101 protein-coding genes, 1 tRNA gene and 1 riboswitch (1 of these 103 running past the window's edge) are annotated in these 115343 nt (G+C 59.6%); of the genes, 39 read left to right on the plus strand and 63 right to left on the minus strand.

Annotation, left to right across the window (positions count from 1 at the left end; translation table 11 throughout):
- From AACT07_RS04410 to AACT07_RS04435, 6 genes are all read left to right on the plus strand, one after another.
- A partial coding sequence (locus tag AACT07_RS04410; RefSeq protein ID WP_216093283.1) for a hypothetical protein occupies positions 1–189 on the plus strand: 189 nt, incomplete at its 5' end.
- On the plus strand, positions 129–1775 hold the full coding sequence (locus AACT07_RS04415) for a tetratricopeptide repeat-containing response regulator (protein ID WP_042056451.1): 1647 nt from the start codon (positions 129–131) through the stop codon (positions 1773–1775). The genes AACT07_RS04410 and AACT07_RS04415, both read left to right, overlap by 61 nt.
- Before the next feature lie 66 nt (positions 1776–1841).
- Complete coding sequence (locus AACT07_RS04420; RefSeq protein ID WP_069526719.1) at positions 1842–2804, plus strand: ion channel; 963 nt, start codon at positions 1842–1844, stop codon at positions 2802–2804.
- A 115-nt stretch (positions 2805–2919) separates the two neighbouring features.
- Positions 2920–3726, plus strand: a complete 807-nt coding sequence (xthA, locus tag AACT07_RS04425; protein ID WP_005337776.1) for an exodeoxyribonuclease III — start codon at positions 2920–2922, stop codon at positions 3724–3726.
- Between the two features lie 397 nt (positions 3727–4123).
- On the plus strand, positions 4124–5323 hold the full coding sequence (locus AACT07_RS04430; protein WP_031227697.1) for an efflux RND transporter periplasmic adaptor subunit: 1200 nt from the start codon (positions 4124–4126) through the stop codon (positions 5321–5323).
- Between the two features lie 9 nt (positions 5324–5332).
- Positions 5333–8437 (plus strand): efflux RND transporter permease subunit, encoded by a 3105-nt coding sequence (locus AACT07_RS04435; RefSeq protein ID WP_069526720.1) that lies wholly within the window; start codon positions 5333–5335, stop codon positions 8435–8437.
- Between the two features lie 60 nt (positions 8438–8497).
- Here AACT07_RS04435 and AACT07_RS04440 read toward each other — a convergent pair whose 3' ends face one another.
- The 3 genes from AACT07_RS04440 to AACT07_RS04450 all read right to left on the minus strand — a co-directional run bounded on the left by AACT07_RS04440 (position 8498) and on the right by AACT07_RS04450 (position 11354).
- Positions 8498–9583 carry an HlyD family secretion protein gene (locus tag AACT07_RS04440; protein WP_005361696.1) on the minus strand — a complete coding sequence of 362 codons (1086 nt, stop codon included), beginning with the start codon at positions 9581–9583 and terminating at the stop codon, positions 8498–8500.
- Positions 9580–9978, minus strand: coding sequence for a hypothetical protein (locus AACT07_RS04445; protein WP_225315416.1), 399 nt, complete (start codon positions 9976–9978; stop codon positions 9580–9582). Before AACT07_RS04445 ends, AACT07_RS04440 begins: the two co-directional genes overlap by 4 nt.
- A gap of 191 nt (positions 9979–10169) precedes the next feature.
- Positions 10170–11354 carry an OmpP1/FadL family transporter gene (locus AACT07_RS04450; RefSeq protein WP_069526722.1) on the minus strand — a complete coding sequence of 395 codons (1185 nt, stop codon included), beginning with the start codon at positions 11352–11354 and terminating at the stop codon, positions 10170–10172.
- 394 nt (positions 11355–11748) lie between these two features.
- Here AACT07_RS04450 and AACT07_RS04455 point away from each other — a divergent pair, with 394 nt between their 5' ends.
- The 4 genes from AACT07_RS04455 to AACT07_RS04470 all read left to right on the plus strand — a co-directional run bounded on the left by AACT07_RS04455 (position 11749) and on the right by AACT07_RS04470 (position 17574).
- Positions 11749–12249, plus strand: coding sequence for a hypothetical protein (locus AACT07_RS04455; RefSeq protein ID WP_083249915.1), 501 nt, complete (start codon positions 11749–11751; stop codon positions 12247–12249).
- A gap of 293 nt (positions 12250–12542) precedes the next feature.
- Complete coding sequence (locus AACT07_RS04460; protein WP_069526724.1) at positions 12543–14051, plus strand: efflux RND transporter periplasmic adaptor subunit; 1509 nt, start codon at positions 12543–12545, stop codon at positions 14049–14051.
- Complete coding sequence (locus tag AACT07_RS04465; RefSeq protein WP_069526725.1) at positions 14048–17176, plus strand: efflux RND transporter permease subunit; 3129 nt, start codon at positions 14048–14050, stop codon at positions 17174–17176. Before AACT07_RS04460 ends, AACT07_RS04465 begins: the two co-directional genes overlap by 4 nt.
- 44 nt (positions 17177–17220) lie before the next feature.
- Positions 17221–17574 carry a copper-binding protein gene (locus tag AACT07_RS04470; RefSeq protein WP_069526726.1) on the plus strand — a complete coding sequence of 118 codons (354 nt, stop codon included), beginning with the start codon at positions 17221–17223 and terminating at the stop codon, positions 17572–17574.
- Between the two features lie 118 nt (positions 17575–17692).
- On the opposite strand, the gene AACT07_RS04475 is transcribed toward AACT07_RS04470, so the two are convergent.
- From AACT07_RS04475 to AACT07_RS04495, 5 genes are all read right to left on the minus strand, one after another.
- On the minus strand, positions 17693–18610 hold the full coding sequence (locus AACT07_RS04475; RefSeq protein ID WP_069526727.1) for an ABC transporter substrate-binding protein: 918 nt from the start codon (positions 18608–18610) through the stop codon (positions 17693–17695).
- Between the two features lie 83 nt (positions 18611–18693).
- Positions 18694–19497, minus strand: coding sequence for an ABC transporter ATP-binding protein (locus tag AACT07_RS04480; RefSeq protein ID WP_069526728.1), 804 nt, complete (start codon positions 19495–19497; stop codon positions 18694–18696).
- Complete coding sequence (locus AACT07_RS04485; RefSeq protein WP_069526729.1) at positions 19497–20534, minus strand: FecCD family ABC transporter permease; 1038 nt, start codon at positions 20532–20534, stop codon at positions 19497–19499. The genes AACT07_RS04480 and AACT07_RS04485 overlap by 1 nt, the downstream gene beginning before the upstream one ends.
- 7 nt (positions 20535–20541) lie before the next feature.
- Positions 20542–21558, minus strand: a complete 1017-nt coding sequence (locus AACT07_RS04490) for a FecCD family ABC transporter permease (RefSeq protein WP_069526730.1) — start codon at positions 21556–21558, stop codon at positions 20542–20544.
- A gap of 175 nt (positions 21559–21733) precedes the next feature.
- The gene (locus AACT07_RS04495) at positions 21734–22537 is read right to left on the minus strand and encodes a siderophore-interacting protein (RefSeq protein ID WP_069526731.1); all 804 of its coding nucleotides are present in this window, start codon (positions 22535–22537) and stop codon (positions 21734–21736) included.
- 324 nt (positions 22538–22861) lie between these two features.
- On the opposite strand from AACT07_RS04495, the gene AACT07_RS04500 reads away from it, so the two are divergent.
- Positions 22862–24379 (plus strand): HD domain-containing phosphohydrolase, encoded by a 1518-nt coding sequence (locus tag AACT07_RS04500; RefSeq protein WP_042055501.1) that lies wholly within the window; start codon positions 22862–22864, stop codon positions 24377–24379.
- Between the two features lie 94 nt (positions 24380–24473).
- Here AACT07_RS04500 and AACT07_RS04505 read toward each other — a convergent pair whose 3' ends face one another.
- Complete coding sequence (locus tag AACT07_RS04505) at positions 24474–25739, minus strand: TIGR03503 family protein (protein WP_069526732.1); 1266 nt, start codon at positions 25737–25739, stop codon at positions 24474–24476.
- Complete coding sequence (gene dnaQ, locus AACT07_RS04510) at positions 25736–26470, minus strand: DNA polymerase III subunit epsilon (RefSeq protein WP_064336501.1); 735 nt, start codon at positions 26468–26470, stop codon at positions 25736–25738. The genes AACT07_RS04505 and dnaQ overlap by 4 nt, the downstream gene beginning before the upstream one ends.
- 79 nt (positions 26471–26549) lie before the next feature.
- Between dnaQ and rnhA the strand changes: the two genes are divergently transcribed.
- A complete protein-coding gene (gene rnhA / locus AACT07_RS04515) occupies positions 26550–27014 on the plus strand; it encodes a ribonuclease HI (RefSeq protein ID WP_021231230.1) in 465 nt (154 codons plus the stop codon).
- Here the strand turns inward: rnhA and AACT07_RS04520 are convergent.
- A complete protein-coding gene (locus AACT07_RS04520) occupies positions 27002–27724 on the minus strand; it encodes a methyltransferase domain-containing protein (protein WP_005361718.1) in 723 nt (240 codons plus the stop codon). The two genes, rnhA and AACT07_RS04520, sit on opposite strands and share 13 nt — an antisense overlap.
- A gap of 72 nt (positions 27725–27796) precedes the next feature.
- On the opposite strand from AACT07_RS04520, the gene gloB reads away from it, so the two are divergent.
- Positions 27797–28561, plus strand: coding sequence for a hydroxyacylglutathione hydrolase (gene gloB / locus AACT07_RS04525; protein ID WP_005337817.1), 765 nt, complete (start codon positions 27797–27799; stop codon positions 28559–28561).
- Positions 28562–28631: 70 nt separating this feature from the next.
- Complete coding sequence (locus tag AACT07_RS04530; protein ID WP_005361719.1) at positions 28632–30185, plus strand: lytic transglycosylase; 1554 nt, start codon at positions 28632–28634, stop codon at positions 30183–30185.
- 160 nt (positions 30186–30345) lie between these two features.
- On the opposite strand, the gene astE is transcribed toward AACT07_RS04530, so the two are convergent.
- Complete coding sequence (gene astE / locus AACT07_RS04535; RefSeq protein ID WP_069526733.1) at positions 30346–31371, minus strand: succinylglutamate desuccinylase; 1026 nt, start codon at positions 31369–31371, stop codon at positions 30346–30348.
- 292 nt (positions 31372–31663) lie between these two features.
- The gene (locus AACT07_RS04540) at positions 31664–31873 is read right to left on the minus strand and encodes a DUF1127 domain-containing protein (RefSeq protein WP_005337823.1); all 210 of its coding nucleotides are present in this window, start codon (positions 31871–31873) and stop codon (positions 31664–31666) included.
- A gap of 522 nt (positions 31874–32395) precedes the next feature.
- Here AACT07_RS04540 and AACT07_RS04545 point away from each other — a divergent pair.
- Positions 32396–33289 (plus strand): DNA replication terminus site-binding protein, encoded by an 894-nt coding sequence (locus tag AACT07_RS04545; protein ID WP_069526734.1) that lies wholly within the window; start codon positions 32396–32398, stop codon positions 33287–33289.
- Positions 33290–33429: 140 nt separating this feature from the next.
- Here AACT07_RS04545 and AACT07_RS04550 read toward each other — a convergent pair whose 3' ends face one another.
- The 3 genes from AACT07_RS04550 to AACT07_RS04560 all read right to left on the minus strand — a co-directional run bounded on the left by AACT07_RS04550 (position 33430) and on the right by AACT07_RS04560 (position 39550).
- The gene (locus AACT07_RS04550) at positions 33430–37305 is read right to left on the minus strand and encodes a DEAD/DEAH box helicase (RefSeq protein ID WP_069526735.1); all 3876 of its coding nucleotides are present in this window, start codon (positions 37303–37305) and stop codon (positions 33430–33432) included.
- Positions 37306–37739: 434 nt separating this feature from the next.
- A complete protein-coding gene (locus tag AACT07_RS04555) occupies positions 37740–38825 on the minus strand; it encodes an ATP-binding protein (RefSeq protein ID WP_069526736.1) in 1086 nt (361 codons plus the stop codon).
- Entirely contained in the window at positions 38822–39550 is a 729-nt protein-coding gene (locus AACT07_RS04560; RefSeq protein WP_040065122.1) for a response regulator, read from the minus strand. The genes AACT07_RS04555 and AACT07_RS04560 overlap by 4 nt, the downstream gene beginning before the upstream one ends.
- Before the next feature lie 157 nt (positions 39551–39707).
- On the opposite strand from AACT07_RS04560, the gene AACT07_RS04565 reads away from it, so the two are divergent.
- Both AACT07_RS04565 and AACT07_RS04570 read left to right on the plus strand, forming a co-directional pair.
- Positions 39708–40865 carry an efflux RND transporter periplasmic adaptor subunit gene (locus AACT07_RS04565; protein WP_069526737.1) on the plus strand — a complete coding sequence of 386 codons (1158 nt, stop codon included), beginning with the start codon at positions 39708–39710 and terminating at the stop codon, positions 40863–40865.
- Positions 40866–40880: 15 nt separating this feature from the next.
- Complete coding sequence (locus AACT07_RS04570; RefSeq protein ID WP_069526738.1) at positions 40881–44015, plus strand: multidrug efflux RND transporter permease subunit; 3135 nt, start codon at positions 40881–40883, stop codon at positions 44013–44015.
- A gap of 86 nt (positions 44016–44101) precedes the next feature.
- On the opposite strand, the gene AACT07_RS04575 is transcribed toward AACT07_RS04570, so the two are convergent.
- Positions 44102–44191 (minus strand) — tRNA-Ser (locus AACT07_RS04575).
- 438 nt (positions 44192–44629) lie between these two features.
- Here AACT07_RS04575 and AACT07_RS04580 point away from each other — a divergent pair.
- Positions 44630–45538, plus strand: coding sequence for a L,D-transpeptidase family protein (locus AACT07_RS04580; RefSeq protein ID WP_230599709.1), 909 nt, complete (start codon positions 44630–44632; stop codon positions 45536–45538).
- A 39-nt stretch (positions 45539–45577) separates the two neighbouring features.
- Entirely contained in the window at positions 45578–46564 is a 987-nt protein-coding gene (locus tag AACT07_RS04585; protein ID WP_042084030.1) for a DUF481 domain-containing protein, read from the plus strand.
- A gap of 116 nt (positions 46565–46680) precedes the next feature.
- Here the strand turns inward: AACT07_RS04585 and AACT07_RS04590 are convergent, their stop codons facing one another.
- From AACT07_RS04590 to AACT07_RS04605, 4 genes are all read right to left on the minus strand, one after another.
- Entirely contained in the window at positions 46681–48096 is a 1416-nt protein-coding gene (locus AACT07_RS04590) for an SLC13 family permease (protein WP_005353291.1), read from the minus strand.
- A 245-nt stretch (positions 48097–48341) separates the two neighbouring features.
- Positions 48342–49067: a MaoC family dehydratase gene (locus AACT07_RS04595; protein ID WP_019445964.1), complete on the minus strand. Its 726-nt coding sequence runs from the start codon at positions 49065–49067 to the stop codon at positions 48342–48344.
- A gap of 245 nt (positions 49068–49312) precedes the next feature.
- Positions 49313–50284: a 23S rRNA (adenine(1618)-N(6))-methyltransferase RlmF gene (rlmF, locus tag AACT07_RS04600; protein ID WP_069526739.1), complete on the minus strand. Its 972-nt coding sequence runs from the start codon at positions 50282–50284 to the stop codon at positions 49313–49315.
- Positions 50285–50432: 148 nt separating this feature from the next.
- Positions 50433–50921 (minus strand): C40 family peptidase, encoded by a 489-nt coding sequence (locus AACT07_RS04605; RefSeq protein WP_005334331.1) that lies wholly within the window; start codon positions 50919–50921, stop codon positions 50433–50435.
- Between the two features lie 275 nt (positions 50922–51196).
- Here AACT07_RS04605 and AACT07_RS04610 point away from each other — a divergent pair, with 275 nt between their 5' ends.
- Positions 51197–51919, plus strand: coding sequence for a 4'-phosphopantetheinyl transferase family protein (locus tag AACT07_RS04610; protein ID WP_069526740.1), 723 nt, complete (start codon positions 51197–51199; stop codon positions 51917–51919).
- Complete coding sequence (locus AACT07_RS04615; protein WP_069526741.1) at positions 51916–52764, plus strand: tetratricopeptide repeat protein; 849 nt, start codon at positions 51916–51918, stop codon at positions 52762–52764. The genes AACT07_RS04610 and AACT07_RS04615 overlap by 4 nt, the downstream gene beginning before the upstream one ends.
- A gap of 155 nt (positions 52765–52919) precedes the next feature.
- Here AACT07_RS04615 and AACT07_RS04620 read toward each other — a convergent pair whose 3' ends face one another.
- Together AACT07_RS04620 and ribB are read right to left on the minus strand one after the other, a co-directional pair.
- A complete protein-coding gene (locus AACT07_RS04620) occupies positions 52920–53162 on the minus strand; it encodes an Lpp/OprI family alanine-zipper lipoprotein (protein WP_005334342.1) in 243 nt (80 codons plus the stop codon).
- Between the two features lie 225 nt (positions 53163–53387).
- Complete coding sequence (gene ribB / locus AACT07_RS04625; RefSeq protein WP_069526794.1) at positions 53388–54041, minus strand: 3,4-dihydroxy-2-butanone-4-phosphate synthase; 654 nt, start codon at positions 54039–54041, stop codon at positions 53388–53390.
- 104 nt (positions 54042–54145) lie between these two features.
- Positions 54146–54302: riboswitch (FMN riboswitch) on the minus strand.
- Positions 54303–54561: 259 nt separating this feature from the next.
- On the opposite strand from ribB, the gene purU reads away from it, so the two are divergent.
- Positions 54562–55398 (plus strand): formyltetrahydrofolate deformylase, encoded by an 837-nt coding sequence (purU, locus tag AACT07_RS04630; RefSeq protein WP_005361738.1) that lies wholly within the window; start codon positions 54562–54564, stop codon positions 55396–55398.
- An 80-nt stretch (positions 55399–55478) separates the two neighbouring features.
- Here purU and AACT07_RS04635 read toward each other — a convergent pair whose 3' ends face one another.
- The gene (locus AACT07_RS04635) at positions 55479–56741 is read right to left on the minus strand and encodes a DUF945 family protein (RefSeq protein ID WP_069526742.1); all 1263 of its coding nucleotides are present in this window, start codon (positions 56739–56741) and stop codon (positions 55479–55481) included.
- Positions 56742–56848: 107 nt separating this feature from the next.
- Positions 56849–58330 carry a cardiolipin synthase gene (cls, locus tag AACT07_RS04640; RefSeq protein ID WP_005361740.1) on the minus strand — a complete coding sequence of 494 codons (1482 nt, stop codon included), beginning with the start codon at positions 58328–58330 and terminating at the stop codon, positions 56849–56851.
- Positions 58331–58427: 97 nt separating this feature from the next.
- Between cls and AACT07_RS04645 the strand changes: the two genes are divergently transcribed.
- Positions 58428–58970: a DUF1439 domain-containing protein gene (locus AACT07_RS04645; protein ID WP_005353308.1), complete on the plus strand. Its 543-nt coding sequence runs from the start codon at positions 58428–58430 to the stop codon at positions 58968–58970.
- Between the two features lie 5 nt (positions 58971–58975).
- Here AACT07_RS04645 and AACT07_RS04650 read toward each other — a convergent pair whose 3' ends face one another.
- Positions 58976–59416, minus strand: a complete 441-nt coding sequence (locus tag AACT07_RS04650) for a GNAT family N-acetyltransferase (protein ID WP_041980377.1) — start codon at positions 59414–59416, stop codon at positions 58976–58978.
- A 328-nt stretch (positions 59417–59744) separates the two neighbouring features.
- Between AACT07_RS04650 and AACT07_RS04655 the strand changes: the two genes are divergently transcribed.
- Positions 59745–60494 (plus strand): lytic transglycosylase domain-containing protein, encoded by a 750-nt coding sequence (locus AACT07_RS04655; protein ID WP_445206771.1) that lies wholly within the window; start codon positions 59745–59747, stop codon positions 60492–60494.
- Between the two features lie 92 nt (positions 60495–60586).
- On the opposite strand, the gene aqpZ is transcribed toward AACT07_RS04655, so the two are convergent.
- A complete protein-coding gene (gene aqpZ, locus AACT07_RS04660; RefSeq protein WP_005361747.1) occupies positions 60587–61276 on the minus strand; it encodes an aquaporin Z in 690 nt (229 codons plus the stop codon).
- Between the two features lie 270 nt (positions 61277–61546).
- Positions 61547–61759, minus strand: a complete 213-nt coding sequence (locus AACT07_RS04665; protein ID WP_005334366.1) for a DUF1653 domain-containing protein — start codon at positions 61757–61759, stop codon at positions 61547–61549.
- Positions 61760–62140: 381 nt separating this feature from the next.
- Here AACT07_RS04665 and AACT07_RS04670 point away from each other — a divergent pair, with 381 nt between their 5' ends.
- Complete coding sequence (locus AACT07_RS04670; RefSeq protein WP_005334367.1) at positions 62141–63355, plus strand: pyridoxal phosphate-dependent aminotransferase; 1215 nt, start codon at positions 62141–62143, stop codon at positions 63353–63355.
- A 63-nt stretch (positions 63356–63418) separates the two neighbouring features.
- Here the strand turns inward: AACT07_RS04670 and AACT07_RS04675 are convergent, their stop codons facing one another.
- The 7 genes from AACT07_RS04675 to AACT07_RS04705 all read right to left on the minus strand — a co-directional run bounded on the left by AACT07_RS04675 (position 63419) and on the right by AACT07_RS04705 (position 71640).
- Positions 63419–64894: a YfcC family protein gene (locus AACT07_RS04675; RefSeq protein WP_069526744.1), complete on the minus strand. Its 1476-nt coding sequence runs from the start codon at positions 64892–64894 to the stop codon at positions 63419–63421.
- A 162-nt stretch (positions 64895–65056) separates the two neighbouring features.
- Positions 65057–66250, minus strand: a complete 1194-nt coding sequence (fabV, locus tag AACT07_RS04680; RefSeq protein ID WP_005361765.1) for an enoyl-ACP reductase FabV — start codon at positions 66248–66250, stop codon at positions 65057–65059.
- Between the two features lie 286 nt (positions 66251–66536).
- On the minus strand, positions 66537–68162 hold the full coding sequence (locus AACT07_RS04685; RefSeq protein ID WP_021229324.1) for a methyl-accepting chemotaxis protein: 1626 nt from the start codon (positions 68160–68162) through the stop codon (positions 66537–66539).
- A gap of 322 nt (positions 68163–68484) precedes the next feature.
- On the minus strand, positions 68485–69072 hold the full coding sequence (locus tag AACT07_RS04690) for a histidine phosphatase family protein (RefSeq protein ID WP_069526745.1): 588 nt from the start codon (positions 69070–69072) through the stop codon (positions 68485–68487).
- Between the two features lie 154 nt (positions 69073–69226).
- Positions 69227–69880 carry a helix-turn-helix transcriptional regulator gene (locus AACT07_RS04695; protein ID WP_005334376.1) on the minus strand — a complete coding sequence of 218 codons (654 nt, stop codon included), beginning with the start codon at positions 69878–69880 and terminating at the stop codon, positions 69227–69229.
- Between the two features lie 64 nt (positions 69881–69944).
- Complete coding sequence (locus tag AACT07_RS04700; protein ID WP_069526746.1) at positions 69945–71234, minus strand: L-cysteine desulfidase family protein; 1290 nt, start codon at positions 71232–71234, stop codon at positions 69945–69947.
- A 22-nt stretch (positions 71235–71256) separates the two neighbouring features.
- Complete coding sequence (locus tag AACT07_RS04705; protein WP_005344164.1) at positions 71257–71640, minus strand: Rid family detoxifying hydrolase; 384 nt, start codon at positions 71638–71640, stop codon at positions 71257–71259.
- A 251-nt stretch (positions 71641–71891) separates the two neighbouring features.
- Here AACT07_RS04705 and AACT07_RS04710 point away from each other — a divergent pair, with 251 nt between their 5' ends.
- From AACT07_RS04710 to AACT07_RS04720, 3 genes are all read left to right on the plus strand, one after another.
- Entirely contained in the window at positions 71892–73187 is a 1296-nt protein-coding gene (locus AACT07_RS04710; protein ID WP_069526747.1) for an amino acid permease, read from the plus strand.
- A 203-nt stretch (positions 73188–73390) separates the two neighbouring features.
- Positions 73391–75397, plus strand: coding sequence for a methyl-accepting chemotaxis protein (locus AACT07_RS04715; protein ID WP_069526748.1), 2007 nt, complete (start codon positions 73391–73393; stop codon positions 75395–75397).
- 267 nt (positions 75398–75664) lie between these two features.
- Positions 75665–75952, plus strand: a complete 288-nt coding sequence (locus AACT07_RS04720; RefSeq protein WP_021229329.1) for a hypothetical protein — start codon at positions 75665–75667, stop codon at positions 75950–75952.
- Positions 75953–76032: 80 nt separating this feature from the next.
- Here AACT07_RS04720 and AACT07_RS04725 read toward each other — a convergent pair whose 3' ends face one another.
- Positions 76033–76221 carry a hypothetical protein gene (locus tag AACT07_RS04725; protein ID WP_005334402.1) on the minus strand — a complete coding sequence of 63 codons (189 nt, stop codon included), beginning with the start codon at positions 76219–76221 and terminating at the stop codon, positions 76033–76035.
- 346 nt (positions 76222–76567) lie between these two features.
- On the opposite strand from AACT07_RS04725, the gene AACT07_RS04730 reads away from it, so the two are divergent.
- From AACT07_RS04730 to AACT07_RS04750, 5 genes are all read left to right on the plus strand, one after another.
- Positions 76568–77419, plus strand: coding sequence for a LysR family transcriptional regulator (locus tag AACT07_RS04730; protein WP_253182225.1), 852 nt, complete (start codon positions 76568–76570; stop codon positions 77417–77419).
- A 241-nt stretch (positions 77420–77660) separates the two neighbouring features.
- Positions 77661–78092, plus strand: a complete 432-nt coding sequence (locus tag AACT07_RS04735; protein ID WP_139123731.1) for a hypothetical protein — start codon at positions 77661–77663, stop codon at positions 78090–78092.
- Positions 78093–78422, plus strand: a complete 330-nt coding sequence (locus AACT07_RS04740) for a hypothetical protein (protein ID WP_139123732.1) — start codon at positions 78093–78095, stop codon at positions 78420–78422.
- A 104-nt stretch (positions 78423–78526) separates the two neighbouring features.
- Positions 78527–80509 carry an alkyl/aryl-sulfatase gene (locus AACT07_RS04745; protein WP_069526749.1) on the plus strand — a complete coding sequence of 661 codons (1983 nt, stop codon included), beginning with the start codon at positions 78527–78529 and terminating at the stop codon, positions 80507–80509.
- Entirely contained in the window at positions 80506–81030 is a 525-nt protein-coding gene (locus tag AACT07_RS04750; RefSeq protein WP_005353417.1) for a hypothetical protein, read from the plus strand. The genes AACT07_RS04745 and AACT07_RS04750 overlap by 4 nt, the downstream gene beginning before the upstream one ends.
- Before the next feature lie 84 nt (positions 81031–81114).
- On the opposite strand, the gene speA is transcribed toward AACT07_RS04750, so the two are convergent.
- On the minus strand, positions 81115–83016 hold the full coding sequence (speA, locus tag AACT07_RS04755; RefSeq protein WP_069526750.1) for a biosynthetic arginine decarboxylase: 1902 nt from the start codon (positions 83014–83016) through the stop codon (positions 81115–81117).
- Between the two features lie 1014 nt (positions 83017–84030).
- Between speA and pepT the strand changes: the two genes are divergently transcribed.
- Positions 84031–85254, plus strand: coding sequence for a peptidase T (gene pepT, locus AACT07_RS04760; protein WP_069526751.1), 1224 nt, complete (start codon positions 84031–84033; stop codon positions 85252–85254).
- 201 nt (positions 85255–85455) lie between these two features.
- Positions 85456–87165 carry a lysophospholipid acyltransferase family protein gene (locus AACT07_RS04765; RefSeq protein WP_069526752.1) on the plus strand — a complete coding sequence of 570 codons (1710 nt, stop codon included), beginning with the start codon at positions 85456–85458 and terminating at the stop codon, positions 87163–87165.
- A 114-nt stretch (positions 87166–87279) separates the two neighbouring features.
- Here the strand turns inward: AACT07_RS04765 and AACT07_RS04770 are convergent, their stop codons facing one another.
- From AACT07_RS04770 to AACT07_RS04785, 4 genes are all read right to left on the minus strand, one after another.
- Complete coding sequence (locus tag AACT07_RS04770) at positions 87280–87588, minus strand: SelT/SelW/SelH family protein (RefSeq protein ID WP_069526753.1); 309 nt, start codon at positions 87586–87588, stop codon at positions 87280–87282.
- 76 nt (positions 87589–87664) lie between these two features.
- A complete protein-coding gene (locus AACT07_RS04775) occupies positions 87665–88789 on the minus strand; it encodes an adenosylhomocysteinase (protein WP_069526754.1) in 1125 nt (374 codons plus the stop codon).
- A gap of 182 nt (positions 88790–88971) precedes the next feature.
- Entirely contained in the window at positions 88972–89709 is a 738-nt protein-coding gene (locus AACT07_RS04780; RefSeq protein WP_069526755.1) for a hypothetical protein, read from the minus strand.
- On the minus strand, positions 89709–90269 hold the full coding sequence (locus AACT07_RS04785; protein ID WP_005334411.1) for a YceI family protein: 561 nt from the start codon (positions 90267–90269) through the stop codon (positions 89709–89711). Before AACT07_RS04785 ends, AACT07_RS04780 begins: the two co-directional genes overlap by 1 nt.
- A gap of 109 nt (positions 90270–90378) precedes the next feature.
- Between AACT07_RS04785 and AACT07_RS04790 the strand changes: the two genes are divergently transcribed.
- Complete coding sequence (locus AACT07_RS04790) at positions 90379–91281, plus strand: LysR family transcriptional regulator (protein ID WP_069526756.1); 903 nt, start codon at positions 90379–90381, stop codon at positions 91279–91281.
- A gap of 55 nt (positions 91282–91336) precedes the next feature.
- On the opposite strand, the gene AACT07_RS04795 is transcribed toward AACT07_RS04790, so the two are convergent.
- Positions 91337–91765 (minus strand): hypothetical protein, encoded by a 429-nt coding sequence (locus AACT07_RS04795; RefSeq protein ID WP_069526757.1) that lies wholly within the window; start codon positions 91763–91765, stop codon positions 91337–91339.
- A gap of 67 nt (positions 91766–91832) precedes the next feature.
- On the opposite strand from AACT07_RS04795, the gene AACT07_RS04800 reads away from it, so the two are divergent.
- Positions 91833–93563, plus strand: coding sequence for a formate--tetrahydrofolate ligase (locus AACT07_RS04800; protein WP_069526758.1), 1731 nt, complete (start codon positions 91833–91835; stop codon positions 93561–93563).
- 72 nt (positions 93564–93635) lie between these two features.
- Here AACT07_RS04800 and AACT07_RS04805 read toward each other — a convergent pair whose 3' ends face one another.
- From AACT07_RS04805 to folE, 3 genes are all read right to left on the minus strand, one after another.
- The gene (locus AACT07_RS04805) at positions 93636–95291 is read right to left on the minus strand and encodes a methyl-accepting chemotaxis protein (protein ID WP_064339754.1); all 1656 of its coding nucleotides are present in this window, start codon (positions 95289–95291) and stop codon (positions 93636–93638) included.
- A gap of 272 nt (positions 95292–95563) precedes the next feature.
- Positions 95564–97651: a methyl-accepting chemotaxis protein gene (locus AACT07_RS04810; RefSeq protein ID WP_083249916.1), complete on the minus strand. Its 2088-nt coding sequence runs from the start codon at positions 97649–97651 to the stop codon at positions 95564–95566.
- Positions 97652–97906: 255 nt separating this feature from the next.
- On the minus strand, positions 97907–98563 hold the full coding sequence (folE, locus tag AACT07_RS04815; RefSeq protein ID WP_005334419.1) for a GTP cyclohydrolase I FolE: 657 nt from the start codon (positions 98561–98563) through the stop codon (positions 97907–97909).
- Positions 98564–98871: 308 nt separating this feature from the next.
- Here folE and moeA point away from each other — a divergent pair, with 308 nt between their 5' ends.
- Both moeA and moeB read left to right on the plus strand, forming a co-directional pair.
- Positions 98872–100098: a molybdopterin molybdotransferase MoeA gene (gene moeA / locus AACT07_RS04820; RefSeq protein WP_069526760.1), complete on the plus strand. Its 1227-nt coding sequence runs from the start codon at positions 98872–98874 to the stop codon at positions 100096–100098.
- Positions 100095–100850 (plus strand): molybdopterin-synthase adenylyltransferase MoeB, encoded by a 756-nt coding sequence (gene moeB / locus AACT07_RS04825; RefSeq protein WP_069526761.1) that lies wholly within the window; start codon positions 100095–100097, stop codon positions 100848–100850. Before moeA ends, moeB begins: the two co-directional genes overlap by 4 nt.
- 72 nt (positions 100851–100922) lie before the next feature.
- Here the strand turns inward: moeB and AACT07_RS04830 are convergent, their stop codons facing one another.
- The 18 genes from AACT07_RS04830 to moaA all read right to left on the minus strand — a co-directional run.
- A complete protein-coding gene (locus AACT07_RS04830; RefSeq protein WP_253182226.1) occupies positions 100923–101681 on the minus strand; it encodes a hypothetical protein in 759 nt (252 codons plus the stop codon).
- A complete protein-coding gene (gene parM / locus AACT07_RS04835; protein ID WP_139123733.1) occupies positions 101674–102717 on the minus strand; it encodes a plasmid segregation protein ParM domain-containing protein in 1044 nt (347 codons plus the stop codon). The genes AACT07_RS04830 and parM overlap by 8 nt, the downstream gene beginning before the upstream one ends.
- A gap of 105 nt (positions 102718–102822) precedes the next feature.
- Complete coding sequence (locus AACT07_RS04840; RefSeq protein WP_058055820.1) at positions 102823–103599, minus strand: alpha/beta fold hydrolase; 777 nt, start codon at positions 103597–103599, stop codon at positions 102823–102825.
- A gap of 91 nt (positions 103600–103690) precedes the next feature.
- Positions 103691–104791 carry a molybdenum ABC transporter ATP-binding protein gene (gene modC, locus AACT07_RS04845; protein WP_069526762.1) on the minus strand — a complete coding sequence of 367 codons (1101 nt, stop codon included), beginning with the start codon at positions 104789–104791 and terminating at the stop codon, positions 103691–103693.
- Positions 104788–105468, minus strand: a complete 681-nt coding sequence (modB, locus tag AACT07_RS04850; RefSeq protein WP_069526763.1) for a molybdate ABC transporter permease subunit — start codon at positions 105466–105468, stop codon at positions 104788–104790. The genes modC and modB overlap by 4 nt, the downstream gene beginning before the upstream one ends.
- A 111-nt stretch (positions 105469–105579) precedes the next feature.
- Positions 105580–106308, minus strand: coding sequence for a molybdate ABC transporter substrate-binding protein (gene modA / locus AACT07_RS04855; protein ID WP_069526764.1), 729 nt, complete (start codon positions 106306–106308; stop codon positions 105580–105582).
- Positions 106309–106396: 88 nt separating this feature from the next.
- The gene (gene moaE, locus AACT07_RS04860) at positions 106397–106870 is read right to left on the minus strand and encodes a molybdopterin synthase catalytic subunit MoaE (protein ID WP_069526765.1); all 474 of its coding nucleotides are present in this window, start codon (positions 106868–106870) and stop codon (positions 106397–106399) included.
- Positions 106871–106970: 100 nt separating this feature from the next.
- Positions 106971–107216, minus strand: coding sequence for a molybdopterin synthase sulfur carrier subunit (gene moaD, locus AACT07_RS04865; protein WP_069526766.1), 246 nt, complete (start codon positions 107214–107216; stop codon positions 106971–106973).
- On the minus strand, positions 107213–107737 hold the full coding sequence (moaC, locus tag AACT07_RS04870; protein WP_069526767.1) for a cyclic pyranopterin monophosphate synthase MoaC: 525 nt from the start codon (positions 107735–107737) through the stop codon (positions 107213–107215). The genes moaD and moaC overlap by 4 nt, the downstream gene beginning before the upstream one ends.
- 9 nt (positions 107738–107746) lie before the next feature.
- Complete coding sequence (gene moaB / locus AACT07_RS04875) at positions 107747–108253, minus strand: molybdenum cofactor biosynthesis protein B (RefSeq protein WP_069526768.1); 507 nt, start codon at positions 108251–108253, stop codon at positions 107747–107749.
- A 242-nt stretch (positions 108254–108495) separates the two neighbouring features.
- The gene (locus AACT07_RS04880) at positions 108496–109089 is read right to left on the minus strand and encodes a cytochrome c3 family protein (protein ID WP_069526769.1); all 594 of its coding nucleotides are present in this window, start codon (positions 109087–109089) and stop codon (positions 108496–108498) included.
- An 11-nt stretch (positions 109090–109100) separates the two neighbouring features.
- On the minus strand, positions 109101–109556 hold the full coding sequence (locus AACT07_RS04885; RefSeq protein ID WP_069526770.1) for a nitrate reductase cytochrome c-type subunit: 456 nt from the start codon (positions 109554–109556) through the stop codon (positions 109101–109103).
- On the minus strand, positions 109556–110431 hold the full coding sequence (napH, locus tag AACT07_RS04890) for a quinol dehydrogenase ferredoxin subunit NapH (protein ID WP_069526771.1): 876 nt from the start codon (positions 110429–110431) through the stop codon (positions 109556–109558). The genes AACT07_RS04885 and napH overlap by 1 nt, the downstream gene beginning before the upstream one ends.
- Positions 110428–111162, minus strand: a complete 735-nt coding sequence (gene napG / locus AACT07_RS04895; RefSeq protein ID WP_069526772.1) for a ferredoxin-type protein NapG — start codon at positions 111160–111162, stop codon at positions 110428–110430. Before napG ends, napH begins: the two co-directional genes overlap by 4 nt.
- Positions 111163–111178: 16 nt before the next feature.
- Entirely contained in the window at positions 111179–113668 is a 2490-nt protein-coding gene (gene napA, locus AACT07_RS04900; RefSeq protein ID WP_069526773.1) for a nitrate reductase catalytic subunit NapA, read from the minus strand.
- Positions 113669–113769: 101 nt separating this feature from the next.
- Entirely contained in the window at positions 113770–114024 is a 255-nt protein-coding gene (locus tag AACT07_RS04905) for a chaperone NapD (RefSeq protein WP_031227438.1), read from the minus strand.
- 29 nt (positions 114025–114053) lie between these two features.
- Positions 114054–114596: a ferredoxin-type protein NapF gene (gene napF, locus AACT07_RS04910; protein ID WP_069526774.1), complete on the minus strand. Its 543-nt coding sequence runs from the start codon at positions 114594–114596 to the stop codon at positions 114054–114056.
- A gap of 239 nt (positions 114597–114835) precedes the next feature.
- On the minus strand, positions 114836–115343 hold the 3' portion of the coding sequence (moaA, locus tag AACT07_RS04915; RefSeq protein ID WP_069526775.1) for a GTP 3',8-cyclase MoaA. The gene runs 488 nt beyond the window's last position; the window shows 508 of its 996 coding nt (coding positions 489–996); the start codon falls outside the window, past its right edge — the gene reads right to left on this strand; the stop codon is at positions 114836–114838.

The raw sequence follows: 115343 nt of genomic DNA on the forward strand, positions 1-115343 counted from the left end.
ACAACTCATCGCGGGCAAAAGGCGGACAAACGGAGATGGTTCGCAATCGACAACTTGGCCAATTGCCTCTTCGGGCGCTTTGGTGGCACACTTTCTCCCATCAGCCCGCAGCGCCTCGACCCAGACAGATGCAGACACCTGAACAAGAGCCAGAAAAAAAGAGCCCAGCCAAGCCACAACGCATTCTGATGGTCAATGAGCAGCGCTCGTTTCAGGTGATGATGAAGGCGATGCTGCTCAATCTGGGTATCAGCAACATCACCTACTCCAATACCGCCGAGGATGCGCGGCGCCGCTGCCAGAAGGGCAGTTTCGACATCTATCTCATCGATTACGATCTCGGGGTTGGCGAGAATGGCCGCCAGCTGCTCGAAAGCCTGCGCGACAAAGACCTGATCCCGCCCCAGAGCGTGGTGATCATGGTGAGTGGCGACAGCTCCCGCGCCATGGTACTGAGCGCGCTGGAAGCCGAGCCCGACGAATACCTGATGAAGCCCTTCTCTCAGGAGCAGTTCTCGTTTCGCTTGAAGCGTGCCCTCGCCCGGCGCAACGCCCTGGCCAGCGTCTTTACCGCGCTGGCCGATGACAATCTAGCAGCCCTCATTACCGCCTGTGCCGAGCGGGCCGATGCGGTGCCCCGTTTTGCCAACTACTGCCGCTGCCTGCAGGCCGATACCCACCTCAAGCTGGGTCAGGCACAGGAGGCGCGCTCTTTAATGCGCCAGCTGCTGGCCGGGCAAGAGAACAGCTGGGCTCGCCTGACACTGGGCAAGGCGTGCAACACCCTGGGGCTCCACGAAGAGGCGGTCAGCCATCTGCAGGCGACCCTCAAAAATACCCCGCTGATGGTGGAGGCTCACCTCTGGCTGGCGGAATCCCTGCTGGCCCTTGGCAATGACGAGCAGGCGCAGCAGGAGCTCAGACGGGCGGTGGATATCTCCCCCCAGTCGGTGCAACTCTCCCGTCGGCTGGCGGAGGTGTGCCTGCAGCGCCACGACTACGCCCAGGCCAAGGATGTGCTGATGTCGCTGATCGACCTGTCGCGCAACTCCATCCACCGAACCCCCCATTATCTGGGGGCCTATATCCAGACCCTGACCCTCTACGCCCTCAACAGCAACGACAGCTACCACATCGCCAACCTGCAAAAGCAGGTCAATTCTGCCCTGTCGCGCATCCGCGATTCGTTGATGATGTCGGAGTTCAACTACCCGGTATTCGAGCAGATCTGTCAGGCCCGGGTTCAGATTGCGCTGGGGGAGCTGCTCAAGGGCAAGAAGATGCTCTATCGCGCCAACCAGAACTGGCTCGATGAGCCTGCCACCATGCCCCCCGCCCTCCTTGGCGAAACCATCCTAGCCCTCTATCAGCTCGGCGAGTTCGAATATGCCGAAAGCCTGCAAGGACTGCTGGCGGAGGACGAAGATCGGCTGCTCACCACCTGCATTCAGGCAACCCGGGATGACAAGACGGTGCTGGAGCGGCGTCAGCGCTACCAGCAGCTCAACGATCTGGGGATCAAGGCCTATCAGAGCGGCGAGCTGGAGCAGGCCCTCGGCCATTTTCGCGAGGCCCTGCGCCGCGCTCCCGCCAATACCGGTGCGGCTCTCAACAAGATCCAGGTGCTGCTGCAACTGATGCAGAAAAACCGCAAGAGTCCGGAATTTGGTGCCGAGTGCAAAGACACCCTGGACGTGCTCGACGGCATCCCCCTCAACCCGGCCCAGCAGGAGCGTTTTCGCAAGCTGCGTCAGGAGTTCAACCAGTTCAGCTAAGACCCCGCCACGCCCCCTTTTCCCCGCCTATGCTGAAACCAGTTCGGCAATGCGAGGGAAACGAAGATGGCGATGTGTCGTTATCTGGTGGCCGATGGCCGCCACTGCAGTGAAGAGGCTGGCGAGCACGATCTCTGCCACTGGCATGATCCCCACCATACCCATCAGGAAGCCCACACCGCCGAGGCGCTTGAACAGTTCGTTCGCGCTGGCGGACTCTGCCACGGCCTGCAGCTGTCACGGGCCAATCTGGCGGGCCTCAATCTGGTCAACAAGGAGTCCGATCAGGGATTTTTGCTGGAGCAGTGCAACCTCTATCGTGCCAACCTGCGCGGTGGTCACCTCTACGGCCTGCGCATGAAGGGCGGCAGCCTGATGAAGGCCGATCTCAGTGATGCCAACCTCCAGTGCGCCACCCTCGATGACGTCAACCTGCTCGGCATCCGCTGGCACAACACCCGGCTCGACAACATGCAGACCGGCAAACGGGTGATGCAGGATCGCAAGGGGCGCCGCGAACGGGATCCCAAACAGGCGCGCATCTGGTTCAAGGAGGCGGAAGAGACCTATCGGGATCTGCGCAAAGCCTCCGAGGCACAGGGGATCTTCACCATGTCCGGCAACTATATCCAGCAGGAGCTCACCATGCGCCGCCTGCAACTGCCGTTCTGGTCGACCCAGCGCTTCACCTCCTGGGTGGTCGATCTCTTCTGCGGCTATGGCGAGGCCCCGATGCGGGTGGTGCTCTTCTCGTTGCTGCTCATCTTTATCTGCAGCATTTTTTACTTCTTCTGCGGACTGCATTTTCAGGGCGAGCACCTCATCTACCAGCCCGGTGCCCCTCTCGAGCAAAATGCCATCTTCCTGCTCGAATGCCTCTACTACAGCGTGGTCACCTTCACCACGTTGGGGTACGGCGACTTCACTCCGGTCGGGCTCTCCAGGATCTTCGCCGCCTTCGAAGCCTTCACCGGCAGCTTTACGCTGGCGCTGTTTGTGGTGGTTTTCGTCAAAAAGATGACCCGCTGACACCTCTGCCCACCCCGCGGTGCCTGCCACTGACGCAGGCCCGCGGCCAAACTTGCATCCACCGCCGATTCCTAGTCCAATAGCCACTTATAAAAATGACATGAGCATCCCGGACATGAAGATCATCTCTTTCAATATCAACGGCCTGCGCGCCCGTTTGCACCAGCTGCAAGCCATCATCGACAAGCACCAGCCCGATGTGATCGGCCTGCAGGAGATCAAGGTGCACGATGAAGCATTCCCGCTGGCCGATGTGGAGGCCATGGGCTATCACGTGGAGTTTCACGGCCAGAAGGCCCACTACGGGGTCGCCATCATGAGCAAGCAGAAGCCGGTCAAGGTGGAGAAAGGCTTCCCCACCGACGATGAAGAGGCCCAGCGCCGGATGATCATGGCCACCTTCGAGCGCGAAGACGGTTCCCTCATCAAAGTAATGAATGGCTACTTCCCGCAGGGTGAAAGTCAGGATCACGAGACCAAGTTCCCGGCCAAACAGAAGTTCTACGAGGATCTGCAGCACTACCTCGAGACCAACCACACCCCGGACGACCAGCTGGTGCTGATCGGGGATATGAATATCTCCCCCACCGATCTCGACATCGGCATCGGCGAGGCAAACCGCAAGCGCTGGCTGCGGGATGGTAAATGCTCCTTCCTGCCCATCGAGCGCGAGTGGATGGAGCGACTGAAAGGGTTCGGCCTCACCGACACCTTCCGCGCCGCCAACCCCACCGAGTGCGAGCGTTTCTCCTGGTTTGACTACCGCTCCAAGGGCTTTGACGAGAACCGCGGCCTGCGCATCGATCTCATCATGGCCTCCGACGCCCTCAAGGACAAGGTGACCGAGACCGGCATCGACTACGAGCTGCGCGGCATCGAGAAACCCTCCGACCACGCCCCCATCTGGGCCTGCTTCGCCTGATGCGGCACAAGATTAACCGATGAGCCGCGACGAATTCGTAAACTGTGAAGCGGCTCGCGGTTGCCTGCGATAAAAGGGCGTAAAAAACCCATCCAGACAAGGTGCCTTATGGCACCTTATTTTTTGCAGCAAGGAGTGGCTGGCGTGATACGGTTGCGAAGAGCCCTGGCCCGGGATGAATATCCCCGAAGCCCCCCGCCCATATCGGAAAAGTCAGACTTTTTTCGTCAATCGGCAACCCTAATTGCCACTTTGAGAAGGTTGTGTTCAAGATTGCCGCCCTATCATCTCCCATTCCAATCATAAAGAAGTTGTTTTTTTAATCATGAAGTTAATGATGTGTATGGAGAAACATGCTGAACGCAGCAGCCGAAATCGATCCAACAGGAGTGTGATGATGAAGGTGTCCAATGCCGGAAGAGAGGTTTACAAACGCAGCTTGCTGACCCTGGCGCTGATCAGCGGTCTGAGTGCCTGTGGCGGCGAGACGACCCAGACGGCACAGACCATGCCTGCCGTCCCTGTGGTGGTCGCCGAGGTCAAGCTGACTGATGTACCGCTCACCACCGAGATGGTGGGAGAGACCGCCGGTTTTCGCGAGATCGATGTGCGCTCCCGGGTCAGTGGCATCCTGCTCAAGCGCACTTATGTGGAAGGCCAGCCGGTTACCGCCGGTCAGGAGCTATTTCTGATTGACCCGGAGCCCTACAAAGTGGCGCTGGAGCAGGCCAAAGGGACTTTGGCTCAGGAGCAGGCCCGTCTCAACAAGGCCCGTGCCGATCGGGATCGCATCATTCCCCTCTTCAAGCGTCAGGTGGTGAGTCGCAAGGACTATGACGACACCATCGCCAACTATGAAGCGGCCATCGCCAGTCATCAGGCCGCTCAGGCCAAGGTGAAAGAGGCGGAGCTCAACCTCAGCTACACCCAGGTGACCGCCCCCATCAACGGCATGGCGAGCAAGAGCTCCCAGTCCGAGGGGAGCCTTATCTCCACCAGCGGCGACAACGGCCTGCTCACCACCATCACCCAGTTTGATCCGCTCTACGTCAACTTCTCCTACTCGGAGCAGGATCGCCTCAACTTCGAAAACTCGGTAAAAAAAGGGGTGATTGAGGCGAAGGATGCCACCACCTGGCGCACCCATATTCGTCTGGCCGATGGATCCCTCTATCCGGAGGCGGGCAAGCTCAACTTCTCCGACAACCGGGTCGATCCCCAGACCGGCACCATCCGTGCCCGCGCCATCTTCGACAACAAGGACGGCGTACTGCTGCCGGGCCAGTTTGTCCGCATGACCATCGATCTGGGCACCCGCAAAAATGCCATCGTGGTGCCGCCGCGCGCCATCGTCCAGTCCCAGGCTGACCGCATGGTGATGGTGGTCGATGCCGACAACAAGGTAGTGCCCCGTCCGGTGACCCTGGGCGCAGCGGTCGACTCCGGCGTGCTGATCGAGAGCGGCCTGCAGGCAGGTGAGCGCTATATCGTCGAAGGCTTGATGAAGGCTCGCCCCGGCGCCGTGGTAAAACCTGTCTCTGCCGACGAGATGAAGGCGATCACCGGCAAGGTGGTCAGCCAGTCTGCGGCCAAGTAAGGAGCCCGTATGTTTTCCAAGTTCTTCATAGAACGCCCCATCTTCGCCAGCGTGATTTCGATCATTATCGTGCTGGGCGGTTTGGCGGCGATGCGGGCGCTCCCCATCGAGCAATATCCCCAGATCACCCCGCCGGTGGTCTCGGTCACGGCGTTTTATCCGGGCGCAACCCCGGAGGTGATCTCCCAGACCGTGGCTGCGCCGCTGGAGCAGCAGATCAACGGCGTCGAGCGGATGATCTACATGCAGTCGGGGTCGGCCTCCAACGGCCAGATGAACCTCAACGTCTACTTCGAGATCGGCACCGATCCGGATCAGGCCACCATCAACGTCAACAACCGGGTCTCGGCCGCCATGGCCCAGCTGCCGGAAGAGGTGAAAAAGCAGGGGGTGACGGTCAAGAAGAAATCGACCTCCATCCTGCAGGTGGTCACCCTCCAGTCACCAAACGGCTCGTTTGATACCACCTATCTGTCGAATTACGCCCTGCTCAACATCATCGACGAGCTCAAGCGGATTCCCGGCATCGGTGATACCACCTTGTTTGGCGGTACCGACTATGCGATGCGTATCTGGCTCAGGCCGGATCGACTGGCCCAGCTCGAGCTCACCCCGAGCGACGTGATTGGCGCCATTCGCGAGCAGAACACCCAGTTCGCGGCAGGCAAGATTGGTGCCCAACCCACCACGGCCCCCATCGACTTCACCTACACGGTGCAGACCAAAGGGCGCCTTGAAGATGTGAAGGAGTTCCAGAACATCATCGTCCGCTCCATGCCCGATGGTTCCAAGATCCGAGTCCGCGATGTCGCCCGGGTCGAGCTGGGGGGCAAGGATTATGATCTGGTCGCCCGCGCCAACGGCAAACCGGCCATCGGTATCGCCACCTATCTGCAACCGGGCGCCAACGCCGTAGCGGTTGCCGATGCGGTACACGCCACCATGGAGCGACTCAAGGAGCGCTTCCCGCAGGATATCGAGTACCAGATCCCCTACGACACCACCGAGTTCGTGAAGATCTCCATCGAAGAGGTGGTGCACACCCTGTTCGAGGCAATCGTACTGGTATTCGTGGTGGTCTACCTGTTCCTGCAGAACTTCCGCGCCACCCTGATCCCCTGTATCGCGGTGCCGGTGTCGCTCATCGGGACCTTCGCCGGCATGCTGGTGCTCGGTTTCTCCATCAACCTGCTGACCCTGTTCGGCATGGTGCTCGCCATCGGTATCGTGGTAGATGACGCCATCGTGGTGCTCGAGAACGTCGAGCGGATCATGAGCGAGAAGAAGTGCTCCGCCAAAGAGGCTGCCATCCTCGCCATGCAGGAGGTCTCCGGTCCGGTGGTCGCCATCGTACTGGTGCTCTGCGCCGTGTTCCTGCCGGTCGCCTTTATGGGTGGCATGACCGGGGTGATGTACAAACAGTTTGCCATCACGGTCGCGGTCTCGGTCGCCATCTCCGGTCTGGTGGCACTGACTCTCTCCCCGGCCCTCTGTGCCGTGTTGCTGAAAGAGGGACACCACAAACCTGCCCGCTTCTTCGTCTGGTTCAACGAAAAATTTGACCAGCTGACCCGCGGCTATGTACGGGGTGTGGCCTTCCTGAACCGTCGGGTGGGGGTCGCCTTTGCCATCATCGCCGTGCTGATCCTCTCCATCTACGGCCTCTTCCTGAAAGTGCCGGGCGAACTGGTACCGAACGAAGATCAGGGCTACCTCATCTCCGCCGTCATGCTGCCGGATGCCGCCGCGATGAGCCGGACCCAGGCGGTGGCGGATCAGTTCGACAAGATCGCCATGGCCAACCCCCATGTGAAGGATGTGATCACCTTCTCGGGCTTTGACATTCTCTCCAATGCCATCATCAGCAACAGCGGCATGACCTTCATTACCCTGAAGGACTGGAGCGAGCGTCAGGAGACAGGACAGGACTCCTTCTCGCTGGCCAAGACCTTCCAGGGCTTGAGCCTGATGGGGCTGGCGGATGGCTTTGTCGCCTCCTTCAACCCGCCTCCCATTCAGGGGATGTCCACCACAGGTGGCCTTGAGGCCTATCTGCAAAACCGTGGCACCGGCAACGCCCAGGCCTTCTCCGGCGAAGTACAGCGCTTCCTTGAAGCAGCCAAGGCGCGCCCGGAGTTTGCCAGCGTCACCAGCACCTACCGCGCCAACGTGCCACAGGTCTATCTGGACCTGGATCGCGAAAAGGCCAAGGCGCTTGGGCTGCCGATCAACGCGGTGTTCGACACCATGCAGGCCACCTTCGGCCAGGTCTATGTCAACGACTTCAACCAGTTCGGCCGTACCTACCGGGTGCAGTTGCAGTCCGAGGCAGACTATCGCGCCAAGAAGAGCGACATCCGCAACGTCTATGTCCGCTCCGACAAGGGGGAGATGATCCCGCTCAGCAGTCTGGTGACGGTGCGTGATGCCACCGGCCCCGAACTGGTCGAACGCTTCAACATCTTCCAGGCCGCCAAGATCATGGCCCAGCCTGCCCCCGGCTACAGCTCGGGTCAGGCCATCGCCGCGCTGGAAGAGGTCGCCAATGAGGCTCTTGGCAACGACGCCAAGCTGGAGTGGACCGGCTCCGCCTATCAGGAGAAAGCGGCCGCAGGCAGCGCTGGCATGGCCTTTGGTTTCGGTATCGTGATGATCTTCCTCATTCTGGCCGCCCAGTATGAACGCTGGAGCCTGCCGTTTGCGGTGATCACCGCCGTACCGTTCGCCCTGTTCGGTGCCCTGCTCGCCACCTGGCTGGTGGGGCTGACCAACAACGTCTACTTCCAGATCGGGCTGGTGACCCTGGTCGGCCTTGCCGCCAAGAACGCCATCCTGATCGTGGAGTTCGCGGTGATGAAGCACGAAGAGGGGATGAGCCTCATCGAGTCGGCACTGGAGGCGGCACGCCTGCGTTTCCGTCCGATCGTGATGACCTCGCTCGCCTTTATCCTCGGCTGTGTGCCGCTGGTCACCTCCAGCGGGGCCGGTGCCGCAAGCCGTCACGCCCTCGGCTGGCCGGTCATCGGCGGCATGCTGGCGGCCACCTTTATCGCCATCTTCTTTATCCCGCTCTTCTTCCGCCTCATCATGAGAGGATCGGAAAAAAGGGCCTGACTATTCCGGTAAAGCTCACCAAGCCCCTCCCTCACGGAGGGGCTTTTTTATGTCAGTCCGTTACATCGCAAACAGATAGGCCTTCATCGCCTTGAGACGGACGGTAGCCGCACCGATGATGTCGATAAAGCCAAGCAGCGGATGGGGTTTATGTGCCGAAATCCAGGCTGAGCCGGTTGCCCCAATTGGCAGGTCCACACCGTCCGGCACCAGCATGTCGAGTACCACTGTCCGGCCATGGCTCGACATGTTGTTGCCCACATGCTGTCGTACATCCTGATCCCCCTGCGCAACACTCATCTGGGCCTCCCCCGTACCAGTAAGTACTGAGTGCACCCGTGCCCGAAAGATGCGCCCGGGATAGGCATCTACATAAAACTCGGCAAACTGGCCTGGTGCTATGTTGCGAAAACTCTGATCCGGAATGCGAAACTCCAGAAACTTGCGAGAAGTGTCGTATAGATGCATGTTGCCGGTACGGGAACCGCTGGCAATATTGACTATCGAGACCTGACCATCAAACGGAGCCCTGATCACCTTCTCTTCATTCCGTCGCTCCTGCAAGGCCAGCTCTGTCTCTAGATTCAACACCTGAGCTTCAATCGCCTGAACCTTCGCTTCACTGGCACTCAGTTGCGCCAGATCGCCATCAATTTGGGTCTGCAGCTGGTCACGGCTCTGAATACTGGCGAAGTTACCCAACTGGGTCAGCCGAGCCAATTCCTTGTGATTGAGGTTCAGTCGTGACTGGATCGCTCGCTGCTGGCTTACCTCTGACGCCACCTGGGCATGCTGGGCGTCAATCTGATAGCTCAACGCCTGAGACTTACCGTTACTCTCCCAGTCCGCAAGACTATAAATGGGCTGACCACGCGCAACACGCTGATTATGCGCAACATAAATCTGATCTATCTGATGAAACTGGTTGATGCCTAGTAATGGTCCCAACACCGCATGAGGTGCCTTGACCGTCGCCGAATCGGTAAAATCCACCGGAGCCAAATGGCGAGAGGTAGTCAACAAACCAAGCGCCAATAACGCGCCAATTGCGGTACTCCAAAAACCCGTTTTTAGGTTCCAAGGCAATATGTTCAGCTTGACCAGCAACCAGACGATCAGGATATAGGGCAGCAGGATCTCTTTCATGATGCCTCCCCCTCATGACGGCCACGTCGAATACCATGGCCGATAATAAGGCTCATCCGCTCGCTCAGCACATCCCAACGGGCAAAGGCGATGATAACGGCAAGCACCCACCAGGTCTTGTCGATAAACAGTCCGCACAAGGAGAGCGCAAACACCAGGGTGATATGCACCGACTCAGACACCTTGGCACGATGCACAGCGATCTCATGCAGTTGCCACAGCAGATAGACCAGATAGAGGACCACATAGAGAGTGATCACAGTAATCACCCCCATAAAGATCTCGGAATCAAGCAGTACCATGATGGCTGGCAAAGCATGGTTGAACTTGGTCGCCTCAATTGGATAGATGTGGGCACCTTTCGAGAAGAAGACAACCAGAGCAACCGTGACCAATATAAACGTCAGGCGCCAAAGCCACCGCGCTAACGCAGAGGTTGATTGTGATGACATTTGATGTTGTTCCTTGAGTAACGGATGAGCAAACAAGTGGACCTCACGAGCCACCCAGCTAATAACGCGCCGGATCGGCGCGAAGGGCAGGATGAAGAAGCCCCCAACCAGTGAAGGCTTGCAAGGCTCACAACTCAGAACTGGTGTTGCACACCGATGTTGAAGAAGTTCAGGTAGCTGTTGTTGTAGCTGCCGGACAAGTGCGGGCGACCGATCCCGTTTTGATCCACTGGCATATCACCCAGCCAGGCCAGGGTATAGCTGGCTTCCACCTTGGTGGCTGGGCTCAACTGATAACTGGCCCCCAGACCCCAGCGCCAACCAGAACCCACTGGAAGCATCACAGTACGGTACTCATCACTCACTGCACTACTGTCATAGCCTATTCCGCTGCTCAAACGCAGTGCAGGGGTGACATCAACCTGTGTCCCCAGGCTGGCATGCCATGTATCCTTGTAATTCATATCAATGGTTTGGCTGCCCATGGCAGATGCCACACCGATATCGCCAAAACGGGACCACTGCTGCCAGTTGGCACTGGCCAGCAAGGCCCACTGGTCGTTGAGCTGGTGATAGCCACTTAGCGTAATGGTCTGCGGAATCATGATCTCGACCCCTAGACCTGCCACATCAGCACGTGGGAAGAGCTGATCTTCCAGCTCCCACTTCAGTTCGGAGAAGTAGCTCAAACCGATACGGGAGTACTGATCCAGCTCGTAAAGTACCCCGAAGGAGGCGCCATACGCCCAGTCGCTGTTGGAGAATTCCCGCCCTTCCCCCATCCCGGACGTCAGATCCACAGAGGCTTCCAGCGAACCATTCATGGCGATCAGGCTGGCTCCCACTGACCAATTTGAGTCAATGCGGTACGCCAGACTCGGAGCAAAGGCGATGCCGGTCAGCTTGGCCGACTGGGTATAACCACGACCATCCCAGCCATCGCCATAATCGATACCCAGACCGTGACTGCCAAAGACGCCGATACCTGCGACCCATTGATCGTCGATGGCATGAGTCAGATAGAGGCTGCCGAGCGGCGCGGTCTGCAGGGCATTTCCACCGTTGTTACCGCCGTTGTCCAGATCCAGCTCAAGATCGCCGTATACCACACCGCCATTGACCTGCAACTGGGTACCTTCCAGTTTGGTCATACCGGCCGGGTTGCTTGCGATAGTATCTGCCCCTTGGGCACGGGCGGCAGACCCTGCGTTGGCCAGCGCACTGTTGGCAGTGCTGGTCTCGTAGAGGGCAAGGCCGCCAGCCATGGCTGATGGACTCAGCAAAGCGGCAAGCATCAGCGACAGCAGTCGTGGCTGCATTTCAATACTCCTGAATAGTGAACATGGTGAGCACCCGGCAAGGTGTGCTGCTCAAAAACACGGTTTGACTCTTTGATTGTCAGCATCCGGGAGACCTGCGGCTTTATACTGCTCGCTCATGGCGTCACGGGATGGATAAGGTCGGCAAGCACTCCTGCCGCAGTCATTTATGCCGAAGCAAAAGAGTGAACCATCACGCCATCGTGGTAACTGACAGGGGGCATCCTAACGGGATGAGGGGCATGCTTCATTAGGGTTGGGCATACACAATGGTTAAGCATTGCTTAAATATCCTCCCCCCAACACAGCACCTCTATTACATCACCGGCGCCATTGACCTTCACCTCGTGGCAAGGTTTACAGTCCCGCCATCTGCTCCCGAAGGATGCCCGGATTGTCACTCACCCAGCTTGCTGCAAGATTGCCCTCTGTTGCTCTGGCCCGGCTATTGCTGGCGCTGCTGCTCGTCTGCAATCTGACTCTCTGCATCAGCTGGCATGGTTCTCCCCTCTCCTCCGAGCCGACCCCAAACAGGGCCCAGTCGATGGTGATGTTCGATTCATCCATGGCGATGGCGGATGACGATATCTCTCATGCAATGCCCGCAATGGATCACCCGGGCGATGTCATGCCTCTCTCCTGCCATCAGGGAGACGAGGGGTCAGCCATGGGCGATGAGTGCCAGATGCAGACCGGCGTCAATGCTCTCTCCTTCGGCGCGATGGCTATGCTGGGTGTACTGGTCGCCCTGCTGATCTTCCCCCTGCTACTTGGCAACAACGTCGCAGCGTCACTGCTTGATAACTGGTTGCGGGATCCCTTCCTGCGCTCGCGCGGTACTCACCCTCCCTCCTGGCCACGCCGACACCTGATGCTGTCGGTGCTGCGCCACTAGAAAGTCCTTCTCTTTCGACAGCGGCAAGCCTCGGCTTGTCCGTTTTCTGCTGCCTTGCCTGACCCTGTGACGACTGGCCCCGCCAGCAACAGGGAGCCGTGCGCACTGATACAGCTGCGCCCCGTTTGCCGCCAGCCCCTTTGGTGATGCCTTGCACCTCACCCGACCGGCGGCCTGCAAAAGAGAAGACGTATTATGTCACCAGCCCACTTTTCACAGTCCAAGGTTGCTGCCTTCGCGGGCGCCTTATCCTCCTGCACTTTCTGCATGCAGACCCGCGCCGGAGGCCAGTCATGAACAAGACCATCCTGATGTCGGCCCTGCTGCTCGTCCTTGGCGCCGGTGGCGGCTACTGGGCCGCCAAACAGACCTCCGATGGCGCCAGCGCCAAAGAGAAGACGCCGCTCTATTGGGTCAACCCCATGGATCCCCGCGACAAGCGCGACGGCCCGGCCAAGGACAACATGGGGATGGACTTTATCCCCGTCTATGAGGAACAAAAAAACGGCTCACCCGGCACAGTCACCATCAGCCCCGAGATCCAGCAGAACCTGGGGGTGCGGCTGGCCAAGGTGGAGAAGCTGCCTATCCACCAACAGATCGAGACGGTGGGCTATGTCGGGTATGACGAGGACAGGCTGGAGGCAGTCAACGCCCGCATGGCGGGCTGGATCCGCACCCTCGCCATCAAGAGCGAGGGGCAGCAGGTGAGCAAGGGGAGCCTTATTTACGAGCTCTACGCGCCGGATCTGGTCAACGCCCAGCACGAATACCTGCTCGCTCTCAACACCGCCAACCCACTGCTGCTGCGCGCTGCCGAGGGCAAGCTCAAGTCCCTGCAGGTACCGGCAGATCAAATCTCAGCCCTCAAGCGCACCCGTCAGGTGCGCGACACCATCAGCATTTACGCCCCCAGCAGCGGTTATGTCTCCGAGCTCAAGGTGCGCGAGGGCCAGTATGTTGAGCCCGCTGCGGCGCTGTTTAACATCAGCACCCTCAAGCAGGTGTGGGTCAGTGCCGAGGTGTTCGAGCGTCAAGCCGCCCAGCTGAAAGTGGGGGATCCGGTCACCATGACTCTCGACTATGCCCCCGGTCGCAGTTGGCAAGGTAAGGTGGATTACCTCTATCCGACCCTGGACGCAGCTACCCGCACCCTCAAGGTGCGACTGCGCTTTGACAACCCGGACGAGTTTTTGAAACCCAATATGTTTGCCAAGGTGAGCATTCGCACCGGGCAGGGAGAGCCGCAATTGGTGGTGCCGAGCGAAGCGGTGATCCGCACCGGCAGTCAGGATCGGCTGGTGCTGGCGTTGGGGGATGGCAACTTCAAGTCGGTCGCCGTCACTCTCGGCCCCCAGTTTGGCGACAAGGTTGCCATCAAGGCAGGGGTAGAGGCTGGGGATAACATCGTCAGCTCGGCCCAGTTCCTGCTCGACTCCGAGTCGGCCATCGATTCGGACTTCCAGCGTATGACGGCGGTGCGCCCTGCACAGGTGTGGACCCAGGGCGAGGTTGAAAGCATCGATCTGGCCAACCGTACCCTGATGGTCTCCCACCAGCCCATCCCCGAGTGGCAGTGGCCCGCCATGGAGATGGAGTTCACCGTCGCCGACGGGGTCGATATCAGCAAGCTGGTCGAGGGGCAGACCCTGCACCTGCAGGTAATGCAGGAGGGGGATGAGTACCGCATCACCACCATCCATCAGGAGAAGGCCCCGACCAGCGGCCATGCTCTTGAGCAGGCAAAAGATGAGATGGAAGGGATGGGCCATAGCCAGCACAATATGGGAGCCAAGCCATGATCCCCTCGATTATTCGCTGGTCAATCGGCAACCGCTTTCTGGTGCTGCTTTTGACCCTCATGCTCACCGCCTGGGGGCTCTGGTCGGTCAAACAGACCCCGGTGGATGCCCTGCCGGATCTCTCCGACGTGCAGGTGATCATCAAAACCTCCTATCCGGGCCAGGCGCCTCAGGTGGTGGAGGATCAGGTCACCTACCCGCTTACCACCGCCATGCTGGCGGTACCGGGGGCCACCACGGTGCGCGGCTACTCCTTCTTCGGCGACTCCTTCGTCTATGTGCTGTTTGACGACAACACCGACCTCTACTGGGCCCGCGCCCGGGTGCTGGAGTATTTGAGCCAGGTTACGCCCAATCTGCCCGCCTCCGCCCGCCCCCAGCTCGGCCCCGATGCCACCGGGGTGGGCTGGGTCTATCAGTACGCGCTGGTGGACAGAACTGGCAAGCATGACCTCAGCGAGCTCACCTCGCTGCAGAACTGGTTCCTCAAGTACGAGTTGCAGACGGTTGAGGGGGTCTCCGAAGTCGCCACCGTCGGCGGCATGGTGCGCCAGTATCAGGTGCGGGTCGATCCGGACAAGCTGCGCGCCTACGGCATCCCGCTCTCCCTTATCGAGACCGCCATCAAGCAGGGCAATCAGGAGACCGGCGCCTCCGTCATCGAGATGGCGGAAGCGGAGTACATGGTGCGCTCCAATGGCTATCTGAAAAGCGTCGAGGATCTGAAGCAGATCCCGCTCGGTACCAATGTGCGCGGCGCCCCGCTGCTGCTGGGGGATGTGGCAGATGTGCTCACCGGCCCCCAGATGCGGCGCGGCATCGCCGAGCTCAACGGTGAAGGGGAAGTGGTGGGCGGCATCATCGTCATGCGCTATGGCGAGAATGCCCAACACACCATAAACGGGGTCAAGGCGCGGCTGGCGGAGCTGAAGAGCAGCCTGCCACAAGGGGTGGAGATCGTTACCGTCTATGATCGCTCCGACCTTATCCAGCGCGCCATCGACAACCTCTCCGGCAAGCTGCTGGAGGAGTTCGCGGTGGTGGTACTGGTCTGTCTGGCCTTCCTGTTCCACCTGCGCTCGTCGCTGGTGGTGGTCATCACCCTGCCCATCGCCATCCTGACCGCCTTCATCGTGATGCACCTGCAGGGGATCAACGCCAACATCATGTCGCTGGGGGGCATCGCCATCGCCATCGGCGCCATGGTGGATGGCGCCATCGTGATGATCGAGAACGTCCACAAACACATGGAGCGGGAAGCGCTCACCGACAAGAACCGCTGGCGCATCATCACCGAGGCGAGCATCGAGGTGGGGCCCGCCATCTTCTTCTCCCTGCTCATCATCACCATCAGCTTCCTGCCGGTGTTCGCGCTGGAGGCGCAGGAGGGACGGATGTTCCACCCCCTCGCCTACACCAAGACCTACGCCATGGCGGCGGCGGCCGGGCTCGCCATCACGCTGGTGCCGGTGATCATGGGTTACTTTATCCGTGGCAAGGTGCTGGCGGAGCAGGCCAACCCGCTCAACCGCTGGTTGAGTCAGGGCTATGTGCCACTGCTCAAGGCCGTGCTGGCCCGTCCGAAAACCACCCTTGCCATCGCCGCCGTGGTGACGGTGGCGGGCTTCTGGCCGCTCAAGTACCTGGGCTCCGAATTCATTCCGCCGCTCGATGAGGGGGACATCATGTATATGCCCACCACCGCGGCCAATATCTCGGTGGGCAAGGCGCGGGAGATTTTGCAGCAGACCGACAAGCTCATTCGCACCGTGCCCGAGGTGCAGAACGTGTTTGGCAAGGCGGGGCGCGCCGAATCGGCCACCGACCCCGCCGACCTGGTGATGATGGAGACCAGCATCCAGCTCAAGCCCCGCGATCAGTGGCGACCCGGCATGACCCCGGAGAAGCTCAAGGAGGAGCTGGACTCCCTCATCCGCTTCCCCGGTCTCACCAACGCCTGGGTGCCCCCCATCAAGACCCGCATCGACATGCTGGCCACCGGCATCAAGACCCCGGTGGGCATCAAGATAGCGGGGCCGGATCTCAAGGTGATCCAGCAGCTCGGCCAACAGCTCGAACAGATCGTCGGCAAGGTGGAAGGCGCCTCATCGGTCTACGCCGAGCGGGTGGCCGGTGGCCGCTATGTGAAGGTGGATATCGACCGGCTCAAAGCAGCCCGCTATGGCCTCAACATCGCCGACGTGCAGGCGGTGCTCGCCACCGCGGTGGGCGGCATGGAGGTGGGCCAGACCATCGAGGGGCGCGAGCGCTATCCCATCAACCTACGCTATCCCCAGAGCTATCGGGATTCGGTGGCCAGCCTCGAGCTGCTGCCGGTGGTGACCCCGAGCGGGGCGCGCATCGCGCTGGCGGATGTAGCCCGGGTCTACATCAGCGATGAAGCCCCCATGCTGCGCAGTGAAAACGCGCGGCTCAACGGCTGGGTCTACGTCGATATTCGCGGCCGCGATATCGGCTCCTTCGTCGATGAGGCCAAAGCCGAGGTGGGCAAGCAGCTGGTGCTGCCGGCGGGCTACGCCCTCACCTGGTCTGGCCAATACGAGTACATGGAACGGGCCAAGGCGCGCCTCGCCTACGTGGTGCCGCTGACGGTCGCCATCATCGTGCTGCTGCTCTATCTGGCGTTTCGCCGCGTTCAGGAGGTACTGCTCATTCTCACCACCTTGCCGCTGGCGGTGGTGGGCGGGATCTGGACCCTCTGGCTGCTCGACTTCAACCTCTCGGTGGCGGTCGGGGTGGGCTTTATCGCTCTGGCGGGGGTGGCGGTAGAGACCGGCGTCTTGATGCTGGTCTACCTCAACCACGCCTGGGATGACCTGGTGGCCAGCGGCAAGCCGGACAAGGCGGGTCTGCATCGGGCGGTGATCCAGGGCGCCGCCCTGCGCCTGCGTCCCAAGATGATGACGGTGGTGACCATTATCGCCGGCCTCTTGCCCATCATGTGGAGCCACGGTACCGGATCCGAAGTGATGCAGCGCATCGCCGCCCCCATGATCGGCGGCATGGTGAGCGCGCTGGTGCTGACCCTCTTGGTGCTGCCCGCGGCCTACTACCTGTGGCGCAGTCGCAGCCTTGGCAAGAGCGCGAACCCGCAATCCGAATAACCCGATTTCACGATCCATATTGACTGAACGATGAGGAAACCATCATGAACTACAAAACGCTGACCCTGACCCTGCTGCTTGGCCTTGCCACCCACACCAGCCTGCAAGCCGAGGAGATGACGCACAATGAAGGGCACGAGATGAGCCAGACGGGTGAGATGAACGAACAGGCCGCAATGGTGATGACCAAGGGGGTCATTACCCGCCTCGATGAGGGGAGCGGCAAGGTCGGCATCAAGCACGAGGCGATCGAGAATCTCAAGATGCCCGCCATGACCATGGTCTTTCGAGTGGCAGATCCGGCCCAGCTCAAGGAGCTGAAGGTGGGGGATGCCATCCACTTTCATGCCGAAAGCCAGAGCGGCAAGCTCACAGTGACAGCCATCCAGCCGCAATAAACGGCTCTGGCTCGCCGAAGAGGTCACGATAGACAGTGACAACGCAAGAGGGAGGCATCAGCCTCCCTCTTCTTTGGTCAACCTGTTCATGTGGTCAACCTCTGGCGCGCGATAGCACTCAGCTGCGGGTTGCCAGCAACTGCTCCACATCCTCGATCACCTTGAGGGCCGCCTGCGGGCCGCCGCTGGAGGTCCAGAGCGACCCGTCCACGGCGCCAAAGCGCTTGGCCTTGATCACCGGCAACTGCTGGAACGCCGGGGTCTGCTCCGCCTGACGCATGGCATCCACCGCATCACCGGTGGCGCTCAGGGTACCGACCACCAGCCAGTCGGCATCCAACAGGTTGAGGGACTCCAGACTCAGCGCCGGTGAATGGGGCGCGCCAGTCCCCTGTTGTTTGCCCGGACGCACCAGCCCCATCGACTCCACTACGCTGCTGGCAAAGGTGCCCTGATACATAAAGCTCGGCCCCTTGGGGTTCCAGCGCACTATGCTGATGCTCTCCCCCTGATGCTTGGCCAGCTTGCTGCGAGCCTGAGTCAGCCGCTCGGCATACTGCAGCAAGAAAGTATCCCCTTGCTGGTCGCGGTTGAGGGTGTGAGCGGTGCGGCGGAAGCTATCCTGCCACGGTTCACCCCACTTGCTGGTCACCACGGTCGGCGCGATCTCCCCCAGCAAGGTCAGCAGCTCGGGACGGGTCTGGCCGGTCAGGATAAGGTCGGGCTCCAGCGCAATCAGCGACTCCAGATTGGGGCTGTCGAGATCGCCGATCACCTGGATCCCCATGCCCGCCTTGTTCAGCAAATAGCGAGGCAAGGTGGGTTGACCACGGCCATTGACGGCGCCGATGGGGGTCAGCCCCAGGGTCAGGGTGCTGTCGAGTTCGAGCTCGCTCAGCACCACCACCCGCGTTGGCTGGGCTGGCACCTGCACCTTCTGGCCAAACGCATCGGTCACTTCACGCATCTCCTGCGCCTGAACCCGCGGCGCGGCCAGCATCAGGATGGCTGCTGCCAGGGCGGCAAAACGCTTCATCATCTCACTCCTTCTCGTTGCACGGCCCGGATAATCGGCCGCGTGAATACACTCGGTGGGCCCACAGAGCAGGCCCATATGACTCAACTCGCCGAACGCAGGGCTCGGCCATGTTCGTGACGACGGGGCACGATAATGGGTGCCCCGTCGCCGGGGGCATGCAGAATGTCGACACTGGTCTGGTAGAGCTGATCGATCAGGGATTTGGTCACCACCTCCCGGGCCGGGCCCATGGCGGCAATGGTCCCCTCGCCGATGGCGATCAACTCGTCACAGTAGCGGGCCGCCATCGCCAGATCGTGGATCACCAGCAGCACGGTTTTGCCTTCGGCAGTGATGCGATGGATCGCCTCCATCACCTCGGTCTGGTGGCCGATATCGAGGGCGCTGGTGGGCTCGTCGAGCAGCACCATGTCGCTGTCCTGCGCCAGGATCATCGCAAGCCAGGCCCGCTGCGCCTGCCCGCCGGAGAGGGACGCGGCGCTCTGCTGCCAGATGCTTTCAAGCTGCATCCGCTCGCAGGCGCTGCGCACCATGCTGGCATCCTCCTCACCCCACTGATTGAACCAGCCTTGATGAGGGTGGCGGCCATACTGCACCAGCTGCTCCACCAGAATGCCGGCAGGCAGGGTCGGCCGCTGGGGCAGATAGGCGAGCTCCCGCGCCAGCCCCTTCATGGGGTAACTGGAAAGCGGCTTGCCCTTGAGCAGGATCTCGCCGCGTTGGGCTTTCATCTGGCCGGAGAGCAGTTTGAGCAGGGTCGATTTGCCGCAGCCATTGGGGCCGACGATCCCCACCAGCTTGCCCCTCGGCACGCTGAAGGAGATATCCCGCAAAATGGGGGTCTGCTGATAGGCGAAATGGAGGCGATTTACGGTGAGCGTCATCAGTCAGCCCTCTGGCGATCGTTAACAAGAAGAAACAGCAGCAACAGGCCGCCGAGAATGCGGGTCATGATACCGGTCGCCACCTCGTGGGGGCTGGCCAGCACCCGGACCAGGGTATCGCTGGCAAGCAGCAGCAGGGCGCCGCTAAGCGCAGCCAGCCAGAGCGGCACCACCCGGTCTTTTACCAGCCAGGAGGCAAGAATGGGGGCCGCCATGGCGATAAAGACCACGGGCCCGCCGATGGCGGTGCCGAGCGCCGCCACCAGAATGGCCTGGGCTAGAATGCCCAGTTGCACCCGATCGCCGTTGACGCCAAGCCCTCTGGCCATCTCGGGGCCAAAGCGCAGCACCGCCAGCGAGCGGGAGAGATAGACGATCCACGGGCAGAGCAGCAGCAACAGGATGGCAATCGGGGTGATAGTGCTGTAACCCACGGCGATAAAGCTGCCCATGTTCCACAGATAGAGGGAGCTCAAGTGCAGCAAAGCCTGGGTGGACATCACAAACTGGCCGAGCGCCTCGAACAGCTCGGAGAGGCCGATACCGATCACCACGAACAGATAGCCCTGCTCACCCGGTTTGCGGCAGAGGGCATAGAGCACCAGCGCCGCGAAGATGGCGCCGATGGGGGCCGCCCACCAGGGCCAGCTGCCCACGGTCAGGTAGAGGGAGAAGACGATGATGGCCAGAGAGGCGCCGTTGTTGACCCCCACCATGTCGGGTGTGGCCAGCCGGTTGCGCACCAGAGTTTGCACCAGACAGCCGGAGAGCCCCATGGCCGCCCCCGCCACCACGACCCCAAGGATGCGCGGCAGCCGGATCTTGAACAGGGTGAGCTGCTCAAGCCGGGTCCCCTCCCCCAGCAGGGTGTTGACCACCCCGGCCAAGCCAAGCTTGCCGCCGCCAACGCTCAGGGCCAGCAGAGCCAGCGCCAGCAGCGCCATGGCCAGCAGAGCAAGCCAGCGCCAGCTCGGTAGATGGAGCAGCAAAGAGCGGTTGCCGGCCCGCAGGCAGAGCATATCGGTAGGTGTACGCATCAGCCCCTCACTTGACGGTCAGCAGGGTACGAAAGCCCCCGCGGTGAACGATGGCGATCAGCACAGGTGCACCGATCAGGGCCAGAATGACCCCGTTTGGCAGCTCGAACGGCTGGATCAGCCAGCGCGCCAGAATGTCGGCCAACAGCAGAAACAGCATGCCGAACAGGGCGGAGAAACAGACCTGCACCGACAGCTTCACCGGCTCCACCAATCGGCCACAGTAGGCGGCCAGAAAGCCGACAAAGCCGATGGGGCCGGCGATAGCGATGGCACTGGCGGTAAACAGAGTGGCGGCCAGCAGCACGCCAATTCGCACCCGGTTAGGGCGGATCCCGAGCGCCTGGGCCTGACTGTCCCCCATCTGCATCAGGGTCAGCTGGCGACAGAGCAGCAAGGTGATGACAAACGCCGCCAGCACGAAGGGCAGTACGGCTATGATGGCATCGAGATTGGCCGCCGACAGGGAGCCGAGGTTCCAGAAGCGGTACTGCTCCAGCACCATCTTGTTGGAGAGCAGCAAAAAGCTGGAGAGACCGCCGAAGGTGGCGGAGAGCGCCACCCCGACCAAAATGAGCTTGAGGGGGTTGGAGCGGCCAATCATCATGCCAAGCCCCAGCACAATCACGTTGCCGAGCAGCGCGCCTAGTCCTGCCCAGAGCAGATAGCCGTAGGCGGACTCCACCCCGAACCAGGTGAGCCCCACAACCAGCGCAAAGACGGCCCCGGCGTTGACCCCGAGCAGACCGGGCTCCGCCAGCGGGTTGCGGGTCGCACTCTGCAACAAGGAGGCAGCCAGAGATAAAGAGGCGCCGACCACCATGGCGCAGAGGGTGCGCGGCAGTCGCAAGGTATTGAGCACCATGGCGAGCTTCTCGTCGCCAGCCCAGCGGGCATCCCCCATCAGGTAGCCGAGCACCTCGCGGGCACCATAAACACCCGCACCGGTGGCGAGCGAAAGAGAAAGCAGTACGAACAGTAGGAACAATCCCAGCCAGAACAGAGGGGTCTGGTACTTAACCACCCTTTACGACTCCTTGCGTTGGGTCTGACAACATGCAGCCAAACCGACGTGAAAACAGGGCGCTCTTGTGTCAACGGAAATAAAAACGCCGCCCGGACGAATACCCGGACGGCGCAATACTAAATGCAAATCATTTTTATTTGCAAGGGTGAATCAGGTATTCTTTCGCATCCGCTTAATTATCCATCACATCGTGACGGGTCTGGTGATAGGCCTCTTCACTCTTGCCCCGGCGCCAGTACGGCACGGCGTAGAGCGACTGACGATCCACCTCGAGCACAGACCGAAAATGGCGGCGCAGCGGCAGCACTAGCGCCTCTTCCCCACCCAGCCAGAAGAAGCCACCATCGCGCACCAGCGGCAGAGCAATCACATGCTCCAGCAGGCCGCTGGACTCGGGCTCGCCGACAAACCAGTGACAGCGAACCCCGACCGGCAGCGTCAACGGCTGAGCATCGGCCTGATCCGGCACCAGAATCGCAATTTCCCCTCTGGCATCGGCAGGCATCACCTCACACATCGCCATGATGGCGGGCAAGGCGGTGAGATCCCCCACCAGGCAGTAGTGATCGGCCGGTTGCAGCATGGGGTTGGGGCCACCCGGCCCGGAGAGGATCACCTTCTCTCCCGGCTTGGCATGGGTGGCAAAGGCGCTGGCGGGCCCGCCGTCACCGTGCAGCACGAAGTCGATATCAATTTCCTGCTCATCACGGCGAAACGCGCGGATGGTGTAGGTGCGGATCACCGGCTTGTCCGCCGGGTCACTCCAGCGCGGGCCGCTCGGGGTCATGGCAGGCAGCACCGGCTCTACCTGATGGGGCTGGGCCAGCATCACCTTGATATGGGCCCCACCGCAGGTAAAAGGATAGTCAGCCAACTCGCTGCCACCAAAGGTGATGCGACGCAAATGGGGGGTGATCTGGGTAATGGCTTTGACAGTCAGCAGACGGGGACGATTGGGAGGCAGAGATGGGGACACGATGGGGCTCCTCGTTGAGTGTGTCGCCCATGCTACACGCAAATAGGAATCACTATCAAATAAGATTGTTTCTCGTCTAATAGCTACAAGCTGGATTCAAACATTCCCAACCACTAGCGTCCACACCCCAATCCAGAAATAGGCTTTATGCACGCTAGCTCCATGATTGGGCAAAGAAAGGAGCCGGACAACGCCACAGTCATAAAGGGTTCCATTTGCTTATTTCGACCATAGTTTTTCGAGATCAAATTTTATTTCCCAATAAGTTTCCTATCCTTAGTGAAGCAGTTAATGTAAGCACAGGATGCCAAACAGGATTGTATGATGGATGACCAGATCCTGATTATTGATGATGACGATCTCTCCCTCCCCGACGCACAGCAAGCGGGCTGGAAGGTGATGATTGTTGACGATGAGCCTGAAGTGCATCGCATCACCAAAATCACCTTGAACAAATTCGAGTTTGACAATCGCCCCATCGATTTTCTGCATGCCTATTCCGCGGCACAGGCCAAGGAGTTGCTGGCCACCACCCCGGACGTTGCCCTGTTGCTGCTGGACGTGGTGATGGAGGTCGACCACGCCGGCCTCGATGTCGTCAAATACGTCCGTGAAGATCTGCAAAACAAGATGGTACGCATCGTGCTGCGTACCGGCCAACCCGGCCAGGCGCCGGAAGATGACGTGGTCACCAACTACGACATCAACGACTACAAGGATAAAACCGAGCTCACCTCCCAGAAGCTGCGCACCCTGCTGCGGGCCAGCCTGCGCTCATATCGGGATATTCGCACCCTGGAGAGTAACCGCCAGGGGCTGGAAAAAGTCATCGAAGCCTCCAAGGGGATCTTTGAGAAAAGGGCCTTGCGCCAGTTTGTCGAAGGCGCCCAGGAGCAGCTCAGCGCCTTGCTCCATCTGGGGGAAACCCAGATATACGACGTCAAGCAATACGCCTATGAGGTGAAGGATCAAGTATTGGAGCCCCTGCTCCCCGGCCATCCCGCCATGCTCCTCACAGAAGCGCCGGAGATCCTGCGCCAGGCCATGAGCAAGCGCAGCAACGTCTATAACGCCACCCAGATGGTGCTCTACTGTCAGAATCCGCGCCACCACCTGCTGTTCCACATCGAGACCACCCGCCAGCTCAGCCAGATCGATACCAGTCTGCTGACCCTGTTTACCGAAAACATCATAGTGGCGCTGGAGAATATCCGGCTCAATGAGGTGATCGCCGACAACCAGCGGGAGATCATCTATCGCATCGGCGAACTGGTCGAAACCCGTTCAAAAGAGTCAGGGCTGCACGTCAAACGGGTCGCGCTCTATACCGAACAGTTCTGCCACCTGATGGGCATGAGCGAAGAGCAGAGCGAGCTGGTGAAACGAGCCTCGCCGCTCCATGACATTGGCAAGGTGGGAATTCCTGATGCCATCTTGCACAAGCCGGGCAAGCTGACACCGGAAGAGTGGGAGATCATGAAAACCCACGCCCAGCTCGGGCAGGATATGCTCTCCGGCAGCGATTTGGCGCTGTTTCAGATTGGTGCCACCATCGCTGGCAATCACCATGAGAAGTGGAATGGCAGTGGCTATCCCCGCGGTTTGAAGGGGGCCGATATTCCGCTGGAGGGGCGGATTGTGGCGCTGGCTGACGTGTTCGATGCCCTGGGTTCGGATCGCTGCTACAAGAAGGCGTGGCCGCTGGACAAGGTGCTGGCCCTGATTGAAGAGGAGAAGGGGCAGCATTTCGACCCCCAGCTGGTCGAGCTGATGATGGCCAATCTGGACAAGTTCCTCGAGATCCGCGAGCAGAACAAGGATGTCTATATCGGCGAACACTGATAGCCAGCTTGTTCTGTTTATGAACTAAAAAAAACCGCCCTGCTTATCAGGGCGGTTTTTTATCTTCTGGCATCACGCCACTTCAGTACGAGGGTTACTGCTCTGGCAGATTGAGATCCAGCTTGGCAGCAGGTTGTCCAGCTTGCTGATTCTCGGCCTGTGCAGCGGCCAGAGCACGCTTCAGGGCACGCCGTTTTTGTATCACCACAAACCCGACCCCACCCAATACCGCCAGCAGCACACCACCACCTGCCAATGCCCAGATCAGCCAGCCCATTTCCTCCTCTGCCGGAACTTCATGGGTCGCCTCGGCACTGGAGGCCGGTGTGGCGGCCGACACCACCTCTACAGGAGGCGGCGGTGGCGGGAAGACATTGAAGGTTTTCACCGGCAACTCGATTTTCAGCTCACGGCCGAGGCGAGTGGTGCCATAGAGGGTTGCTTTCACCTCATGCTGACCGACCTCCTTGATGTTGGAGAGATCGATATCAAGCTTGGGGTCGCTGGCGGTCTCGCTGAACTCGTAGAGGCCGCCCACATTGCTGGTCACACTCCCCTTGACCACCACAGAGGCGGGATCCAGCTCATCACGGTCGATTAGCAGTGAGAGCTTGGCACCCAGCTCATCCGAAGGCGGCGACAAGTTATAGCTGAACGGATAGGGGTAAAGCAGCACATCCTGATAACGGGCACGGACAAACACCTGATTGCCCGTGCTGAACATGGCGCGGTACTTGCCACCGGGAATATCCTGCAGCGTCACTTCCGCCGTCATGATGCCATCGCCTGGCACCTCATCTAGCCCCTTGCCATCATCGCGATAGTGGCCAAGTACTTGATCCAGCACGACCTCTTTCTTATCGGCATCGCTGAACGATTGCAGCTTGACGGTCATGCCAAGATCAGAGAGATAGTATTTATCTTTCGGCGGCTGACCATTGATCAGCAACCACGCCTTGAGCTTGACCACCTCCCCCTGATAGAGCTGCATCGGCAGGGCGGCGATATCGAGCCGGATATCGGAGAGAATGCGCACCCGGTTGTCGGGATCCACCTCGCCAATCGCCTGCCAGGGGCCCGGCATGGGATTGCGCAGGGTAATGAGATCATGCTCTGGCAGCGCCAGCCAACCCACATCGGCAGGTTTGACCTTGCCCACGTAAAGCTTGCTGCCATCGGGGCGAACCAGGATCACGGACGGGGTGCCCGGCTTGCGCTTGATGATGAAGGTTATCTCCTTAACCCCATAATCGATGCGAAAGCGGTTATCCAGCAGCGGAATATCGGAAGGGGCAAATACCTCGGTCGCCGTCGCCCCCAGCGAGAGCAATAGCAGCAGACCGGCACACCACTTGCTCATTGCCGCCACAGACAACTTCCTCCTTTCTTCTGTACCAGGTCCAGTCTCGCCTCGTGCAGGGCCTGAACCTCGGTGCTGGCACGCACCACCTTGAGGGCGGGTCGGTTGCTCTCTAACCGGCGAATGCTGGTGTCCTGATTGCTCTCGTTTTCATTGCTTTCGGTGGCCAGATTCAGTTTAGTCTGACCACCGGTCATCAACAGATAGACGTCAGCCAGGATCTCCGCATCGAGCAGAGCCCCGTGCAGGGTACGGTGGGAGTTGTCGATACCGTAACGATCGCACAGCACATCCAGGTTGTTGCGCTTGCCGGGGAAGAGATCCCGCGCCATCGCCAGGGTATCTGTGATGGTGCAGATATCCGCCGTCTTGAAGTTGAGTCCGAGCTTGCTGAACTCGTAGTCCATGAAGCTCACGTCAAACGGTGCGTTGTGAGCGATCAATTCGGCGCCGCGGATGAACTCGAGGAATTCGTCGGCAATCTGGCTGAACGACGGTTTGTCACGCAGGAACTCGTCGGTAATACCGTGCACCTGGATCGCTTCCGGGTCGACCAGACGATCAGGCTTGATATAGACGTGATAGTGGTTACCGGTCAGCTTGCGGTTGATCACCTCCACACAGCCGATTTCGATAATGCGGTGCCCCAGATAGACAGGGCCGCCCGCCGTATTCATACCTGTGGTTTCAGTATCCAGAATGATCTGGCGATTCAGTTGGGGTGTGTTCATGATCCAATCTATGTCAAACTTCGGCTTTACTTACTCGCTAGTTTACCCCAAGCCTCATGTTAAAACAGATTGATTGCTCATGTTAAAACAGATTGATGTCTATACCGACGGCTCCTGCCTCGGCAATCCGGGCCCGGGTGGTTACGGGGCCGTGATGGTCTACGGCAAGCACCGCAAAGAGATTTCCGCAGGATTCAGGTTGACCACCAATAACCGGATGGAGCTGATGGCCGCTATCATGGGGCTGCGCACCCTCAACGAACCGTGCAAGGTGCGCCTCACCACCGACAGCCAGTATGTCCGCCAGGGGATCACCCAGTGGATCATCGGCTGGAAGAAGAAAGGGTGGATGACCGCCAACCGGCAACCGGTCAAGAACGTCGATCTCTGGAAGGAGCTGGATGCGGAAGTGGGTCGCCACCAGATTGAGTGGCTCTGGGTGAAGGGTCACTCCGGCCACCCGGAGAACGAACGGTGCGACGAGCTGGCCAGAGAGGCCGCCTGCGGCAAGGATCTGGCCGAAGATACCGGCTACCAGCCCTGACGGGCCATTCCCGGTGTGGCGAGGGACTTTGGCAGCTGCCAGCGCCGCCGCACCGGGATAAGTGGAAAGCGCCGTTTACGGGCCGCAATCACGTATACCGATGCAAATGCCCTGCAATAATCCCGCCCGATACTCTCCCGCCACCAACTGTGCCAGCTCTGTTTCCCCATAAACGAGTAACCGAAACGCTCGTCGAACATCACCTCGCATCCCAGCAGATGCAACCAGTCCGTCACCCGCCCCGGGGTGAACATCCGTGCCGACCAGGGCATTCTGCGCCGCAAGAACGGCACACAGTGACCGATCCCGACCAGACTCATGGGGTTATAACCACTGATGATCAGCCAGCCATCGTCGGTCAGCACCCTTTCGGCTTCGCGCAACACCTGATGAGGATCGGCAGAGAAATCGAGGCAGTGGGCCAGCAGGCAGGCATCGACGCTGCCGGTCCGCACCGGCAGATCGAGGGGATCGCCATACATGTCGAGCAGCCGCCCGCCGGGGGCGACCCCGATCTGGTGACGAATGGAGGAGCGTTTGCAGGAGAGTTCGGCGCTCAGAGCGCCAATTTTCAGCAGATGATACCCAAACAGATTGGGGCACCAGTTGTCGAGCCGATCCTGGATCTCGGCCGCCACCCAGTCCCCCATAGGCAATGCAGACCAGCTGGTCGGGATCTCGATTTGTTGTTCGGTACGTGCCACCTGCATAATAGGGCTCAACTCGGGGTTTCGAACGCCATCCTGTTATATAAGATACCCTCCCTAAAGAGAAGCAGACTCATGTATCCAGTGATCACAGTTCCAGCCTTTAATGACAACTACATCTGGTTGATCCGCCACGAAAATCACTGTCTGGTGGTCGATCCGGGCGATGCCGCACCCGTGCTGGAGCGGCTCGAGGCATTGGGGCTGGTGCTCGATGCCATCCTGCTGACCCATCACCATCACGATCATGTCGGGGGTGTCACCGACCTGCTTGCCCACTTCCCCCACGCCCGGCTCTATGGCCCCAAACTTGACCCGATGCCGGATCACCACGGTCAGTGGCTGGAAGATGGCGATCAGATCAACTGGCACGGCCTCGCCCTCGAGGTGATCCATGTGCCCGGGCACACTCGCGGCCACATCGCCTACCACGGTAACGGCATGCTGTTTTGTGGCGATACCCTCTTCTCGGCCGGTTGTGGCCGCCTGTTTGAAGGGACGCCGGAGCAGATGTACCACTCGCTGCAACGACTCGCCGCCCTGCCCGATGAGACACTCATTTATTGTGCCCACGAGTACACCCTCTCCAACCTGCGTTTTGCCTATGCGGTCGAGCCGGACAACCCGGCGATCCGCCGCCAGATCGGGCTGATCAGCAAACTGCGGCAACAGGGGCTGCCAAGCCTGCCAACCCGGCTGGGTGACGAACGCACTTTCAACATTTTTCTGCGCTGCGAACAGGATTCAGTGAAATTTTCTGCTGAAAAACATGGACTAAAATGCGTGGAAAATCCGGTAGATACCTTCACCATCCTGCGTCAGTGGAAGGACGTTTTTTGAACAAACCTTGATCAGGGGGCCATTGCCCCTTATGATGCGAGCTGTTTTTCCTAAAAATGACCGGAACGAGATGAAGGTACGAACGGCCTTATTGGCAGCGCTGTTGCTCAGCGGCTGCCAAAACCTGAGCCATCAGGATGACCGGGCGCTAACGGCAATCGAGCCGATCAAGTCCCCCCAGGTCAAGAAAAAAGCGCATAAAAAACACTCTTCCCATTTCCTGTTTGGCGATGAACAGCTGGACGAAATGGAAGATACGGACAATCTGTGGGTGCGTATCAGCGATGATATGCAACTGGAAACTCCGGACAATCCGCGCATCCGCCAGCAACGTGAGTGGCTGTTGCGCAATGATAAGCATCTGGCGACCATTGCCAGCCGGGCTGAACCCTACCTCTATCTGATGGTAGAGGAGATTGAACGGCGTGAGCTGCCAATGGAGCTTATTACTGTCCCGATGATCGAGAGCATGTTTGATCCTCATGCCCGATCCCGCAGCAATGCCGTCGGACTCTGGCAGTTTGTGCCAGCGACAGGCAGAAACTTCGGTCTGCGCCACGACAACTGGTATGACGGACGGCGCGATGTGCTGGCCTCCACCAATGCGGCGCTCGACTATCTGGAGTACCTGAACCGCTTCTTTGACGGTGACTGGCTGCAGACGCTGGCCGCCTACAATGCCGGGGAAGGACGGGTGCGCAACGCCATACAGCGTAACCAGCGCGCAGGCAAACCGACCGACTACTGGTCGCTCGATCTGCCCCGCGAAACCCGGATGTATGTGCCCAAGATCCTCGCCATGGCTGACATGATCAGCAATGCGGACAAGTACAATATCCAGTTGCCGGTGCTCGCCAACGAGCCGAAGCTGCGAGTGGTGGAGACCGGCAGCCAGATCGATCTGAACGTGGCCGCCCAACTGGCAGGTCTGCGCACCTCACAGCTCAAGGAGGTCAATCCGGCCCTGAGCCGTGGTGTGATGTCGCCCCGTGGCCCTTACCGCCTGCTGGTACCGGTAGAGTATGCCGATACCCTGGAGCTGGCACTGGCCGATCTGCCCAAGAGCGAACGTATTCGTACCCGCTCCTATCAGGTCACCAGTGGCGATACCCTGTCGCGCATCGCCCAGAATCATGGCGTCAGCGTGAACGAGCTGAAGCTGGCCAACAATCTGCGCAGCAACAACCTGCGTCGCGGTCAGCAACTGGTGATCCCGACCCACGGTCAGGTCAGCAGCAAGGCCAGCTCCGCCAGCAAACCGCAACAGCTGGCAAGCCGTGGCAGCAGCCAGAAGGCCAAAGTCAGTTACAAGGTGCGCTCGGGTGACAACCTGTGGAGCATCAGCCAGGCACACGGCGTCTCCCACGAAGAGCTCGCCAAGTGGAACGGTCTGAATGCCAAGTCGGCGCTCAAACCAGGCATGAAGCTGGTGGTCTATCCCAAGCAAGGGAAGAAGAGCGACAAATCGATGGTGTATCAGGTTCGCCGTGGTGACTCCATCTCCTCCATCGCGGCTCGCTTCCAGGTGGCCATCAACGATGTGATGCGCTGGAATCAGCTGGATAAAGGGGATTACCTCAAGCCCGGTCAGGAGCTGACCCTGTTTGTGAAGAACAACAGCTAAGCCACACCACTTGAACCCGATAAAAAACGGGGCCAGTCATCTGACTGGCCCCGTTTTTTATTACTGCGGCTCACCGCTGCTGTGTCTGAGCCACCGACTAAAACAATGGCTTGGCGCCGCCTGCGGATGCATCACCGCTCTGCAGGCAAAACTATCACCGCTATTCCCAAAGCCTTGTCGGCACCACCATCAGCACGGTGCGCTGACCAATCGCCACGTTGGCATTGGGGAAGACCACCGCCTCACGCGGCTTCTCGACCGTGTAGCGAAGCTCGCCATCCTCGGCCAGCACGAACCCTTGGGGGAATTCGGTGAAGTTGTCCACATCGCTGGCAAACAGGAAGCGAAAGTCCGCCGATTTTTTGGTGATCACCCGATCGATGGCAAACAGGGTGAAATCATCCGCCCGCCACGGCTCCAGTGCCACTTCATCCTGAGTGACCAACTCCTGCAGCGCCTGACGGGTTTCGATAAAGCGGGTCATATCGTTCTCGCCAAACGGGCGCACCTTGCCCAACTCCACCGTAAAGGCGTGGGCACCATGCTGGCGGGAGCTGTAGTAACTGAAGGTCGTGGTCGGGCTGGCGGAGAGCAGAATAGTACGTACCCCGCAGGCACCGAGGAACTGCACCTGCTCGCGGCAGTGGGGCCGCTCATGGGGAAAGGGGTAAACGGCAAACTTCTCGTGGCGCGAGCCGCGAATGGCGGTGTGCAGATCGTAGTGGTAGCGGGGACGAGCAGGATCGGCAAAGAAGCGGCTCACATACTGCTCGAGACGCATGGCACGGATCCGCTCCCGATTGCAGAGCCCCTCCCCCTTGCTGTGAGCACCGGAGAAGAGCCGGTTCATGTTCTCCTCCACCTCCCGCAGCCCCAGATTCATCGCCGCCGGATTGCCAAACAGGAACAGCACCCGATGGCGGGCGCTCAGCTCGCCAGAGAGCAGACGGCTCAGCAGCTGGTTGCAGATCTCGATGGGGGCAGTCTCGTTGCCGTGAATACCGCAGGAGAGGACGATATCCTTGCGTCCTCCCGGCTGGCCGCCCGCGCCACTGGCAGGCTCCAGACAGAGCACGCCCGTATCCCAGACGCTGACCCGCGCACCATCGGGCAGGGCAAATTCAAAGGGCTCAAGCTGCCACTCATGGCTGCGGGTCAAGGCCAAAAAATCGTGCTGGGGAATCATCCGTCTCACCCTCTTGCGCTGGAATACTATGGCCGGATTATACGCAAGGCGTTGCGGCTTAAAATCATTTTTTAAACAAATTCAAACATTAACGATACAAGTGTGATAACACTCGAACGACGACAGCAATGGCAGTAGCGATGTGGAATAAAGAGGAGAGGAAAAAGGATCAACAAAAAACAAGGGGAAAACGGGGGATATAAAACAGACAATGACAGACTTGGCGGCCGGGCGCCACGGGGCAGAACAGCAAACGACTCAGCAGAAAAACAAGGCATCCATGCCCGGCAGATCAACCACGCCAGAACGGCTTGGTGGTCTCTTGATAACGGTCAGCTTCGTTCAGGCCGATATCTTTGAGCAGGTACTCGGGCAGCTCGGAGAGCTGGCGACGGCTGCGGCTGCGCTCCAGCCAGGTCAGAACGGTCATTTTAACGCGAGCAACCAGATTCAATTGGCTGGAATGCTGGTAACCGGTTTCGGTATAAGTCATGTTGGCCATGATGTGGCTCCTCTGAATATTTGTTTACGCACTGGGCTTTATTTGATGCGCAAAGCTTAGTCAGGGAGCAGGGCCGACTCAATTGACGAATTTTGATACGTTACATTAGGAAAACTAATAGTAAAAAACTGACTGATAAAATTTTAATGCTTTGATTTATAAAGAATAATTAAGTCACTATTCGACCATCAACGGCCCGCAGCATATTGTGCTGCATGGCACCACCTTACATATGCAATTTACCGCATTGCCTATGCACTCGCCAATGGACGCGCCATGGCTGGCAACCCCGTCATTACATTCTATTGTTAATTCTTCGATCTCTTGGTGATCTTAAATTAACACAATGAAACATAAAACAAACTTACTTTCCTCCCGCGCAGCTCCCTCGATGAAGACCCGAAAACGCCCCTCTTGGCGCGCAACCGGCATACTGGTATGGTTATTTATACAGTAGTTCATTCCCCTGCCCTGACGCCATCGTTTATGCCGTCAGAGGCGGATGAAACCACAGGATCATCGATGGATACCTTTACCCCGACCGCCGCCCTGCGTCAACAGATGGCCGCCATTGAAGGCGCTCTCAACCAGCTGGCCGATCTGCTTGGTCAGCTCGACCTGCAGGAGGCCCATGTCTATCCCCTCCCCCCGGTGCCACAGGGGGAAGAACACGACCCGATCGAGCAAATTGAGGTGGGCTATCTCAACGGTGAAGCCGCGCTGGCAGCCACCCTCGCCGCTTATCGGGACCACAGCGCCCGTCCCGGCTGCTCCACCAAGGCGACTCATCGGCTGCCCGGCTGGTTGCGCTTTCCTGCCGCCGCAGCCCCCTTGCTGCAACCGCTGATCGACCAAATCAACCAGCACAAGCTCGATTTCAAGGCGCTGGTGCAGCAGGCGGGGGGACGTGACGAGAAGTTCGAGCTGGTACATACCGCTCTGCCCGGGGTGATCACCTTGCAGGTTTACCGCAAGCTGACCCTGTTGACAGGTGAGCTGCAATCCCTCGGCTTTACCTGGGCTGACAAGCAGACCATCAATCGTCTCAGTCGCGAGCAGGTGCTTGAGATGCTGGAGCGCAGCCGCCGCTACATACCGGCCCTCTCCAACAACGAGGAGTGGAGCAAGATGGTGGATCAGGAGGTGTACGACATTCGCCGCCTACCTGCCGATGCCGAGCTGCGGATCCGCCGCCCGGTCAAGACCCACCCGATGATCAACCTGCTCTGGCTGGAGCGCAGCCCGCGCAAGCAGCAGATCAAGGCGAGCCTGCCTCTGCTGCTCTGCTCGGATACCCCGCCCGCAGTCACCCATCTGGGCAACTATCCCCCCAAGAGCCGGCAGGCGCGGCGAGATCGCAAGATTGGCGGCGAGCCCATCATCGAGCGGCTGCACCTCTATCTCTATCAGGGGTGACTGGATCAGGAATAGCTGGGCCGCCTTGCCGCGATAAACGAAGTATCCCGCATCAGCACCCCAAATAAGAAAGGGGAGAACATCCTGGATGTTCTCCCCTTGTCTGTATCGATAGGTGGTGTGGAAGGTGGCGTCGCCAATCAGCCCATCAGCAGGGCCCGCAGGCTCTCCACATCCAGCCCGCGCACCTCGGACTGGCCACTCAGCAGGCCATCGGCCAGCGCCCGCTTCTCGTCGTGCAGAGCGACGATCTTCTCCTCCACCGTCTGCTCGCACACCAGCCGGTACACGGTCACCGGCTGGGTCTGGCCCATCCGGTGCGCCCGATCGCTCGCCTGATCTTCCACCGCCGGGTTCCACCAGGGATCGAGGTGCAGCACGGTATCGGCCTGGGTGAGGTTGAGGCCGGTCCCCCCCGCCTTGAGGCTGATGAGGAACAGCGGCACTTCCTCATGACGAAAACGCAGGATGGAGTCCTGACGGGACTTGGCGGAGCAGCCCCCATCCAGATAGCAGTAGTCCCAAGACTTCTGCTCGATGCGGGTCCGCAACAGACTCAGCAGATCGACGAACTGGCTGAACACCAGCACCCGATGACCGCCGTCGATCGCCTCTTCCAGCAGGGCCATCGCCTCGTCCAGCTTGCTGCTGGTTTGCGACCACTCTGGCATCACCAGCTCCGGCGAGCAGCATAGGCGGCGCAGCCGGGTCAGGCCACTCAGCACATGCATCAGGGCGCGGCCATCGGCGCTTTGCACCTGCTGCACCACTTCCCGCCGGGTCGCCTCGTAGAGCTGGCGCTCTTCGGGGGAGAGGCTGATGTGGTGGATGATCTCGGTCTTGTCCGGCAGCTCGGTCAGCACCTGCTGCTTGAGACGACGCAGGATAAAGGGGCTGATCACCGCCCGCAGCAGCGCCATGTGCTGGGGATCCTTGACCGCTTTGCCAAAGCGACGCTTGAACTCGCCAAGGCTGCCGAGCAGCCCCGGGTTGATAAAGGTGAAGAGGCTCCACAGCTCCCCCAGATGGTTCTCGATGGGGGTGCCGGAGAGGGCGAGGCGAAAATCGCCGTCGAGCTGGAACAGCAGCTTGGCGCGCTGGGTACCGGCGTTTTTGATCTGCTGCGCCTCATCGAGCACCATGCTGGACCATCGGCGGGACTTGAGCGCCTCCGCCAGGCTGCCGAGCATGCCGTAGTTGATGAGGATCACCTGACCGGCCTTGGCCTCGCGAATAATCCCCTCCCGCTCGGCCGGGTTCTCGAACACCACCACATCAAGCTCGGGGGCAAAACGGGTCACCTCCTCCTGCCAGTTGGTGACCACTGACTTGGGCACCACCACCAGCGCAGGGCCAAGGTGCTGGCGCATGCGCAACACAATCAGCGCCTGCAGCGTCTTGCCCAGACCCATGTCATCGGCCAGACAGGCACCAAAACCGTGATGGGCCAGGGTCGCCATCCAGCGCACCCCCTCTTTCTGATAGTCCCGCAGGGAGGTAAGCAGCTCGTCCGGGCACTCGACCTCCTGCTGCCACTCCTGCTGCAGGGATTGCCACGCTGCATCCCCTTCGGTGGTAATGACCGAGAGCAGGCGAGTGAGCGGATAGGCCAGCTTGTTGTTGATGCGCTGCTCTTCATCGAGCATGGCCCCCAGCATGGTGAGCCGCTCCACCAGCTTGTCGCTCAGCATCAGGCTGGTCTTCTCGTCGAGCTGAACGGTGCGCTGCCCCGGGGTCATTTGGCGCAGAATAAGGCGCAGATCGAGGATCTGGTGCTCATCGAGGGCCAGTGCCCCTTCGACCTGGAACCAGTCCTGCCGCCGCTCGATACGCAGGCTCAGAGCCGCTTCATCGAGGCTCTTGAGGCGAGCGCTGTCCTGATGCCAGTGAATGACCACGCCGGCATCCACCAGCTCGGGCAGGGCATTGACCAGCGCCAGCGCCTGTTCCCCCTGCAGCAGCCACTCGCTGCCGGGCAGGCCGATGGGGAGTTGATTGCGCAGTAGCTGGGCCTGCAGCTTCTCGGCCGCGAGATCCCGCTGCCAGTAGTGGTACGCCTTGATCCCCTGCCGTACGATCGCCTCCCCCTTGCCAAGGGGCTGGGGCGGCAGACCCTCAAAGCGGGTCACCAGCTTGACCGACAGCTGACCATCCTGCCAATCCAGTTGCACCGAAGGAATGCCCGGCCAGGGAGCCAGTTCGGCGTTGCCGCTAAGCCCCGCAACCTGACTGTGCCAGGGCAGCTCGGGAATGGCGTCCAGGGTGCGTTGCAGCTCGGCCAGCCCCTCGGCGGGCAGCAGCGGGATGGATTCGAGCGCTGGCAAGCGGTCGAGCAGCGGCTGCGGGGTGAGGATGAGCTGCCACAGGTCCTGCGCCAGCGGCATGATATGGGCCCCGCGGGCGGCCGCATCGGGGCAGAGCTGCGCGCTCATCCCCTGCTCGGTGGCCACCACCTGCAGCAGGGGGGCGCTGATGGCCAGTTGCAGCTTTTGCCCCTTGGCGTTGAACAAACGGGGGTGATCGGCCAGCGGCACCCAGACATCCCGCGGCAGTCGTCCCATCACCCGTGGCAGGGTGCGGACCAGCGCCCAGTCATGCTCATCGAGCATGGCGGCATACTGGGTAGAGAGCAGGGCCGGATCGACCCGGCGACCGGCGGTCCACTCCCCCTTGGTACTGAGCTTCTGGATCTTGCACTCCAGCTCGGGACCATCGGCATGGAGCAGCCACACCAACCGCTCCTGCGGCTTGCGCACGCCACTGGAGCGTCCCAGCCCCTGCAGCCAGTTGAGCCAGCTGGCAGAGGCCGCGGTTTTGTCCTCGTCCCCGTCATCATCCTGCTGGTCACTGCCCTCTTGCGCACTCTCCTCACTGCCGCGCAGTTGGCACAGGGGCGCCCCTTTGGCCGCCTCGCCCAACAAGATGCGCAGCAGATCCTGACAAAAGGCCATCAGGCGATGATGTGGTTCGGCATCGAGCAGATGGGAGAGATCCCACTTGTGCAACATGGCCACCTGCGGGCTCTGGGCTCCGTGACGGGCCAGCGCGCAGAGATCGAGCCAGAGATAGCCCCAGTGGAGCTCCTCCACCGGCAGCTGCAGGGTATCGAACAGGCCGACCGCCTGACCGTGGCGATCGCCCGCCCACTGGCTAAGCAGGTCGGCAAGCAGGGGGAACTGGCCAGTCAGACTGCGCTGCCACTTCTTGCGCTGTTCGCTGGCGATGACGGGATCGGCCTGCTGCAACCAGCCAAGCCAGAGCAGGGCGCTGAATGAACGGGGCCACTGGCCCGCCTCACCCTCATCGGTTGCCTGCCACTGGCCCAGCGCGGTGAGCAGTCGCTCGCCAAGCAGGCCGCTCTGGCTCTGCTGGGCCAGCGCCTGCAGGGCTGGCCAGCCGGGGGCGGCATCCTTGTCCTCGCCGGTTGGCGATGTGCACTCGCCATCCCCGCAGAGCCAGCGCCACTCCGCCTCGAACGCTTTGGCCCGGGCCTGCACCTCGGGGGCGCAGCGCACCAGCGCATTGGCCAACGGCCAGCGCTCTTCATAGGGGGCATCAAGCAAGAGTTGCAGCGAGAAGTGCTCCAGCAACATTTGCTGCCAGGCGGGGCTGGAGCCCGCCAGCAGCTGGTGAGCGTCCGGGGTATCGAGCAGGGTCAGCAGATCGCTGGCCGAGAAATAGGTCGGGATCTCTCCCGCCTTGCCGCGGCAGAGCTCGCGCACCACCGCATGGGTAAGATCCTGCCCGGTCAATGAGGGCACCCGGCTCCAGTCCGGCGCCGGGCAGAGACCGGCACGCACCCCCAGGATCAGCGCCAGCGTCCCCTCGGCGGTCAGGCTCCACTGCTGCTCCCCGCGCAATCTGACCAGCCCCGCATCCTGCAGTCGGGTCAGTTTATCGATCAGGGCATGGCCTATCGCCAGTTGTTCTTGCAGCAAACGGGTACTGGCAACGCGCTGCAATTGCAGGGTGGCGAGCAGGGCATAACTATCCGAAGAGAGGGTGGACGCAGACATCAAGACTCACGGGCAAGTGCAAAAGCGGAATTTTAACGGTAAAGCGCCAGCGGCTCGACCCTTTACCGTGAAATAACTCAAAAAAAAAACGGCCATCCATGATGACCGTCGAAAGTAACGAAGGAAATAGCCGGATCATCCGGTTACCTCCCACAGCGGGAAAATCGGGAGCGCTAGCCCCTAATTCGTGGAGCCAATGCTAGAGGTTGGCGCCCGAAAAAGCTTTGAAGCGGATCACAGTTGAAAAGGATTTCTGAAAACGGTTTCAATTTTTGACGGCAAAAAACCACGATTTCGCGCCAAATGAGCCATGTCCCCACTCCTCCTGCTCACCCGGTACAAGCGGTAGAAAACCCTATAACGGTCGCTTGTCGAACGCCCCTGTGCGGGCAGCTGTCAGCTGTATAGCTTCATCAGAACCTGCCGCCCGCAGGTTAGGTTTCAGGGCAACCGGACATGGCCGAGATGGGCCAGGAGAGCACGAATCGGCTCCCTCCCTGCCCGGTAGCTTGGCAAACCGCGCTGCCGCCGTGGGCCTCGGCAATCGCCTTGACCACGGCGAGTCCGAGTCCGCTACCGCCGCTCTTGCGCGAGCGTGACGGATCTCCCCGACGAAACGCATCGAAGATACAGGCGGCGATCTCCTCGCTGATGCCTGGCCCCTCATCTTCCACACTCAGGACGCACACACTCTCCGAGCGATACAGCCGCACGGTCAGCAGGCCCGGCAGCGCGTGCTTCTGGGCATTTTCCAACAGCGCCATCAGAGCCTGACGGATGCGAAACAGATCGCAGCAGACATGAAGTTCGCTATCGAGCTCACGCTGCAACACAAATCCGCTCGCCGCCAGAGGGCTGGCAAATGCCTCAAGCACCACGGCAAGCTCGTCGGCCAGCCTGACCTCGGTCCGCTGCAACTCCAGATGACCGCTGTCGTTGAGGCTCAATACCCGCAAATCCTCGATCAGGTGATTGAGCCCCTCCACCTGACGCAGCAATCCCTCGAAGAGTTCGCTGCTAGGCGGAAATACCCCTTCGGCCAGCCCCTGCAAACGGCCGCGCAAAATGGTCACCGGAGTGCGCAACTCGTGGGCGATGGCGGCATTCCAGAACTCCCGCTCGCGGGTCATGCTCTGCAGCCGCTCGGCCATGGCGTTGAAGTCGCGCACCAGTTGCGCCGTCTCCCCGATCGCCTGCTCATCCTCCGGCACGCGGGCATCGAGTTTGCCCTCGGCCACCTCGCGCAGGCTGGTTGCCACCGAGTTGAGGGGAGTCAGGATGCGGCGAGAGAGGCGAACCGCCACGTACAGCGCCATCCCCAATGCAATGAGAATGGTGGAGCCGATCCATAACATCTCGACTCTGGAGGGCACCCAGGTCTCGGAGATGCTGCCCGGCACAAACGCCACGGCGATGCCATAAAACACATAGGTGCCGATCACCGCGAGGGAGATGATACCAAGCGTCATCAGACCCAGAGAGCGGATGATCTGCCTGCGAAGGCCGGGCGCCGATTTCATGCATCGCCCCCGAAGCGATAGCCAACGCCCCAGACACTGGCGGGGACCCCTTGAATGCCGTGTGTCTCCAGTTTTTTGCGCAACTTGCTGATGTGGCTATCCACCGTACGCTCCTGGGTATCCCCCTCCGGCAAGCAGTGAGTCAGCAGTTCGGCGCGACTGAACACCCGTTTCGGCGCCCGCATCAAAGAGGCGAGCAACTTGAACTCGGTCAGGGTCAGCTCCAGCACCTGCTGCTGGTCATCGCGGAAAATGCTGGCCTCGTGGCTCTCCAGATCGATCTGAAACTGGCCGACCCGCAGCACATTCGCCGTGGCAGGCTTTACGGCCCGGGTGCGCCTGAGCACGGCCTGCACTCGCGCCACCACTTCGGCCGGATTGAAGGGTTTGACCACATAGTCATCCGCCCCCATGCGCAGCCCCATCAGCTTGTCGAGATCCTGATCGAGGGCGGTCAGCATGATCACCGGCGTGTCGCCACGCGCCCGGATCTCGCTGAGCACCTGCCAGCCATCCAGTTGCGGCATCTGCACATCCAGCAGCAGGAGATCGGGTTTGAATGCCTGATGCATGGCCAGCGCTTCACGGCCATCGGCGGCGTGCAGGGAGCGCAAGCCATGACGTTGCAGGTAAGCGGCGAGGATGTCGGCGATCTCGGCTTCATCCTCTGCAATCAGTACCAGTGACTGGCCCGCCGGGCTGGCGGAAGCATTGAGATGGGACATAGTCGGACTCGAAAAAAGGTGGCGTTGAACTTTATCATCGCCTCCATGGATTCTCCACAAAGCCTCGAATCATTCGCAATAGCCCCTCGCCATAATGGCCACTCGATGCACTCTCCGGTCACATCACACCAGAGAGACGGTTTAACGAGGTGAGTGGATGATGTTTGTAAAACAGCGGTATGCGGGCGCCCTGCTCGCAGTCATTGCCGCATTCGGGTTGGCGGGGTGCGATGCCGCGCCGCAAGAGCAGGAAGCACCCGCCCCTCCTCAGGTGTCGGTGCTGACACTGACTGGTCGGGAGCTTGTCATCAGCGAGGATCTGCCCGCCCGGGTGGCGGCACTGCGCAGCGCCGACATTCGCGCCCAGATCAGCGGTATCGTGCAGCGCCGCCTGTTCGAGCAGGGCGCCGAGATCAGCGCAGGCACAGTGCTGTTTCAGATAAACCCGGCCCCCTTCAAGGCCGATGTCGACAGCGCCGCCGCCGCATTGCAACGGGCCGAGGCGGTGCTGGCTCGAGCCCGCATTCAGATTGACCGCCTGAAGCCGCTGCTGCGCACCGACGCCATCAGCCGCCAGACCTATGACGATGCGATCTCCCAGCGGGATCAGGCGGCCGCCGATGTAGCCCAGGCCAGGGCGACCCTGGCCCGGCACCAGCTGAACCTGCAATTTGCCAGCGTGGAGGCCCCCATCGCCGGGCGCATCGATCAGGCACTGGTGAGTGAAGGGGCCCTGGTGTCGCCCACCGATGCCACCCCCATGGCCCGGATCCAGCAGATTGATCAGGTCTACGTCGATGTGCGTCAACCGGCCTCGGTGCTGGAATCCCTGCGCCAGCAGGCTGGCTCAACGGCACCGGAACTGGCGGTAGAGATCCTCGGCAGCAATGGCACACCGCTGGGCATGCAGGGGCGCATCCTCTTCTCAGGCATCGAGGTCGATGCCGGGACCGGCGACGTGCTGCTGCGGGTGCTGGTGGATAACCCTGAGCGGCGCCTGTTGCCCGGCCTCTATGTGCAGGCGCGCATCCCCCGTGCCCGCTATGCCAACGCCCTGACCGTGCCCCAGCAGGCGGTAGTTCGCACCTCGGGTCAGACCAGCGTGTGGGTGGTGGATGGCCAGGGGCAGGCACAGCTGGTTCCGGTCAACACCGCTGAACTGGTGAATAACCAGTACCGCATCGCGTCCGGGCTCAGTGCCGGGCAACAGGTGGTGATCGAAGGGATCGACCGTCTGACGCCGGGGGTTCAGGTCATTGCCTCCCCCTGGCAACCACCCGTCGTCAGCCAACCGGCTGACGGTGGCATTCGCTGAATCGGAGAGTTATCCATGCCGCAGTTTTTTATCCATCGCCCGGTGTTTGCCTGGGTGATCGCCCTGTTCATCGTGCTGGCAGGGGTCATCGCCATCCCCAAGCTCCCCATCTCCCGCTATCCCTCGGTGGCGCCGGTGTCGGTGACCCTCTATGCCACCTATCCGGGCGCCACGCCGCAGACCCTGAATGATGCGGTGGTGAGCCTGATCGAGCGCGAGCTGTCGGGAGTGAAGAATCTGCTCTACTTCGAGTCCTCTGTGGACGCCTCGGGCAGCGCGCAGATCACTGCCACCTTCAAGCCGGGCACCGATCCGGAGCTTGCCCAGATGGACGTGCAAAACCGCATCAAGGCGGTCGAACCCCGTTTACCGCAAGCAGTGCGGCAAACCGGCCTGCAGGTAGAGTCAGCCTCATCCGGCTTTCTGATGATGGTCGGCATGACCTCACCGGATGGCCGCTTCGATGAAGTTGCCCTCAACGACTACATGGCACGCAATATTGTGCAGGAGCTGCGCCGCATCGACGGGGTAGGACGAGTGCAGCTGTTCGGCGCCGAGCAGGCCATGCGCATCTGGGTAGATCCGGCCAAACTCGCCGCCTACGGGCTGACCATCAGCGAGGTGGCACAGGCCATCGAGCAGCAGAACATCCAGATTGCACCGGGGCGCCTCGGTGACGAACCCGCCCTGCCGGGGCAGCGCCTGACGGTACCCCTCACGGTTCAAGGGCAGCTGACAACCCCCGAGGCGTTCGCCGCCATCGTGCTGCGAGCTGGTGGTGATGGCGCCAAGCTGGTGCTGGGTGATGTCGCCCGGGTCGAGCTGGGGGCGCAATCCTACGCCTTTTCCAACCGGGAGAATGGCGTGGCCGCCACCAGCGCCGCCATCCAGCTCTCCCCCGGCGCCAACGCCGTGCGTACCGCAGATGCGGTACGCACCCGTCTCGCCCAGCTCGCCCCCACCCTGCCGGCGGGCATGGCCTATTCGATCCCGTTTGACTCGGCCCCCTTCGTCAAGGTCTCCATCGAAAAGGTGATCCACACCCTGCTGGAAGCCATGGTGCTGGTGTTTCTGGTGATGTTTCTCTTCCTGCAGAACCTGCGCTACACCCTGATCCCGGCCATCGTCGCCCCCATCGCTCTGCTTGGCACCTTCGCGGTGATGCTGCTGGCCGGTTTTTCGATCAACTCCCTCACCATGTTCGGCATGGTGCTGGCCATCGGCATCATAGTCGACGACGCCATCGTGGTGGTGGAGAACGTCGAGCGCCTGATGACCACCCGTGGGCTGTCGCCCCGGGAGGCAACGTCGCAAGCCATGAAGGAGATCACCGGAGCGGTGATCGGCATCACCTTGGTGCTCACGGCGGTGTTCCTCCCCATGGCGTTTGGCAGCGGCTCGGTGGGGGTCATCTACCAGCAGTTCACCCTGTCGATGGCGGTGTCGATCCTGATTTCGGCCTTCCTCGCCCTGACCCTGACGCCCGCGCTCTGCGCCACCTTACTGCGCCCGGTCAGTCCGGATCATCATGAGAAGCGCGGCTTCTTCGGTGCCTTCAACCGGGGTTTCGAGCGGTTCACGGCAGGCTACGGTGCGCGGGTAACCCGGCTGGTCGGGCGCAGCGGACGGATGATGGCAACCTTTGCCGCCCTCTGCACCGTGCTGGCCATCACCGCCGCCCAGCTGCCCTCCTCTTTCCTGCCGGACGAGGATCAGGGTTACTTCATGACCTCCATCCAGTTGCCGACCGGCGCCACCAGCGAGCGTACTCTTGAGGTGGTCAAGGCCTTCGAGGCTCACATCGCCTCTCGCGAGGCGCTGGACACCAACCTGGTGGTGCAGGGCTTCAGCTTCTCCGGCGCAGGCCCCAATGCGGCCATGGCCTTCACCATGCTCAAAGATTGGGATCAGCGTCATGGCGCCACGGCAGCCGAAGAGGCAGAGCTGGCACAAGCGGCTATGGCGAACAGTCCTGAAGGCACGGTAATAAGCCTGCTGCCGCCCGCCATCGACGAGCTGGGTACCGCCTCCGGCTTCACCCTGTTCCTGCAAGACAGAGCCAACCGGGGAGATGCCGCGCTGCTGGCCGCTCAGGCACAACTGCTGGAACTGGCCGCCAAAAGCCAGGTAGTCAGTGATGTGTATCCCGACAATCTGCCTCCCGGCGAGAGCATTCACCTCGAGATCAACCGACAGAAGGCCGAAGCCATGGGACTCTCGTTCGCCAGCATAAGCAGTACCCTGTCGGCCGCAATGGGGTCGCTCTACGTCAACGACTTCCCCAACGGCGGTCACATGCAGCAGGTCATTCTGCAGGCCGACGCGTCGGCGCGCATGCAGCTCGATGATGTGCTCGGCCTGCGGGTGCGCAATGCCAGCGGCGGCATGGTCCCCCTGCGGGAGGTGGTGACACCGGAGTGGCGCGAATCGCCGCAACAGATGATGCGCTTCGATGGCTTCCCTGCCGTGCGTATTGCCGGGGGGGCAACGCCCGGCATCTCCAGCGGAGCGGCGATGGCGGAGATGGAGCGTCTGGCGGCGCAATTGCCGCTAGGCTTCGCATTGGCCTGGGCGGGACAGTCGTTGCAAGAGCGCCAGTCGGCCGAACAGGCCCCCCTGCTGATGCTGTTGTCGGCGCTGGTGGTCTTCCTGGTGCTGGCGGCACTCTATGAAAGCTGGTCGATCCCGCTCTCGGTGATGATGGTGGTGCCGCTGGGCCTGCTCGGTGCCGTCGCGGCCGTGATGCTGCGCGGCATGCCCAACGACGTCTTCTTCAAGGTGGGCATGATCACCATCATCGGTCTGTCGGCCAAGAACGCCATCCTCATCGTGGAGTTTGCGCGCCAGTTGCACAGTGAAGGGCGCTCGCTGCTTGATGCGGCTGTCACTGCTGCCCGCCTGCGCCTGCGCCCCATTCTGATGACCTCGCTGGCCTTCACCCTCGGGGTGGTGCCCTTGATGCTCGCCAGTGGCGCCAGCGCGGAGACCCAGCACGCCATCGGCACCGGCGTGTTTGGCGGCATGATCAGCGGCACCCTGCTGGCCATCTTCTTCGTACCGGTCTTTTTTGTCTTCATCATCGGGGCGCAGCAGCGCCTGCACTCCTGGCAGGCACGGCGAGCATCCAACGGCATTCATCCGGGCCGATGACCACAGATACACAGTCAGCCGGATAATCCCTCAGCACATCACCAAATGAAAAAGCCCAACCTGCGAAACAGGTTGGGCTTGGTATGTGGCGGAGAGACAGGGATTCGAACCCTGGGTGGCATTGCTGCCACAATTGATTTCGAGTCAATCCCGTTCGGCCACTCCGGCATCTCTCCGTGGGGAGAGAGTTTTACCCAAGCTGGGCCGAGGATGCAATAAAAATTTCTTAGATATCAAATGGCTGAATCAGATATCTGGGAGCAGGCTCACAATGCGGCGCGTGATGTTCGCGTTGCGAGGCCGCCCTGTATAGCCCTGTATCCACCCGCTCGCACACCCGGCCATTATCCACGTCGTGATATTGCCCCATTGCCATCAGGCGCCTCTTTTTCCTGCTTGGCGCTCAAATTTATGGGTGATGCCGATTTTGGCCGGTTTCCTATGTATCCCCACATCATTGCTTGTGCGCGGCAAGCTGGTAATCATGGGCTGATTGAGGAACAATCGCGCCATTCTGGCGGTTGTGTTGATGATGTTCCGCCCCGATTGAACTGATGGATCTCCTTATGCGATTGCCGAAACTCAAGCCCCTACCCTTAACGCCCGCCCTTTCCATGCTGCTGGCAGCGATCCTGCTCTGCGCCGCGCCGGCAGAGGCCAAACGCTACCCGCTGCCACCTGCCGGGAGTCGCCTTATCGGTGAGCTGGAGGATTACATCATCCAGCAGAATGAACATCTGGAACTGGTTGGCAAAAATACGCAAATTGGATTTTTGGCGCTACTTGAGGCAAATCCGGGTGTAGATCCCTATTTACCCAAGCCGGGTACCCGCTTGACGCTGCCCACCCAGATGCTGCTGCCTGATGTGCCTCGCGAGGGGATCGTCATCAATCTGCCCGAACTGCGCCTCTACTACTTCCCCAAAGGGAAGAACGAGGTCATCGTGCTGCCCATCGGGATTGGCGATATCGGCCGCGAAACACCCGAGATGACCACCACCGTCATCGAGAAGAATCCCAACCCGACCTGGGTACCCGGCCCCATGGTGCGCAAATCCTGGCTGGAGCAAAAAGGGATCACTCTGCCCGCCGTAGTGCCCCCCGGCCCGGAGAATCCCCTCGGCAAGTTCGCCATGCGCCTTGGCTATGGCAAGCGCGACTACCTGATCCACGGCACCAACAAGGATTTTGGCGTTGGCCTGCGGGTAAGCGCTGGCTGCATCCGGCTGCGACCTGACGATATCGAGGCCCTGTTCAAGATTGTGCCGATCGGCACACCGGTGCGGGTCATTAATCAACCGGTCAAGGTAGCCATCGAACCGGATGGTCGGCGCTGGCTGGAGGTACACTCCCCGCTCTCCCGCACCGAAGAGGAGCTTGAAAATGGCGCCCCGCTGATGTTATCACCGGCCATAGAGAGCTTTATCAGCGCACCTGACGTGATGCAGGATGAGGTGACGGCGGCGCTGGAGAACAAAAATGGCCTGCCCCGCCCCATCAGCAGCCAGCTTGTCAGTGGTTAAGTCACCAGCGCCCAAGTCGCACCGGAGTCACCTTGCCTCATGAAATACCTGCCCCTCCTACTCCTGTTGGCCTGTCACTCCTTGTGGGCCAAGGACATTCTCTGGATGAACAATGGCGATCGTCTGACCGGTACCATCGAAGAGATTGACGATGAGTCGGTACGCATCTCTTTGCCCTATACCGGTGCCGTTACCGTCAAGCGGGATGCCATCAAGCGCTGGCGACTAGAGCATCAGGATAAACCCAAAGCGACCGCCAAAGGTGGATTCACCCTGTTCAAGGATGAGCAGGATGAACGCAAGGCCTGGCTCTGGACCGGTAGTGGCGATCTCAACATCAAGCTCAAACACAAGGACAAGCACACCAACAACGTCAACTTCAAGGGCAAGACCGAGTTGGCCAATCTGGACTGGCGCTACAGCTTCTCCGGAGAGTACTCCTACGAAACGTCTGACAGCGTCACCGATAACCACGACTACAAACTGAACCCAACCATTGACTACTTCTTCAATCAGCAGTGGTTTGTGCGCAGCTCGCTCAATGCCGAATATGACATGCTGGATAGTAACTACCTGAACCTCGACTACGGTGCCGGCCCGGGTTACCGCTTCTGGAACGAGAGACGCCGCAGGCTGGAGTTTGTAGCACAAACAGGCCTGCGCAAAATATACGTCAGAGAAGATAGCGGGATCGGGGTGCTTTTCAGAGGAAACCGGATCATCGATTATCCCTTTGCCAGTGTGAACTGGGACTATCGCCAACCCATCCCGCTATGGCGGGAGAAGCTGGAGCTGTTCAGCCAGGGGAGATATCTGACCTATCTGGACCAGCCCTCCCCCTATTTCATACGCAATCGGGATATCACGGGCAGCGTTGGTTTGCGCTACTACTTCAACGACCACCTGCGCCTCTCCTGGTCGAGCGAGATGGAGTGGGAAGATGGCGAAGTACATTTCGTCGGTCTCGAGCAAAAGTACAAAGAGACCGAATTCAGGCACCTGCTCAATCTGGGCGCCAGTTTCTGAGTCAACTGCAAACAGAAAGAGGAGCCAAGTTGGCTCCTCTTTCTGTTTTGGTCATCACCTGCCATGGCACTTCTCCGATGATGGAGCAGACAACAGATGAAAAACCGGCCGTACGCTCAGATCAGCCCCCAAGCGGCAATCTGGTAGATCCACACCATCGCCAGCAATGTGCCGACCAATCCCATGATGACGCCGATGCGCACCATCTGGTGACTCTCCACCAGACCGGTGGCGTGGGCCAGCGCATTGGGCGGGGTACTGATGGGCAGAGACATCCCGAGCGAGACCGAGATGGTAACCGCCAGGATCAGGGTATGACTGCCGCCCCACTCGGCCAGCTCCGGCATGCTGACCGCCAGTGCCGCCACCAGTGGCAGCAGCAGATTGGCGGTTGCGGTATTGGACATAAAGTTGGCCATCACCACTGCCAGCAGACAGGCGCCGACCAGCACCGCCAGCGTGGAGTATTCGTGGAACGGAATATGGGTGATGAGCCGCTCGGCCAACCCGGAGTCCTCCAGCGCCAGCCCCAGCGCGATACCGCCCGAGACCAGCCAGAGCACGTCGAGGGAGATCTTGTGCAGATCGTCCTTGGTGATGATGCCGGTAGTCAGGAACACAGCTACCGGGATCATGGCGACCACGTAGGAGCTCATGCCGTGCAGATCCCCCAGTAGCCAGAGCACTATGGTGGTGATAAAGGTGAGGTAGACCACCCAGGCGCGAGGGGTCTGCATAAAGCGCCCCTCAATCTTGAGATCCATCCGCTTGAGGGTGCTCGGGAAGAAGCGCCCCAGCAGGAACCAGCCAAGCAGCAACAGCAATACCACAAAGGGCACCGCAAATCCCATCCACTGGCCGAACGAGATGGCATGCTCGCCGGTCAGGTATTTGAGGGCCACTGCGTTGGGCGGAGTGCCGATGGGAGTGCCGATCCCGCCGAGGTTGGCCGCCAGCGGAATGGCCAGCACAAAGCCGATTTTGGCCGGGTCCTTGTCGGGAAACGCCGCCAGCACCGGGGTAAGGATGGCCAGCATCATGGCGGTGGTGGCGGTATTGCTCATAAACATGGAGAAGGTGGCGGTGATCAACATCAGCCCCAGCATGACGATCCGGGGATCCTGACCGAACGGGCGCAGCAGCACCCGCGCCAGATTGACGTCCAGATGGTACTTGGTCGCCGCAATGGCGAGGAAAAAACCACCGAGAAACAGCATGATGACCGGCGAGGCAAAGGTCGCCATCACCTCGGTGGACTTGAGCAGCTCACCAAACCCCGGTTCAGCCTTGTCGGCAGTCATGAACCAGAGCCCCTTGTCGGAGAGCAGCAGCAGCTCCAGCACGATGATCAGCACCGAGGTAGCAAAGATAGGGATGGGCTCCAGGATCCAGCAGAGGGCGGCCAGCACGAAAATGGCCACGACCCGCTGCTCGATGACGGTGATCCCCTCCAGCGGGATCCAGTGGGTCGGGATCAGCAGGATGGTGAGGCTCAGCAGCAGTGGCAGAATAATCTTGTTATTGATGGGCACTATTGTCTCCAGGATCGGGAGTAAGAAGCCAATAGTGGCATAACATGCTATCGCCTCACGCAGCCAACTCGCCAAAATGAGAGCTGGCTAACTGCACGGCGCACCGTTTTGTGAGTCATATCAAGCTGGGGTCGGCGCGCTATGGCTGACGCCTCACCCCTTGCAACAAACAGGCAAAAAAACGGGCCCGCTGTTCGTTGCACAGGACAGCGGGCCCGTTTCACCATTCATGCCGATGAGGGGGCTCAGAAGTAGATGCGGGTCACCGACTCGATGACGCAACCCGGGCGGCGGATCCCTTCGATCTCCACCTTGATCTCTTTGAGCAGCTCCAGCCCACCCTTGATGGGGGTGACCCGGGCCAGCTTGGTGCGGGCGCGGATGTTGCTGTCCACCTTGATGGGGTACGGGAAACGTACCTGATCCAGCCCGAAGTTCACCACCATGCGGGCGGTCGGGAACTCGGGGGTGGCCTCATCGACCGAGCCGGTCAACTGCGGCAGCAGCGCCAGGGTCAGGAATCCGTGGGCGATGGTGGTCTTGAAAGGCGACTCGGCGGCCGCACGCTCCGGATCGGTGTGGATCCACTGGTGATCCCCGGTCACGGCAGCAAACTGATCGATCATCTGCTGGCTGACGTGCAGCCACTCGCCGACGTGGGTCTCTTCACCGATGCGGGCCTGCAGGGCGGCATAGAGCTCGGCCGCCTCGGCCCCCAGCTCAACAGCGGGTTCCTGAGCCACAGCAGGCTGACCGTTGGCTACTTGTGCCACGGTTGCTGCATCCTGTTGCTGCTCGCTCTGGGACTCGGCTTGCAAGTCCAGCACACGCCCCAGCAAAGGGTGAAGATGTGCCTTTTGCTGAAACTCACGCCAGTAGTCGCGGATCGCCGGAGAGAGCCAATCCTTGAGCTCAAAGGGGTGCTGCGCCAGAATTTCGCGCTTGCGCTTCAGAAAATCGACAACTTTCATCTACCGATCCCTATTTGATTCAATGCCTGTAAAGAGGTCTAACCAGTCCTATTTTATTAAAGTTTCAGCTGTAAGTGCAAAAAAATCTCGGCGTACACCTGTACCAAGGCGGAAGTAACTACTTACACCATGTAAACCAGCACGATCTGCCAATGAGGAAATCGATTGCCAAAGATGCCGCCAGCAGCGGAAATTCGCGGGGCTCATCATGAAAAAAGGCCCTCATTGGGCCTTGTGGTGGGGACTCAGCGCGCGCTCGACCAGCCGCTACGCAATCCCTCCTCATCCAGAAAGGACCAGGCAAGGATCCGGCTCACCTTGTTGCCCTGCGCCATGTCGATCACCCGTACCTGACGCGCCCCCACCCGGCTCAACGCCTTTTTCGCCCCCGGCAAGTTCTCTTTTTTCGACACCAGCGAGCTGAACCAGAGGCACTGAGTGGCAAACTCCTTGCTCTGGGCAATCATGTTGGCCAGAAACGCCGCCTCGCCCCCTTCGCACCAGAGCTCGGCCTTCTGGCCGCCGAAGTTGAGCACAGGGGCGCCTGTCACCTCCTTGCCCAGATTGCGCAGCTTGCGCTCCGTCCCCTTGCTCGCCTCCTCCAGCGACGCATGAAACGGCGGATTGCACAACGTCAGGGCGAAGCGCTCCTTCGGCCCTATGATGCCGCGAAACACATGGTTGGGGTTACCCTGCAAACGACACTCAATCTGGTTGCCGAGCCCGTTGCTCCTGGCCAGCAGGGTGGCCGCCTTGACCGAGACCGGATCGATATCCGACCCAACAAAACGCCAGCCATATTCGCGGCAGCCGAGCAGCGGATAGATGCAGTTTGCCCCCACCCCGATATCCAGCACCCTCACCCCCTTGCCGGTAGGGAGCTGGCCTGCGCTCTCGGCCAACAGGTCGGCCGCCCAGTGCAGGTAGTCCACCCGTCCCGGGATAGGCGGGCAGAGGTAACCGGCAGGCAAGTCCCAGTGGGCAATCCCGTAGTGATGGGCCAGCAGGGCGCGATTGAGGGTCTTCACTGCATCGGGATTGGCAAAATCGATGGTGCGGGTGCCGTAGTCATTGATAAAGACGTGGGCAGCCAACTCGGGAGTTCGCAGGCAGAGCGCCTCAAAGTCGTAACCCGCCTGATGGCGATTACGGGAGTGAAGTCCGGATTTGCGGTCGCCCGACTTGGGGCCACCGGCTGATGGGATGCGGGGTTTCATGCTGAGCCTGCCGAAGAAAACGGGCCCACACTATAGTGATTTGACTCGGGAAAGTCTAAACGAGGGCAATAAAAAACCGGGCTATCGAGCCCGGTTCAAGTGAGGTTGGAAAAACAGTCCGTACTGCGAGCCGTTTGTCCAGCCTGACTCAGATATCGATCCGGCGAGCTTGCCAGAACTTGTTGCGCCAATATTGGCTATCCAGCTTGGAGCGCGTCACACCGGCTCGAGTCGAGGCGTGGATGAATTCGCCATTGCCGACATAGATACCAACGTGGTTGAGACGACGATTGATTTTGAAGAAGACCAGGTCACCCTCGACCAGATCCTGCTTGGAAACGCGCGTCCCTTCATGGACTTGGGAGCGGGTATCGCGGGGTAATTCGATACCGACGGCATTGCGGAACACTTCACGGGCAAAGGCGGAACAGTCGATACCGCGCTGGCTGCTGCCACCCATCCGGTACGGAACACCACGCCACTCTTTATATACAGTCAGGATTTCATTCACATCGGGTGTCTGGGAAGCTTCCGGTTCGATGACAGGTTCAACCATGGAAACTTCGATCTTGCTCGCGACCTCGGGTTGGGGTGCCGAGGCACAACCCACCATTCCGAGCGCGACCAGCAGTAGCATCAGGTGGCGCAATCCTTTATCCCCGCTAAATAGTAAATCTTGTTAAAATACGGCCCCAAAGGGCAATTTATAAGGCAACAGCACCCGACTATATCCAAGAATTCTATCGAGGCAAGTGAAAATCCCTATCAAGCTCACATTTTTGCAAGGAAATGCACGATTTTTCATAATTAATGTGATCATGCCCAAACAATATACAATCGCAAAAAGAGCCTTGGGCCTCATAGATAACTGGCTTTTATCCCTGCTTCAGCACCTTTTTAAAGTGAAAAATCATGATCGAAACCGATCTTTTTTTGTTAAAACCGGCCAGGGTATGCCAGGACCTGCTTGCTCAATTGCCTGAATGGCTGTCAACCGATGAGCAGCATATCTGGCAAACCATGACCCATCCTGAACGGCGTCAGGAATATCTGGTGAGCCGCGCCCTGCTGCGCCAGCTATTGGCCGAGCGGCTGCAACAACCTGCTGCCAGGCTGCAATTTTGCAACGGCCCCCAGGGCAAGCCCCGACTGCATGATGATGCTTGGCAGTTCAATCTGAGCCACAGTGGCAGCTGGCTGGTGCTGGCGCTCTGCCCACAGGGGCCGCTTGGGGTGGATATCGAGCTGGGCAAACGGCGGCATCATCCCCTCCCCCTGGCCCGCCGGTTTTATGCACAGAGTGAATATGAGTGGCTCTGCGCACTGCCTTCCCAAGAGCAGGAGAGCGCCTTCTACCGGCTCTGGTCACGCAAGGAGGCGGTACTGAAAGCCCACGGTGGCGGCATAGCGGCGGGACTGGAGAAAGTGCGGTTTCTCCCGGAGGAAAGATGGCGACTCGACAACCGGCTCGATGACACCCCTTATCAGGTACAAGATTGGCCCTTTGCCAGCGGCTGGCTCAGCCTCGCAGCGGCGGCAGCCCCTGTGACCTTTTACCGGCTGGATGAGCGCTTGAATTGCCACTCGCTTAACCCCATGTTACTCAACACCCTTTCTGAAGAGTCCAACTCATGATCGTCGACATTACTCCCCAGAATTTTCACGCTGAACTTATCGATGCGTCCATGAAGAAGCCGGTCGTCATCTATTTCCATGCTCCGCAGATGCCGGAGTGTCAGGGGATGACACCGCTGATCGAATCACTGGTTGGTCCCACCAATGAGCAGGTCACCCTGGCCAAGGTGGATATGAACGATCCCCAACTGCAGCCGCTGGCCAGTCAGCTCGGCCTGCGCGCCCTACCGGCGCTGGTGCTGTTCCATCAGGGTCGCCCTGACGAACAGGGGATCATCGAAGGGCCGCAGGATGAAGCCACCCTGCGCCAGTATTTCGCCGCCTTCGCCCCCAAAGAAGAGGAAGAGTTGCTGGCCAAGGGGCAACAGGCACTGGCTGACGAGCAGCCCAGCATCGCCTATGCCCATCTGACCAAGGCACACCAGCTGGCTCCTGAACGTCACGACATCAGCCTGTGGCTGATCCAGGCTGCGCTCGACCTCAATCTGCTGGAGGAAGCGCAGGAGCGCCTCGGCACCATCCCGATGGCGGCGCAGGATGGCCACTTCCATACCCTGAGCTCAAGGCTGGCGCTGGCCCTGCAAGCGGCAGACAGCCCGGAACTGCGCGCGCTGGAAGCCCGTCATGCAGAACAGCCTGATGATTTTTCCCTGACTCAGGAGCTGGCGGTGCAATACAACCAGGCTGGTCGTCAGGAAGAGGCGTTGGGACTGCTGCTGGAGATCCTCAAGCGGGATTTGGCATTCGGCGATGCCAGAAAGACCTATCTCGATATTCTGGCGACCATGGGCAGCACACCGGCGGCACAGAGCTACCGTCGCAAACTCTATAGTCTGCTCTACTGATCGGAATCGAACTGGCTGGTAATGATGGGGGAGTGCCGGGAGACCGGCATGACCTCATGGGTCAAGTACGAAAAAGGTGCTGTGGGAATAGTGGAGATACGGTGAATTTCAGGCAAAAAAAAATGGCGCAAAACTGCGCCATTTTTTCGCATGGATTACTTCTTGTAGGAAGTAGCCATGTTGTCGATGCGCTGGTTAGCACGCATAGCTTCTTGCTTGGCTTCGGCAACATCAGCAGCGATTTTGGACTGATCAGCACGAACTGCGCTAACATCTTGAGCCAGTTGGTCAACTTTGTTAGACAGATTCTGAACGGAAGTTTCCAGTTCGCTGGTGTTTGCACAACCGCCCAGCAGAGCGGACAGACCAACAACACCTACCAACAACAATTTTTTCATTTTTAAAGCTCCCTTGAACTCGCCAGACGTTTAGCAAGCGGCGTGATTATGGCACAAAAAAATCCTACTTTGCATAGTCCCCACCACAGATAAATGCATTAAAACCCTCATTTTTTTTTGAGTGAACAGTTTTTGTCCAGATTCGTCTAAAAAATGAGTGCCGTGTGGTGGGGGCACGGACAAAGGTTAACCAAATTTTTGCCTTATTACAATTTCGTATGAGGCTCAGGCTGTACGTTCTGACAGCAATTGACGATATTGCACCAGATCCTCGATGGTCAGCACCGGCATCTGGTGCTTGCGACCGAACGCAACCAGGTCTGGCAGACGCGCCATCGAGCCATCTTCCTTGGTCAATTCACACAACACACCAAACGGTTTGAGGCCAGCCAGCTGCATCAGATCGACCGTCGCTTCGGTATGACCACGGCGGGTAAGCACCCCACCGGTTCGCGCCCGCAGCGGGAAAACATGACCCGGGCGATGCAGATCTCCCGGTTTGGAGCCGTCTGCGATGGCTGCGCGGATGGTGGTGATGCGATCAGCCGCCGAGACACCGGTCGTGACCCCCTGCGCCGCTTCGATGGTCACGGTAAAGGCTGTCTGGTAGTGACTGGAGTTGGCCTCCACCATCATCGGCAGTTCGAGCTGGCGAACCCGCTCGTCGGGCAGGCAGAGGCAGACGATGCCGGAGCACTCGCGGATCATCAGCGCCATCTGTTCATTGGTCATGGATTCGGCGGCGAAAATGAGGTCGCCCTCGTTCTCCCGATCTTCATCGTCGGCCACCAGCACGCCGCATCCGGCACGCAAGGCAGACAGGGCCGCTTCGACACGGGCAACGGGATCACCGAATTCACTGAGTAGAGACTGATTCATGGTAAAACTCCTAAACAAGACAAGGACCAGAATCAGGGCATGGAAAGGCAGACAGAGACGGGTATGCAGCAGCCAGCCCACAAGGGCCAACACGGCAAGGTCTGTCTTATCCTCTTTCATCCGGACTATGACCGTCGGCTCCGGCATCTCACCGGATCTGCTGACCCCGACCTGGCAATCAGCCAAGTCGGGCGCTCGCGGGCTCCCCGAGTCAATCGGGATACCGCCGGTGGGGAATTGCACCCCGCCCTGAGAATAAGCGCAGACAGCCTAAAGAAAAACGGTTGCAGATACCAGCCAAAATCCCCCGCAGGCTGAAAAGCGTTTCAACATTGCGCCCGGGATCCCGCTCTGCGGCCTGCTCGCCAGCGTGCGAGGCTATGACTGGCGAATTTCTTTATGGCGCGGATCGGTTTATGGCATAGTTCCCGAAACCAAAAAACAGGGCCCGAAAAGAGAGCCTGAACAACGCTGCCGGCGCAGACAGCAGCGCCAACACCACAAACGGAAAATGACAGAGATGGAAAAGAAAATACTGCTCACGGATTGCCCGGATGCCAAAGGGCTCATCGCCAAGATCACCAACATCTGCTACAAGCACCAGCTCAACATCATCAAGAACGATGAGTTTGTGGATCACGAGAATGGCCGCTTCTTTATGCGTACCGAGCTGGAGGGGCGCTTCAACGACGAGACCCTGCTGGCCGACCTCGATGATGCCCTGCCCACCGGTGCCCAACGCCGTCTGGTCAAGGCGGGCAAGAAGCGCATCGTCATCCTGGTGACCAAGGAGACCCACTGCCTCGGCGATATTCTGATGAAGAACTACGCGGGCGCGCTGGATATGGATATCGTCGCGGTGATCGGCAACTATGACACCCTGGCCGAGCTCACCGGCAAGTTCGATATCCCGTTCCACACCGTCAGTCACGAGGATCTGAGCCGGACCGAACATGAAGAGCAGGTACGCGCCATCATCGACAGCTATGAGCCTGACTATGTGATCCTGGCCAAGTACATGCGGGTGCTGACCCCGAGCTTCGTCGAGGCCTATCCGCGCAAGATCCTCAACATCCACCACTCCTTCCTGCCCGCCTTCATCGGTGCCCGCCCCTACCGGCAGGCGTTTGATCGCGGCGTCAAGCTGATCGGCGCCACCGCCCACTTCGTGACCGACGATCTGGATGAAGGCCCCATCGTCGAACAGGACGTGATCCACGTCGGTCACGCCTTCAGTGCGGACGACATGGCCAAGGCTGGCCGGGATGTGGAGAAATCGGTGCTGAGCCGCGCGCTTGAGCTGGTACTGAACGAGCGGGTGTTCGTCTACGGCAACAAGACGGTGGTCTTCAAGTAATCCGCCCACACGGCACGTATGCAAACGCCAGAAACAACAACGGCTCCCGCGGGAGCCGTTGTTGTTTTTTACGCCGAGTGTCAGAGCGGCAGATCGTTTACCGTCACCGCGCCCTTCTCCAGCTTCAACTCGGAGGTCAGCGCTTGCTTGTCGGCCTTCAGATAACCCATCAGGGTCAGCTGATCGAGCATGGGGGCCAGTTGCGGCACCGCCTTGCCCAGCTTGTCGCTGAGGCTGGCATGCAGCATGCCGGAGAGGGCCTGCATGCCCGCGTCGCTGTTGAACAGCTGCTCCAGCGAGGTGGAGGCCAGCTTCACGTCCCCCTTCATGGTCACCGCCTCACCGTTGAGCTTGGCGCTGAGATCGGCCAGTTCAAGGGTCGCGCCACGTTTGAGCATCTTGTCCAGCGCCTGCTGGATGGCGGCATCTTCAACCCCCTTGCCACCGGCGGCCTGCAGCCCCTGATACCCTTCCAGATCCAGACCATTGAGGTTGACCGCCAACTTGCTGTCGGTCACCGCCAGGGTGTCGGTCTCGTTCTCCAGATCCAGCTTGGCAATTTTCATCTGATAGCTGCTGGAGAGGGTCTGGGCATCATCACCGGTCAGCTGAGTCTCGGTAGTCATCCCCTGCAGGGCGACCTTGACGCTGTCAGGCAGTTGTACCGTGAGGGCCGAGAGGGTCATCTCGCTCTGGGGCGAGAGGAGCACACCGCTGATCTCGGCAATGTCGGCACTCCCTTTCAGATCGGCCAGCACCAAGTCCATCTTGCTCTGCTCTTCATGGACCGTCATCCCCTGCCAGGTCATGGTGAGGTGACCATTCCCCTCCAGATTGCCGTGGAACTCGCCGCTCAGGGGCAGGAAGCTGAACTCGTCCAGCCCCTGTTTGATCTTGAATTCATTGGCCCAGAAACGGCTGCTGTTACCCTGGGTCCAGAGACTGGTGACCGACTCCAGACCGAGTTCCCACTGCTCCATGCCCAGTGCGGTGAAAACCGGCGCTAGCGAGCCATTATGGGTATCGAGCAGGAAGTGGCTCTTGATGTAGAGCGGGAGGATCTGGCTCCTGACCACCAGTTGCAACTCGATGGGCTGACTGCCCTCCAGCTCGCTGTCGATGGCAGCCAGCTCCTCCGGCGTCACCACGACCTTCAGGACCCCGTCACGGGTGAAGAGGTTGCTGCTGCCCGGCAGCCACTGCATGTCGAGCCCACTCTCTTTCTCCACCTTAGCGATCTGCTCCGCCATGATGTTGTCGAAGCTGTTGCCCGTGTACCAGCACGCAGCCAGACCACCACCTACCAGTGCCGCACCCACGGCGAGGGCCACTATCTTTTTCATATATCCATGTGTCTCCAGGGAGTTGTCACTGCACTCTACGGGGCGGACTCGGGGCTAGGCAAGTCCAATCAGATGGCGAGTCCACTTTCTTGCGGCTCGCCACAACATCACAGCAAGGGGCTGAAGAGATAGAAGATGTTCTCCATCGCCTTCTTGTACCAGGGGCGGGCCTGCCATTGGGCCAGGGTCATCGGGGTGGCTTCCGCCATATAGCCCTGTACCAGCCGGGTCATCTGGGCCACGAACGAGGGGTTGTCCACCAGCAGGGTCACCTCGAAGTTGAGCCAGAGGCTGCGCCGATCCAGATTGACCGTCCCCACCAGCGCGAAGTCATCATCCACCAGCACGCTCTTGGTATGGAGCAGACCGGCATCGTAGCGGTAGATCTCCACCCCGGCCGCCAGCAACTCCTCCATAAAGGCGTTGCAGGCGTAATTGGCCATGATGGAGTCGTTGCGTGCCGGCAACACCAGCTGCACCTGCACCCCACGCGCCGCTGCCGAACTGAGTGCGGCCGCCAGCGGATCGTCGGGTACAAAGTAGGGGGTTGTCAGCACCAGATGGCTGCGTGCCTGATAGATGGCCAGCAGCAGGCTCTGCTGGATGCAGTCGCCGCCAACGAAGGGGCCGGACGGGATCAGCTGGGCGCGGTAGTTGGTCTGGGGCCAGGCCTCCGGCTCATGCTGCAAACTGTCGAGCAGCCGCTCGCCGGTCTCCATCTCCCAGTCCCAGACGAAGATCGACCACATCAGCGGCACCATGGGCCCCTGCACCCGGATCATGATGTCGACCCACTGGCCGACCCCGGCATCCTGCTTGAAGAAACGGGGATCCACCATGTTCATGGAGCCGGTGTAACCCACCCTGTCATCGATCACCACCAGCTTGCGGTGCATCCGCAGATCCTGACGCTGGAACAGAATGCGCCAGGCGCCGACCGGCAGCACCTCCACCAGCTTGACCCCCGCTTTGCGCAGCTTTTTGGGCCAGTGGGAGCGGAAGAACTGTTTACTGCCCACCGAATCGAGCAGCAAGCGACAATCCACGCCGCGTTGCGCCACTTCAATCAGCGCCTCGCACACCTCGTCGGCATCGCCGCCCGGATGCCAGATATAGAACTCCAGATAGCAGGAGAGCGTCGAGCGACGGATATCCTGGGCAATCTCGCGCAAGATCCAGTCCGGCTTGTTGAGCAAGGTCATGCGGTTGCCAGAGAGCATCGGCATGGCGAGCCGTCCCTGGATCAGATCGTGCAGCGGCTGTGCCTTGGCGCCCACTTCGCAGCAGTGCTGCGGGAACAGACGGGCCAGTTGACGGATCCAGATGGCATAAGGGCGATACATGGCCTGGGCGCGCTCGGCACGACGGCGCCCCAGCTTTATTTCACCAAACAGCACATAGAAACCCACCCCGGCAAACGGAATGGCATAGATCAGCGCCAGCCAGGCCAGCGACACCCCGATGGGACGGCGTTTCATCACCACCCGAAACGACACCCCGGTGACAATCACGGTATGAAAAAGCAGTAGCAGCCAACCCAGAAAACGGGAAAACAGCAGTTGAAGATCGTGTTCCAGACCGTTAAACAACGGGGACTCCTTCTAATCGACAAACAGCGCGGTGGGCAGACCCCAACCGGCCGGGATGGTATGCTGTAAGGCAAATCCATTCTATCAGGTCGCACGCATGATCCTGCAATCTATGCTGCTCAGCCTGGCCATGCTAGGCCAAGGCTCATATGACATCAATGAGCAACAGATAAACCAGTACCTGCAATCTCAGGTGCAAGTCGACAAACAGCTGGAGCTGCCGGGCATCATCAAGGCCCATGTGACGCTTGAGCAGAGCGATGTCCAGATCGGTCGCCAGCGCCCCGATACCGCCCGGGTCTATGGCAAGGGCAAGCTCAAAATCGCCCTGCCAGACAATACCGAATATGACGCCCGCCTGCAGATGACCTATGAGGCGAGGCCCCGCTATGACAAGAGCCAGAGCGCGCTGTTTCTCGATAACATGAAGCTGGTGGAGTACAAGCTGGAGCCGGAGGCGGCCGAGAAGAAGTTCGGGCTGATGCTCAACATGCTGCTGCAGAGCATGGAGAAGCGGCTCGAGACCAAACCGGTCTACAAACTCAATGACAAGGATCCGGATCAGGCCTGGCTGAAGGAGAATCTGCTGGGGCTGGAGCTGTCACCGGGCAAGATCCACCTGCTGACCAAACCGCGCTAAACCGCTCAATTCAGGAGGGGCTGGGTGGTATCCCGTACCAGCAGCTCCACCTGATAACCCTGCTGCTGCTGCCGCTCGTAGAGGGAGAAAAGCGACCCGCTCAATTGATTGAGGGGCATATCGGCAAACCCGGCCTTGAGATAGAAAGGCTTCTCGAAGGGCAGCGCCTGACAGACCACAGGTTTGTCCAACAGACCGTGACAGGCGTGCTGCAGCAGCCGTGACCCCAATCCCAGCGACTGGTAGTGGGGCAACAGGCGAAAGCCGCACAGATGGTAAAACTCCTCCTCGTCCCGTAACCGAACCGCCCCCACCAGCCAGTGAGCATCACGCACGACAAAGATCCGCTCGGCCAGATCCGGCACATAGTGGGAAAACGTCGTCTCGTAATAGTCCCTGATTAGGGAGAGGTCGGCGTCGCAGTACTCTTCGAAAGTGAGTTCCATCGCCAGCTTGCTTGTCACAGACAAATCCTTTGATAATCAGTTATTAGTGCCAGATACGGTGCGCTAATCCGACCACATGACGCCAGCACGATAGCATGCCTTTCGTCAACAAAAAAGCGGACGTCGTGGGCAGCTTGCTTACCTGGTGGAAGAGGCCATTACCCACCGCCAGACGGCCAAAACCGTGCTTTATGATGACAATCCTTTATTGCGGCGGATACTTTGATCCCGGTCACCGAATCGGATCATTTGCCCCCTGTTGGCCGCTTGTTCTGCCCTCGTCATGATGCTTTACTCAACATGGTCATCACAAGAAGGAGTATCAGGGTTGAAAGCATGGATGCTGGCAGGCCATATGTTGTTGATCCCCCTGAGCGGATGGAGCCAGACTCCCCCCCCCGCGGAGGTGATCTTCCTGACCGCAGCTCCCTCCCCCTTGCGTCCGAGCAAAGATGCCACTCCCGCCTCACAACCCGACACCGCTCAAACAGCGGCAGTCGCCACCAACGGCAAGAAGCAGATCCAGGTCTATAAATCGGTGCAACAGAACGGGGTGGTTCGCTACTCCGATATGGCACCCGAAGAGGGCCATTACGAGCTGCTGCTGTTCAACGACTGCTTCGCCTGCGACCCCAAATCCAGCGTCAACTGGCAAACTACAGGGCTGTTTCTCTATGACTATGCCAGCACCATCAAGGCGGCTGCCAAAATCTATCAGGTTGAGCCTGCGCTGATCCGGGCGCTGATCCATGCGGAATCCGCTTTCAATCCACTGGCGGTCTCCCGCAAGGGGGCGATGGGGCTGACCCAACTGATGCCCGCCACAGCGCGGGAGTTGGGGGTCGGCAATGCCTTGCTGGCGGAGCAGAATATCTTCGGCGGGGTGAAATACCTGGCGGGACTGCTCAAACAGTATGACGGCAACGTGGCGCTGGCGACCGCGGCCTACAACGCCGGTGCGGGCGCCGTACAAAAACATGGCGGTATCCCGCCCTATGCGGAAACCCGTGCCTATGTGGAGCGCGTCCAGCTCCTCCACCTGCGCTACAAAGAGATGCTGCAGGCCAAAGGGCTCTGAGGTTAGCCTCGGTTAATGCTCTTTTCTTGCCCCTCCAGAAACAAATAACACGCCCGCAGGCGTGTCGATACCACACTTTGTTTCGCAAATGATTACTTCTGCTCAGTCGCCACCAGGCGATAAGCCAGCGCACCCAGAATGGCACCGACAATCGGGGCAACCCAGAACAGCCACAGCTGGCTGATAGCCCAGTCACCGACAAACAGCGCAACACCGGTACTGCGGGCCGGGTTGACCGAGGTATTGGTCACCGGAATGCTGACAAGGTGGATCAGGGTCAGGCACAGACCGATGGCGATCGGCGCGAAACCGGCAGGCGCACGGCTATCAGTTGCCCCCATGATGACAAACAGGAAGAAACCGGTCATCACCACTTCACACACAAGTGCGGCAGTCAGGCTATAACCACCCGGAGAGTGCTCACCGTAGCCGTTGGAAGCAAAACCGGCAGAGAGATCAAACCCGGCCTGACCGCTGGCAATCACGTAAAGCACGGCAGCGGCGGCAATGCCACCCAGCACTTGCGCCACGATATAAGGCAGTACACCGGATGCCGGAAAACGACCACCCGCCCACAGACCGACGGTCACGGCCGGATTGAGGTGGCAACCGGAGATATGGCCGATGGCAAACGCCATAGTCAGCACGGTCAGACCGAAAGCCAGCGAGACCCCCAACAGACCAATCCCGACGTGAGGGAAGGCTGCAGCCAGCACGGCACTGCCGCAACCGCCCAATACCAGCCAGAAAGTGCCCATAAACTCAGCAGCAACAGGTTTCACATTATTTCTCCCATTTGAGATAACACCGAACAAGACCCGAGAAGGGCCCATGCTTGAACAAGCGCAGCATTATGGGAGTGTGAGTCCAGATTGCGAACCCGGCAGGCGGGGCTCACTGAATGTGATATTCGTCACAATTTGTTGATTAGATAAGGGATTTATCATTAAGACAGCCGGCTGCACATCTCATACCCAAGGGCGTCATGCGACAACTTGTGACACCATTTAGCTCGAGTGCTCATCCCTTGAGCGATATAAACGGAGGCGTGGTCAGTCTCCTGCAGGGGCAAAACGGCTGACAACCTGCCCCTGATGCTCAATCCACTCCATAAACATGGCGACGGGTCGGGCATAGACCTGACCATCCTGCTCGGATTGATAAATTACCAGCTGCTCCTGGGTTTCGGTATGCAGAGCCAGGGCAAGCACTTGATAGTAACCCCCCTTGAAGTGGCGATAGCGGCCTGGAACGGGTGCTTGCATGGGAAAACCTCGCAGAAGTGAACACCGATGAGCGAACCACATAAAGATGACACCATGAGTGCCAGTCAACTCATCGAAAAGGGGGACGAAGACGATTTTTTACACAAGCCAATCGTGCCACAGGATCCGGATATTGCAACACAGTCAGGCAGCTTTGTTAATTCGTTCCCCATGTTTCACTAGTTAACCTTGGTTAGCACCAAAGATCGTGCTGAATTTAACGTTCTAGCAACCCTGTTTTAGGGCTAAAAATCAGGGAATTCTTCTAAAAAGAGGATTGTTCTAGCATTCAATTCTGTGAAGAATAGGGGAAAAGAAATTTGATACTAAAAATCGCCTTTTTCGCCAACGCGTCCCTGTGGGGAAGGAATCACACTCACCATGTTCACAATCGACAAGTCGCACAAGCTCGACGATGTCTGCTATGACATCCGCGGCCCGGTGCATAAAGAGGCTCGCCGTCTCGAAGACGAAGGCCACCGCATTCTCAAGCTCAACATCGGCAACCCGGCCCCGTTCGGCTTTGATGCGCCGGAAGAGATCATCAAGGATGTGATCCTCAACATGCCGCTGAGCCAGGGCTACTGCGACTCCAAGGGGCTGTTCTCTGCCCGTAAAGCGGTGATGCAGTACTACCAGCAAAAAGGGATGCGCAAGGTCGATATCGACGACATCTACATTGGCAATGGCGCCAGCGAGCTGATCGTGATGGCGATGCAGGCGCTGCTCAACAATGGCGACGAGATGCTGGTACCCTCCCCCGACTACCCGCTCTGGACTGCCGCAGTCACCCTCTCCGGTGGCCATGCAGTGCACTACCGCTGTGACGAAGGGGCTGACTGGTATCCGGATCTCGACGACATCCGCGCCCGCATCACCCCGCGCACCCGCGGCCTGGTGCTGATCAACCCCAACAACCCGACCGGTGCCGTTTACGGCAGCGAGTTCCTGCTGGAGGTGATCGAAATCGCCCGCCAGCACAATCTCATCATCTTCGCTGACGAGATCTACGACAAGATCCTCTACGACGATATCTCCCACACCAGCGTCTGCACCCTGTGCGACGATGTGATGGTGGTGACCTTCAACGGCCTCTCCAAGGCCTACCGCGCCTGCGGCTTCCGTCAGGGCTGGATGGTCATCACCGGCCCCAAAGGCCGTGCTCGCGGTTACATTGAAGGGCTGGAGATGCTGGCCTCCATGCGGCTGTGTGCCAATGTGCCGATGCAGCACGCTATCCAGACAGCCCTTGGTGGCTATCAGAGCATCAACGAGCTGATCCTGCCGGGCGGTCGCCTGCGCAAGCAGCGGGACAAGGCATGGGAGCTCTTGAACGAGATCCCCGGGGTCTCCTGCGTCAAACCCAAGGGGGCGCTCTACATGTTCCCCCGCCTCGACCCTAAGGTGTATGACATCCGCGATGACCAGAAGATGGTGTTCGACCTGCTGCAGCAGGAGAAGCTGCTGCTGGTGCAAGGCACCGGTTTCAACTGGCCGGCGCCGGATCACTTCCGGCTGGTGTTCCTGCCCCGCGAAGAGGAGCTGGAGGATGCCATCGGCCGCCTCGCCCGCTTCCTCAAGGGCTACAAGCAGTAAGCAAAGCTCATGAAAAAGGCTCCCGCGGGAGCCTTTTTGTTATCTGTCGTTGTATCCGTGCCATCAGCCGTGCAGCAGGGCACCGGCCACCAGCACCGCCATGGTGATGAGGGCTACGCCTATGATAAAGGGCAGCACCCAGCGCACAAAGCGATCGTAGGGGATCTTGGCGAGCGCCAGACCGGCCACCAGATGGGCGGCGGTAGGGGCGAACAGGTTGATCCAGCCGGAGGCGGACTGATAGGCCGTGATCACCAGATCCCGCGAGATGCCGGAGAAATCAGCCAGCGGCCCCATCAGCGGCATGGAGACGGTCGCCAGCCCCGAGGTGGAGGGGATGAAGAAGCTCAGGATGATGTGCACCAGATAGGCCATCAGGATGAAGACCGACGAGGAGAGTCCGGTCACCAGCCCTTCGGCCCAGTGCAAAATGGTGTCGATGATGACGCCCTGCTCCATCACCACATAGATGCCGCGCGCCACCGCCACCACCAGCGCCACCCCGATAAGATCCCGAGCGCCGCTGAGGAAGGTGGCCACATAGTTGGATTCCGGCATCCGGTTGATTAGCGCGATCAGAATGGAGGCGCTGAAGAACAGGGTGGATAGCTCGTCAAACCACCAGCCAAAGGTGGGCAGCACGTCGATCCCCAAATCGGACCAGGGCACCACCGCATAGATCATCAGCAGGAAGGTGCCGAAGAAGACCAGCATGGTGAGCTTCTGCTTGCCGGTGAAGGCGAGGTTGCCGCTCTTCATCTGGGAGAACTCGTCGTCATAGACGATGTCGGCCAGCACGGAGCGGGATTTGTCCTGCTGCACCTGCTTGGCATAGCGCATCACGAACCAGGAGGCAAAGATCACCAGCAGCAGCCACTGGATGACCCGCAAACCGATCCCTTCGCCGATGGGGATACCGGCAAAACCGGAGGCAATGCCGGTGGCAAACGGGTTGACGGTGGAGGCGAGCACCCCGACCCCGGAGCCGAGCAGGATAATGCCCGCCGCCACCATGCGATCGAAGCCCGCCGCCATCATCACCGGCACGATCAGCGCCCAGAAGGCCACCGTCTCCTCCGCCATGCCGAAAGTGGAGCCGCCGAGGGCAAACAGGGCGATCAACACAGGAATTAGCAGCCGCTCACGGCCGGCAAAGCCGCGCACAATGGCCCCCACCCCGGCATCGAGCGCACCGCTTTGCATGGTCACCGCCAGAAAGCCGCCGATGATGAGCACGAACAGCGCCACGTCGGCCGCCTTGTGAAAGCCCTGAATGGGGGCCTTGAGCACCTCGAACACTCCTTGCGGGTGGGCGGGTAACTCGGTGTAGCTGCTAGGCACCGGCAACAGCCGCTCGTCGCCGCTGTAATCGGCCACGGCCGCTGCCGCAACCGGCTGCTGGGTCTTGGCGGTAACATAGTCATATTTGCCCGCTGGCAGCACCCAGGTGAGGGCGGCCATCAGCGCGATGATGATGAAAAGCAGGGTATAAACTGTGGGGAGTTGGCGCTTCTTGGGCGCCTCGTTTGGAGTGGTCATAGCTTCCGTACCTCGGCAATGCCGTCTGTGATCCGATCAGCGCAAGACTAGCGGGTTTGATATGGGAAAAAGGTGATCGCTGATAATAAAATTCCGCAAATTAGCGGAATGTTTGCCAAAAAAACAGGGCCCCGCGGGGCCCTGTCTTCACTTGAGTCAGACTCAGAGCTCGACCACGTCGAATTTCACGTCCGGATTTACATCCGCATCGTAATCGACCTCATCCAGACCGAAACCGAACAGGCGCAGGAACTCCTGCTTGTAGCCGGTGTAATCGGTCAATTCGGAGAGGTTTTCGCTGGTGATGGACGGCCACAGGTCACGGCAGGTCTGCTGCACATCTTCGCGCAGTTCCCAGTCATCCATGCGGATGCGAGCCTGATCGTCCAGCGCCATGTCAGACGCGTAGAGACGGGTGCGCATCATGCGATCCACCTGCTCCATGCACCCCTCGTGAATGCCCTTCTCCTTCATGATCTTGAAGGCCATGGAGATATAGAGCGGCATCACCGGAATGGCGGAAGAAGCCTGGGTCACCACGGATTTGAGCACGGCCACGTGAGCGGTGCCGCCCTTGGCAGCCAGATCGCCACGGATGGCTGCAGCGGCGCGGTCCAGATCTTCCTTGGCGCGGCCCAGAGTGCCATGCCAGTAGATTGGCCAGGTCAGATCGGTACCGATGTAGGAGTAGGCCACGGACTTGGCACCGTCAGCCAGCACGCCTGCATCACGCAGGGCTGCCATCCACAGCTCCCAATCCTGACCGCCCATGACGGTGATGGTGTTCTGGATCTCTTCCTCGTTCGCCGGCTCGACGGTGGCGGTGATGATCTGATCCTTGTTGGTATCGATGGCGGTGGTGGTGTAGACCTCACCGATGGGCTTGAGGGCAGAGCGCACCACTTCGCCGGTTTCCGGCATCTTGCGCACCGGAGAGGCCAGGGAGTAGACAACCAGATCGATTTGACCCAGATCCTGCTTGATAAGCTCGATCACCTTGGCGCGGCATTCGTTGGAGAAGGCATCGCCGTTGACGCTCTTGGCGTAGAGGCCCGCCTCTTTGGCTGCCTTGTCGAAGGCGGCAGAGTTGTACCAGCCAGCGGTACCGGTCTTGGACTCGGTGCCCGCTTTTTCAAAGAAGACGCCGAGGGTGGCGGCGCCGCTACCGAAGGCAGCCGCAATCCGGGAGGCCAGGCCATAACCGGTGGAAGCGCCGATCACCAGCACCTTCTTGGGACCATTCTCGATGGTGCCCTTGGCCTTGGTATAAGCGATCTGGCGACGAACATTGGCTTCACAACCGACCGGATGAGTGGTGGTGCAGATAAAGCCGCGAACCTTGGGTTTGATGATCATATGGGGTCTCGGATCCGTTTAATGGATGAAATCGGGGCATAAGATACCTCATCTTGCCGCGATAAGGTGCTCTGATGTGTTGAACTGCGGCAAAAATGGCCATTCAGGGTGACGGCTGCCGTCAAAAATGCACATTCTTTGGAAAGCATCACTTCATCAGTCCGGTAATGAATCTTCCCATATCTATAGAAACCGATGACATGTTTCAACGCAGGTGCAGTACGACCAACATGATACAAAAAGGCCCCGAACTCTCGGGGCCTGGGGGTAATGTCATCGAACTATATCAAGCGGCATGTGAGCGCCATTTAAAATGATTAATCTGTGTTCTCATTGACTTGGCCATCTCATCAAGACGCTGACACTTGGCCGATACATGGGCTGCCGAGTCCGAGGTATGTACTGCGATATCGGCAATATTGACCATGCTGCGCGTCATCTCTTCGGTGACTTTGCTTTGCTCTTCGGCTGCAGCAGCGACTTGCACATTGAGATTATTCAGATCATCCACCGCACTCACAATTTCTTCCAAAGAGACGCCACACGTCAGCATCAGGGTATTCGTCTTCTCCACTTCAGATAATCCGATATTCATACTATCAACAGCCATAGTTGCATTCTGTTGCAGGCGATTGACGGTGTTCTGGATTTCTCCGGTAGAGTTTTGGGTGCGCTGAGCAAGTACCCGGACTTCATCAGCCACAACAGCGAAGCCACGCCCCTGCTCACCCGCTCTGGCGGCTTCAATTGCCGCATTCAGTGCCAATAAATTGGTTTGTTCGGCAATCGAGCGAATAACCCCCATCACCTGGGTAATGTTATTGCTTTCGATAGCCAGGTTTTGCAGCACAGTGGATGTATTTTGCAATTGACCAGAGAGCAGAGCCATATTCCCAATGGTCTCCTTGACAACCGCTTGCCCCTCTTCTGCCTTGTTTTCAGCCTGACGGGCGGCAATTGCAGCACTATTTGTATTCTGGGCGATTTCGTTAACCGTTGCGCTCATCTCATTCATCGCCGCAGCGCTCTGATCTGTCTCCAGACGCTGCTGGGCCATTTGCTCTGCACTGGTTAGCCCCAGCTCGTTCAGTGCATCGGCGCCTGTCGATAACTGTTCGGCCACGTCATCCATTTCGCCAATCAATCTGCGGAAATGGCTAACCATATCATTCAGCGCCCGTGCGACTTGCCCCAATTCATCTTCCCGAATGACGGGGACGGTGACGGTCAAATCCTGCTCATGCTGCAATTTGTAAAGTGCTCTGCGCAAAGCGGTGAGCGGTTGACTGATCCCGCGAAAAATCCAGATCCCCAGCACGGATAAAGCGAACAGGGCAATCCCGGTGATGGAGAGGAAGGCAAATGAAAAATCAACGGCCAAACTTTCCAGGGTACCAACATGCTCATCTGCAAATCTCAGCTGGAGTTCAACCAGCTTGCCCAGCTCCTCATTAAAAGGATCAACCGTGCTGTATAACTGATGAATTGCCTTATCAAGAGGAGCTTTTAATGAAAGATCACTCTTAATACCATCCAGTGTAATGTCGGCTTTGTTCATCAATACCTGGGCAGACTCCGCAATCGCACGCTCTTCCGCAGACATCTTCTGGGCCATGTAACGCTTCCATTCCGTTGCTGCTTTTAACTGCGCTTCAGTAACGGAACGTTTTGCCTCTTCACGGGTGATTAATCCAACATGCGCTTTATTGATCGCATCAACGACACTGACCGCATACAAGTCTGAAATCAGCTTCAGTTCGGATAACTGCTGCACCTCCTCTTCATTCACCTGATGGGCAGCCTGATTCATCAGGCGCATCCCCCAAAGGGAGAGAGTGCACAGCAAAATCATACAAAACAGCGGTACCACAACCAGCATCAATAATTTGCTACGAACCGAGATCCCTTTCATGGTGTCGTCCTCATACTCAGGCCACTGGTCGTTTAATATGCAATTGATACACCAAGCATCACGCGACCACTCATTTCAATACAATCACCCGCTAACCTCATTAAAAAGCGCGGTCTGTGCACCATAGTGCAATGCAAGTTGCAACCTGTTCGCAAAACCAGACCTTAAACACATCACCGCAGGAGAGGGCTAATGCCCTTATTGATAATGCGCTTTTTGAGTCTATTCATCATTTCGTTGATGTCTAATCTTCGCAAAGCAAAATCCGTAGCGTGTTGCAGCCTGCATCGTCCATGCACTGATGGCGGCAACGTCCACGAAACTAGCAGGCAATGCGGGTGATGTGGCCATCCTGCAGCTTATAGAAGGCATCTTGCGGCAACTCCTGTGACCAGGTCGCCTCATAGTCGAGATCGGCATAGACGCCACGCAACATGGCACCGAGCAGACCGTGGGAGATAACGATGGCCCGCTCGGCGATGGCAGGATCCTGCAACCACTGGTGTGCCCGGCGCTGAATGCTCTCGAAGCTCTCGGCCCCCGGTGCCTGCAGATACCAGTCCCCCTTGCCGGTATCGAGCTCGGGATGAGCGAGCAGCAGCGCCGGGATCTGGCAGCTCTCCCACTCCCCCATCCCCAGCTCCATCAACCGATCGTCCCAGATGATGCGATCAGCTGACAGCCCCAACTGCTCGCACACCAGCAGTGCAGTCTGACGGGCGCGACCGAGCGGGCTAGCATAGACGGTCCAGCGGGCGGGATCCGCCAGTTCGGCGGCAAGGCGCCGCCCCATGGCGATGGCTTGCGCCTCACCCTTGTCGGTCAGATCGGAGTTGCAACGCCCCTGCAGACGCTGCTCGGCATTGAAGCGGGTCTGGCCATGGCGCAGCAGATAGATGAGTCGAGACATGATTTCTCCAGTACGTTCAGAGAGATAGAAAAATAAAGGGGGAAGATGATAGCAGATGAGCCCGAAGGATGGCCCAAACAGAGAGGCTAAAGCGGGCGTAAAAAACGGGTCAAGGCTGACCCGTTTGCTGCCAATTTGGCCAGAGTGTATCGGCTCAGCCCTTCTTGATCTCCCGCAGATAACGGTAGATGGAGTGGACCGAGATCCCGAGCTGGCGCGCCGCAATCTGGGCACTGTCTTTTAACTCGAAGATCCCCATATCGTGCAGCTGGTTGACGATGACCCGGGTCTTCTGGGACGGGGGCACAGCCTCGTTGCCGCGCACCTCGGCACTGACGGTGTCGATGGTGCTGTTGAGCGCTTCGTCGATGTTGCGGGCGAACACCTCCGGGGTGGCATGGCTCTCGTGGGGATGCATGCACTCCGGCATCATGGTGCGCAGCACGGATTGCAACGGGGCATCCATGTCGCTGTTGATACAGAGCAACCCGATGGCCCTGTGCTCCCCGTTGCGGATCACGGTCGTGATGGAGCGCAGGGTCTTGCCGGTGGCACACTTGGTCATGTAGGGGCTGGAGATATCCTGCCCGCTCTTGAGCTTCATCATCGCCAGGTTGGTGATGGGGGCGCCGACACTGCGGCCGGTGATATGGCCGTTGGCAATCTTGACGATCGAGGGATTGCGCGCATCCAGACTGTGGAGCAGCACTTCGGTGTGCTGACCATACATGGCGGCGATGCCGTCCACAATGTTCTCCATCGACTTGAGGATCTCAAAATCGCTCGGACTCAACTCTTGCAGCTTCACAATGGGACCTTCTTGCAAGGGTTGCTGCCGGACAATGGACGCCGGGCAGCAACCAACAGGGACATCAGGCGGACATGATATCAATAATGGTGCTGTCTGTGGCAGACATGCCCTCCTTCACCATCTGGCCGACGTTGCGGATGGTCTGATCCACGTCACCTGCGACGATCCCCTGCCCCGACACCGAGTGGCTGTTGAGGGCCATCAGGAAGCCGCGCACCGCCGCACCGGAGGAGGTACTCACCTTCATGGCGCAGGAGGCCTTCGCCCCGTCGCACACCATGCCGGCACTGTCACTCAGCACGTTCTGGATGGCAAAGCAGGATTGCTCGAAGCTGCCGCCCGCCAGATAGACCATGGCCATGGAGGCGGCTGCGCTGGTCACGGTATTGCCACAGAAGGCCGACAGCGGCGGATAGTGGGACTTGATATAGATGGCGCCCAGATGGCTCATGATGAGGGCGCGAGCCAGCTGCTCTTCGCTGGCCGCAAAGCGCTCGGCAATGACCATCACCGGAATGGTGGCGGCAATGCCCTGGTTACCGCTGCCGAAGTTGCTCATGGCTGGCAGGGTCGCGCCCCCCATGCGGGCATCGGAAGCGGCCGCCGTCATCATCACGATGCGGTTCATCACATCCTCGCCGATAAGACCGGCATTGATGTTCTGCTGCATGGTGCGGCCAATCTCCAGGCCATAGGGGTTGTTCATCCCCTCGGCAGAGAGCTTGCCGTTAAGCTCGGAGGCTTTGAGGATGAACCTGATCTGCTCGAACTCCACCTGGGTGGCGAACTCGTAGATGGCGGCGATGCTGATATCGACGCCATCGCAGATGGAACCGGTGGCACCGCCCTGGCTCTGATCGGCGGTGAAGGTCACTTCACCATCGCGGCGCTGCTCGACGATGCGGGTATGACCGCCGCACAGGGTCACTTCGGCGCTGTGCTCTTCACCCTTGTCATCAGTGCCATAAACGGTCAGGCGGCAGAAGATAAACTCGGGGGCGGCGGTGCGGCTCACCTGCACCTTGCCGGCATCGATCAGCTGCTGGGCACGATCCACCTGTTCTGGCTGGATCGCGGCCAGCACCTCCAGCCCGGCATCGGCGTTGCCGCCGATGGCACCGGCCGCGGCCGCAATGGCCAGACCGATCTTGCCGGTCCCCGGCACATAAACACCCATCGAGTTTTTATAGAGATTGTCCGACACCGCAACCTCGAGGCGACCGGGCTCACAGCCCAGTTGCCGGACGGCGACAGCCGCGGCATAGGCGGCGGCGATTGGCTCGGTACAACCCAGCGCTGGTTTGACAACCTGTTGAATAATCTGCAGATACTGCTGCCACGCTTGTTTCATCACTTGAACCTTTTTATCAGCATTAACGAGCGATATGGGCGATCGCTTCCACTTCAACCTTGACGCCCATCGGCAGATCCTTCACTGCGAAGCAGCTGCGCGCCGGACAATCTTTCTGGAAATAGGCTTTATAGACCTCGTTGAACGCGGCAAAATCGCTGATCTCGGCGAGGTAACAGGTGGTTTTGAGCACGGTATCCAGCGAGCCGCCAGCGGCTTCCAGCACGGATTTCAGGTTTTCCAGTGACTGGCGGGTCTGGGCGGCAATCCCCCCTTCCACCACACCACCCTGCTGCTTGCAGACCGGCAACTGACCGGAGGTAAAGATAAGGTCGCCATAGGCAGTGCCGTGGCTGTAGGGACCGATAGCGTCAGGTGCCGCTGCTGCTGTGATGATGCGTTTCATATAGCCACTCCTGTTTGTGCAATTTTTTTTGCAATCATGAATCTCATTACGTTCAACATTATTTGCTTTTTATTTTATCCATTCAACAAAAAGATACAAAAATGGCGTTTAAAGGCACCTTTCGGCCTCAATATAAACCGTGATCACCATCCTGATTTGAACAAAAGTACTCTTATGGGCATTGTTTATGAGAGTTTCATTCAACTATATTTGCGCCGCTTTTCCACATCCCTACAAAAAAGAAGGTTTTAATGGACGCGCATAGCACTACACTCGCCAGCCCCGTGATGGGCACGCTGGAATGGAAAGAAGCGGTTCGCTTCGACAGCACCGACTGGGGCTGGATCATCATGAGTATCGGCATGGCCATCGGCGCGGGGATCGTCTTCCTGCCGGTACAGGTGGGGCTGATGGGCTTGTGGGTCTTTCTGCTCTCGGCGGTAATAGGCTATCCGGCCATGTATATGTTCCAGCGCCTCTTTATCAATACCCTAGCCACCTCGCCCGAATGCAAGGATTACCCCAGCGTCATCACCGGCTACCTTGGCAAGAACTGGGGTGTGCTGCTCGGCGCGCTCTATTTTGTGATGCTGGTGATCTGGGTCTTTGTCTACTCCACCGCCATCACCAACGACAGCGCCTCCTTCCTGCAGAGCTTCGGCGTCACCGACGGCCTGCTCTCGGAAAATCCCCTCTACGGCCTGCTGCTTATTTGCGGTCTGGTGGCGCTGGCCTCGCGCGGCGAAAACCTGCTGTTCAAGATCTCCACCTTTATGGTGCTGACCAAGATCAGCGTGGTGGCCGTGCTCGGCCTGATGATGGTAGACAAGTGGGATACGGCCAACATCACCGCCATGCCCGCCGCCGGTGACTGGATGAAGGATGCCATCATCATGCTCCCCTTCACCCTCACCTCCATCCTCTTTATCCAGAGCCTGAGCCCCATGGTGATCTCCTACCGTTCGCGGGAGAAATCGCTGGAAGTGGCCCGCTTCAAGGCGATGCGCGCCATGAATATCGCCTTCGGTATCCTGTTTGTGGTGGTGTTCTTCTACGCGGTCTCCTTCACTCTGGCCATGGGTCACGATCAGGCGGTCAAAGCCTCCGAGGAGAACATCTCTGCACTGGCCATGGTGGCCCAGGGGATGCCCGGCCAGACCCTCAAGCTCCTGAGCCTGACCCTCAACATCTTTGCGGTAATGACTGCCTACTTCGGCGTCTATCTGGGCTTTCGTGAAGCCTGTCAGGGGCTGGCGATGAACCTGCTGCGCCGGGTGCTGCCGGAAAACCGCATCAACAAGGGATTGGTAGGTAAAGGGATCATGGTGTTCACCGTCATGCTCTCCTGGGGGGCAATCGTGCTCAACGCCCCGGTGCTGAGCTTCACCTCCATCTGCAGCCCCATCTTCGGCATGGTGGGTTGCCTCATCCCGGCCTATCTGGTCTATCAGGTACCGGCGCTGCACAAGTACAAGGGCACGTCCCTCTACATCATCATCGTCACCGGCCTGCTGCTCTGCGTCTCACCCTTCCTGGCGTTCAACTGACGGTTGCAGGCGGATATCCCCTTATCGACCACGGGTCACCTTCGGGTGGCCTGTTTTCTATTGGTGCGGCTGACTGCGCTCCCGCCCGGAAGTAAAAAGCCAAGGGGATCACAACTTGCAACCGGCCATCACCCAAGGGAGGCCGCTCGGAGTACTATTCAGGCAACACGACTCACGCCCGCACTCAGGTATCGAGGCTTAACATGAAATGGATTTTCAACCCCGCCATCCGGCTGGGCAATCAGCTCTCCTTCAAATACAAATTCCTGCTCTGGTCCTGCCTGATGCTGCTGCCGCTGGCCTACAGCATGGCCAATCTGCTGGGGCGGCTGCAGGATGACAACGAACAGGCCCGCAAGGAGCTGGCCGGCGTCATCAATCTGGCCCCCGTGCCAGCCATCGAGCAGGCGCTGCTGACCCATCGCAATCTGGTGACCCGTCACGCCCATGAGGTGGATCCTGTCGATGATGATCAGGTCAAGGCAGCCGCACAAGCAGTTGATCAGAGCCTGCAAGCCTTTGCAGACACCCGCCAGAACAATCCCTCCTTTGAGGTGATCCAGCAGGGCTGGGCCGCCCTGCAGAGTGAAGCAGGCAAGCTGGAAGTGGAGCAGAGCAACCTGCGCCACGACAAGCTGCTGACCGAGGTGCGCCACCTCTACAAGCACATTACCGCCAGTAGCAGCCTTATCCAGGATCCGGCGCTCGGTACCTACTACATGGTGATCCTCGCCAGTGAGCGGTTGCCGCAACTGCGCGACCTGCTGGCTCAGGTGCGGGATCGCGCCGCCACCATCGCCGATTTCGGCCTGTTTCAGGCCGAGGGCTACAGCGGCCTGCGTTTTCGTCTCGACCTGATCAACGCCACTCTGCAGGAGCTGGAGGCCGATCTGACCCTGCTATATCAGATGGAACCGGCCTACCGCGCCGAGCTGGGTCAGCAGACCGATGCTCTGATACAGCTGGTGCGTCAGGGGGTCGAGACCATGGAAAACAAGATGATGAAGGATCAGCTGGTGCAACTATCCACCAAGGAGGTGCAAGCGCGGGGAGATAAGATGGACGAGGCCATCACCGCACTGGCAGGCCAGGTACGCCAGCGGCTGGAGGCCGACCTGCATCAGCGGCTGGCCGCCAACCAACGCCACTTCTGGTGGGTCACAGCGCCGCTGACCGTCAGCTTGTTGCTCTACCTCTACCTGATGATCGGCGCCTATCTCTCCCTGCGCGACACCGTGGGGCGGGTGCGTGATATCGCCGCCCGGGTCAACGCCCAGGATCTCAGCCAGCATATCGAGATCGTTGGTCAGGACGAACTGGCCGCCATCAGCCGGGATTACAACGTGACCCTGGAGACCCTGCGCACCCTGATGCTGCGAGTGCGGGAAAATGGCGTCACCGTGGTGGAGAGCGCTACCGAGATCGAAGCGCGCACCTGCCGCTCGCAGGAGGTGATTGCCGATCAGCAAGGGGAGACCCATCAGGTCGCCACCGCCATCAAGGAGCTGGCCGCCACCTCACAAGACATGGCAGGCAACGCTCTGCAAGCCGCCCGCATGACCCAGGAGGCGCAGAACGTGGTCGGTCAGGGCGAGGATGTGGTGGAGCGCACCATCAAGGCCATCGACCATATCAACCGCGAGGTGCTGCGTACCGCCGACACCATAGGCCAGCTGGAGCAGCAGTGCAGTCAGATTGGCGGCGTCATCAGCGTGATCCGCGGCATCGCCGAACAGACCAACCTGCTGGCCCTCAACGCCGCCATCGAAGCGGCCCGGGCCGGTGAACAGGGACGCGGCTTCGCCGTGGTAGCCGACGAGGTGCGGTCTCTTGCCAACCGCACCCAGGGGGCCACCGTCGAGATCCAGCAGATGATTGAACAGCTGCAATCCGGTGCCCGCGCCTCGGTCACCGCCATGTCGGCGGCCAGCCATGAAGCGCAGGAGGGGGTCGGGCTGGCGCAGGAGGCAAAGCAGGCTTTTGGCGCCATCACCGAGAAGGTGGATCGAATGGTCGATACCAACGCCATCATCGCCAGCGCCATCGAGCAGCAGGGCGCAGTGGTCAACGAGATCGAACGCAACGTGGTGCGCATCTCGGATGGCAGCGACGAGGCGCTGCAAGTAGCCAACGCCGCCCGCGATGCCGCCCGCCAGATCCACCAGCTCACCGAACAGCTGCGCGCCATGGTACAGAGCTTCGTGCTGTAACAGAGCGCTGACAAGCCGGGCTCAACGTGAGCCCGGCATTATCCCGGCCTCGCCCCAGCCCACAACATCTCGGTTGCTCGGATCATCCAGAAAATCTCTGCGCCCCACTTGCCGGGCAAACGCCAACGAAGTAGTCTCGAACGAAAACAAAATGCGGCATTCCCGACACGCACTGTCTGCGACGTCGAGGCAAGCAAGCCGCCTGCGAGCCACAGATTAAAACCAGCGTCACGTCATTTATCACCCGCTTCAAGCGAGAATTTACCTATGGCCAGATACCAGTTTTTTACCATTCCGGCGTCCAATCGGCAGCAATACACCTTTATCGACATGGCATCTCCGACTTTTCTGAGTGAAAAGGCGGCACTGCTGACCCAAGGATTCGAGGTGGAGGAGGACTTTATTGACGCGACCAGTCCACGGGAGGCCGTCGAGAAGTACCAATCCAATTTTCTCTATGTGGCGGATGAGATAGGCAAGTCTGATAGCAGCTACGCCGCGGCCGTCGCCATGCTGGAGATTGGCAAGGGGTTATTGGGCAATAAAACCCGCTGAGATAAGGTACAGCGGTGAAGAGTGGTGGCCATCGTGGCAACGCGCCCGATGGCCATATGGCAAGACATCAATTCGGTAAGTCAGAAGCGCCCCAGCTGCTGGAGCATCTCGATCAGCTCCTCTTCGCTGCTCGGCTCATAGGCCAGCTGAAGGCTCGGCGCGGCGCCCCCCATCAGCATGTAGACGTTGGTGCTGCAGTGGTCGTAGTGATACCACTTACCGTCGATACAGACGTCGGTATAGCATCTCGGGTCCCTTTTCAGTTCCATATGCACATCCTTTTGTTACATCCCATCAACATCACTCTTGACCGTAAGACAACCGAAGACCGAGTATCTTGATACAAATCAAGATGTGTAAAGACGTCCTATCAAGAAACTGAAAGGATGCTTGCAACAGCTTGAATCATGATAAGTAATGACGCTGTTTTAGAGCTGTTAAGCTTCCCGTCAGTCATAACAGCAACAATGGAAGATATCGGCTGTTTTACCAAAAAACTGGGTAAACGGGATAAAAACAGGATGACTTGATGGCGAGTCCACATATAGACCTCAACCTTTTTCGGATCTTCGATCGCGTCATGACCGAAAAAGGGGTATAAACAGCAGCCTAGATATGACCCCTGCGGCAATAAGCCAGGCCATTCGCCGCCTTAGCGACCAGATTGGCGAGCCACTATTTCTCTGGGAAGGACGCGGGATCACACCGACCAGCCGAGCCCTCGCCCTGCACAGGGAGATCCGCACAGCCCTCAATACCATGGAGCGCTCCCTGCAACTCAATCAGGAGTTTGAGCCCGGCACCAGTCAGCGCGTCTTTCGCATCGCCAGCCATCCGGATCTGGATCTGGATCTGCTCCTACTACCCAAATTACTTGCCCACCTCGCCACTACAGCACCTCACTGCCGCGTCGAATCAGTCCCCGGGCTCTATGAGGAGCACCTTCGCCAGCAAGCCCTTCGCCAGTACAATATCGACCTGATACTGGCCAGCACAGCATTGGAAGAGAACGGCTTTTTGAATCAGCCACTGCTGAATCTGGAGCTCAGAGTGGTGTGCCGTGCAGCCCATCCCCGCATCGAACATCAGCTAGACTTCGAAACCTTCTTTGCTGAAGAACACGTGGTATGGGACGTAAGACGCAAAGATGACTGGGTGATCCGCAGCCTGACCGGCAAGAACTTGCCAGAACGAAAAATCGCCTATGAAAGCAACGCCCTGCTGACAGCGCTCTCTCTGGTCAGTCAGACTGACTGGCTTTGTGTCACCAGCCTATGGCATCTGGCCATGATGCGCCAACCGCTTGCCCTCAAGGACTTTCCTCTCCCCTGGGAATCAGCCCCCTGCCCCGTCTACATCAACTGGCATCAGAGTGCAAAACGAGACCCTGCACTCAGCTGGCTTATTCAACAGTTACAACTTCTCACCACAGCGGAACCCAATCGCAATGGTTTAACGCCTGCTTAACGATTGATTATTGCGAACTGCAATGATCGGGGATGCTGAACAAGTTACGCTAACTGCGTGTAAAAAGTGAGGCATCCTCTCTTTCTTATATAAATATGATTATCAGATGACACACTATTAATTTATGTCGTATCAACGCCATGGATTAATCATATTTCTGATGACACTCATTCACTAACCAAAATAAAAACACCATAACATGATTAAAAAAATACTCCTGCCCCTATGTATAGGGGTAGCTATGCCTGTCATCGCCAAATCATCAGACAATTCTGCACCATTACAGGATATGTCTGACCCACTGGCGGTATATAGCCAATGGGGAAGCGGCATTAGCGACGATGGTCTCAATCTGAAGTTCGGCAACCAATATGACAGCGGTAGCCAAAACAAACGGGCTATGAATATCATCGAGGCAAAAGGGATCATGGGTGAAAGCCTGGACTGGTCCAATCATCAAAATCGTGACAACTCCCTCGACAGCCTGCGGCTGCGCAATTTCACCATCAATACCGAGAGCGGCCTCGGCACCCAGCTGGATATCATCTACAACTTTGATGAAAGTTATCTGGCCGAGCAGAACGCCTCTATCTCCTATAGCCTGATTAAAGCACTGCCTGCCTGGGGCCCGCTTCAGCTATATCCTCTGGCTGGAGTTGGTGCCAATATATAAATGAATCAATATATTGATAGTAATCGTAAACAGATCGATGCCGGTTATACCATTCCTGGCACATTTTATCTCGTCGGCATGTATAGCAAACTAACTCTTAATGAAAAGTGGTGGTTGAATTACAACCCTATGTTTGCCAATACCCTTTCAGGCTCCGAATTTTATAAAGAGAATGCCTTTGGTGATGGCGAAAGTGCAGCACTGTATCACGAGATCGCACTTTCCTATCAATACTCAGGTCGACTTAACTTCAGAACTTTCATCAACTGGAACAATATTGCCGGAATTGAGGAGGCCGCCTATCGACTGGAGTTCAACTACCAGTTCTGACACACCTTGCCAATTATGCTCAGCAAATTCAAATACGGCAGGCTGCAATCTCCTGACTACACTTAGCGCTGCCGCCCAACACAACTACCTCTGGAGTAATTCTGATGAAACCAAGGTTTTCAGCACCCACGGTCGTCTCTCTATTGCTGTCCGGCACCCTGCTTCTGCAACCCGCCTGGGCAGTCATCGATCCCAAACCTGCCAGCGAATTTACCATCAAGGCAAACCAGCAGGTGCTCACCACCCTGCCCTTCAATGACAAACAGGATTTCGAGGATGCCCAGCGTGGCTTTATCGCCAAACCGGAGACCCTGACCATCAAGGATGACAAGGGCAACGTGGTGTGGGATCTGGAGCAGTACAAGACCTACATCAGCCTCGACAAGGCCGCGCCGGACAGCGTCAACCCCAGCCTGTGGCGCAATGCCCAGCTCAACATGCAGTACGGCTTGTTCAAGGTCACCGACAAGATTTACCAAATTCGGGGCTTTGATCTCTCCAACATCACCTTTATCGAAGGCAACAAGGGCTGGGTGGTGTTCGATCCGCTGATCTCCCCGCAAACCGCCAAGGCGGCGCTGGCCTTCATCAACAAGACCCAAGGGGAGCGCCCGGTCACCGCGGTGGTCTACAGCCACTCCCACGTGGATCACTACGGCGGTGCCGCCGGTCTGTTCAACTCGCTGGACGAGGTGAAAAAGAACGGCGTCGAGATCATCGCGCCGGAAGGATTTACCGAACACGCGGTGTCGGAGAACGTCATCGCCGGCAATGCCATGGCCCGCCGCGCCGTCTACATGTACGGCGCCCTGCTGCCGCGTAACCCGCAGGGGGGCGTCAATGGCGGTCTGGGGCAAACCACCTCCACCGGCGTGCCCTCGCTGCTGCTGCCAACCCGCTTTATCACCAAAACCGGTGAGACGCTGACGGTCGATGGCGTCAAGATGGTCTTCCAGATGACCCCGGGCACCGAAGCCCCGGCCGAGATGAACACCTGGTTCCCGGACAGCAAAGCATTGTGGATGGCCGAAAACACCACCAACACCATGCACAACATCCTCACCCTGCGCGGAGCCCAGGTGCGCGATGCGCTGAAGTGGGCCAGCTTTCTCAACGAGACCATCGAAACCTGGGGTGATCAGGCCGAGGTCAAGTTCCAGAGTCACCACTGGCCACGCTGGGGCAATGCCAACATAGTCGACTACTTCAAGAAGCAGCGTGACCTCTACAAATACATCCACGATCAGTCGGTACGCCTTATGAACATGGGCTACACCGGCGAGGAGATCTCCGAGCAGATCACCCTCCCCCCCGAGCTCAACGACTTCTGGCCGAACCGCGGTTATTACGGCACCCTGCGCCACAACAGCCGCGCCATCTATCAGCGCTATATGGGCTGGTACTCCGGCAACCCCTCCGATCTCGACAACCTGCCCCCAGAAATGGTCGGCCCCAAATATATCGAGTTCATGGGGGGCGAGCAGGAGGTACTGAAAAAAGCCAAGGCCTCGTTCGACAAGGGGGAATATCGCTGGGTCGCAGAAGTGCTCAAACATCTGGTGTTTGCCAACCCGAACAACACAGAGGGCAAGCTGCTGCTGGCAGATGCACTGGAGCAGCTGGGCTATCAGGCTGAATCCGGCCCGTGGCGCTCCGTCTATCTGCAAGGCGCCTATGAGCTGCGCAATGGCGTTCCCAATGTTGGCGGAACAGTCACCGCCTCACCGGACACCATCCGGGCCATGAGCCCCAGCATGCTGTTTGACTATCTCTCGGTGCGCATTAATCCCGAGAAAGCGGCGGGCAAGAAGATGGTCATCAACATGGCGTTCACCGACATCGGGGAGAAACATACCCTGAGTCTGGAGAACTCGGTGCTCAACCACACAACCCGCTATGCCGCCAAGCCTGATGTGACCATTACCCTGAGCAAGAAGACGCTGGATGATATCCAGCTCGGACAGGGCACCATGGAGCAGAAGATCGCCAACGGCGAGATCAAGATCGAGGGTGATCAGCAGAAGTTCAGTGACTTCATCAGCCTGCTCGACAAGTTCAACTTCTGGTTCAACATAGTGACGCCATGATGCAACGCACCTTGCGCGCATGCATGGTACTGCTCTGCCTCATCCCCGGGATGGGGCAGAGCTGTGGTTATGATGCCCTTTATCCCAATCCGTTCGAACAGAGCTGGCCCGGCACGGTCAATATTGCCATGGCGACGGCGACTGCGGTGAGTCGTGAGCAATTGCCCCCCTTGGCAGCCCTGACAGGCGAAGCCGGCTTCTCCCGTAGCCAGGCATGGCTCCAAACCCTCAAAAGTCGACTCCAGCAGGCAGGGGTAGGTGGCGGGATCTCCATCCTGCTTATCGACTCAGGACTCTGGTCCAGAGTACGAGGCAAGGAGTCCCTACTGCTCCAGCTGCACACCAGCGGCCCAAACCCAAAAGACCGGGTGATGCTGCTGAGTGAAGCCGCCATCAACGCCATGTTGAATGGGTCGCTCACCATCGAGCAGGGACTGCAATTGGGTATTGTGGAGCTGCAAAGAGACGACAATCAGCAGTTGCAGCGGGATCTGCACAAGGCGCTGAGCTCGCAGACCTGACCGCCACAGGAGGAACCGATAGAACAAAGGGAGGCAAATGCCTCCCTTTTTTATGCCTTCACGGCGAACGTCAAGCGCGGGCGCTTATTCGTCTTCCAGATAGGCGTAGCCTTGCAGGCCCAGCTCCAGCTCGTCGAGCAGGGCTTTGCGAGTGGCATCGTCCAGCGCCGGGTGAGCGGCGATCCGCTGGTAGTTTTCGCGGATCACGGACGGGTCGATGTTGACGTAACGCAGCAGCTGGTCGACGGTGTCGCCGCGCACCACGTTACGAATGTCCATCTTGCCCTCTTCGTCCAGCCACACTTCCGCGCAGTGGGTGTCACCGAACAGGTTGTGCAGATCGCCGAGGATCTCCTGATAGGCACCGACCAGGAAGAAGCCGACGTGGCACTCTTCGTTCTCGCCGTAGACCGGCATCGGCAGGGTGCTCTCGACCCCCAGACCGTCGACATAGTGCTCGACCTGACCGTCGGAGTCACAGGTGATATCCATCAGGATACCGCGACGGCTAAGCGGACGATCGAGACCGGCCAGCGGCATCACCGGGAATACCTGACCGATACCCCAGGCATCCGGCAGGGACTGGAACAGGGAGAAGTTGGCAAAGCACTTGTCCGCCAGCTTTTCACTCAGCTCGTCAGCCAGCGCACGGTGGTTGCGGTTGACCGGGTTGAGCAGCTCTTTGAGTGCCAGACAGGTGTTCTGGTGCAGCATCTCGGCCCAGGCACGCTGTTCAAGGTTCAAGAGGCCCATGGTGTACTGGGTATTCACGTCACCCAGATCTGCCACCGAGTCATGGAAGATCTCCAGCAGGGAGGGATCTTCGCTGCGCAGATCCAGCCAGCCTTTCCACATGTTCTGCAGAATGGTCGGCGCATCTTCGTCCGGCGCGCTGATGTCGTTCATCTCCACCCCTTCGGCACCAATGATATTGGTAACCAGCACGGCGTGATGAGCGGTCAGGGCACGGCCAGACTCGCTGATGATGGTCGGGTGCGGCAGGTCGAACTCGCGGCAGACATCGCCGATGCCCCATACCACGTTGTTGGCGTACTCGGAGAGGCTGTAGTTGGCGGAGCAGTGGCTCTGGGAACGGGTTCCCTCGTAGTCCACACCCAGGCCACCACCGACGTCCACGACTTCGATGTTGGCACCGAGGCGACGCAGTTCAGCGTAGAAACGGCCGCACTCGCGGATGCCGCCCTGAATGTCGCGGATATTGGCGATCTGGGAGCCCAGATGGAAGTGCAGCAGTTGCAGGCAATCCAGCTTGCCCAGCCCGCGCAGACGCTCGATCAGCGCCAGGATCTGGGAGGCGGAGAGACCAAATTTGGACATGGAGCCACCGCTCGATTCCCACATGCCGGAGCCGGTGGAAGCGAGCTTGGCACGCACCCCGATGTTGGGCTTGATGTTGAGACGAGCTGACTCGTCCAGCACCATTTCCAGTTCGGAGGGCTTCTCCACCACGATGTAGACCTTGTGGCCCATCAGGTTGCCCAAGAGGGCGTGGCGGATATATTCGCGGTCTTTGTAACCGTTGCAGACGATCACCGAGCCTTGCTCATGGTGATGGGACAGCACGGCCAGCAGTTCCGGTTTGGAACCAGCTTCCAGGCCAAGCCGGGGCTTGTCGCTGTAGGACTGGCTGATGGTCTCGATGACACGACGCTGCTGGTTTACCTTGATCGGGTAAACGCAGAGGTAGTCCCCTTCATAGCCTGACTTCTCGATGGCCTGACCAAAGGCGTTGAACAGCGCATCGACCCGACTCTTGAGAATGTCGGGGAAGCGCAGCAACACGGGGGTGGTCAGCCCGGACTGACGCAACTGTTCGATGGCGTCAGAGAGCACAATATGCGCGTCAGGGCGTGATTTGTCGGGAGCGACGGTCACATGACCGGCGTCATTGATATTGAAAAAACCCGCACCCCAGTAGGGAACGTTGTAGACCTTCAAGGAGTCCTTGCTGGACCAGTTAGTCATGGGCTATGCCTCGCAAATGAGCGACCCAAAGTCGCCTTCGTTACCCTCAATCACATCCAGACCATCTAGTGCAGAGTACGGCGAGCGCTGCCATCACGAGACGCAGCCACCCAAACCAACCCTTTGCACATCGCGGCAAGCCAGAGGCTGCCTGGTGGATCTTGGGGAAGTAACGAGTCTTGATGTGGGGCTGGTGGCTTTACATCAAGCTCAACGGTATGCGGTGCCACTATGCCGTAGCGCCGCGGTACTTTGATGACAGACGACATCAGCCACGCCGTCAGTTCATCATTCGGCAGCGATCCCGACAGAAGGAGAGGGTTCCAAGGAAGAGAAGCGAAGGCGCCAGCACGCATGCGTGTTGATAGACGACAACAACCACAGCCCACCTCACCGTCAGTGACCGCCCATGACAAGGGAAGATGATGAGCCGGTGGCCCACTCGGTCAAATGAAGGATGAGAGTCTGTTGTTCTCCCTGATACCGGAGCCTAACCGGTATTAAAGAAACCATTCCCCAGCAGTGTCTGTCGTTTCTGCGTGCCTCGCCCTATAGGCGTATGATCGGTCGGGTTTCTGGCGGCTCTGCCTGCTTCAGGGTTGCCCTTGGATCGGCGCGGAGTGTACACACTTACCGCGGGCAGTGACAATAAAAAATAGTGTTCAAAATCCCCTTTTAATAAGTCGATCAAATCTTGCTGGCGGGCAGGCAGGCTCTGGGATGGCGCAGGTTATGCGACAGCCCGGTTTCCCCTTGAAAAGTGTGCGAAAACGCCATGGTTGGGCTGACGCCTTGCTGTGCGGTCGCTGAGGGGAATTTGGTCGCCACCGCCAGCGCCTAAATATCGTAATAAATGCAAAATTTATGCGATCTCCCTCCCGGACGTTGCCCCGCGCGCCGCACATTCGCCGCTCTCCCCTTGCGTCAAAAAATGGGAAAAACCTGCGCTGACGCAATGAGTGCCCCGCACGGATTGGCCACAATGGCCGCTCACAATCGGTTAGAGGCTGACTAATGGATACCCTGCTTGAGCGTTTTCTGCGTTACGTAACTTTTCATACCCGCTCCGATGAGACCAATCCAGCCTGCCCCAGCAGCGAAGGCCAGCTGATCTTTGCCCGTGCCCTGCAAGAAGAGATGAAGGCGCTGGGGCTAACCCGGGTCACTCTGGATGAGCACGGCTACCTCACCGGCTGCCTGCCGGGCAACCAGCCGGACGCCCCCGCCATCGGCCTGATTGCCCACATGGACACCGCCGACTACGAGGCGGAGCACGTAGTACCGCAAATCATCGAAAACTATCAGGGCGGAGAGATCTGCCTTGGCAAGGGTGACGAGGTGCTTGCCATCCGTGACTACCGCTTCCTGAAAAACTATCTGGGTCAAGACCTCATCACCACCGACGGCACCACCTTGCTTGGCGCCGACGACAAGGCGGGCATCGCCGAGATCCTCACTGCCATCGACCACCTGCAGGCCCACCCCGAGATCCCCCGCGGCGATATCTGGGTCGGCTTTACCCCGGATGAAGAGATCGGCCGCGGTGCCAACCTGTTCCCGCTGGAGAGATTCCCGGCAAAGTGGGCCTATACCGTGGATGGCGGCGAACTGGGCGAGCTGGAGTATGAAAACTTCAACGCCGCCAGCGCCACGGTGCGTTTTATCGGCAATAACGTCCACCCCGGCACCGCCAAGGGCAGCATGATCAACAGCCAGACCCTGGCCGCCCGCTTCCACGCCGCCATGCCTGCCGAGCAGACCCCGGAGTGCACCGAAGGGTATGAGGGCTTCTTCCATCTGGCCCAGATGAGCGGCACCGTGGAGGAGAGCACCCTGCACTACATCATCCGTGACTTCGACGACCAGCACTTCGCCGCACGCAAGGCCGAGATGCAGAGCCGGGTGGCCGCCCTACAGGCCGAGTATCCGAAGGCCCGCATCGAGCTGACCCTGGCCGACAGCTATCGCAACATGCGCAGCCAGATTGAGCCGCACATGCATATCGTCGAGCTGGCCAAGGCCGCCATGGAAGCCGCCGACGTGGTGCCGAAAATCAAGCCCATTCGCGGCGGTACCGATGGCGCCCGCCTCTCCTTTATGGGCCTGCCCTGCCCCAACCTCTTCACCGGTGGCCACAACTTCCACGGCAAGCACGAGTTCATCCCGCTGCAATCGATGGAGAAATCGGTCGCCACCCTGGTGGAGCTGGTGCGCCTCACCGCAGCCTGGCGCGGTTAATCGATTACCATGACAACCAAGGGGGAAGCCGGTCAACCGGCCCCCCCCTTGCTATCTGGCCATCACCCATCAAGAAAGGTAAACCGGGGAGGGTCGCTCAGGAGCTACTGGCTGCCGCTGCCATCAAACTGTCATCCCGCTGACATGTTGCGGGAACAGTGTCACATCATGCTGGGAGCAACGGATCGCCGGAGCCCCCAGATGTTCACTATCGATACCCTGCTGACCCAGCACTTCCCCCGCCTGCTTGGCTACCCCCTGCTCACCCCGCTGTTAAAGCGGCTGCTGGGCTGGCTGCTCAACGAACGTGCCTTTGCCGACTTTGCCGCCCGCTACCCGCACCTGCGCGGCCTCGACTTTGTCGAGCAGGCGCTGACCCAGCTCGATTTCGACTATCGGGTCAGCGAGGCGCAACTGGAGCATATTCCCGCCAGCGGCCGGGTCATTCTTGTTGCCAACCACCCCATCGGCTCGCTGGATGGACTGGCGCTGCTGCAACTGCTCGGTCGCATCCGCCCCGATGTGAAGATCGTCGCCAACCAGCTGCTGGCCCAGCTCGCGCCGCTGCGCCCTTTGCTATTGCCGGTGGACAATATGGAGGGCAAGACCGATCGACAGGCCATCCTCGCCATGAACGAGCACCTCGCCCATGAAGGTGCGCTGGTGATCTTCCCCGCAGGCGAAGTCTCGCGGCTTGGCCTCAAGGGGGTGAAAGATGGCCCCTGGCAGGCAGGCTTTATCAAGCTGGCCCAGCGCACCCGCACCCCGCTGGTGCCCATCCATCTGGGAGGGCGCAACAGCCTCTGGTTCTATCTCGCCTCCTGGCTCAACAAGCCCGCCTCCGCCCTGTTGCTGGTGCGCCAGCTGTTTCGCCAGCAGGGGCAGACCCTGCCGGTGACCATAGGAGCGCGCATTCCGCTCGGCAGTTTTCAGGAGCTGCCAGCCAAGACGGCGGCGCGGCTGGTGCGCAACCACCTCTACCGGATTGGCCGTGGCAAGGCGGGACGGCTGCAGACCGAGGCCCCCATCGCCCTGCCGGAGGATCGCCGCCAGCTCAAACAGGCCATCGAAAGCTGCGAACAGCTCGGCACCACCCCGGATGGTCAGGGGATCTACCTCTACCGCCGCCACGAACTGAGCCACTCGGTGATCCTGCGCGAGCTGGGGCGGCTGAGGGAGATCGCATTTCGCGCGGTGGGGGAAGGGTCTGGCAAGCGGCGGGATCTCGATGGCTTTGACAACGACTATCACCACCTGATCCTCTGGGATCCGGCCCGACTCGACATTATCGGCGCCTACCGCTTTGCCCCGGTGGCGGAGCTGCTGGCCAGCAAGGGGAAGGATGGTCTCTACAGCCACACCCTGTTCGGCTTCGAGGATAAGTTGCTGCCCCGACTGGAGCAGGCCATCGAGCTTGGCCGCAGCTTTATCCAACCCGCCTACTGGGGCAAGCGGGGGCTCGATTATCTCTGGTTCGGCATCGGTGCCTATCTGGCCCGCTATCCCCGCTACCGCTACCTGTTTGGCCCTGTGTCGCTCTCCGGTAGCCTGCCGCCGGCGGCCAAGGATCTGCTGGTGAGCTTCTACCGCCAGCACTTTGCCCCCGAGCTGGCGCTGGCCCCCTCCCGCCGTCCCTACCCCGAGACGCAACCTCTGTTCGAGGGGTTGGATTACGGCGCCGACCTCAAAGCTCTCAAGGCCCGCCTCGACAATCTGGGCTGCGCCATCCCTACCCTCTACAAGCAGTATTCCGAGCTGTGCGAGCCGGGCGGCGTCCAGTTTATGGATTTTGGCATCGACCCCGACTTCAACCACTGCATCGACGGGCTGGTATGGGTCGATGTGAGCCGCATCAAGTCCCACAAGCGGGCCCGCTATATCGGCAGTCATCTGGCCGAGCCGCGCTTATAACCCTGCTGGAGCCAGGCAAATAGCCAAAGGCAAAAAAGGAGAGAGAGGCCATCGCCTCCCTCTCCTTTCGCTCTCATGCTCAGCACCTTTTCGAGGCGCTCGGCCCATCTGGCGTTAGTCGGCCGCCTTGCGATCCGAGTGGCCGAGACCCCGCTCAGGGGCGATGACGTCACGCACCCGCTGCTTGATCTCCTTGGCCTCGGGGAAGCCGTCATCGACCACCCGATCCCACACCTGCACCCCGCTCACCAGAATGCGGAACTCCCCCTTGCTGGCCGGCACCAGCGCCACCTCCCCCAGATCGCTGTCGAAGGTAGAGAGCAGCTCCTGCGCCAGCCAGGCGGCGCGCAGCATCCAGCGACAGAGGGTGCAGTAGCGGATTTCGATGCGGGGTTTGCTGACCAGGGTTTCAGACTCGATCATGAGTGACTCCATAAAAAAGCGACAATGGCGGGAAGTGGCGTACTGCCGCCCAATGGCCGATCCCGGTTTGGTCAAATCAGTGCTGATCAACCCCATGAAAATCGGCCAGCCAATAGCGGGCAATGGTACGCATCGCCGATTCTGGCAGTTCGAACAGGCCGGGAGCAAGAGGGCCTGCCGCCAGCATCCGGATCCCTTCCATGATCTCCGCCAGCACCAGATAGACATATTCGCCAATCACGGCGCCATGGACGAAGTTGACCGCCTCGCCCCGGTTGAGCAGGTAGATCTGGGTACCATCCGGCCGGTTGAGGGCCAGCACATGGGGGCACACCTCTTCGCTCGGCCACGGCAACTGGGCCAGCGAGAAGGCAAACTCGTCGTCGGCCGAGGTGACCGAGGCCACCATGGTGCCGGGACGCAGCGCCTGCAGATCCGCCAAATCCAGCGAGCCGTTGCCGGTAGAGCAGATCACCAGCTCGGCGCGGCTCAACGCCTCGGCCTTGGTGATCAAGCGAAAACCGTGAGAGAGCGCTTCGACCTGTCGCAGCACATCGGTCTCCACCAGCCCGAGATGGAGGTTGCGACAGCGCAGGTCGCGGGCGATGCTGCGCCCCACCTTGCCATAGCCAAACAGCACGGCTTCGCAGACGTTGAAAGTACGGTTGAGGTTACGAGCCAGCGACTCCGCGGAGTAGACCACGCTCAAACCAATCTGGATATCCTCGGCCTGCTTGAGGGGACTTCGTGCCACCGACACCACCGGGGTCGCCAGCACCTCCTGCTCATAGCGCTGGTGGCCGTTCTCGGTCATCTCCACCACCCCGAGGAAACGGGGGCCGAAGTATTCACTCAAGATCACCTGGGTTTTGGCAAAGTAACCGCCAATATCGAGGATCAGCAACCGCTCGTGGGGGGCCACCAGAGGTGCAATCTGCTGGATGATACTGTCGGGATCATTGGTCCAGCGCCGGTTGAGGGGCAGCACCGGATAGTGCTGGGATACCCACTCCAGGGTCGGGCCATGTACCGATTTCGGTTTGGGTAAAATGGCGCCAATCCGCCCAATCCGGGAAAGCGCTTCGATAAAATGGGGGCGATCGGGAAGCAGGTGAGTGACCAACAAAATGCAGAGACCATCGATACGTCCCTGTCCGGTGAAATGGCGAAAAAACAGATGCTCAGATCCTTGACTGCGCAACTGTGGCCTCCTTATGTGCCGCAAAGCAGGCAAACAGAACCCGGCGCGGCCGGGTTCTGTGTGTGTCCAAATAAAATGAAAAACCTTTTTATCTGAAACACATAGGTGGCTCAATCATTATCTGCCAAGAGTATGAGCGGGTATGCAAAAATGACTGTAATTGCCTGTTTTTCATGCAAAAATCAGTACAAAGAAGCAGCAGGCCACACCCACCACAGGCTGAGCCCGGTTCCCGCCGCGGCGAGCAAGATCAGCCCACCCCAACGCACTGGCCAAGGTTTGTCACGCAACACCCACTCCAGCAGCGGCAGCAACCAGACCGGTAGCAACACCACCAGCGGCACCTCCACATATTGCCAGGCCAGCAACTGGACGAAGGCGAGGGCCAGCGCCAGACCGGCTGGGGCTACCTTGATGCCAACAAAGGTGGCAAGCAGGGCGCGAAAACCGGCGAAAGCGGCCAGCGCACCGGCCAGCTGGGCAATCAGCAGGCTGCCATCGATGCCGATCACCAGCGCCAGCCAGATAAAGCCGAGGGCAAACCCGAGCCCCTCGCGGCTGTCACCGCGCAAGGTGCTCCAGCCAAACCAGAGGATGGCGGGCAGTAGCGCCAGCCAGATCCCGGGTTCGCTCGCCAGTACCGAGGCCAATCCCTGCCACCACACCAGCGCACTGAACACGGCAAAGAGCAGCAGCGAACCGCGCAGGTCGCTCACCTGAGCCGCGATGGCGGGGACCAGCAGGGTTAGCGGCAGCCACTGCCACGCCTTTTCCGGCATGCCATAGAGGCCGCCGAGCCAGGATCCCACCAGCCAGAGCGCCAGCGCGCCCCACAGATACCCCAGTCGCGGCCAGCGCCACGATAGCAAAGCGGCTCCCAGAGGAGCCGCCAGGGTTTGCAGCAGAAGTTCCGCGCCCATTACTTGCGCACGCCTTCAACAAACAGGTTGATGTTCATCTCGTCCGGAATACCGGGCAGCATGTAGCTCACGCCAAAGTCACTGCGCTTGATGGTGGTGGAGGCGTTGAAGCCGCTGCGGTAGCCGCCCCAGGGATCCTTGCCCTCACCAATTTTGACCAGATCGAAGGCCACTTCCTTGGAGACGCCGTGCAGAGTCAGGGTCCCTTTCAGCACGCCTTTATCCTTGGTGCCCTCGTAAGCGGAGCTGACGAAGGTCATCTTGGGATACTGCTTCACGTCGAGGAAGTCAGGGCTGCGCAGGTGCTTGTCGCGGGCTTCGTGATTGGAGTCGACGCTGGCGGCATCCACTTCAAAGCTCGCCTTGGCGGCCGCCGGGTTGGCGTCATCCATGCTGAAGGTGCCGCTGAAGGTGTTGAAGCGACCCACCAGCTCGGAGAAGCCCAGGTGACCCACCTTGAACTGCACCGTGGTGTGCGCCGCATCCACATCGTAATCCGCCGCCATCAGAGGGGTAGCCATAAACAGGCAGGAGGCCAGCAGAGCCTTGGTCATTTTCATCCGTTCGTTCCTTCATCTTGGGGTTCACATCAGTGGTTAAAATGCTAACCTCGTTCTGAAGATGAATAATCAGTGATTTATTAAATTCATTATTTACTGAGGATGGAAAATGGACCAGATCGCCGCCATGCGTACCTTTATCAAGGTGGTGGAGTGCCAGAGCTTTACCAAGGCCGCCAACCAGCTCGGCATCTCGGTCGCCATGGCCTCCAAGCTAATGCAGCAGTTGGAGGAGTCCCTCGCCACCCGGCTGCTGTCGCGCACTACACGCCAGGTCAATCCCACCGAAGCGGGGCAGTTCTACTACCAGCGCTCCCTCGCCCTGCTGGCTGAGCTGGAAGAGACCCACAGCCAGCTGACCCACCACAACCAGCAGCCCAACGGCACCCTCAAGCTCTCGGTGCCGATGGATTTTGGCTATCTGCACCTCTCCCCCGCCCTGCCGCTGTTTCGCCAGCGCTTTCCCGATCTCAAACTCGATATCGAGTACAGCGACCGGCGGGTAGCACTGGTGGAAGAGGGGTTCGATCTGGCGCTGCGGATCGGCCACCTCAGCGACTCCTCGCTGGTGGCGCGCCAACTTGCCACCATTCGGGTCGAACTCTGCGCCAGCCCCGCCTATCTGGCACGCAAGGGCAGACCGGAAAAACCCGAGGATCTCAAGCAGCACGACTGTCTGATCTACACCCTGACCCAGCCGGAGTGGCACTTCAAACGGGGAAGCGAGCAGCAGAGCATCCGGCCACAGGGGCCGCTGCGGGCCAACAACGGGGTGGCGCTGACCCGCGCCGCTTGTGATGATCAGGGCATCATATTGCAGCCCACCTTTATCGTGGGGGAGGCGCTGCGGTCAGGGCAGCTGGTCAGCCTGCTGCCGGAGTGGGACAAGGGAGATGTGGGACTTTATGCGGTCTATCCGCACCGCCGCTTCGTCTCGGCCAAGGTGCGCTGCTTTATCGAGTTCGTGCAGGAGCGCTATCTCGCCCCGCAGCAGTGGGATAAACCGGCATGATTGCCAGAGCAGAGGATACGGCCTGACTGTCCGGCCTGCTGACCCGGCTTGAAACCTAACGCTGGTCGAGTACGGTGGTGGATTCGGCAACAGGGGTGAGCTTGGCTAGCAGACGCTCCTGCTCGGGGTGCAACTGCCAGCGGGGCAAACGGGTGCGGACAACCGACAACTGCTGCTCACTCAGGGCATAGGGGAGCGCCACTTCAATCTCGGGGCAGTCAAACATGGCGGCCAGCTGCAGGATCAAAATGAGGTTTGCCTCGTCGGTTTTGTGCTTGTTGACCCGTTTGCGGATCTCGTGGCGCAGCTGGGTTTCGGGGTCCTGGGTCATCGCCTGCCAGCCGAAACCGAACAACGGCACCAGCGCGCTGACAATCCCCAGCGCCGTCATCGGCTGCTTGGGGGGATGATAGAGTGCGTTGAGATCCAGCCGAACAGGATTCTGACGAACCTCACCCTCACCAAATAAAATCGTTTTCGTCATTGGATTACCCGTTATATTCCACTAGACTGCGCCGCATATTTTACCCCGATATGCCAACGAGGTGCTGATGCTAAGCGATATCGAGATCTCCCGCCAGTCCCCCCGTCTCTCAATCCACGCGCTGGCCGAACGCCTCGCCATCCCCCAGCACCAGCTCAGCCCTCATGGCCACTACAAAGGCAAACTCAGCCTCGACCTGCTCACGTCTCAACCCAAGCAGAGCGGCAAGCTGGTACTGGTGAGCGCCATCACCCCGACCCCGCTCGGTGAAGGGAAGACGGTGACTACCCTTGGCCTCTCCATGGGGCTCAACCATATCGGCCAGCCCAGCATCGCAACCATCCGCCAACCGAGCCTCGGGCCGGTATTCGGGGTCAAGGGGGGCGCAGCCGGTGGCGGCCACGCCCAGGTGGTGCCGATGGAGGAGATGAACCTCCACCTCACCGGCGATTTTCACGCCCTGACGGCGGCCCACAATCTGGCGGCGGCAGCCCTCGATGCCCGCCTGTTCCATGAGCGTAAACTCGGCGACCAGTTCAGCGCCAAAACCGGCCTGCCGCGGCTCGATATCGATGCTGACAACATTCTCTGGCCACGCACCCTCGACATGAATGACCGCGCACTGCGCCACCTCACGATTGGACAGGGGGGTGCTGCCGATGGTGTGGAGCGCAGCGATCGCTTCGTCATCACCGCCGCCTCCGAGCTGATGGCCATTCTGGCGCTGGCGAGCGATCTGAAAGACCTGCGCCAGCGCATCGGCCGCATCCAGCTGGCCCGCGATATTCACGGCAAGCCCATTACCGCCGAACAGCTGGAAGTAGCGGGCGCCATGACGGTGCTGCTGAAAGATGCGCTGCAACCGACCCTGATGCAGACCACCGAGCAAACACCAGTGCTGGTACACGCCGGCCCCTTTGCCAACATCGCCCACGGCAACTCCTCGGTGATCGCCGACCGCATCGCCCTTGGCCTCACCGATTACGTGGTGACCGAAGCGGGTTTCGGCTCCGACATGGGGCTGGAGAAGTTCTTCAATATAAAGAGCCGCCAATCCGGCATTCCCCCCGCCTGCGTAGTGCTGGTGGCCACGGTGCGCGGCCTCAAGGCCAACAGCGGCCTGCTCGATATCCGCCCGGGCCAGCCGCTGCCAGCCAGCCTGCAAGGGGAAGATCTGCCGACCCTCAAGCAGGGCTGCGCCAACCTCGCCTGGCATATCAGGAACGCCCGCCGCTACGGGGTGCCGGTGGTGGTCGCCATCAACCGCTTCCCCACCGACAGCGAGGCCGAACTGGCGCTGCTGGCCCATGAAGCGCAGCAAGCCGGTGCCTGTGGTGCGGCCATCTCCAACGCCTTCACCCAGGGTGGTGCCGGTGCCAGCGAGCTGGCCCGTGCCGTGGTCACCGCCTGTGAGCAACCCGGCAAGGTGAAACTGCTCTACCCCGACGAGGCGAGCCTCGATGCCAAGCTGGCGACCCTGGTGGAGTGCGGCTACGGCGGTCGCGGAGTGCAGCTCTCAGACAAAGCCCGCCAGCAGCTGGCCCAGCTCTCCGCCGAAGGGTGGGATCACTTGCCCATCTGCGTGGCCAAGACGCCGCTCTCCATCAGCCACGACCCAGCCCTCAAAGGAGTGCCGACCGATTTCGAGGTGCCCATCGACGAGGTGAAGCTCTGCGCCGGTGCCGGGTTCGTCTATGCGCTGGCGGGCCCCATCATGACCATGCCGGGGCTGGGCAGCCTGCCAGCCTATCGCCATATCGATATCGATGAGAACGGCGAGATAGTCGGCCTGAGCTGAGCCCTTCCACAACACCAGAAACAACAAGGCCCCGCCAATTGGCGGGGCCTTCTGTTATCCATGCATCAACCCTTAGAGGGTGAAGCGCTGGGTCATATGGTGCAGGGTGTTGGCCAGCTTGCTCAGCTCGACGCAAGCCTGGGCGATCTGATGAGCGCCCTGGGCATTCTCGTCAGCAGCATTGTGAATGTTGACGATGCTGCGGTTGAGCTCTTCGGTCACCGCATTCTGCTCTTCGGTGGCGGTGGCGATCAGAGTGTTCATGTCGGTGATGCGCACCACGGCACCATTGATGGTCTCGATACTGGTACCGGCATCCCGCGCCAGACCGACACTCTCCTGCATCTGGTGACGACTCAGCTGCATGGCGTTGCCCGCCTCGGCGGCGCGGCTCTGCAAGAGCTCGATCATCTTGCTGATCTCGGCGGTCGAGTCCTGGGTACGCTGGGCCAATGAACGCACTTCATCCGCAACGACCGCAAAACCACGACCCTGCTCACCGGCACGGGCCGCTTCGATGGCTGCGTTAAGGGCCAGCAGGTTGGTCTGACCGGCGATATCGCGGATCACATCCAGCACCACGCTGATGTTGGCGCTGTCGGCCTCCAGCTGCTGCACTACTGTGCCAGCCTGCTCAATCTTGACCGACACCTCTTCGATGCTGGCAATGGAGCTGCGCACCACTTCGCTGCCAGCAGCAGAGGTGCGGGAGGCATCCTTGGCGGCGCTCATGGCATCCGTGGTGTTGCGGGCCACTTCATTGACGGTGGACTGCATCTCGTTCATGGCGGTCGCCACCTGGGAGACTTCGTTCTGCTGGATGGCCATGCCGCTGGCGGACTGGCTGGAGATGGCGCTCACCTCCTCCACTGCGCTGCTGAGTTGGCTCACGGAGCCGGCGATCTCGCTCACCAGATCGGAGAGGGAGCCCTGCATCCGGTTGATGGCGGAGCCCAGCTGACCCAGTTCATCGCGGTTGAAGCGGCTGTCACGGATCCACTGCTGCAGTTCGCCCTGACCCAGATCGCCATTGGCAATACGCTGGGCCTGACGGGCCAGCATGATCAGCGGGTCGCGGATCTGGCGGGTCAGTACCACGGAGAGCACCACCACAAGGATCAGACCAATCACCAGCGCGATTGTGACACTCAGATTGGCGGATTGATAAGAGTCGACAATATCGCTGCGGGATTCAGACGCATAACCATGGTTAATCTGGATAAGGGAGGCCACTGACTTGCTCAGCGCGGTGTAAAGGGGAACCCCCTCTTCAAGGAAGATGCGTTGGGCTTCGGCAAGCTGATCGCTGTCTTGCAGCTGTTTGACTCGCTGGTGCAGGGCGACGTAACGATCCCAGTCAGATTTCACCGTATCGAAGGTACGGCGCTCCGCCACATCCTCAGGCCAGATCGTCTTGTCATGGGCAATCAGCTGCTGCGCGATCGAGTTAAGCTGTTGACTGGCAATATTCCGATATTCAGCCCTTTTCAGCGGCTCGGCAGCCACCACGAAATAACCCAGCTCATAACGACGCAGCTCACCGAGAGAATCCCCGATCGCGCTGGTGCGATTGACCGCAGGCAAGATGCTGTCGGTAAACCGGATGGCAACATCATTCATGTTGCCAAACTGGACAAGGGCAAAACCGCCGATAAAGGCGACCATCAAACCGAGCACGGCAAAGCCGGCGGTGAGTTTTTTACCTATGGTCATGGTACTGGTATTCATGGGATATCCTGGTGGTCGTTAAATTCGTAGCACTCGTCCGGTTCACGCCCTCCTGACATGAACTATCTGGCCACCTGTTCAGTGGCGCACCATCCAACCTTGATGAATATCTCTGAATTCCATGAGCGGCAGCGAGAGCCGAGAGGGGCGGTAGAATAGCCGGATTATTGCGGTTCGGAAAGAGTCTTGTGATTAAAATTAAAGCAACTCAAATGACCCCGTTCAAAACCGGGGTCATTTGGATGAAAGATCAACTATAAAGGAGTGAAAACTTAATAGCGGAAGCGCCCAATCTTGTCCATCACATCGCTGGCTAACTTATGCATTTGCTGACTTTGTTCATCCTGCTGGTTAGTCAAACGGGTCGATGCGGTTGCCGCTTCATGAATGTTGCTGACATTTCGACTGATATCATCGGTGACCTTGGACTGCTCCTCTGCCGCACTGGCGATCTGGGTCGCCATATCCTGGATCCGGTCTGCCGACATAACTATCGTCGCAAGCTCGGTCACGGCAAGCTCTGCATCCTGCAATGCCAGCTCACTCAAGTTTTTCCCCTCTCCCATGGTACTCACAGCTTCTGCCGTGGTCTGACGAAGGCGCTCGATCATGCCCTGGATCTCTTTGGTTGAAGCCTGGGTTTTGGACGCCAACCCCCTGACCTCATCCGCAACCACCGCAAACCCCCGACCATGTTCCCCGGCACGAGCGGCCTCAATCGCTGCATTCAGAGCCAACAAATTGGTCTGTTCCGAAATTGTACGGATCACATCGAGAATCGCACCGATCTGTTGACCCTGTTGCTGCAACTCGGCAATCCGCTGTGCCACCACATCTACTTGCACACTCAGCTCACGGATACCACTAGCGGAATTACTCACCACATGCTGACCTCTATGCACCGCTTTGCGGGTCTCATCTACAGCATCAGCGGTAATCTGTGCACTGCTGGAGACGGAATCCGCCGTCGAGGCCATTTCGTGGATGGCTGCTGCAACCAGTTCAATCTCTTCCAATTGTCGATGGCTATTGGACAATCCTTGCTGAGCCAGCTCGGCAGATTGGTGGGCAGCTAGCTGCAAGTCGCGGCCACTTTGTGCCGTATCACTCACAATATGATGAATAGTGCTGACAAACCGGTTGATCCCCTCAGCCAACTCGCCAGTCTGATCTTTACGCATCACATTGAGGCGTTGGGTCAAGTCCCCTCCGGCGGCAGAAAGACGTCTGACCATGCTGGCGGTCTGTTGTACCGGGCGCGAGATGGATCCGGCAGCCCAGGCCAAACCGACAAGACCAAGGAATGCCACCACGATCCCAACCAGCAGTTGCATCCACAAACTCTCGCTGAAATCAGCGGCTCTCGCCTGTTCAGCCTGATCAGCATCTGCAAACAGCGCCGTATCAGCCACCTCAATGATGATCCCCCAGGCTTTAGTGACCCCTTTAAGATGGATTGGCACCAGCACGCGCAACTGACCCGAAACTTGCTGACTACTGGCCTCTCCCTTGTTGAGCAGATCCATCAAGCCAGACTCTTCAAGCCGCCCCCCGATCACATCAGGTTGCGCCGAATCCGCGGCGATGATGCCGTGTGGACTGATGATCCTGACCCGGCTCTGGCCAGAGAACACCTGGCCACTTACCTGTTTGGCCAACTGTTGCAGGTAATTGAGGGAATAGTCGACCCCGACCATCCCCAGATAGCGGCCCTGATCCAGAACGGGCACAACAAAAGAGGTCAACAGCGTCGGTTGGCCATTCACGGTATAAACGGAAGGGTCGACAGCACAGGCGGCCAGGCTCTCCATCGGACAGAGATACCATTCCGATGCCCGGATACCGGTCTTGCTCAAACTCTTGCTGTAGTAGTCGCCCAACGGTTTGATGGTGAACCCGGCTGGACCACGACTCCAGTAGGGGGCAAAGTTGCCAGTGGTCTGGCTATGTACCCCGTCAGTCAAATACGCACTGTCCTGACCATCAAAGGTATTAGGCTCCCAACCACTGTAGATACTGAGAAAGTCGCTGTTCCGTTCAGCAATATCCTTGAGCAAGGCAGTCACGGTAGCCCGGTCCAATGGTCTGGGTTGATGAACATTGCCAGCCAGCATGGCGGCAAGTGTCTCTGCTGTATTAAGGGCTTGTTCAAAGGTGCCTGCAATCTCGCCGGCTTGTTGACCAGCCAGAGCCATTAGCCATCGTCCGGCATCCTGACGTGTTGTCTCACGCATTTCGCCCTGAATACCACCTTGCATAGTCGCAAGAGACAGATAGCTATACCCGACCACACTCAACACGGTAGCCAGTAAAATACAGCCACCAAAAAACATGACCTGATGTTTGATTGAACGAAACACGGCGACTCCAACCTGTAAATGATGCCCTGCTGGTAATGGCAAGCATCTTAAGAGGGGACAGGTTGGTTCCGAAGAGCTACCAGTCAGGATTTTCACACTTTGAGCGTTCGATCACGAACATGAAATATTCGCTTACGAAAATAGAGAAAGTGGTCGATACAGGCTCGCCATCTCTGGCTATCGTCCATAAAAACGCCAGCAATGGCTGCTGGCGTCTCGTTTATTCAGCGTGGCGGTTACAAAACAACCGCCATCTTATCCGCGCAGGCCACCGAGAAACTCGGCCCGGGTATCGGGCTGGGTCTTGAACACCCCGCCGAGGGAGGTGGTGGTGGTATAGGAAGTGGAGTCCATCACTCCGCGTGCCTTGACGCAGTAGTGGGTCGCCTTGATGCTGATAGCCACATCCTTGGTACCGAGCAGGGTCTGCAGCGCCAGCAGGATCTGCTGGGTCAGCCGCTCCTGCACCTGGGGACGGCGGGCAAAGAACTGCACGATGCGGTTGATCTTCGACAGGCCAATTACCTTGCCACGAGGGATATAGGCCACATGGGCCATGCCGTCGATGGTGACGAAGTGGTGTTCGCAGGTGCTGGTGAGGCTGATGTCCCGCACCATGATCATCTCGTCCACCTGCATCTTGTTCTCGATCACCGTCACCTTGGGGAAGGTGGAATAGTCGAGGCCTGAGAAGATCTCGTTGACGTACATCTTGGCGATGCGGTGCGGCGTCTCGGCCAGACTGTCATCGGTCAGATCCAGCCCCAGCGTCTCCATGATGGAGCGCATATGGCCTTCGATCTTCTCCCGCTTCTGCTGGCTGTTCAGCTCGTTGGTGACCAGGGGGGTTTCCAGTCCCTGGGCTTCGAGGGCAGCCCTGACCAGCAAGGCTTCCGGACTTAAGGTTGTCATTATCTTCTCTCCCACGCTCAGGGACTGTGAGGGCAGCTCAAGGAGCAACCCCTTATGTTATGGCGGCGTACAGGGCCGACGGTATCGCTTTAATGGCCCCCACTCGGGATGTAACGGCCATCTGTTATGGCGGCATAGTAAACGGCCATTACCGCCAAGATTCAAGTCAACTTGTGCGTCACCTCATACTTTATGGCCATCTCACCCCGTTTCAGCGCCGATTACCCCGAGAATCCTTGAGATAACCTGCCCATCCCCGGGGATTTTTGTGATAATCCCGCCTTCAATCATAGAAAGAGGTCATGACGATGGGATTTGATACCAGCGGACTACTCCCCTTAAGCGATGCCCTGCAAGGGATGCTGGAACAACTCGCCTGCTGCTGCGACAGCGAGCAACTGCCCCTGCCAAAGGCCCTTGGCCGGGTTCTTGCCAGCGACATCGCCTCTCCCCTCGCCGTGCCCCCCTTCGACAACTCCGCCATGGACGGTTATGCCGTGCGCCTTGCGGATCTCGCCAGCGGCACCCCGCTCATCATGGCGGGCAAGGCGTTTGCCGGTCAGCCCTATCATGGCGAGTGGCCCGCTGGCCACTGCGTGCGGATCATGACCGGCGCCCCGGTCCCCGCAGGCACAGATGCGGTGGTGATGCAGGAAGAAACGCAGGCCGACGGCGATCGGATCACTTTTCTGGCACAACCCGAACCGGGCCAGAATATCCGCCGCACCGGCAGCGATATCGGCAAGGGCGCCTGCGTGCTGCCAGCCGGCACTCGCCTCACCCCAAGAGAGATGCCACTGCTGGCCTCCCTCGGCGTGGCTACCGTCGCGGTGCGCCGACCGCTGAAAGTGGCCATCTTCAGCACTGGCGATGAGCTCAAACCGGTCGGTACCCCGCTTGCCCACGGCGATATCTATGACTCCAACCGATACGGCGTGCGGGCCATGCTGGCGCGCATGGGCTGCAACTGCCTCGACCTTGGCATCATCCCGGACGATCCCGCCCAGCTACGCGCCGCCTTTATCCGCGCCGATGAAGAGGCCGATGTGCTCATCTCCACCGGCGGCGTCTCGGTGGGGGAAGCGGACTTCACCAAACAACTGCTGGACGAGCTCGGCGAGATTGGCTTCTGGAAGCTGGCCATCAAGCCAGGCAAGCCGTTTGCTTTTGGCCGCCTGCCCCATGCATGGTTCTTCGGCCTGCCGGGCAACCCTGTCTCCGCCATGGTCACCTTCGATCAGCTGGTGCAACCGGCGCTGGCCAAGCTGGCGGGCCAGCACTTCGAGCGCCCGCTCCAGCTACAAGCCATTGCGGCCGAGCCACTCAAAAAGAGCCCGGGCCGACTCGACTTCCAGCGCGGCATTCTGAGTCAGGGACCAAACGGCCTCGAGGTGCGCAGCACCGGCTCGCAGGACTCCGCCGTGTTCAGCTCCCTGTCGCGAGCCAACTGCTACATCGTTCTTGAACGGGAACGGGGCCGCGTCGCCGCGGGCGAGACGGTGACCGTGGAGCCATTCGGGGGATTGCTGCTGTGAGCGAGATCCTGAGCGACGCCGAACTGCTGCGCTACAACCGCCAGATCATCCTCAAATCCTTCGACTTCGAGGGACAGGAGGCGCTCAAGCAGGCCCGTGTGCTGGTGATCGGCGCCGGTGGCCTTGGTTGCGCCGCCAGCCAGTATCTGGCGGTGGCCGGGGTTGGCCAGCTCACCCTGGTCGATTTCGACAAGGTGGAGCTCTCCAATCTGCAGCGTCAGGTGCTACACAACGATGAGCGCATCGGTCACTACAAGGTGGACTCAGCAGCGCAGTCGCTTCGTGCCCTCAATCCCTGGCTCAACGTGGAGACCCACGCTGCCGTGGCCGATGAGGCGCTGCTCGATACCCTGCTGCCCCTGCACCAGCTGGTGCTCGATTGCACCGACAACCTGGCCATTCGCAACCAGCTCAACCAAAAGGCACGCCGACACAGGGTTCCGCTGGTCAGTGGCGCCGCCATCCGGCTGGAGGGTCAGCTCTGCAGCTTTACCTGGCAGGAAGATGAACCCTGCTACGCCTGCCTCAGCGCCCTGTTTGGCGAACAGGCCCTCACCTGTGTCGAAGCCGGTGTACTCGCCCCCGTTGTGGGTCTGGTGGGCAGCCTGCAAGCACTTGAAGCCATCAAGATCCTGGCCAGCATGGGCAAAAGCTACAGCGGCCGCCTGCTGATGATCGACGGCCTCGGTGGCACCTTCCGCGAGATGAAGCTGCCCAAACGCCCCGACTGCCCCGTCTGCTCCCATCCTTGACGCAAACGGGATCAAAAAAGCCGAACCCTGTGGTTCGGCTTTTTTATTTCGATTTAGCAACGGTATCGGGTATCAGAAGATCCCCTTGGCTTTGACCTTTTTCATATTGGCCACCTGACTCGAGAGATCCTCTATCAAAGGTTCTGCCTCTGTGCCGACAACACTCTGTCGAGCGGGGGAACTGGCCAGTCGCTGGATCAATCTGTGCTGCTCGCGGATCAGCCGGGATTGCTCTTCCAGTTGGCGAGAGAGCAGCTGGATACTGCTGGCAAGGGGAGCCAGATCCTGCTCGGCCCCTGCTGATGGCAGCTTGCCAGCGATGGCTTCGGCCAGCTGGTCATGATCCAGCGCAGCAGGCAGCCCCTGCCTGAGTTCATCCCACATCTCGCTGGGTTGCTGCTCGCCGAGCCTGCTGACAATCTCGTCCACCAGTGAAGTGGTATCACTCTGTCCCAGCTGTGGAGCCAGTCTGGCCACAATCTCGTCGATCATCACATCTGCGGCAGGCTGCGCCTCGCCAGCGACCTCACCCAGATTGAAACCACAGCTGGCAAAGGCATGACGCAGGGTCGTCATGCTCACCTGCTCCGGCCCCAGCGCATTGGCAATCGCTTTGCAGAGGTTGGGCGCCAGCACGTACATGAACATACCGGAGAGGTAGATATCCTTGTGGAAACGGCTCTTGGAGAAGTCAAACTCCTCGGTGCCCTCCTGGATCTTTCGCGCCCGTTGATACCAGTTCTGCAATACCCCGACCGCATAGCGATCAGACTCCAGCGCACCCGGATCCATGTAGATGGAGAAGGTCATGCGCTTGAGTTGACTACTCATCGTCAACCTCGGCCATCACAGGCGCTTCGCGATAGACTTCATCCTCTTCCGTGGTGTAGAGGCAGATTTCACGAGCCAGCGCGGACTGGGCATCGTCCAACAGCTCGACACGGTCACCCAGGGTGGGATAGGCCGCCTTGATCGCATCATAAATCAGAGATGCGCCGCCACCGACCAGATAGACACGGTTCGGGTTCTTGGCGAACTTCTTCGCTTCATGCGCAACCTGAGTGCCCAGCTCGTCAATCTTGTTTTGCATCTTCTCGAGGATCTTGGGGATCTGGCTCTCATCGTTGACCACATCGCGTACAAAGCTCATGTCGTGACGACGTTTGATAAACTCGTTGGCCACCAGATAGCTGGAGTCGCTGTCTGCTGCGGCCAGCGCCTTGCGAGTAGCGTCGGTCACCATGGAGACACCGATCTCGTTGTTACCGTAGACATCGGAGACATCATCAAACTCACCGACGATGATCCCCATATCCAGAGTGGTGCCGCCACAGTCGATCACCAGAGTCTTGGTGAACTCGTTGCAGCCTGAACCAATCAGACGGGAGAGCGCAGCAGGCAGACTCTCCGGCATCACTTCGACACTGACGATATTGAACAGCTCGCCCTTGTTAAGGGTGATCGGACGCATCAGGTTGCGGCGTTTCTTCTCGATCTTCTCTTCGTTACGCTGGCAATCATCCGGGTTGTAAAACTCGGTGATGGGAAGGGTCACGGTGATGGCAACATCGCACGGCTTCACACCGGTCTGCAACAGGGCATGATGCACGGAGAGCAGGTTGAGATCGTCGTACTGGTACTCCACATGGGTGGTGGCCAGAGACTTGTCGGAGGTCGCGTCGTAGGTGTACTTGGTGTTACCTATCTCGTAGTTGTAGATCTTCTTGTCTTTACGCAATGCGGCGCTCTTCCAGTCCTTGCGAAAGGAGTTGGGAGAGATGATGGTCTTGAGCACCTTGTTCTCAATCCAGCTCACCTTGACGTTAGTCGAGCCATCATCGATGGCCATTTTCATTACTTCAGACATGAGGAAACACCTGTTAATAGATCAGAAATGGGTCCGATTGCCTTGCCTTATGCCTTTGGCAAGGCGATCGAACCAATACATACACGGGGTAAAAGGGCGACAAGTTTAATGGGTTTCTAAAATCCGGTGAAGCAAATGATTAAATCCGGAAGGATCTTCCGCGGGCCAGGCGTGGTGGCCGTTGGGGGTGTGGATGGTGGCGTTGGGCAGGGCGGCAAACTGCTCTACCCGTTTGGCCAGCGGCAGGTAGTCGTGACTGGTGGAGATGATGGCCACCGGCTGCCAGATGGAGCCGAGCCGGGCGCGTACCGACCAGCCGGGTAGTGCCTCCAGCAGCGCCTTGTAGGTTTTCTTTTTATTGCGCACGAAACGCAGTCGGAAGGTGTGGCGCACCTGTGCCAGATCCGGGCCCGGGAAGAGCTCGCGTCCCAGCCACCAGGCGAGCGGGCGCATGCCAAACCAGCGCAGCCACTTGAGGCGCTGGGCGTAACGCTCCTGCTCTTTGGGGGTCTCCAGCAGAAACTCGCTAAAACCGTTGACCAGCACCAGCCCCTGCACCTTGTGGGGCAGTTGCAGCGCCAGCTCCAGCGCGACCATGGCCCCCAGCGACAATCCCACGACCCAGGCGGGTTCTGGCTGTGCATCGAGCCAGTTCACCACATCGGCTGCCAGGGTCGCCACATCGAACGGCCCCTCCTGCATGCTCTGGCCGTGGCCGCGCAAGTCCAGCGCCACCACCCGGTACTGTTCGGAAAACCGTTCGATCTGCGCCTGCCAGTCAAGGCTGGAGGAGCCCAGCCCATGCAGCAGCAACAGCAAGGGGCCCTCCCCCGCACTGCGCAGGGCAAGACCGTTGAATTTCATCACCTGATTGCGGCGCATCAGTGTATTGCCTCTCGACTCATCACCTGAACCATCTCTTGTTGTTATGTTGCCCGTGGCCATCCTGCCACGTTATCAGCACGGCGCCCAATCAGCCTTCGCTGACCAGACTCACCGCCTTGATATAAGCGTAGATCTGCTGCTCCGGCGCCAGCGCCAGCCGCCTGGCGGAGCGGCTGGTGATCCGGGCCAGCAGTATCTGCTCACCCAGCGCCAACTGCAACAGGGTCTGGCCGGGGCGCACCTCGCGCACCGCCAGCAGACGGGTGACGAGACAGTTAGAGAGACTGGAGTGCTCGATGGGTGCCGTGGCAATCACCACATCCCGCCCGGCCACCTTGATCTGCAAGGGGCCGCTCTCGTCCGGCACATGGCTCATGGTGACCCGCAGCTGCTGCTCACCGAGCTGCAGGGTCGCCATCTGCTCGTCATCATCGTAGTGAGAGAGGGTCGCATCCAGCATCACTCCGGCATCGTCACGGCTGGCGAGCGAGAGATCAGTGCGGGCGAAGATCTCGCTCGGCCGGCCTTGCGCCTCGACCCTGCCACTTTCCAGCAGCACCAGCTGATCGCAGAGCAGGCTCACCTCCTCCATGGCGTGGCTGACGAAGATCATCGGGATGCCGCTCTCCTGCTGCAACCCCTTGAGCACATGGGCCTGATGGATGCGGCTGCGCCGATCGAGCGCAGAAAAAGGCTCATCGAGCAGCAGCAGATCGGGCTCGGCCAGCAGCGCCCGCCCCAACGCAACCCGCTGGCGTTGGCCACCCGACAAAGCATGGGCAGGCTGCCCCAGCAACTCGGCAAAACCGAGCCGCGCCGCCAGCGCTTCGGGCTGCCAGCGCCCTCGCCCCTTGCGGGCCGCCAGTTGCAGATTGCCGAGCACCGTCAGATGGGGAAAGAGGCGCGAGTCCTGAAACACCAGCCCAATCCGGCGCGCTTCGGGCTGCAGTTCTGCGCACTCTCGATCGCGCCACCGCAAGCGATCCCCGCTTCGGCGATCGAGCCCGGCGATGATGCGCAGCAGGGTGCTCTTGCCGCAGCCGGAGGGGCCAAACAGGCCGAGGATCCCACCCAGTTCGAGGGTCAGTGCGCAATCGAGGGTAAAGGGGCCAAACTCACGCCGGGCATGGAGGTTCAGGACATGGCGGGGTGGCTCGTTCACTGACGGCATAGTGGCGGGTTTGTTCATCCAAACACTCTCCGCTGTCTACGCTGCAACACCCCGTAGACCAGCACCAGCATCACCAGCGAGAAGACCATCAGGCCGCCCGCCAGATAGTGGGCTTGTCGGTAATCCATCGCCTCCACATGATCAAACAGGGCAATCGAGAGCACCTGGGTCTCGCCGGGGATATTGCCGCCAATCATCAGCACCACGCCAAACTCCCCCAATGTATGGGCAAAGCCGAGGGCCGCCGCCATCACGAAGCTGGGCAGGGTCATCGGCAAGATGATGTGGAAGAAGCGCTCCAGCGGGCCAAGCCCCAGGGTAGCGGCAGCTTCCAGCTCCTTGTTGCCCATGTTGACGAAGGCGGAGGTGAGCGGCTGCACCACGAACGGCAGCGAATAGAGGATGGAGGCAAACAGCAGGCCGAGAAAACTGAAGGCGAGCGGGGCGCCAAAGGTGTCGCGCCACCAGGCGCCGAAACCATATTCGGGGGAGAAGGCGAGCAGCAGATAAAAACCCAGTACCGTGGGAGGCAGCACCAACGGCAGTGCCACCAGCGCCTCCACCAGCGGCCGCAGCCGGTTCTGACTGCGCGACAGCCACCAGGCCAGCGGCGGTGCCAGCAACAGCAAAATCGCTGTGGTGCAGGCCGCAAGCTTCAGGGTGAGCCAGACCGCCAGCAGATCCCCTTCACTCATTGCCGACCTCCCGGTTGATAAATGCCCCCAACAGCATGGTATCCATCCTTATTGCAAAGAGTGGCCGACCCGAAGGCCGACCACTCAGGGTATCGCATCAGGCCCATCCCCTTATTGGGGCAAGGCATAACCAGCTGTCTTGATCTGCGCCTGACCCGGCCCCTTGAGCCAGGCCACCAGCGCCTCGACCGCGGCGCCTTTCTTCAATACCAGCCCCTGCTGTTCGATGGGCGGATAGAAGTCGGCAGGCACTGCCCAGGCTTCGGCGGTCTTGCCCGCTTCCACCAGATTGGCCCAGGCGACAAAGCCCAGCTCGGCATTGCCGGTGTCGACAAATTGCCAGGTCTGGCCGATGTTGGCGCCGGTCAGCAACCGGTACTGCTTGGGATCGATTTTGAGATGGGTGAGGGTCGCCATGGCGGCAGCACCATAGGGGGCGGTACGGGCATTGGCGATGGCGAGGTTGCCTTTCCAGCTGCGCAGGGTCGCCTCGTCAGGGGCCGGCCCTCCTTTCTTCCAGAGCCCCAGCTGGCCGATGGCGTAGGTGAAGCGATCGCTCCCCTTGCCCTCTTTTTCCAGCTTCTCGGGGGTCGCCGCATCGGCGGAGAGGAAGAGATCGAACGGTGCGCCGTGACTGATCTGGGTGTAGAGCACTCCGGTGGCGGCAGACGAGATGGCCAGGGTGTGGCCGGTCTTGGCGGTAAACTCCTTGCCAATACGCTCGATGGTTCCCTTGAAGTTGGCAGCCACAGCCACCTTCACTTCATCAGCCTGCACGGCGCCGGTATGCAAGGTGGCGGCGCAGACACCGGCGATGACAACAGATAACAGCGGTTTCATTCCCTTTCTCCTGATGGGGCCCGCACATCCGCGCCCCTATGGCGGGGCCGTGGTTCCCGTTGAACCTGCGCCCCTCGTGATGAACAGGTCAGGCTTGCCAGCGGGCAGCGGCGGCGTTGTCGCTCTCCTTGGCCTCGACCCAGCGTTGCACACCCTCGGCGGTCAGCTCTTTTTTCCAGAACGGCGCCCGGGTTTTCAAGAAATCCATGATGAAGTGACAGGCGTCAAAGGCGGCGTCGCGGTGGGCACTGCTCACCGCCACCAGCACGATCTGATCGCCAAGCCACAACTCGCCGATACGATGAATGAGGGTACACTCCTGCAGCGGCCAGCGGCGGCGGGCCTCCTGCACGATATCGGCCAGCGCCTTCTCGGTCATACCGGGGTAATGCTCGAGGGCCAGCCCCTTCACCTCCTCCCCCTGATTGAAGTCGCGCACCTTGCCAACAAAAGTGACGATGGCGCCACTGTCGGGGCGGGTGGCGAGGCGGGCATATTCGTCCGCCAGCGAGAAATCCTCCCGCTGCACCACAATGCGATCTGTGATGGCTACGTCGCTCATCCTTAACCTCCGGTCGTTACTGGAGGGGCAGGGAAGAAGGCCACTTCGTCGCCACCACACAGCTCAGTGGTGCGATCCACGATTATTATCTCGCTCATCCTTAACCTCCGGTCACCGGCGGGAAGAAGGCCACCTCATCGCCATCATTGATGGGGGTATCGAGGGGCGCCAGGGTCTGGTTGACCGCCACCAGCAGCTTGCCAGCTTCCAGCGCCAGCGCCCACTTGTCGCCGCGTTCACAGAGCGCCGAGCGCAGTTGTTCGGCAGTGGCGTAGTCGCACGGCAGGCTCAGCTCATCGCAGGCCACCAGCTCTCTTACTTGCGCAAAAAACAGTACCTTGATCATGCTTGCTCCCCGCTATTTGACCCCAGCTGGAAATGGCCGGACTTGCCGCCCTTTTTCTCTACCAGCCGCACCTGCTCGATCACCATGTCCTTTTGCACTGCCTTGCACATGTCGTAGATGGTCAGCGCCGCTACCGACGCGGCGGTCAGCGCCTCCATCTCCACCCCGGTCTTGCCGGAGAGCTTGCAGAGGGTGCGGATATGCACCCGATTCTGCTCGGCCAGCGGCACTATCTCCACCTCGACTTTGGTCAAGGCCAGCGGATGGCAGAGGGGGATAAGATCGGCGGTCTTCTTGGCGGCCATGATGCCGGCGATGCGGGCGGTGGCGAACACGTCCCCCTTGTGGTGCTGGCCGCTCAGGATCAGCGCCAGCGTCTCGGGGGCCATGGCAACAAACGCCTCGGCACGGGCTTCACGCTCGGTTACCTGCTTGTCGGTCACATCCACCATATAGGCTTCGCCGCTCTGGTTCAGATGCGTCAGGTTGGGCTGGGTCTGCTTGGTATCGGTCTGGTTCATCACTTGCTCTCAGAGGTGGGAGACAAAGTTGCACGGCTTGGTGCGGGCATCGAGCTGATCGCGGATCAGTTGCTCCCAACCCAGCTGACAGGCGCCGGTGGAGCCGGGCAGACAGCAGATCAGGGTGCGATTGGCGAGTCCCGCCAGCGCACGGCTCTGCATGGCGGAGCCTTTAATCTCGGCAAAAGAGAGCTGACGGAACATCTCGCCAAAACCCTGTACGGTGCGCTCGAACAGCACACCAACCGCTTCCGGTACCCGGTTCTGTTCATTGAAGCCGGTACCGCCGTTAATCAGTACCACCTGCACCCCCTCATCGGCGATCCACTCGCTCACCCGCGCGCGGATGCGAAACAGGTTGTCCGGGCAGAGTGCCCGATCGGCCAGCTGATGGCCCGCGTCGGTAAGGGCCGAGACCAGATAGTCACCCGAGCTGTCATCGGCGGTGGTGAGGCTGTCGGAGACCGTCAGCACGGCGATCTTGAGGGGGATAAATGCGTTGTTTTTCTGTCCCATCGGGCAGCTCCTTGTGGCTATGGGCCGTCAACGAGGCAGGAAGAGAAGGGGTATGAGAGGCCAGCTGTCAGGGCGCAAAAACTGACGCAGACAGGAGTGACCAACTTGCTCAAGCGTGTGACGGCGGGCTGATTCTATCAAAGGTTTCACGAGATATGGGATTTAAAAGACACACAAATCTGATGCTTGTCCCAGATATGAACAAAACGCAGGCCGGGGAAAACCGGCCTGTCGTCGCAGGATCAGAAACCTTTCACCCCAGTCATGTCGGGCAGCTGGTGAGCAATCCCCTTGTGACAGTCGATGCAGGTGCCCTGCCCCTCCTTGCCGAGGTTGGCCGAGTGCATCTTGGCGGCACGCTGCCCCTGCAGGGAGAAGTCCATGTACTCGAAGTTGTGGCAGTTACGGCACTCGCGCGAATCGGTCTCTTTCATCCGCTGCCACTCCCGCTCCGCCATCTCGCGCCGGTGCGACTCGAACTTCTCGCGGGTGTCCACCTTGCCGGTGATCATGCCCCACAGCTCCTTGGAAGCCTGCACCTTGCGGATGATCTTGTAGGTCCACTCGTGCGGTACATGGCAATCCGGGCAGCTGGCCCGCACGCCGGAGCGGTTGGCATAGTGGATGGTGTCGCGGTACTCCTCGAACACGTTGTCCTTCATCTCGTGACAGCTGGTGCAGAAGGCCTCGGTGTTGGATGCTTCCATGGCAGTGTTGAAGCCACCCCAGAAAATCACGCCACCGAAGAAGCCCATCAGCAGGATGACCCAGAGAGCCGCCTTCGACGGTGACTTGAAGGTGGTCCACAGACGCTGGATAAAGCCGGGTAATTTCATCTATGGATTCCTCAGTTCAGCGCTTCAACCGGTTTAAACGTATTTTCCACCAGCGGCTTGGCATCCGCTTGCGGTACATGGCACTGCAGGCAGAAGTAGCGACGCGGCGACACTTCACCCAGGGTCAGGCCGTCGCGGGTCTCGAAGTGAGTCGGACTGATCTTGGGGGCCTTCATGGCACTGGCATTCTTGAAGCTGTGGCAAGCCAGGCACTTGTTGACCTTGGTATCCACCTCGTAGTTGCGAATGTCGTGGGGGATCAGCGGCGGCTGATGCATGTACTGGCGATCGTAGGGCGCGCCATCCTTGCGGAAGTTTTTCAGGGGCGCGGCGGTGGCATCGGTCACCAGATCGGTGGCGCCACGCTCGGACTTGAGGCCACCGGTACTGTTGGTGATCTCGGGGACTGCCGCCATCAAGGAACCTGCCATCAGACAGGCCAGCATTGCTCCAATCAGCTTCTTCATTATGTGTTCTCCGACGTTTTCTCTGCCTTGACGGCAAAACCTACAGTGATTTCAAAAACTTGCTCCGCGCAGACATCGATGCAACGGCCGCAGTTGGTACACTCCTGAGCCACAATCAAGGGCCCGTGACCACGCTTGGCACCGTGAACGGGGCCGCGCAGGATGGGACGTTCCGGGCAGACCGCATAACAATCCATGCAGTTGCTGCACCGCTCGCGCCCCTTGGCAGAAATCTTGATGAACCCGACCCGGTTGACCAGGGCATAGAAGGCCCCCACCGGACAGAGGTGACCGCACCAGCCCCGCTCCACCACGAAGAGGTCGAACAGGAACAGCGCCGCCAGCAAGGCCCAACCCGCCCCCATGCCAAACAGCAGGCCGCGCAGGGTGAGCGACACCGGATTGACCAGCTCCCACACCAGCACGCCAGCGATGGCCGGTGCCACCAGCACCATGGCCAGCAGCCAGTAGCGGGTGGTGCGGCTGAACTGACCGTTGCCCTTGAGGCCAAGTCGCCCCCTGAGCCAGGCCGCAGCATCGGTGACCAAGTTGACCGGACAGACCCAGGAGCAGAACACTCGCCCCCCGACCAGCCAGTAACCCAGCAGCACGATGGCTGCCCCCAACCAGAGGGTGGGGATGGGCCAGTGGCCCGCCGCCAACGACTGCAGCAGGGTCAGCGGATCCGTGAGCGGCACCGTCTCCAGCAGCAGCGAGCTGGAGAGGTTGCCCTTGAGGATCCAGATACCCGCCAGCGGCCCCAGCAGGAACAGCGTCAGCACACCGAACTGGCAGAGCCGGCGCAGCAGCAAGAAGCGGTGTGACCGCCACCAGCCCAGCCTGGCCGTGGCTTCGGCTCCCGGATAACGACTCATAGCCCCTCCGGTTTGCGGGTCGGCAGAGTGAGCCTGTCGCCGATGAGCGATTTGCCCGCCTTCGCCTTCTCTTCCCACCCGAGCCGGTAGTGGTGACCAATCTCCCCCTTGGCGAGCTGGCGAGGCACCACCTTGATGGCCGCCTCCTCCAGCACGCAGGCGTGCTCGCACTTGCCACAACCGGTGCAGACATCGCTGTGCACTGTGGGCAGGAACATGGCGTGCTTGCCGGTGCGCTGGTTGTGCTGCAGCTCCAGGGTGATCGCCTTGTCGATGAGCGGGCAGACCCGGTAGCAAACGTCGCAGCGCAGCCCCAGGTAGTTGAGGCAAGTCTCGTGATCGATCAGCACAGCCACTCCCATCCGCGCCTGATCGATGTCGGTCATGGTCTGATCCAGCGCCCCGCTCGGGCAGGCCACCACGCAGGGGATGTCGTCACACATCTCGCACGGGACGGCGCGCGCCTTGAAGTAGGGGGTGCCGGTGGTCACGGGTTCAAACAGCCGGGCGAGCTTGAGAGTGTCGTAGGGGCAGGCCTCGACGCAGAGTCCACAGCGCACGCAGGCGCCGAGAAACTCGGCCTCGTCGAGGGCCGCCGGCGGGCGCAGCGCCTGGGCAGGCACGGCCTGCTCCTGCTGGCGCGCCATGCCGCCGAGCCCCACGCCAAGCAGGCCGACACCGCAGGCCCCCTTGGCCATGTCGGCCAGAAACTGGCGCCGACTACGACTCATCTCGCGTTCCCCCGCCTCAGGCCTTCATCACCTTGACGGCGCACTTCTTGTAATCGGTCTCTTTCGAGAGCGGATCGGTGGCGTCCAGGGTCAGCTTGTTGACCAGCTGGCTCGCATCAAAGAAGGGCATGAAGACCAGTCCTTTCGGCGGACGGTTGCGACCACGGGTCTCGACCCGGGTCTTCACCTCGCCACGGCGGGAGGAGACGATCACCTCTTCACCACGGCGCACGCCGCGAGCCTTGGCATCGTCCGGGTGCATGAACAGCACCGCATCCGGGAAGGCGCGATAGAGCTCGGGCACCCGACGGGTCATGGTGCCGGTATGCCAGTGTTCCAGTACGCGACCGGTGGAGAGCCACAGGTCGTACTCTTTATCGGGCGACTCGGCGGCGGGCTCGAACGGCAGGGCGAAGATGACCGCCTTGCCGTCTGGTTTGCCGTAGAAACGCACCCCTTCGCCCGCTTTCACATAAGGGTCGAACCCTTCGCGATAGCGCCACAGGGTCTCTTTGCCATCTACCACAGGCCAGCGCAGACCACGGGCTTCGTGGTACTGATCGAACGGCGCCAGATCGTGACCGTGGCCACGACCGAAGGTGGCGTACTCCTCGAACAAGCCCTTCTGGACGTAGAACCCGAAGTGTTCGGCTTCGTCGTTCAGCATCCCCTTGCTCTGCTCTTTCGGGAACTGGTTGACCTGACCGTTGGCATAGAGCACGTCGAACAGGGTTTTGCCCTTCACTTCCGGCATCTTGGCAATCAGCTCAGCCGGCCACACTTCCTCAACCTTGAAGCGCTTGGAGAACTCCATCAGCTGCCACAAGTCGGACTTGGCCCCTTCCGGCGCTTTCACCTGCTGGTGCCAGAACTGGGTGCGGCGCTCGGCGTTGCCGTAGGCCCCCTCTTTCTCCACCCACATGGCGGTAGGCAGAATGAGGTCAGCGGCCTGGGCAGTGACGGTCGGGTACGGGTCAGAGACCACGATGAAGTTGCGCGGATCGCGATAGCCAGGCAGGCGATCGGTATTCATGTTGGGGCCAGCCTGCATGTTGTTGTTGCACATCACCCAGTAGGCGTTGAGCTTGCCATCTTTGAGCATGCGATCCTGCAGCACGGCGTGGAAACCCACCTTGTCGGGAATGGTCCCTTCTGGCAGTTTCCAGATCTTCTCGGCAATGGCGCGGTGCTTGGGCTCGGTCACCACCATGTCGGCGGGCAGACGGTGGGCAAAGGTACCCACTTCACGCGCGGTGCCACAGGCAGAGGGCTGGCCGGTCAGTGAGAAAGGACCATTACCCGGCTCGGAGATCTTGCCGGTCAGCAGGTGGATGTTGTAGCAGAGGTTGTTGGCCCAGACGCCACGGGTATGCTGGTTGAAACCCATGGTCCAGTAGGAGACCACCTTCTTGCTCGGGTCAGCATAGAGCTTGGCCAGCTTTTCCAGCTTCTCTTTGGAGACGCCGGAGAGCTTGGAGACCGACTCCACATCGTAATCCGCCACGAACTTGGCAAACTCCTCGAAGGTCATCGGAGTGGCATCGCCGCTGTCCGGGTTCTTCGCTTTCTGCTGCAGCGGATCGGTCGGGCGCAGGCCGTAACCGATGTCGGTGGCCCCCTTCTTGAACACGGTGTGCTTGTTGACGAAGTCCCAGTTCACCTTGTCATTCTGGATGATGTAGTTGGCGACATAGTTGAGGATCGCCAGATCGGTCTGCGGGGTGAACACCATGCCGTTGTCCGCCAGCTCGAAGCTGCGGTGCTCGAAGGTCGAGAGCACGTGCACCTGCACATCCGGGTTGGAGAGACGGCGATCGGACATCCGCGACCAGAGGATGGGGTGCATCTCGGCCATGTTGGAGCCCCACAGCACGAATGCATCGGCCTGCTCGATATCGTCGTAGCAACCCATCGGTTCGTCCATACCGAAGGTACGCATGAAGCCAACGACCGCAGAGGCCATGCAGTGACGAGCGTTGGGGTCAATGTTGTTGGAGCGGAAACCGGCCTTCATCAGCTTGGCGGCGGCATAGCCTTCCCAGACGGTCCACTGGCCGGAGCCGAACATGCCGACGGCGGTCGGCCCCTTCTCTTTCAGGGTCGCCTTGAACTTCTCGGCCATGATGTCGAACGCCTGATCCCAGCTGATGGGGGCAAAGTCGCCATCCTTGTCGAACTGGCCGTTCTTCATCCGCAGCATCGGCTGGGTCAGGCGATCCTGGCCGTACATGATCTTGGAGAGGAAGTAGCCCTTGATGCAGTTGAGGCCACGGTTGACCGGTGCATCGGGGTCGCCCTGAGTCGCCACGACCCGCCCATCCTGAGAGCCCACCAGCACGGAGCAGCCGGTACCGCAGAAGCGGCAGGGAGCCTTATCCCAATGGATGGCCGTCTTGTCGGTACTGGTGATGAGATTGGCTGCCAGCGTGGGGGCACTGACACCGGCCACGGCAGCGGCAGCTGCCACCGCGTTGGCCTTCATAAAGTCGCGTCGACTCAGCTTCATGGCATATCCTCACATTGCTTATCGCGTAATAGTTGTCGAATCTGTCGAACGGGAGCCAGCCATCAGCGGCAGAGGGCATGCCCGGCATCCCATCACTCTTTTCAGTGACCGCCCAGTTCATCGAACTGGTGGTAAATCAGGGCGGCAGAGAGCACACCCGGCATCGCCTGTATCGCATCAATGGCCGCCATGATCGGCCGCTGGCTCGGACCTTCCAGGGTCACGACCAGCTTGCCCTCGTCACTGACGGCGTGGATCTCGGCCCCTTCAAGGGCGCCAATCTGCTCGGCGAGCTGATGGCGCAAAGGGGGCTGGGTCAGCACCACCAGACTCGATACATGGAACTCCTGATCCATTGTGGTTTCTGTGTCACACGGCTTCTGACTCATTCTGACTCCTGCTTGAGGGGGGGCTGACTCGCACCACCGGATGGGGCGGCTCGCCCGTCGACCTTGATGCTGCCAACTGGACAATCCTGCATACAGGCGCCGCAGCCATTACAGCGATCCGGCTCGACCGTCGGGGTGGGCACACGCCCCAGCACCGGAATAAAACGAATGGCATTGGGCTCACAGCTGTCCTGACAGCGCTGGCAGAACACCTGACCATTGGCCAGACAGTTGGCCTCGATATGGGCCTTGTAGTGCCAGGGGGACTCGCTGGTCGGGCGAAACACAGGCGCCTTGCAGACCGTGACGCACTCGGTGCAGAAGGTGCATTCGCCACGCTGGAAATCAACCACCGGAAAACCGCCCTCGCCATTCACCAGGATCTGCTCCGGACAGGCCGCCAGACACTCCCCGCAGCGGGTGCAGTCGGCGACAAATGCCGACCAGTTGACTGACCAGGGCAACTGCACCGGCGGTTCGGCGGTTTTCAGCCGCCCCCGGAACAGGCCGCGGCGGGCAAGATCGATCTCATCCGGCATGTTGACTCCTGTTCTGGTGAAAAAGGGGACAGTACGAGTCCATGATTGGCATTCTTGATACCAATTATAAGAGTGGGTGTATATTGCGGCCCTGACAAGGTAAGGGATATACCACCAGGGAGATAAACAGGGGGGATTCTTGCGCCAGATCAAAGCCTTGCAGCGCAATAAAAATGGAGGTATCGGTTAAAATACCTCCATGTGAGGATTGCTATTTAATCGTTGGCGATTTTTTGCGTTTATCCACCGATCGAGGCGAGATGAGGAGTGATGCCGGCATTGCCTTCATGAAGCCGATGGGTGGCACTCTTGCCCGCCAGTGCCGCGCGAATGCGCTGTTGCAGCTCATCGGATTGCCCATCTGCGCCGAGCAGATCCCGCAAGTCGAAGCCGTTGTCGCCAAACAGGCACAGATGCAGCTTCCCCTGCGAGGAGACCCGCAGCCGGTTGCAACCGGCACAGAAATCCTTGCTATAGGGCATGATGAGCCCCACCCCACCTTGCGAATCGGGGTGCATAAAGACCTGCGCCGGACCATCATCCGTGCCCCGTAACTGCTGCACCCAACCGCTCTCCAGCAAGCGCTGTTTGATCTGTTCGCCGCTGACATGGTGGTCACGAAACAGCGTATCCATCTCGCCGGTCTGCATCAGCTCGATAAAGCGCAGCTCGATAGGCTTGTGCCTGATCCAGCCCAGAAAGGCATCGAGCTGGTAGTCGTTGAGCCCCTTGAGCAGCACCGCATTG

It is taken from the genome of Aeromonas sp. ANP5 (genome assembly GCF_963870295.1).
GTDB classification, from domain to species: domain Bacteria; phylum Pseudomonadota; class Gammaproteobacteria; order Enterobacterales; family Aeromonadaceae; genus Aeromonas; species Aeromonas veronii.

Coding starts and splice junctions, on each gene's coding strand:
- AACT07_RS04770 (WP_069526753.1), bottom strand. CDS start 87,588: ATGATCGAGTCTGAAACCCTGGTCAGCAAACCCCGCATCGAAATCCGC.
- AACT07_RS04520 (WP_005361718.1), bottom strand. CDS start 27,724: ATGCAGGTGGCACGTACCGAACAACAAATCGAGATCCCGACCAGCTGG.
- AACT07_RS04765 (WP_069526752.1), top strand. CDS start 85,456: ATGTTCACTATCGATACCCTGCTGACCCAGCACTTCCCCCGCCTGCTT.
- AACT07_RS04795 (WP_069526757.1), bottom strand. CDS start 91,765: ATGACGAAAACGATTTTATTTGGTGAGGGTGAGGTTCGTCAGAATCCT.
- gloB (WP_005337817.1), top strand. CDS start 27,797: ATGTATCCAGTGATCACAGTTCCAGCCTTTAATGACAACTACATCTGG.
- AACT07_RS04485 (WP_069526729.1), bottom strand. CDS start 20,534: ATGCGTACACCTACCGATATGCTCTGCCTGCGGGCCGGCAACCGCTCT.
- moaB (WP_069526768.1), bottom strand. CDS start 108,253: ATGGGACAGAAAAACAACGCATTTATCCCCCTCAAGATCGCCGTGCTG.
- napA (WP_069526773.1), bottom strand. CDS start 113,668: ATGAAGCTGAGTCGACGCGACTTTATGAAGGCCAACGCGGTGGCAGCT.
- AACT07_RS04840 (WP_058055820.1), bottom strand. CDS start 103,599: ATGCGCCGCAATCAGGTGATGAAATTCAACGGTCTTGCCCTGCGCAGT.
- AACT07_RS04780 (WP_069526755.1), bottom strand. CDS start 89,709: ATGGGCGCGGAACTTCTGCTGCAAACCCTGGCGGCTCCTCTGGGAGCC.
- modA (WP_069526764.1), bottom strand. CDS start 106,308: ATGAAACCGCTGTTATCTGTTGTCATCGCCGGTGTCTGCGCCGCCACC.
- AACT07_RS04790 (WP_069526756.1), top strand. CDS start 90,379: ATGGACCAGATCGCCGCCATGCGTACCTTTATCAAGGTGGTGGAGTGC.
- moaD (WP_069526766.1), bottom strand. CDS start 107,216: ATGATCAAGGTACTGTTTTTTGCGCAAGTAAGAGAGCTGGTGGCCTGC.
- AACT07_RS04670 (WP_005334367.1), top strand. CDS start 62,141: ATGTTCACAATCGACAAGTCGCACAAGCTCGACGATGTCTGCTATGAC.
- astE (WP_069526733.1), bottom strand. CDS start 31,371: ATGATTCCCCAGCACGATTTTTTGGCCTTGACCCGCAGCCATGAGTGG.
- AACT07_RS04705 (WP_005344164.1), bottom strand. CDS start 71,640: ATGAAACGCATCATCACAGCAGCAGCGGCACCTGACGCTATCGGTCCC.
- AACT07_RS04480 (WP_069526728.1), bottom strand. CDS start 19,497: ATGACGCTCACCGTAAATCGCCTCCATTTCGCCTATCAGCAGACCCCC.
- AACT07_RS04440 (WP_005361696.1), bottom strand. CDS start 9,583: ATGAAAGAGATCCTGCTGCCCTATATCCTGATCGTCTGGTTGCTGGTC.
- AACT07_RS04725 (WP_005334402.1), bottom strand. CDS start 76,221: ATGGAACTGAAAAGGGACCCGAGATGCTATACCGACGTCTGTATCGAC.
- AACT07_RS04720 (WP_021229329.1), top strand. CDS start 75,665: ATGGCCAGATACCAGTTTTTTACCATTCCGGCGTCCAATCGGCAGCAA.
- xthA (WP_005337776.1), top strand. CDS start 2,920: ATGAAGATCATCTCTTTCAATATCAACGGCCTGCGCGCCCGTTTGCAC.
- modC (WP_069526762.1), bottom strand. CDS start 104,791: ATGAACAAACCCGCCACTATGCCGTCAGTGAACGAGCCACCCCGCCAT.
- AACT07_RS04420 (WP_069526719.1), top strand. CDS start 1,842: ATGGCGATGTGTCGTTATCTGGTGGCCGATGGCCGCCACTGCAGTGAA.
- AACT07_RS04430 (WP_031227697.1), top strand. CDS start 4,124: ATGAAGGTGTCCAATGCCGGAAGAGAGGTTTACAAACGCAGCTTGCTG.
- AACT07_RS04880 (WP_069526769.1), bottom strand. CDS start 109,089: ATGAAATTACCCGGCTTTATCCAGCGTCTGTGGACCACCTTCAAGTCA.
- speA (WP_069526750.1), bottom strand. CDS start 83,016: ATGACTAACTGGTCCAGCAAGGACTCCTTGAAGGTCTACAACGTTCCC.
- AACT07_RS04560 (WP_040065122.1), bottom strand. CDS start 39,550: ATGTCCCATCTCAATGCTTCCGCCAGCCCGGCGGGCCAGTCACTGGTA.
- AACT07_RS04555 (WP_069526736.1), bottom strand. CDS start 38,825: ATGAAATCGGCGCCCGGCCTTCGCAGGCAGATCATCCGCTCTCTGGGT.
- AACT07_RS04610 (WP_069526740.1), top strand. CDS start 51,197: ATGATCGAAACCGATCTTTTTTTGTTAAAACCGGCCAGGGTATGCCAG.
- AACT07_RS04500 (WP_042055501.1), top strand. CDS start 22,862: ATGGATGACCAGATCCTGATTATTGATGATGACGATCTCTCCCTCCCC.
- moaE (WP_069526765.1), bottom strand. CDS start 106,870: ATGAGCGACGTAGCCATCACAGATCGCATTGTGGTGCAGCGGGAGGAT.
- AACT07_RS04615 (WP_069526741.1), top strand. CDS start 51,916: ATGATCGTCGACATTACTCCCCAGAATTTTCACGCTGAACTTATCGAT.
- AACT07_RS04650 (WP_041980377.1), bottom strand. CDS start 59,416: ATGGAACTCACTTTCGAAGAGTACTGCGACGCCGACCTCTCCCTAATC.
- AACT07_RS04595 (WP_019445964.1), bottom strand. CDS start 49,067: ATGAAAGTTGTCGATTTTCTGAAGCGCAAGCGCGAAATTCTGGCGCAG.
- ribB (WP_069526794.1), bottom strand. CDS start 54,041: ATGAATCAGTCTCTACTCAGTGAATTCGGTGATCCCGTTGCCCGTGTC.
- AACT07_RS04505 (WP_069526732.1), bottom strand. CDS start 25,739: ATGAGCAAGTGGTGTGCCGGTCTGCTGCTATTGCTCTCGCTGGGGGCG.
- AACT07_RS04665 (WP_005334366.1), bottom strand. CDS start 61,759: ATGCAAGCACCCGTTCCAGGCCGCTATCGCCACTTCAAGGGGGGTTAC.
- AACT07_RS04570 (WP_069526738.1), top strand. CDS start 40,881: ATGCCGCAGTTTTTTATCCATCGCCCGGTGTTTGCCTGGGTGATCGCC.
- AACT07_RS04565 (WP_069526737.1), top strand. CDS start 39,708: ATGATGTTTGTAAAACAGCGGTATGCGGGCGCCCTGCTCGCAGTCATT.
- AACT07_RS04675 (WP_069526744.1), bottom strand. CDS start 64,894: ATGACCACTCCAAACGAGGCGCCCAAGAAGCGCCAACTCCCCACAGTT.
- napG (WP_069526772.1), bottom strand. CDS start 111,162: ATGAGTCGTAGTCGGCGCCAGTTTCTGGCCGACATGGCCAAGGGGGCC.
- AACT07_RS04635 (WP_069526742.1), bottom strand. CDS start 56,741: ATGAAAAAGATAGTGGCCCTCGCCGTGGGTGCGGCACTGGTAGGTGGT.
- AACT07_RS04540 (WP_005337823.1), bottom strand. CDS start 31,873: ATGGCCAACATGACTTATACCGAAACCGGTTACCAGCATTCCAGCCAA.
- moeA (WP_069526760.1), top strand. CDS start 98,872: ATGGGATTTGATACCAGCGGACTACTCCCCTTAAGCGATGCCCTGCAA.
- AACT07_RS04550 (WP_069526735.1), bottom strand. CDS start 37,305: ATGTCTGCGTCCACCCTCTCTTCGGATAGTTATGCCCTGCTCGCCACC.
- AACT07_RS04475 (WP_069526727.1), bottom strand. CDS start 18,610: ATGAAGCGTTTTGCCGCCCTGGCAGCAGCCATCCTGATGCTGGCCGCG.
- rnhA (WP_021231230.1), top strand. CDS start 26,550: ATGTTAAAACAGATTGATGTCTATACCGACGGCTCCTGCCTCGGCAAT.
- napF (WP_069526774.1), bottom strand. CDS start 114,596: ATGCCGGATGAGATCGATCTTGCCCGCCGCGGCCTGTTCCGGGGGCGG.
- AACT07_RS04685 (WP_021229324.1), bottom strand. CDS start 68,162: ATGAAAGGGATCTCGGTTCGTAGCAAATTATTGATGCTGGTTGTGGTA.
- AACT07_RS04740 (WP_139123732.1), top strand. CDS start 78,093: ATGAATCAATATATTGATAGTAATCGTAAACAGATCGATGCCGGTTAT.
- AACT07_RS04605 (WP_005334331.1), bottom strand. CDS start 50,921: ATGCTACTGCTGGTCGCGCTCGGAATGGTGGGTTGTGCCTCGGCACCC.
- AACT07_RS04530 (WP_005361719.1), top strand. CDS start 28,632: ATGAAGGTACGAACGGCCTTATTGGCAGCGCTGTTGCTCAGCGGCTGC.
- AACT07_RS04585 (WP_042084030.1), top strand. CDS start 45,578: ATGAAATACCTGCCCCTCCTACTCCTGTTGGCCTGTCACTCCTTGTGG.
- AACT07_RS04735 (WP_139123731.1), top strand. CDS start 77,661: ATGCCTGTCATCGCCAAATCATCAGACAATTCTGCACCATTACAGGAT.
- AACT07_RS04885 (WP_069526770.1), bottom strand. CDS start 109,556: ATGAAGAAGCTGATTGGAGCAATGCTGGCCTGTCTGATGGCAGGTTCC.
- modB (WP_069526763.1), bottom strand. CDS start 105,468: ATGAGTGAAGGGGATCTGCTGGCGGTCTGGCTCACCCTGAAGCTTGCG.
- AACT07_RS04460 (WP_069526724.1), top strand. CDS start 12,543: ATGAACAAGACCATCCTGATGTCGGCCCTGCTGCTCGTCCTTGGCGCC.
- parM (WP_139123733.1), bottom strand. CDS start 102,717: ATGTCTGAAGTAATGAAAATGGCCATCGATGATGGCTCGACTAACGTC.
- AACT07_RS04785 (WP_005334411.1), bottom strand. CDS start 90,269: ATGAAAATGACCAAGGCTCTGCTGGCCTCCTGCCTGTTTATGGCTACC.
- AACT07_RS04800 (WP_069526758.1), top strand. CDS start 91,833: ATGCTAAGCGATATCGAGATCTCCCGCCAGTCCCCCCGTCTCTCAATC.
- moaC (WP_069526767.1), bottom strand. CDS start 107,737: ATGAACCAGACCGATACCAAGCAGACCCAGCCCAACCTGACGCATCTG.
- AACT07_RS04470 (WP_069526726.1), top strand. CDS start 17,221: ATGAACTACAAAACGCTGACCCTGACCCTGCTGCTTGGCCTTGCCACC.
- AACT07_RS04415 (WP_042056451.1), top strand. CDS start 129: ATGCAGACACCTGAACAAGAGCCAGAAAAAAAGAGCCCAGCCAAGCCA.
- AACT07_RS04745 (WP_069526749.1), top strand. CDS start 78,527: ATGAAACCAAGGTTTTCAGCACCCACGGTCGTCTCTCTATTGCTGTCC.
- rlmF (WP_069526739.1), bottom strand. CDS start 50,284: ATGAAACCCCGCATCCCATCAGCCGGTGGCCCCAAGTCGGGCGACCGC.
- dnaQ (WP_064336501.1), bottom strand. CDS start 26,470: ATGAACACACCCCAACTGAATCGCCAGATCATTCTGGATACTGAAACC.
- AACT07_RS04905 (WP_031227438.1), bottom strand. CDS start 114,024: ATGGATCAGGAGTTCCATGTATCGAGTCTGGTGGTGCTGACCCAGCCC.
- fabV (WP_005361765.1), bottom strand. CDS start 66,250: ATGATCATCAAACCCAAGGTTCGCGGCTTTATCTGCACCACCACTCAT.
- AACT07_RS04715 (WP_069526748.1), top strand. CDS start 73,391: ATGAAATGGATTTTCAACCCCGCCATCCGGCTGGGCAATCAGCTCTCC.
- folE (WP_005334419.1), bottom strand. CDS start 98,563: ATGACAACCTTAAGTCCGGAAGCCTTGCTGGTCAGGGCTGCCCTCGAA.
- AACT07_RS04545 (WP_069526734.1), top strand. CDS start 32,396: ATGGATACCTTTACCCCGACCGCCGCCCTGCGTCAACAGATGGCCGCC.
- AACT07_RS04805 (WP_064339754.1), bottom strand. CDS start 95,291: ATGAATACCAGTACCATGACCATAGGTAAAAAACTCACCGCCGGCTTT.
- AACT07_RS04750 (WP_005353417.1), top strand. CDS start 80,506: ATGATGCAACGCACCTTGCGCGCATGCATGGTACTGCTCTGCCTCATC.
- AACT07_RS04580 (WP_230599709.1), top strand. CDS start 44,630: ATGCTGCTGGCAGCGATCCTGCTCTGCGCCGCGCCGGCAGAGGCCAAA.
- AACT07_RS04730 (WP_253182225.1), top strand. CDS start 76,568: ATGACCCCTGCGGCAATAAGCCAGGCCATTCGCCGCCTTAGCGACCAG.
- AACT07_RS04435 (WP_069526720.1), top strand. CDS start 5,333: ATGTTTTCCAAGTTCTTCATAGAACGCCCCATCTTCGCCAGCGTGATT.
- pepT (WP_069526751.1), top strand. CDS start 84,031: ATGGATACCCTGCTTGAGCGTTTTCTGCGTTACGTAACTTTTCATACC.
- AACT07_RS04620 (WP_005334342.1), bottom strand. CDS start 53,162: ATGAAAAAATTGTTGTTGGTAGGTGTTGTTGGTCTGTCCGCTCTGCTG.
- AACT07_RS04465 (WP_069526725.1), top strand. CDS start 14,048: ATGATCCCCTCGATTATTCGCTGGTCAATCGGCAACCGCTTTCTGGTG.
- purU (WP_005361738.1), top strand. CDS start 54,562: ATGGAAAAGAAAATACTGCTCACGGATTGCCCGGATGCCAAAGGGCTC.
- napH (WP_069526771.1), bottom strand. CDS start 110,431: ATGAGTCGTTATCCGGGAGCCGAAGCCACGGCCAGGCTGGGCTGGTGG.
- AACT07_RS04700 (WP_069526746.1), bottom strand. CDS start 71,234: ATGAAACAAGCGTGGCAGCAGTATCTGCAGATTATTCAACAGGTTGTC.
- AACT07_RS04450 (WP_069526722.1), bottom strand. CDS start 11,354: ATGCAGCCACGACTGCTGTCGCTGATGCTTGCCGCTTTGCTGAGTCCA.
- AACT07_RS04645 (WP_005353308.1), top strand. CDS start 58,428: ATGATCCTGCAATCTATGCTGCTCAGCCTGGCCATGCTAGGCCAAGGC.
- AACT07_RS04710 (WP_069526747.1), top strand. CDS start 71,892: ATGGACGCGCATAGCACTACACTCGCCAGCCCCGTGATGGGCACGCTG.
- AACT07_RS04690 (WP_069526745.1), bottom strand. CDS start 69,072: ATGTCTCGACTCATCTATCTGCTGCGCCATGGCCAGACCCGCTTCAAT.
- AACT07_RS04830 (WP_253182226.1), bottom strand. CDS start 101,681: ATGAGTAGTCAACTCAAGCGCATGACCTTCTCCATCTACATGGATCCG.